The organism is Shewanella sp. UCD-FRSSP16_17 (assembly GCF_001675935.1).
Taxonomy (GTDB): Bacteria; Pseudomonadota; Gammaproteobacteria; order Enterobacterales; family Shewanellaceae; genus Shewanella; species Shewanella japonica.
The window spans coordinates 230,685-346,027 of record NZ_LZFV01000013.1; the positions used below are offsets into that span (position 1 = coordinate 230,685).

Sequence of the window (115,343 nt, forward strand, 5' to 3'; positions counted from 1 at the left end):
CTGCACTTCAAAATGAAATTATTGAAGCTTACGATCAATATAATTTCCACTCTGTTACACAAAAGCTAATGCAGTTCTGTTCTGTGGAGCTAGGTAGTTTCTATTTAGACATTATTAAAGATCGTCAATACACAGCTAAGCAAGATGGCCATGCTCGTCGTAGTTGTCAATCTGCGCTATACCATATTGCCGAAGCGATGGTACGCTGGATTGCGCCTGTACTAAGTTTCACTGCTGATGAAATTTGGAAATTATTACCAGGTGAGCGCACAGAATTTGTCTTTACTGAAGAATGGTACCAAGGGCTTGAGTCAGTGACTTTAGCTGATGACTTGAGTGATGAATACTGGCAGCAGTTACTGACTGTGCGTAATGAAGTTAATAAAGTATTAGAACAAGCTCGTCGTGATAAACGAATTGGTGGCTCTTTAGAAGCTGAAGTGACTCTGTTTGCTGATGCTGATTTAGCAGCTCAACTTGGTAAGTTATCAGACGAACTTCGCTTTGTTTTACTCACTTCAAAAGCGAAAGTTGAGTTATTAGACAATGCTTCTGCTGATGCAATCGAAACTGAACTTAGCTCGCTTAAATTAATGGTTTCAAAAAGTGAAGCTGAAAAGTGTGAACGTTGCTGGCATTACAGTGACGATGTTGGTTCTAACGAGTCACATTCAACACTATGTGGTCGTTGTGTTACTAACATCGAAGGCGATGGCGAACATCGTGATTTTGCTTAAGGGTTTATAATGCCATCGACTTGGAAAGAAAGTGGCATTCGTTGGTATTGGGTAGCTGTATTGGTTTTTTTTGCCGATCAGCTATCTAAGCAATGGGTGTTAGCGAATTTTGAGCTGTATGATTCAATACAGCTTTTACCTTTTTTTAATTTTACTTATGTGCGTAACTACGGAGCAGCATTTAGCTTTTTAAGTGAAGCAGGTGGTTGGCAACGTTGGTTATTTACCATTATTGCCGTTGGCTTTAGTGTGCTGCTAACTGTTTGGTTAAGAAGACAGTCTTCATCACTTTGGCGTTCAAATTTAGCTTATACGCTGATTATTGGTGGGGCGATAGGCAATTTAGTTGATCGTTTAATGCATGGCTATGTAGTAGATTTTATCGATTTCTACTGGAATACAAGTCATTACCCTGCATTTAACATTGCTGACGCTGGTATATTTATTGGTGCGGTATTGATCATTTGGGAATCATTTAAGCCTGAAGTACCACCGACAGGAAGTTAGGGAGAGCTACATTGTCTGAGCAACACACTTTAACCCGTTCTATTTTATGTCATATGAATATCCTTCTAGAGGATGGTTCTACAGCAGATAGTACAAAAGCGTCTGGTAAGCCTGCTCGTTTTAATACTGGTGATGGCAGTTTAAGCCCTGCATTTGAGGCGCAAATTAGCCAATTGCAGCAAGGTGATAATCACACTTTTACTTTAGAACCAGTTGATGCGTTTGGTGAAGCAAACCCTGATGCTATCCATCATATGGATAGAAGCCGCTTTCCAGCTGATATGGAATTAGAAGTGGGCGTGATAGTCAGTTTTGGTGGTCCTGGTGGTAGCGAAATACCAGGTATGGTGCGTGAAATCGCTGGTGACTCCATCACTGTTGATCTAAACCATCCTTTAGCGGGCCAAAAAGTCACTTTTGAACTTGAAGTTGTAGAGGTACTTTAACATGCTAAAAGTTGACCCAACTTCTTCTGAATTGAATATATTGTTAGCTAACCCACGTGGTTTTTGTGCTGGTGTAGATAGAGCGATTAGTATCGTTGAAAGAGCGCTAGAGTTGTTTGAACCACCGATTTATGTCCGTCATGAAGTGGTACATAATCGATATGTGGTTCAAAACTTAAAAGACCGTGGCGCAATCTTTGTTGATGAATTAGATGAAGTACCTGACAATTGCATCGTGATCTTTAGTGCTCATGGTGTATCCCAAGCGGTAAGAAAAGAAGCTAAGCATAGAGGACTGAAAGTCTTCGATGCAACATGCCCACTTGTGACTAAAGTGCATCTTCAAGTAACCCGTGCCAGCCGTAAAGCAATAGAGTGTATTTTAATCGGCCATGAAGGACATCCTGAAGTTGAAGGTACTATGGGTCAGTATGATAATCCGCAAGGTGGCGTTTATCTTGTTGAGTCACCGGAAAGCGTAGCGGCATTAGAGGTTAAAGATCCTGACAACCTGTGCTTTGTCACTCAAACAACCTTATCAGTGGACGATACATTAGACATTATTGAAGCGTTAAAACAGAAGTTTCCTTCTATTGAAGGGCCGCGAAAAGACGACATTTGTTATGCGACTCAAAATCGTCAAGATGCCGTTCGAAACATGTCTTCTGATGCTGACTTGATGATTGTCGTCGGGTCTAAAAACAGCTCTAATTCCAATAGACTGCGTGAGCTTGCAGAAAAAACAGGCACTCAAGCCTATTTAGTTGATACCGCAGCCGATGTTGATCAAGCTTGGTTTGATGGTGTATCTAAAGTTGCGGTTACAGCTGGGGCTTCTGCGCCAGAAGTACTTGTTCAACAAGTGGTTGATGCTATCGCTAAATTTGAGCCTTCAGTCATCACCGAAGTGGAAGGGCGAAAAGAAGATACTGTTTTTGCCGTACCCGCCGAGCTTAGATAATAATGACAGCTTAAAGGCCTGATACGAAAACAAAATAAGCTATTTATAAAACCGTGAGCTATTCTGGCTTGCGGTTTTTTTGTGCCTGTAACTAAAGCATGAGTAATTAGTCTATACTCTATAGATCGTTAAATTTAATCTTTAGCTAATATTTGGTATACAATACTTGTTAGTTTTGGTTACATCTTGCTCGACTCTTATTTTACATTGTAGTATTTTGTATCTAAGTTTTAGATTTTAAACAAATAATTATAATCATTTTGTCAATATACTGGCAGAAAATGGAGGTTTGACACTCATGTCAGCGAAAAGGAATGGATTTTCCTTAATTGAAGTTTTAGTTTCCTTGGTTATTTTGACCGTAGGCTTAATTGGAATTTTTAATCTGCATATCGTCTCAAAACGCGGTAGCTTCGAATCATTTCAGCAAACTCAAGCTTCTTACTATGCCAACGACATTATCAATCGAATGCGTTTGAACCCGTCGGTTTTAGATTCTTATGGTTCTGCAACGGGCACGACATATACAGGTGCTTCTTTAACCGCTCCTTCGAAGGCATGCTCAGGTGCCGCAATTTGTACTCCTGCCGAATTACAGCTTTGGGATGTATATGAGTGGCAATCAGCATTTATTGGCGAGGCTGAAAAAGATGGCGCTAATAATGTTGGTGGATTGCCGTCTCCAAATGGCTGTATCTATGTTGAGCCCAATAAAGTTGTGGTTGTGATGAGTTGGACAGGTATCAGAAAGTCACACGGCACAGAGACTGGTTACTCGGATTACGTCAAAAATTGCGGTGCTAAAAACAACAAAAAACGAATTTTCGAAATTGAGACAGCAATCTTTTAGGTTATTAGAATGATTACTAAACAAAAATTACAAATAGGAATGTCGCTTGTTGAGCTAATGATTGCAATGCTCATTAGTTTGTTTATTTCAGCTGGTTTATTTTCGATGTTCAATATGTCTTCAAGCAATGTGACTACCACAAGCCAGTTTACTCAGTTGCAAGAGAATGGTCGGATAGCTTTAGCTATTATGGAGCGCGATATTAGTCAATTAGGTTTTTTTGGTGACATTACTGGAACCGATTTACTACTGGGTACCAACACCTCAGTTTCAGCTACTGCAGTACCTAGTGATTGTGTAGGTGATGGCTTCAATAATGCAACGTTTCCTCTAAACGTCCCTGCACACTTCAGAAGGTTATGGGGTTATGAGCAAGGAAATAGCGTTAACACGTTAAACTGTGGTGCTGCAATTTCTCCGATCAGTGGTACCGATGTGATTCAAATCAAACGCTTAGTGGGTCCAGAAACCGCAGTTCAAGATACTAATCGATACTATGCTTCAGTGACCTCAAATGAAATTGAATTTTTTAATGGGAGCAGTGTTGCTCCGAATAAGTTAAATAGTAGAGTTTGGGAGTATCAGCATCATATTTATTTTATTAAAAATGATAGCGGGATACCTATTCTTAGTCGTAAAACCTTGAATATTTCTAAAGGCATGAACAATGAAGATCAGTTAGTAGAAGGTATTGAGAACATAAGGTTTTTGTATGGTTTTGATGATGATGGTGATTCAACTCCCGATTCATTTATGCCAGCTAATGAAGTGTCAACCATGATGTGGGATAACCAAGGATTTCAGAGATTAGTTGCGATTAAAATCTATGTATTAGTTCGATCTATTCAAGAAGATGATAGTTATGAGAACGAAATAGTCTATCAGTTAGGTGATAAATCAATTCCAGCAACGAATGATAAATATCGAAGAAAAGTGATGTCGACCACTGTCGTGTTAGATAACCCTGTTTTAATTAGAAATTAATATTTAGGTTACTTCAATGATTAAACCATTAAAAAACCAGCAAGGAATGGTGTTATTTTTTTCCTTAGTGGTACTGATTGTTATGACTATTATCGGAGTCGCATTAGCGGTGAACTCTAGTCAATCCTTAAGAATGGCGGGTGCTGGCGGTGACCGAGTTTCTGCATTAGCTCAGGCACAAGGAGGGCTAAACATCGTGATTAATGACAATGTCACGCATAACTTTAGCACGAGAACTGCCGATGGTGTCGTTACTGAAATGGATGGAACACAAAATATTAAGTTAATGCCTGAAGATAATCCAGGTATCGACGTAAACTGCCAGCGTACTGAAAAAGCAAGCGCGGCTAATTTAATCAGCTGCAGACGCCTAGAAGTTTCGAGTTCTGCTACTTTTGGAAGAGGCGGTGTAGGACAACTTACCGTTACAACGGGCATTGAGCAAGAAGTGCTCACCGGGAGTTAAACATGTTTAAGAAGATATCCACTTTTACTTTAAGTTTTATGACTATTGCTCTAGCTGCGACAAGTATCGCTGATGATACTGAACTATATGTAGCAGAGTCTTCAGCAAGAAGTAACGATAATCCGCAAGTATTACTTATATTAGATACATCCGGCTCAATGGGTGATAATTCTTTTACTGCTCCTAGATTTCATGATCAAGGGAGTATTGGAGGCAGTACTAAGTTATATTTTTCGAATGATGGTGCCGTTGTTCCAGAACTAAGTAGTAATCAATACATCTTAAACTCAATCAATGGCTGTGCGAGTTCTAAAACGTTCCTTGAAGAATATGGAATATATACGGGTTATTTTCGTCAGTATGAAGGCAGTGTTTGGAGTAAATTTCCATTAACAGATGGTAGTGCTGTATCGACCGTAGATTGTTATGAAGATATATATGAGCAAAATACAACCAACGCTAGTGGTGTTTCTGCCGGGTATCCCGTCGACGCGCTTGCCTCTCCTTATGATTCAGATATTGAAAAAGCTAAACTGACCGATTTTGGCTTAGGTGATCCAATACATTTTTATACTCAAGAATACGTAACTTGGTACCATAATGATAGCAAGCCAAATGGCAAGGCAAATGGCAGCTCATATACACGTATGGATGTGGCAAAACGAATCTTAGAAGAGCTTATAGTCAGTACTCCAGGTATAGACTTTGGTTTATTAATATTTAACAAAAACGACAGTACTTCTAAAGATGGCGGTCGTATTATTTCTGGTATTAAAGAGGCATCGGTTGCAAACAAAAATAGCGTAATTACGTCTATTCAAGATTCTGATTCTATTCACGGCAACTATACGCCTTTATGTGAAACCTTATTTGAAGCTTATAGTTACTTATATGGTAAACCAGTCAAATTTGGCCATAAAACATCAGGCTCTACCTCTAATCCTTCCTATGATACAGCTATCGAGTCTAACGGGAATTATATTTCGCCATTCGTGAATAAAGATTGCCAGTCTAATGCATCAATTATTTATGTTACCGACGGAATTCCAAATTTAGATGTTAGTGCCGATTCTGCAATCGCGTTATTACCTGGTGTAGACTTGACATTAGGTGAAGAAATTAACGAGTGGGGTACTATGAAAACCAATTATTTAGCTTCACTATCTAATTGGATGTACAACAACGATGTCAACCCAAATGCACCGTCTGATCAAGTTGTATCGACTTACACGATTGGCTTTAGTTCTGGTGCTGATGCCGCTGAAGCTTTATTAGAAAAAACGGCCGAAAAAGCTGGTGGTGAATATTATAAAGCAAACTCTGCTGAAGCATTGAAAGCTTCGCTTTTACAAGCTGTAACAGCAATTCAAGGAACGGATTCTAGTTTTACTTCTCCTTCAGTAGTGCTTGATAAAACCCAAACTGGCGATGACGCATATTTTGCAATGTTTTTGCCTGATAAAGGACCTCGTTGGTCAGGTAATTTAAAGAAGTTTAAAGTGACTGCTGATGGGACTGTAGTTGATAAAAATGGCAATGATGCATTCGATAGTTCAGGTACTATCGCTGCAGAAGCTTGTCCGTATTGGACAACTGATTGTACTGGCGATTCATACCGTGGCTATCATGTTTCTGATGGCGGTGTTGCAGGGGTCATGAAGTCAACTTATAGCTCGTCTGTTAGCTCAAGAAAGGTATTGATTAACGCAGGTAGCAGCGGTGACTTAGTTGCCTTCACGCCGGCAAATGCCAAATTAAATAGCTATTTATCTACAGATGCTGATTTAGCTGATTACATGGGAGTCGACATTAGCGGAATCGATGACAATTTTGATTGGGCGAAAGGCGTCAATGTTGATGATGAAGATCATGATGATAAAGCTGACACTGCGCCTCTCTATTTACGTCAAGATATCATCGGCGACCCGCTGCACTCAAGGCCGCTTGTTATTAACTATGGCAACTCTTCAGAGCCGGATAACCGTATTTTAATGGGAACAAACCATGGGTTCCTTCATATGTTCAAGGATGATGAAACTGCTGATGTACCCGTTTCTGAATCTTGGGCATTTATGCCAGCCGAATTGCTTAAAAATATAAAAGGTTTACGTGATAACCCTCAGACAGGTGTTCACTCTATATACGGCATGGATAGTTCGCCAGTTGCTTATATTGAGAGGGATTCAAGTGATAAAGTCTCAAAAGCATGGTTATTTATTGGTATGAGACGAGGTGGAACTTCATATTATGCTTTGGATATTACAAATCCAGATTCACCTTCATTGAAGTGGATTTCTCAAGTTAGTGACTTTACTTTACAAGGTGAATCGTGGTCAGAACCTGTAATCACTAAGGTTCCTGGTTGGCCTTCTGGAGCAACAACTGCAGCTGATGCTGATCCTGTATTGATTATCGGCGCAGGTTATAACCCTACGACAAAAGATGGCTCAAATGTTGGAAGTTCAGATAGTATTGGCACTGGGGTCTATATTATCGATGCCGATAATGGAACAAAAGTATATACTTTCGGACTAACAGGCAGTGATACGGTAATGCCAGGGCTTTCGGATAGTATTCCAAATAAGGTCGCAATTCTTGATAGTAATAATGATCAGTTAACCGATAGAGTTTATGCGACAGATACTGGTGCCAATGTATGGCGTCTAGATATGCCAGGTTTGCCAAATGATACCTCAAACCCTTGGAGTGCTTTCAAATTTGCAACTCTCGGTGGTGGGACAACAACAACTGATATTCGTTTCTACTCAGAGCCTGTTGTGGCACAAACTACTTTCAGTAACATTGCAGAACATACGCATACGGATGGTAGTGGAACCTCAACAACTACAATAACTTATCAAAGTATTCCTTATGATGCTGTTGTAATAGGAAGCGGACATAGACCCCACCCTCTTGATAAGGCAAGAGCTGATAAATTCTTTACATTGCAAGATAGAAATATTGTCACTAAATCTTATAGCTCTGCAGCCAGTAATACAGCACCTGACCCCCTTGAACTAACAGATCTCTATAATGTGACAACTGAATCACCTTCTTCAGATTCTGAGCTTGTAACATTTGGTGCCAAGAGAGGCTGGTATTATAACTTTAGTGATGCAGGTGAGAAATCATTATCAGCGGCAACAATTGTTTCAGGAAGAGTCTTTTTTACTTCATATGTGCCTGAAACTGGAGCCAGCGAAACCGCATGTTTAGTCCCTGGTCAAGGGCGCTTATATGGGTTCGATTTACATAAAGGTGCGAGGACGTATAGCCATAGTGAAGACTATTTTGTAATGGGTGAACAAGTACCTGATACGCCAACATTAGTAGTACCAAAAAATGGCGATTCAGACAGCTATATGTATTTGATAGGTATTGGTGATGGTGCTAATGATATGATTAAAAACGATGTTTTAGGCGACGATGGTTGTCCTGAAGGCGATGATAAATGTATCGGTGGTGGCTTAGGTGTCAATCGAATTTACTACCATCAGAACGAGAATTAAAAATGGTGCAATATAATAGAAAAATCTCAGGTTTTACGTTAATTGAAGCCATGATTACACTTGTGGTGATTGGTATTTTGGCTTCGATTGCCTACCCTAGTTATACTAGCTTCGCTGCTAGAGGGGCCCGTGCAGATGCTCTCTCAGGGCTTATGAATATGGCTAATAGGCAAGAACAGTTTTATTTGGATCATAAGAAATTTACCAAGAATATGAAACAGTTGGGAATGGATACCGATCCTTATATTGTAGATAACGGCTTTTATGAGATAGATGCTTCTGTCGGCTCTGCGACTAAATATACCTTGCAAGCAACAGCGATTGGAACGCAAGCGACTAGAGATACAGATTGTGCAGTTATTCAAATCACTTCTGATGGTGTTAAAACGCCGGCTGAATGTTGGAGTAATTAACTTTTGCTCTAGGTTAAAAAAGAGTTTATGGATTAGATAACCATAAACTCTTTTTTGTAGAAGATATTAAAAATGACCTTGGATTAAATGTACTAGATCATATCAAGATTATGTGCAATTCACATTTTCTGTAATGACTTGCACTCTGCCTGATGCACTTAATGACACTTGTTTTGAGTATGCGCTGTCTGTGGAACCTGGGCAGTAAGTTATAGTTTGAGCCGTTGAGCCACTAACAAGACCATCTGTATTAAAGGTGATTAGGGACGAAGAAGAGGTTTTTATAAAATCATCATCATTGAAAGCATCAATAAAACGAAGTACATCCGTATTATTGTCCTTTATGCCGTTTTGATCATCATCTATAAAAATTGCAACTCCGTCTATCCAATTACTCGTGCAGCCTGAACCGTCTCCAGGGCATACCGAGACTCTTCTGCCAAAACTTACAGCTTGGTTACGAGCAAAAACCAATGCTGACTCAAGTGAATTGGTAGCAGCCCGACTTCGACTAGATTCATATAGGTAAGTTAACGAAGGAACCGCTACAGCGATTAAAACTCCTGCAACTACAAGTGTGATCAATAGTTCAACCAGAGTAAAACCGTTAGTTAATCCTTTCTTTATTTTTATCATCCATATTTCCTCAGTAATACTTAAGTCAGTATAAGGTAATATGAGTGCGAAATCAGCGTTTTTGTCAATCTAAAGTTGGCCATCACTAATCGCGAAATTCAGTCTTGTTGGCATTCAATATTCTTTTTGCGAGAGAACCTTATTCTGCCAGACTGATTAATAATGACCGCTTTTGAATATGGGCTATTATAAGTATTAGGGCAGTATCTAAAGGTCCCATTGGTGCCAGATGCTAAACCATCAGGCTGGAATCTAATAGCGTTTCGATTGTAATAAACAATATCATTAGAATCGAATGGTCCCATAACATATAGAAGTTCATCTTCACTGCCAAGTTCATTGCGTTTGCCCCCATCAGTAAAAACGCTAAAGCCGCTTTGCCAATCCCAATTACATTGCGAATTGACTAAAGGGCATACTGTGACTCTTGTGCCGAAAGTAATAGCATGATTTCTGGCGAGTTGGATTAACTGCTGGATAGATCTAATTGAACTTTCGCTTCGAGATTGTTCAATAATGACTTCAAAGTAGGGTAAAGAAAAGGTAGTTAAGATCGCTGAGATAGATAACGTGACAATCAGCTCTACTAGGCTAAAGCCCATGAATTGGTATTTCATAAAATCATCCTTGATTTATTTTGCTAAGCAATCCCGCGAAGCAATAAGGCTAAGTATAGATTCCTTTTGGTATTAAGCGAATTTTAGTTTTTTAAAAATACTCCATTAAATTTAAAGCAAAAAAAGTGATGTTAAAGTAAGATAGAAAGCGATTTTAGATTATTAATGCATATATACTTCAAGTATATAAAGACTTCCCAAGTGCACAGGAGTGATTGATGAAAAAAGTAGAAGCCATTATTAAACCGTTTAAACTTGATGATGTGCGAGAGTCACTTGCGGAGATAGGTATTACTGGGATGACAGTCTTAGAGGTTAAGGGTTTTGGCCGTCAAAAAGGCCACACAGAGCTTTATCGTGGTGCTGAATACATGGTGGACTTTTTACCTAAAGTTAAAATCGAATTGGTCATCCAAGATGAACAGTTAGATCAAGCAATTGAAGTGATTGTTGATACGGCAAGAACTGGTAAAATTGGTGACGGTAAGATTTTTGTTACTGATATTGAACGTGTTATTCGTATAAGAACGGGCGAAGAAAACGAAGAAGCTGTTTAATCTTTGACATTTTGAATAACAAAAAAGCCTCTAAATTTTAGAGGCTTTTTTGTCACTAACAACTATGATTAGCGAGTCGATGAAGAGTCTCTAATGACGGGCTCTGGAGTAAATACCATTGAGCGTTTTTCTACGGCCTCTTTACTGTTAGCAATTAGTAATTCAGTTGCGACTTTTGCAATTTTGACGTTAGGTTGATGCACCGTCGTCAGCTTAGGCCAAGTTTGGCGTGAGAATGGACTATCCTCAAAGCCTACGATGGAAAGATCTTTTGGGATATCTAATCCAGCTAGTCTTGCGGCAAATAAAGCACCTGCGGCTATTTCATCGTTACATGCGACAATTGCAGTTGGTCGCTGAGATAAATTTATTAACTTATTGGCATTTTCAACACCGGATTCAAAAGAGTACTGACCATCTAGTACCCAGTCAGTGTTTACGCTTAGTTGGTTTTGTTTTAGTGCACTTTTAAAACCACTTAATCGTTCTTTGGTTGATTCATGGTGCTGATCACCACTTAAAAATCCAATTTCTGTATGACCGATATCAATAAGGTGCTGTGTTATTTCTAACGCGCCGTGCTTATCGTTTACTAGAACAGCTAATCCATTGTCTGCACAGGCTTTTTCTCCTGCAATAATGCGGACGTAGTTGGCATCTATTTCATCAAGGGCTGCTAAAATAGTAGGGTCCTCAGACATCGGAGGCGTTAATACTAGACCAGATAAACGTGAATGCTTAACCATCTTAGTTAGTTCATCACAAATATCCGCTGATTTTGCATCACACGGGTGAATAAGTAATTCGTAACCTTTGTCTTGGCAAGCAGACAAAATACCATTTTGCATATCAATAATGTAATAAGCGTTGGGGTTATCGTAGATAAAGCCGATGACGTAAGATTTAGTACTGGCAAGATTACGGGCAGCTAAATTGGGTTGGTAATTTAACTCATTGATTGCGGCATTGACTTTATCAATGGTGGCCTGTCTTACAGAGCTTTCTTTATTGGTGACTCTTGATACTGTTTTGATTGATACGCCAGCATGTTTGGCAACATCATTGATGGTTACTTTCATTTGTTTATAGCTCTTTTATTCAGGCGAGTAGCTTAACAGTTATTTATCTCAATTTGATGACATTTATCCCCTAATAACGTGTCTTCAAACCGTGTACTTGACGAAATAACGGTAGCTCATATAACTCTAATAGTGCTTATTTTTACTTAATTAGGCAATCTCCAATTATCTATCTGGTTTGAACAGTGGCTTTTATAAAGAGCTTGTATCAAAAATGCTACAAATTATAATTTTCTCAAGGCTCTGTTTTTTATAGATTTAAATGGATATTCTTATCTTTCTTTGATTGTTTTTATAACAAAAAATGCTCAGTAAAGTTATTTTGTTGTGGCAAGACTGTTAATAATTGTGTAATGTTTGCTCTAGACATGACAGCGTTGTCATTCCGGTTGGAATGGTTATGTATCCAAAAACGATAATAAAGTTATGGAAGGGAAATGAAGATGCGACCTATTAATTTTAAGAAAAATGTTTTAGCAACTAACATTGCTATTTTGATTGGCAGTATGGTTTCAGTAGGAGCAGTAGCTGCTGATGCTGAGACTGCTGAAGAAAACATTGAAAAAATCGAAGTAAAAGGCATGCGTGCCTCGATGAAGGCTTCGGTTAATGAAAAACGTTTTTCAAACTCAGTTGTTGATGCGGTAACCGCAGAAGATATTGGTAAATTTCCTGATGGTGACGTGGGTGAGTCATTAGGCCGTATACCAGGTGTTGCGGTAAACCGTCAGTTTGGCCAAGGCCAGCAAGTGTCAATTCGTGGTGCTTCAAGCAGCTTAACACGTACACTACTTAACGGACATTCAGTAGCTTCTACTGGTTGGTATGATCAACAGTCTATTGACCGTAGCTTTAACTACAGCTTACTACCGCCTGAAATGGTCGGTGGGATTGAAGTATATAAGTCATCTCAGGCTGATTTACCTGAAGGTGGCGTGGGCGGTACGGTAATTGTTAAAACACGTAAGCCATTAGATTTAGATGCCAACACTGTATTCCTAAGTGCTAAAGGTGATTACGGTACAATCTCTGAAGAAACTGATCCTGAATTATCTGGCTTATACAGCTGGAAAAATGAAAACGAAAACTTTGGTTTCTTAATTTCTGCTGCGGGTTCTGAAACAACTTACCAACGTAATGGTATTGAATCATTGCTAGGTTGGGGTGATATCGTCCCTACGACATTCCAACAAGATCGTGAACGTACAGCGATTAATGGTGTATTCCAATATAACCCAACTGATAATTTAGAGTTTGGTTTGAACTTAATGAGCTTAGACATGAAAGCAAACAATGCTAACACGTCTTTATTCGTAATGTTCCCAGATGATAAAGATGCTGCTTGTGAGCAAAAAAATAGCAACGGTACTTGTACCTTCTATCGCCGTGGTGCAGATGATGCAAACCCAGGTTGGGCACAAACTTGGGCTCGCCAAGCAAGTATGGATTCAAATACCGTAGATTTCGATTTCAAATATGAAGCCGATAGTTTCACTATGGAAGGTCGTGTTGGTAATACTAAATCTGAAGGTGGTACCGATTTAACTGCTAACTATGGTTTTTGGTTAGGTACACCAGCTGATTACGCTGGTACTTATGATGCGACTGGTGAAGTCATTAAAATAGATGTAGCAAATAAATCATTTGGTGCAGAAGATTTTGGTGGTCAGTTAGCGCCAGCAGGTTGGTCTTTAAAGAAACAACCTAACTCAGATGAAGAAACTTACGCACAATTTGATTTCACGATTCCTGTAGATTTAGGTGCAATTACCTCATTTAAAACTGGTGTGCGCTGGGCTGATCATGATGTTAAGCAAGAGACTTATCCTGCAATAGTTAATGCTGATGTCACTTCAAAAGATGCAACAGCTTACTATGGCGGCTCAATGTCTTCAGGTGCAGGTTACACGTTACCTGAGCCGAACCTTGATGCAATGCTAAAAGATGCAAAAGCGGCAATCAGTGGTTTCAGTAAAGACGGAACCGTTTATAAGTCAGGTTACGGTACAATTAACGAAGAAAACTTAGCATTATACTTAATGGCTGATTTTGAAGCCGACGGTATCCGCGGTAACTTTGGCCTACGTTATATTTCTACCGATGCGTCATCAGATTATTATGCACTCCAAGCTGACGGTTCTTATGCAGATAACTTAAGCACACTTGATGCAAGTTACAGTGATGTTTTACCTAGCATGAACATTGCTTTTGATGTTGCTAGTGATGTGATAATTCGTGCCTCTGCAGGACAAGTTATCTCACGTCCTAATTACGGTGACATGTTTGCATCTTCTGCGTTAGCGGGTTATGCAGACGGAACAGCGGGTAACGAAGTCGTCAACACAGGTAATATTGCCCTTGAGCCATTTAAAGCGACTCAAGCCGACTTAGGCGTTGAATGGTACTTCAGCCCTGATGGATTAATGAGTGCGGCATACTTTATTAAGGATATCAGTTCGTTTGTTACTTCTGATCAAATTCTTGACCAAAGTATCGGTATTATTGACCCTGATTCAGGTGAAGATAACTGGACTAAGTCAACCAAGAAAAACGGTACTGGCGGTCAAATTCAAGGTGTTGAACTACAAATCCAAGATGGTTTCGATAACGGATTTGGTTACTCTGCAAACTATACTTTTGCTGACTCAGACGCATCACCTGAAAATTACCCAGACGAAGTTAGCGTGTTCTCTGATTCTTCTAAGCACACAGTTAACTTAGTGGGTTATTACGAGATGGAAGACTTCTCGGCTCGTGTTGCTTATAACTGGCGTAGTGAATACATGATCCGCGAATTACCAGGTTTCTATGGTAACCGTGAGCACCAAGACTATGGCACATTGGATTTAAGTGCTAACTACAACATTACTGAATATTTAGGTGTTTCATTTGAAGTAGTTAACTTACTTGAAGAGGACAGTGTTCAGTTAGGTGTTGCACCAGATGGTGCGGATGTGAAACCAGAGCTAAAAGGTGGTTACCCAGCTTGGAGTTTTGAAGGTGAAGCACGTTATAAAGTGGGCTTAAACCTACGCTTCTAATCGGTTAATTTATTTATAGCCGAGTCAAAAAAGCCTAGCAAATTGCTAGGCTTTTTTATTAAATTAAGTCAATAACTGCAAAGCTGGTGGTTTGAATGAAAGTACAAAGAATAGTGATTGTAGGTGGTGGAACTGCAGGATGGTTAGCAGCAAACCATATTGGAAAAGCTGCGCAGCATTTAGCTGATGTTTCTATCACGCTGATTGAATCACCAGATATCCCGACAATTGGTGTTGGTGAAGGAACGGTACCAGCGATTAAACAATCGTTACAAAGCTTCGGTATCAGTGAAACCGAGTTTATTCGTGAATGTGATGTAAGCTTTAAGCAATCAATTAAGTTTTGCAATTGGCTTGATAAAGATATTCATGGTGCCAATAACAGTTACCATCACTTGTTTGACGTACCAAGCCCGCTAGGGGAGAACCTTACCGATTTTTGGTTACAGCAAGCCAAGCAGCAGGCAACTAATCAGCAGAGTTTCTCTGCTACCGTTTCTCCTCAGCATTTTATTTGTGATGCCTTCAAAGCTCCCAAACTGATTACAACACCAGAATATGGCGGCAAGGTTAGTTATGCTTACCACTTAAATGCAGCAAAATTTGCACAATTGTTAGCTAAAAATGCGACAACAAAATTTAATGTCACTCACCTAAAAGCCAATGTGCTTGATGCCAATATCGATGAGCAGGGCAATTTAACTTGCTTGAAAACGGATTCATTAGGCGAGTTAGCTTTTGATTTTTATGTCGATGCAAGTGGCTTTGAGTCGATATTGCTTGCTAAAAAGCTCAAGGTTGGCTTTATTGATAAATCTAAGCAATTATTTGTGAATAAAGCAATCGTTGCGCAAGTCCCTACCACTGAAGAACAAGTTATCCCGCCCTATACGATTGCTACTGCCCACCAAGCTGGTTGGGTTTGGGATATCGCCCTGCCGCAAAGGCGAGGCACAGGTTTTGTTTACTCAGATAATCATATGACATCTGCACAAGCTGAAGAAACGTTTGATCGATATTTAGGGGGTAAGCTAGCTTCACTTACTTCAAGAGAAATTCCGATGAAAGTTGGCTATAGAGAAAAGTTTTGGGCTAAAAACTGCGTGTCATTGGGGCTTGCGCAAGGTTTTTTAGAGCCTATTGAGGCTACCTCTATATTGTTAACCGACTTTGCCGCTGCCTATCTATCAAAACGATTACCACAAGCATTATCGCAAATGCCTGCACTTGCCGAGCGATTTAACCACACAATGGGCTACGCTTGGGAGCGAGTGGTTGAGTTTGCTAAATTGCATTACTGTATTTCAGACAGACAAGACAGTGACTTCTGGCGAGATAACCGTTGTCCTGATTCAATCCCTAATCCTTTAAAGCAAAAGATGGCGTTATGGCAAAACTTTAGCCCGCTGACTGACGACTTGTTTTCTCGTTATGAAGTGTTCAACGTGGATAACTATTTATATGTGTTATACGGAATGAAATACGCTACACAAGTAAATCAATGTGATAAACAGTATTTGTTAGCAGCGCAGCAGCAAACAGAACAGATCCGACGGATTGGTCAAGGGTTAGCCGCAGAATTACCTGAGCATCGTGTTTTATTAGATAAAATAAAGCAATATGGCTTGAAAACCATCTAAAAGCCCCCAAATAAATAACATAGCCAGTGGTACTTTATTTCTTGATACGGTAACGTTAGCTGCAGATTAAATGATAATGGGCTTTTTGAGTCACTCTAAGTTGTAATATCAAGCGAGATAGTGAGTCATTTAAACAAAGCGTCATTTAAAAATTTTGGGATTTGAATTTAATCTTCAAAAGAAATTTTTATTAAAAGGGACTTGAATCCCGAATTTTTATGTAAATCATTATTGATTAGAAGCGCCTGAAGGAGCCAAGATGTCTAACCAAATTACGTTACTTGAACATGCAAAACACGGTGATTTAAAAATCACTCCATCGAGCTTTAACCATGTAGCTGACCAGCACATTGTTCCAGTGACTTTGCACGAAATTGGTCGTGCAGCAACTGAATACCCAATTGTATTTGTTAAAAACAGTGATAGTGGTGAGTTCCAAGCCGTTGCGATGCTGGGCTTAAAGCCAGGCCAAAATTTAAGTATTAAAGATGGCAAATGGCAAGGTTTGTATATCCCTGCTGTTGTACGTGATTACCCACTCGGACTAGTATTAAACCCAGACGTTAAAGATAAAGTTTGGATTGGTATTCGTGAAGGTGCTGCTGAAGTTAGTAAAACAGAAGGCCAAGCATTATTCGAAGGCGAAAAAGAGACTGAATACTTAGAAAACCGTAAAAAAGCGCTTATTGCTCACTTTGAACAAGATCAAGCAAGCCGTAACATTCTAGGTTTCCTTGCAGAAAAAGAGTTACTCACTACGCAAACGCTAACGGTAGATGTTGCTGGTGAAAAACGCAATATCAATGGTCTATACTTAATTGATGAAGCAAAACTTAATGAGCTTTCAGATGAAGATTATTTAGAACTTAGAAAACGTGGTCTTCTAGGTCCTATCTACGGTCATCTTGCATCACTAAATCAAGTGAACCGTTTAGCACGCACTGAGATTATGTCTAAAGCATAATTTATAATGACGTAATTGTTGTCATTTACTCTAGTGAGTTTTGTAAAGTAAGTACGGCTTACCTTGCGGCAACAGACCTCATACAGGGCAAACATCTAGGCATTGTGAGTCAATTACGATTCACAGTGCCTTTTTTATGTTTGGTATATCAATGAAAACACTAAGTTGACTCATGAGTTTACTGTTTAATTCCACTTTATTAATCCCAATTAAGCTTTTTTTAAGGTAGTGGTATTAAGTAAGTGACTGTTTTAAAGTACTAAAATTCAACAATGTTAATTAACTGTGTAATTTGGTCAAATAAATGTAGAAATTTGATGGCTAATTCTGTAGATTATCAATGACAGCGTTGTCATTGCTTGTTTGATTCGTTGTTTTAAGGTCCACATGAGTAAGGTAGAGGTCTTCTACTCATGTTTTGATTGTATTCCGGTCGGGCGGAATACAATTAATTTTTATACTTTTAGTCTCTCCCCAGAAACGAGTATAAGCTGGGTAACATATTTTGTTCCCAGCTATTTTTTTGTCTTTTTTATGATACATAGTCATTAGTTAGTTCGGTTTCAGTCACTGAGACATACTATACAAATCTGGGAAGGAATAAGATAAGTTGACCTATAAGGCATTGACTAAACAGCATAAAACTTTCTTGCTCCTGTTTGGCAAGTTTATGACAAATAAAGGCTGTTAAAGATTAAGAAATAGCGTAAACCATATTGCGTTACATCATTAGCTTAGGGATAAACTGAGGAAACTATGAAAAAGACCATCATCGCAACGGCTTTATTATTGTCACTTGGGGTAGTAGGTTGTCAGGGCGGGTCATCTGAGCGTCAAACCAACATTGAACAATCCTCTTGGACACAAGCCTCACTCAATCAATTCGCTAATGAACTAAAAGTCACTTATCGAGTGGTCACCAATATCCCTGAGCAAGCATGTTCAGCGGATCAAAAAGACCAACGTTGCTTTATCGCAGAAATCGATTTTTCAACTCCTGCTAATTATCCTAATGGCAACTGGTCAATTTTTTATAGCCAAATGAGACCCGTTCAAGCTGTGTTAAATCCTGAATTTGACATTAGTCGTGTTCAAGGCGATTTACATCAAATTACACCCACAAAAGCGTTTACTGGATTTAAAGCTGGCGAAATAAAGACTCTAGGGTTTCGTGGCGAGTTATGGCAGTTGTCTGAAACTGATCCAATGCCAAACTACTATATTACCGTCGACGGGTTAACGCCTGTTGTGATCAGCAGTACAAAGCTCACAATTGACCCTGAAACAGGCATGGAGCAACGTCCTTATGTGGAATCGTTTACCGATGCTGATAAGCAATATCGCCGCACAGAAAAAGATGCACTCGTTTGGGCGAAAGCAGATGTAGTTTATCAAACCAATGAAAATGTAACCCTTGATAGCAGTTATGTCACTGACCGTATCATTCCGACCCCTGCTGACATTGTTGTTACCTCCACCAATAAGCCTGTGGATTTATCTTTGGGGATTAATGTTATTTACAATGAAGTAAACCCAAAGGCTGTAAAAGCATCACTTGCGCGCCTATCAAGGCTTGGTGTGTATGAGCTCGCTGGTGGCATCCCGCTTAAGTTGGAGACATCTTCAACAATAGGGCAAGAAGGCTACAAGCTTAAAATTACAGAATCTGAATTGACGATTCAAGCGGCTGATGAAGCTGGTTTTTCATATGGTATTGCATCAATTACCGGATTATTATCTGCCGATGACTTATCTATAAATACCTTAACGGTAACTGATGCGCCACGTTATCAATTTCGAGGTATGCATGTTGATGTCGCAAGAAACTTTCATAGTAAGCAAATGATTTTAGACCTGATTGATCAAATGGCGGCTTATAAGTTAAATAAGCTTCATTTGCATATGGCTGACGATGAAGGTTGGCGTTTAGAAATCGATGGTTTACCTGAGTTAACCAATGTGGGTAGCAAGCGTTGCCATGATTTAACGGAAACACAATGTCTTATACCTCAATTAGGCAGTGGCCCATTTGCGGATAGCGATGTAAATGGTTTCTACAGTAAAGCCGATTATATCGAGATATTGAATTATGCCACCGCTCGTCAAGTGGAAGTTATTCCATCAATGGATATGCCTGGTCACTCAAGAGCTGCAATTAAATCAATGGATGCACGCTATCGTCATTATATGGAAGCAGGGAATAGCGAAGCCGCTAAAGAGTATTTATTGTCAGATTCTGCAGATAAGACAGTGTACTCGTCAGTGCAATATTATAATGACAATACCTTAAATGTTTGTATGGAATCGACGTTTCATTTTGTTGATAAAGTCATCAGCGAAATAGCCAAGCTTCACCAAGCTGCGGATCACCCGTTAAATCGATACCATATTGGCGCTGATGAAACTGCAGGTGCGTGGAAGCAATCTCCTCAGTGTCTTGATTTTGTTGCTAATAACGATAAAGGCGTGACATCAGTTGATGATTTAGGAGCCTACTTTATTGAACGCTTATCAAATTCGTTAGCTGACAAAGGTATTCAACCTGCAGGTTGGAGTGATGGTATGAGCCACACTAACCCCACAAATATGCCTCAAAATGCACAGTCTAATATTTGGGATGTCATATCACATCAAGGTTATAAGCGAGCTCATAAACAAGCAAATCTAGGTTGGGATACCGTATTGTCAAATCCTGAGGTGCTGTATTTCGACTTCCCCTATGAAGCAGATCCTAAGGAGCACGGGTATTACTGGGCTGGACGTGCGCAAAATAGTCAAAAAATATTTTCATTTATGCCAGATAACCTTCCTGCCAATGCTGAACAATGGACTGACATCGAAGGCCAAGCTTTTACCGCTGATGATACCGTTCAACAAGATGAGCAGGGGAATGACATATCAGGCCCGTTACAACAAGGAAAAGGCTTTACTGGTATTCAAGGGCAACTGTGGAGCGAAACAGTGCGCAGTGATGATGTCGCTGAATACATGATTTATCCACGATTATTAATGTTGGCAGAAAAAGCATGGCATAAAGGAAGCTGGGAAGTGCCATATCGATATGAAGGCGCTATTTATAGTCAAGATTCTGGTTACTTCACTGCGGAAATGCGACTCAAACAACAGCAGCAATGGAATGAACTTGCTAATACACTTGGACAAAAAGAGCTTCACAAGCTTGATTTAGCAAACATTGCTTATCGATTACCAACGGTTGGGGCTAAAGTTATTAATGGTAAATTACATGCCAATATCGCTTTTCCAGGACTGAGAATTGAGTATCGTGTCAATAATAAACAGTGGCTTCCTTATACTGAGCCCGTTATTGTGAATGGCAAAGTTGAAGTGAGAAGTATCTCTCCTGATGGTAAACGAAAAGGCAGAAGTTTATTGCTGTAGATAGTTAATATTGCACTTCACTAAAAGGCGTTAAACACTTTGTTAACGCCTTTTTGCTTTGTTTTATACCATTAAGTCTGATTCCCTTTAATTAATCACTAAACGATTACTATTTTATTTTCTTTATAAACAGAGTGTTAGGCTTATTGTCTGATGCTTATTTATCTTAGTTCTAAAAAATAAATGACAACGCTGTCATTTGTGGTGTAACATAAAGTTAACTTATTCAAAGGGCCACCTATAACGTTAGTTTGTGCATCTTTATAACGTTGTTTTTTAGTCATCATCTTGGGCTCAAATAGAAGAGATAAGAGGGATATCATGGGCGTTAACCTGCAAAATGAATCACAGCTTTTTATTGGTATTGATGGCGGAGGCAGTAAATGTCGCGCCACGATTTATTCTCCTAAGATGGGTGTGATTGGAACTGGTGTTGCTGGGCGTGCTAACCCCCTTCACGGCTTAGAACAAACTTTCGAATCAATCCGCCAATCAACCGACTTAGCGATAGCAGACGCAAACCTAACTCAAGCTGATATCAAGACGTTAGTCGCAGGCCTTGGCCTTGCAGGCGTCAATGTGCCTCGCCTATATCAATTGATAAATGAATGGCAGCATCCATTTGCTCATATGTATCTCACTACCGATTTACATACTGCCTGTATTGGTGCGCACAACGGTGAGGATGGCGCGGTCATTATTACTGGCACAGGGTCTTGCGGTTATGCACATGTCGGAGAGCAAAGCTTACTGGTTGGTGGGCATGGGTTTGCTTTAGGCGATAAAGGTAGCGGTGCATGGCTAGGTCAACAAGCCGCAGAACATGCTTTATTAAACCTTGATGGGTTTGCGCAAGACAGCCAGTTAACGCAATTAATCTTAGCGCATTTTAACGTCTCAGACGCTATCGGAATTGTTGAAAACCTAGCAGGTCAATCATCGAGTACGTATGCCAAATTAGCTAGGCTGGTAATTCAAAGTGCCGAACAAGGTGATGTTGTTGCGATAGAGATTGTTAAACAGGGTGCAAAATATATTAGTGATATGGCACGTAAGCTTTTTACACTCGAACCGCGTCGTTTTTCAATGATAGGCGGCTTAGCTGAGCCCTTACAAAAATGGCTTGATAGTGATGTCGGGCAGCAGGTTCAGCCAGCGCTCGCTCAACCTGAAATCGGCGCCATCTTATTTGCTCAACAGCAATACAGCAAACATCAAGGCTAATAGGTTAACAATTCAACCAGCTAGTCATTTTTCCAATTTATTCGACAATATTGAAAAAGGTTATACCGATGACAAATACCATTATGGAGCTAGAAGCTCGCTCTGCACCGCAAAAAATTGCTGAACAATTAGCTGCTAATGCGGGGCTAACTAAAGAACTTGGTGAGAAGCTGCGTAATTTTAAACCTAAGTTTGTAATGATTGTTGGCCGAGGCTCTTCAGATCATGCGGGTGTGTTTGCAAAATATTTATTTGAAATTGAAGTAGGTATTCCAACATTTGCAGCTGCACCATCAGTAGCCAGCGTATACGGTAAAAGCTTGCAACTTGAAGGCGGGTTAGTCATCGTTATTTCACAATCTGGTCGAAGCCCTGATATTTTAGCGCAAGCAAGAATGGCAAAAAACGCCGGCGCTTTTTGTGTGGCATTAGTGAATGATGAAACCGCGCCGATAAAAGATATCGTTGATGTTGTTTTACCTCTAAGAGCGGGTGAAGAAAAAGCAGTAGCAGCCACTAAAAGCTATCTAGCGACACTTTCAGCGATTGTTCAATTAACTGCAGAGTGGACTCAAAGTGAATCATTGGCAGCGGCTGTAGATTCAATGCCTAAAGCACTTCAAACAGCAGTAGATGCAGAACCTCAATTGACTGCAGAGTCTTTAGAGGGAGTTAAGAATCTTGTCGTTTTAGGCCGCGGTCTTGGATATGCCGTTACGAAAGAGCTAGCGCTTAAAATGAAAGAAGTGTGTTCTATTCATGCCGAATCCTTTAGTAGTGCAGAGTTTTTACATGGTCCGGTGACATTAGTTGAGAAAAAGCTGACCATTGTTGACGCTTGTATCAATGATGAGTCTTTAGAAAGCCATGTTGAGCAAGTAAATAACGTCACTGAGCGTGGTGCTGATGTGGTTCATTTGAATCAAACCTCAAATGATATTCACCCGCGTATTGCGCCACTGGCGCTGTTGCAGCGTTTTTATATTGATGTCGCCGCCGTAGCGGTTGCGCGTGGCATTGATCCAGATCAGCCAGAAGGCCTCAAGAAAGTAACACAAACCTTGTAATGTAAGTTGATGATATTTACTCACCTTATTGGTGTTAATTAAGCCTAGATGTAAAGAGACTCAAGATGAAACAAACCCTAATTGTAGATAAGTATTTTGATGGCGAGCAATTTCAGCCGCGAGCTGCGATTACCATAGATAATGGAATGATCACTGCTATCAACGCTATAGCTGACAAAGGACTGGATCTGCAATTGGTGAATGAAGATGCATTAGAAAATGTGATTCATTTACAAGGAACGTTAGTTCCTGGGTTTGTTGATGTTCAGGTTAATGGTGGCGGTGGGGCGTTATTTAATGCTGAACCTACACCTGAGTGTATCAGCATCATAGGCAATGCTCATGCGAAGTTTGGAACCACTGGCTTTTTACCAACCTTAATAACTGATCAAGTTGAGGTAATGGAAAAAGCGGCCGATGCCGTTGCAGAAGCCATTAAGCTTAAAACACCAGGGGTATTGGGTATTCATTTTGAAGGGCCGCATTTGAGTGTCCCTAAAAAGGGGGTACATCCTCAATCCTTTATTCGTGAAATTTCTGCGGCTGAGATGGCTATTTTTACTCGCCAAGATTTAGGTATCAAACTTGTCACCTTAGCACCTGAAAACGTTTCAGTTGAGGTGATAAAAACATTAGTCGAACATGATGTAAAAGTCTGCCTAGGGCATTCAAATGCTGATTACGAGACGGTTAATGCTGCGTTGGATGCAGGCGCAGATGGATTCACACACTTGTTCAATGCAATGTCAGGTTTTGGTTCCCGTGAACCTGGCATGGTAGGTGCTGCGCTAGAAAGCGAAAAGGCTTGGTGCGGATTAATTGTTGATGGACACCATGTGCATAGTGCAACAGCGAAAGTGGCTATTAAGGCTAAACAGCAAGGTAAAGTGATGTTGGTGACTGATGCGATGCCGCCAGTGGGTATGGGTGATAATGCTAGCTTTGAATTATTTGGCACTAAAGTTATAAGGCAAGGCGACAGACTTAATGCAACAACAGGTGAACTAGCAGGTTGTGTATTAGATATGGTTGGTGCAGTGAATAACACTGTGCGTATGCTAGGTTTACGCCATGAAGAAGCATTAAGAATGGCATCACTTTATCCGTCTCAATATATACAGAAACCTCAGCTAGGCCGAATTGCAGTCGGTCAGCAAGCTGACTTAGTGTTATTGAATACGCAAAATAATGTCAGTGCAACCTATATAGCTGGTGAGTTAGTGTTTTCTTCTGACTGCCCACAGCGGGCTAGGTAGTCGGCTATGAGTGCTCCAGTTAGTCATTCGACTGTAAGTGACACGTCAAGAAGTGATGTTCAACATTCTGAAACTAGAATAAATAGTGATAAACCTAAAACGAAAACACGTTTAATGTCTCTTGATGCATTGCGTGGTTTTGACATGTTTTGGATTTTGGGGGGAGAAGGGCTATTTGCAGGATTATTGCTATTAACTGGCTGGTCAGGTTGGCAATGGTTTGATGGCCAAATGCATCACAGTCAATGGCATGGCTTTACCTTTTATGATGTGATTTTCCCGCTATTTATATTCTTATCCGGTGTAGCGCTAGGCTTGTCTCCAAAAAGGTTGGATAAACTGCCAATGAGCGAACGCCTACCTTTTTATCGTCATGCTATAAAGCGACTTGGATTACTCATCCTACTAGGTGTGCTTTATAACCATGGTTGGGGTACTGGTGTCCCTGCGGATCCTGAACAAATTAGATATGCCAGTGTATTGGCCCGAATCGGTTTTGCTTGGTTTATTGGGGCAATGCTGGTTTGGCATACAAGTCTTCGGGTACAGGCTGCGATAGCGATTATCATTTTATTAGCTTATGGCTTATTGCAATTATATGTCCCGTTTCCTAATGGGCTACCAGGACAATTCACTCAAGATAATTCGATTAACGCCTATGTGGATAGTTTATTATTGCCAGGTATTTCTTATCAAGACCGTCCTTTAGATCCTGAAGGGGTGCTGTCAACACTTCCTGCGGTTGTAAATGGCTTAGTCGGTGTATTTGTCGGTCAGCTGTTGGTTAATACCAAGATATCTGCGTGTAAGCTCTCTTCTGACTGGATAAAAGTGTTGTTACTAATGATTGCGGGTTGCTTGCTGATTTCACTAGCTTGGTTAGTTGATTTTGTTATACCGATTAATAAAGACCTTTGGACAAGCAGTTTTGTATTGGTGACGTCTGGTTGGAGTATCGTATTTTTAGCCATTTTTTATGCGCTTATTGATGTGCTCAAATGGCAGAAGTGGTCGTTGTTTTTTGTGGTGATTGGCACGAACGCTATCATCATTTATTTAGCTTCAAGCTTAATGAACTGGCAGTATTTTTCTCAAAGTTTATTGGGTGGAGTCATCACAGCATTACCTCAAAACTGGCAGCAATTAATGTCAGTGGTCAGTTTGTTGCTGGTGCAATGGTTAGTATTGTTATGGTTATATCGACGGAAAATTTTCATCCGAATCTAACTTAAACAGATAAGTGCTTGGCTAGTAGGATAAATTTCTGAGCTTGATTTTCACTTGTTATGGTTCTACCAGTTAAAGGAATGACAGCGTTGTCTTTGTGGTGTGGATGTTTTAACATGAAATGCGCAATGACTATGAAATGAATTAACAATTCGTCATCATAGTGGTGCTAAAACCTCAATAACAATAAGACTCATATGGGGCAGTGATGGATATTGCTGCTGAAAATTAATGACAATAAGAAGCAGGTTTATGGAAACTACAATGAATAACAGTCAGCAAAAAAGCAGTGTGTTGCCGATGGCTATCGTTGCAATTCTCTTTTTCGTATTGGGATTTGCCACTTGGCTAAATGGCTCTTTGATGCCTTATCTGAAGCAAATCCTTCAACTTAGCCCATTTCAAGCATCTCTAATCTTATTCTCTTTTTATATCGCTGTGACATTTACTGCCCTGCCTTCTGCTTGGGTTATTCGTAAAGTCGGTTATAAAAGTGGTATGGCATTAGGTATGGGGATAATGATGATCGCGGGTTTATTGTTTATACCTGCGGCTAAAACCCAAATATTTCCTTTATTCTTATTAGCGCAATTAGTGATGGGTACTGGCCAAACGTTACTACAAACCGCTGTGAATCCTTATGTTGTTCGTTTAGGCCCTGAAGAATCAGCTGCTGCCCGTGTAAGTGTAATGGGCATTCTCAATAAAGGGGCGGGTGTGATTGCGCCTATGGTATTTACAGCACTGATTTTAGATAGTTTTAAAGATCGTGTTGGAACAACATTAACCCAAATTCAAATCGATGAAATGGCGAATAGTCTAATACTTCCTTACTTAGGTATGGCGGTGTTTATTGGTATTTTAGCGTTTGCTGTTAAAAAATCTCCTTTACCAGAACTCGAGCAAGAAGAAGACGAGTCTTCTGAAAAAGGACAGATTAAAGAAGCCCTGGCTAAACCCAACCTTGCACTAGGTGTTGTCGCATTATTTGTTTATGTGGCCGTTGAAGTCATAGCAGGGGATACCATTGGTACTTACGCATTAACCTTGGGTGTCGAAAACTATGGCGTGATGACATCCTATACAATGGTTTGTATGGTTATCGGTTATAGCTTGGGTATTATTTGTATTCCTCGCTTTATTTCGCAACCTAACGCGTTATTAATCAGTGCTATTTTAGGCGTAGTATTATCTTTTGGTATCGTATTTGGTGATAGTGACTCATATACCATTGCTAATATGATATTGGTACCATTTGGTGGAGCTGAGCTGCCAGATACCTTATTACTCATTGCATTTCTTGGGTTGGCTAATGCGATTGTGTGGCCTGCAGTATGGCCGTTAGCATTATCAGGAATGGGTCGATTAACCAGCACTGGCTCTGCTTTGTTAATTATGGGGATTGCTGGTGGCGCGTTTGGACCGGTATTTTGGGGGCTAACAAGCTCTGCGACGTCTTTAGGCATGCAAGGCGGTTATATGGTGATGATCCCTTGTTATCTGTTCATTTTATTTTATGCGGTTAAAGGCTATAAAATGACAAGCTGGAAATAGCAGAGATAACCGTTTTCAAAGCAGTGTTTGGGCGTAAACGACAGCCTTATAATACTGTCATGAAACCACTTTAAGCTGCTATTTCTTCATAAAAAAGCCACTCCATTGAGTGGCTTTTTGTTTAGCAAATTAAAGGCTAGAACCACCTTTAATAATCACTAATACATTAAGTTAGCTGATTAATGATTAGTTGGTTTTTCTAATTTTTCCATGACCTGCTTTAAGCTAAAGCTTGCCGCTTTTTGTCTTGGTGGATACTCTTTAAATGTTTCTAAGAATTGAGCCACATAAGCTTGCGCAGGCACTAATAAAAATGCTCTGTCTAGTAACCAGTCATAATAGGTATTGGACGTGCGGTCAGCAGTCTCGTATGGATCCATACGTAGGTTAAATATCTTAGGTAAGCGCAGTTCAACAAAAGGCTCTGCCCATATTTGTAATGTACCTGTCACACGCTGTTCTAAAAATACCGCTTTCCAGTTTTTATAACGCAGAGCGGCTAAATCACCATCATCAGTGAAGTAAAAGATTTCTTCACGAGGCCCGGTATCTGCCTTGCCTGTTAGGTAAGGTAAGAAATTGTAGCCATCAAGATGATTTTTAAACTTTTTGCCATTTGCGCTATAGCCTTTAAGTAGCTTCTCTTTTACTTTGCTATCGCCAGCCGCTGCAGCGAAGGTAGGTAGCCAATCCATATGGTGCATAATCTCATTGGAAACGCTACCAGCTTCAATCTTACCGGGCCATCTCACCATCGCAGGAACACGGAATGCGCCTTCCCAGCTGGTATTTTTCTCACTTCTAAACGGAGTTAAACCCGCATCTGGCCATGTGTTCATGTGTGGGCCGTTATCGGTTGAGTAAAATACGATCGTGTTATCTTTGATACCTAGTTTATCAACAGTCTTAAGCAGTTGACCAACATGGTTATCATGCTCAATCATACCGTCAGCATAATTACTGACGCCACTTGAGCCTTGTAGTTCAGGTTTAACATGGGTACGGAAATGCATACGTGTTCCGTTCCACCATACAAAGAATGGTTTTTTCGATTTTACACTTTTTTCCATGAAGTCAATTGCCGCCGAAACGGTTTCATCATCAATGGTTTCCATTCGTTTTTTCGTTAATGGCCCAGTATCTTCAATCTTGCCATCAGCTGATGATTTGATAACGCCTCGAGGGCCAAACTTTTTCAAAAATTCAGGATCTTTTGGGTAATCAACGTTTTCAGGTTCTTCTTCTGCATTAAGATGGTACAGGTTTCCTAAAAATTCATCAAAACCATGGGCAGTAGGTAAGAACTCATCTTTGTCACCTAAATGGTTTTTCCCAAATTGACCCGTGGCATAACCCATAGGCTTTAAGATTTCCGCTATCGTGGCATCTTCTGCTTGTAAGCCAATATCAGCGCCAGGCAAACCAACTTTACTTAATCCAGTACGGAACACGCTTTGACCTGTAATAAAGGTAGAACGGCCCGCAGTACAAGACTGTTCGCCATAATAGTCAGTGAACATTAACCCTTCTTTGGCGATACTATCAATATTTGGCGTTTGATAACCCATCAAACCAAAGGTATAAGCACTGACATTTGCTTGCCCAATGTCATCGCCCCATATGACGAGAATATTGGGTTTACTAGCAGCGGTAGCACTGGCTGATAGCATTCCTAATGTTATCGCAGCAGTGACTCCGAGGAGTTTTTTCATTCTTACCATTTTTATTTCCCTATATGATTGAAGAGCTGTGTAGATTTTTTGAACACCAATTATAAGTTAACAGCTAAATTAGCGATTAAACAAGTAACTACGAGATTGTTTACATAAAGATGAGGAAATATCAGTATATGCACTGATAGAAATTTTGCTTAATAAGCCGGCAAATTAGTCAGACAAATAAATGATGAGGTGAATGGTTACTTTATTAAATGATAAAAGGGCAGTTCGGGATGGGTGAAATAGTAAAAATTAGATACAAAAAAGCCACTCATTTGAGTGGCTATTCTGTATATGGTGCCGGCACCAAGAGTCGAACTCGGGACCTACTGATTACAAGTCAGTTGCTCTACCAACTGAGCTATGCCGGCTAAATTGTGGTGCCCGAACCCGGAATCGAACCAGGGACACGAGGATTTTCAATCCTCTGCTCTACCGACTGAGCTATTCGGGCAACTAAACTAAGCGTTAGTTAACTACTTCAAACAAGAAACTAACTTGGTCATTAGTGTCTGTGCCGTTTGGAGTGCGCACATACTATAGTCATGGTGATTATCGTGCAAGTGCTTTTTACGCTTTTATATTCGATCAATCAATAAAACAGCAATTTTGTGTTTTATTGGATTAAATTTGAACTAAACACACTACGAAATCGTTGTTTGGTACTGTAGGAGTAAGAGTAGGCATAGAAGTAATAGTAAGAGTATAAGACTAGGGGAAGCTGGTGCTGTAATTTTGATGAATTCTATTGTTCTCTAGTCGTTAGCGAAATAAATACAACTTTACGATGGGAAATGGGACAAGTTAGCATCAAATTTTAGACACAAAAAAGCCACTCATTTGAGTGGCTATTCTGTATATGGTGCCGGCACCAAGAGTCGAACTCGGGACCTACTGATTACAAGTCAGTTGCTCTACCAACTGAGCTATGCCGGCTAAATTGTGGTGCCCGAACCCGGAATCGAACCAGGGACACGAGGATTTTCAATCCTCTGCTCTACCGACTGAGCTATTCGGGCAACTAAACTAAGCGTTAGTTAACTACTTCAAACAAGAAACTAACTTGGTCATTAGTGTCTGTGCCGTTTGGAGTGCGCACATATTATAGGGATGGTTTTATTGACGCAAGTGCTTTTTACAAGTTTTTTATTGTTCGGCTAGTAAATGTTCAAAATGCATGTTTTTTGTCAATATAAAACTCGGCATTGTTAGAAATAATCAACTTACTTGGTATTTGGTATTTTATAAACGTTCTAAAAAATCGAATGATTGTAGCGAAATTTAGCCATTTTATTTTATATTTTTATCTATAAACTCATTTCTATCAAATATGAGGGATGACGAAACATGTTGGTCAATACACGAGATGGATATGGCTTATTCACAATATTACTTCACTGGGTTAGCGCATTATCCATTTTAGGTTTGTTTGGTTTAGGTTTTTGGATGGTGGATTTAACGTATTACAGCAGCTGGTATCAAACTGCGCCTAATATCCATAAAAGTGTCGGAGTACTGCTACTTGGTTTAACACTTATACGCATCCTATGGCGTTTTATCTCTGTCACAACACAGGCTAACTCATCACACAAACATTGGGAAAAACAGGCCGCCAAATGGACTCATAGGGCTTTTTATTTATTGATGCTACTGATAATGACAAGTGGCATTTTGATTTCCACAGCCGACGGCAGGGGAATAATGGTATTTGATTGGTTTGAATTACCTAGTTTGGGTAGCTTTATCACTAATCAAGAAGACATTGCAGGTGTTATTCACCAATATCTTGCATACGGGTTAATTGCTTTAGTTGTGATTCATGCCGCTGGAGCGATTAAACATCAACTTATTGATAAAGATAGCACCCTGACAAGAATGATAAAACCCGTAAAACCGAAGTAGCCTATCGAGTACTTATTTCACTCAAGCGTCGGAAAATTATACTTCATCACTTTTAATCACATGATTAATTTATATAAAGGAATACATAATGAAAAAGCAACTGATTAGCACGGTATTTGGCGCCATTTTGTTAGTACCTGCGATGGCCAATGCTGCAGACTACAAAATTGATACCCAAGGAGCGCATGCATCAATTCAATTTAAGGTCAATCATTTAGGCTATAGCTTTGTGACAGGCCGCTTTAACGATTTTAGTGGTGACTTTAGCTACGATGCTAATAAGGTCAACGACACTAAGGTTAAAGTAACCATTAATACAACCAGTGTTGATTCAAATCATGCAGAGCGTGATAAGCATTTACGTGGAAGTGATTTTTTAAATACGGGTGAATTTCCTAAGGCCGAGTTTGTATCAACGACAGTTGAAGATAAAGGCAATGGGAAAGTGGTCGTAAATGGTAACTTAACGCTAAACGGCGTGACCAAACCTGTGGCAATCGATGCGACAGTCATTGGTGAAGGTAAAGATCCATGGGGTGGTTATCGAGCAGGTTTTGCAGGTACGACAGAATTTGCAATGAAAGATTTTGGGATAAAAATGGACCTAGGCCCAGCTTCAGCAAATGTGAGCTTAGATCTCGTTATTGAAGGGATTAAACAATAACGTCAATTGCGCAATCGAATACTTAATCGACTGAAAAAAGATTAGTCGGGCTATTCACAAAAACGCCACTCAGTTATTGAGCGGCATTTTTTGTATGTCAGTGTAGGTTGATTGGCTAATTTTGCTTGTTAGTTAATATAATATGGCCAAATACATTGGCATCTTTATACCCTCGATTCATATCGCCATTCACGGCTTTGATGGGGTGAGAGCCAATAAAGTTTTCCCTCGTTTTACTGCCGTCGTTATCACAATAAGCCAGCATAAATCCGAGTTTTTTATTACCGCTAAGGGTGACTGGCGATACTTGATGGTCATCAGATGCTGTTAATGAATCATTATAATTGTCAGGGAATACCTTAATTGCCATTTCCCAATACACTTTTTGTGGGTTAGCCTCATCGCGAGACCAAACAGTTGTAATATGTTCATTGAATGTCATTGCTTGTTTTTGAGTTGAAAAATCGGCAACTTGTCTGTCCAAAGCAACATGATAAGCAAAGGCGTTGTGGCTAAATTGATGTTCACCACCCGAGGCATCTTCATCTAAAAACACTTCAACGGTATCGTCATCCCAATACAGTACAGTTGGATCCGCGGTTTGATCAAATAACACATCATCAATGACTTCAGTGAGTAGATAGAGCGTGTCTTCACGCCAAAGCAACTTGTAGCGACCACTAAAATCATTTTTATCTATTGCAGCACCAATGATCATGTTATCGATTGGGTGCCAGTTTGCATGTTGCCAATCCGCGTCATTCGGGGCTCCATCAATGTTAATTTCTTCATTGGCATAATTGACCATAATAGTTTGATGGACATACTCTGTGAACCTGTCTTCAGTAGTGGCTTGCACACTGTACGATGAAAAAAACGCTGGGAGTACGAGCAGTGATATCGCTGCTTGTGTCATATGCTTTTGGGTGAGTGTGAGTCCTGTTATGAAGGAGACATGTTTGTTGAACCATTCCATAGTGTTAATCCGTTTTAGTTTAATCGCAGACGAGAATTGATATGTTACCGCGGTTGATATCGATGTTATCAACCGGTAGCTTACCTATATTGAATAGCGTAAAGCTATCAATTCAATCATCTAATTTTTCATATTGGCGAGTCATTTTTGAATCTAGCTTATAGGCAGTAATACTTTTAACCGGTATGTTTGATTAGGTAAAACATCAAAATTAAACTCGCCATTGGCATCGCTTTCTAGTGGCACATCATCAACCCAAACTTGTTGTGTAGTAACGGTGGATGTTTGACTTACCTGCATCGTTATTTGGGCTTGCCTGAATCGTCGACTGACATGTAGCTCTGGCCATGATTTAGGTAACTGAGGCTTTATCTTTATCCCCTTTGAAGTGCCTTTAAGGCCAACGAGTTGCTCAATAACAATGCGATAGATCCATGCAACGGTACCAGTATTGAATAATTGACTCGATTTACCAGCATCTTCAGGGAACTGAAAATACGCTCCACGAAAGTAATTAGGGATAAAGACGGGAAGTTGCCCACGAGAGAGGGCATTTGCTTCTGATTCTGCACAAATCATTGTATGCAGTAATTCAAATGCAGCTTCGGTTTCACCTCGCTCAAATAGGGCGAAAATATAGAAAGCACCAGCATGGTTGTAAACTGAACCGTTTTCACCAGTACCAGGAAATTTCTGAGTTAAGCGACCAACTTCTTCATTCATATGGGTGTAGCTAGGCGCAAGCATCATCATGCCAAACGGCGTTTGAAGTTGTTGTTTTATCTGCAATTTCATTTTCTGCCATTGGTTGTTATCGATAGCACCTGATAGCATTGCAAAACTTTGCGGGTTGAGATAAATCCTACCTTCTTGATTTTGACTCACACCGAAGCAGTTTCCGGCATCGGTAATGCCTCTAGCAAACCATTCACCGTCCCAGCAATGCTGATTCACATCTTGGTTTAATGTACTCGCTTGCTGTAATAATGATTCGGCAAGGCTAGCATTACCTGTTGATTTAGCAACGTTAGACCATAACCTCATGGCGTAAGCACTGGCTAAGCTTAACCAGCTCGATACGCCTTTGCCTTGATATCCCACCATATTCATCGGATCGCACCAATCACCTTGATTGATGTAATTCAGACCACGATGATCTCGTTGAGACCATAAAAATGTCAATGCCAATTCAATATGCTCGAAAACTGTTTTAGGCGCTATGTCATCTGCAAACGGAATAGGCTGGTGTAAGAATTCATAATCTGCTGTTTCGTCAAGATATGTGGTAATACAAATAACTAACCAAACACAATGATCCGTATGTGGGATTTGGTTGATATATTTAAGTTCAGACTCTGGGTTTAATAAAATACCATCAGGCATTTTACCGCTACTATTTTGCTGCGATAACGCCTTAACGAATGCGGCTTTTGTTTCATCAGGCTTGAGGTAAACCATTCCCATTGCATCTTGAAGGTAGTTTCTTGTTTGCGGATCTGTACTTAACCGATTGACATCACCATGGTAAAAAACTTGCCTTGGTAACCAGTGATTAATAAAGTTATCAAATTCCTTATTAGGGCTAGTTATACTAAGTTGTTGGTCAGCTTGAGCGATGTACTCTTGGTATTGTTTGTTAATTTTTTCTCGTTTCTCAGGAGAGCCCAAATAGTGTTGCTGTAATTGCTTGGCTTCAAACTTATCTTTTACAGGGGCAAAAACAAAGTTGGCTTGAAAGTGCTGCTTCGTTTGCAAAGGTAAATCATAATGCATCACAGCAACCGGTGTTTGGTAATGAGCAGGTTTAGATGCTAATGCTCGATTGATGATAGCATCAGGGTTATTAAGCCCTCCTTCACCTTCAAATACTGCTTGGCGAGTTTCGTAACTTGTCGGGGCAATATCACTCATTAATACCGTTGTGTCTTTAAAATCTTGATGCGCAAAATATTGTTCTATTTTTTGATACGGTGTTACTGACTCACACAAAATGGCATTTAACTCTGCATCAAAATGTGCAGATTGGTTCATCCATGACATATAACCTACTGGGAAGTAACTGTAGATACTCAAGTCACGTGAGCGACCACTATTGTTTGTGATATTAAGTTGCCAAAGTTCAGCGCAATCAGTGGTAGTTAATGTAAGTGATAACTCACAAACGATATCAAGGTGAGTGATGTGCCAGCTTATTTTTTCTTTTTCGACAATAAACTCAAAAGAGTCAGTAGCTTGTTTGACGGGGGCATAAGGAATAGAAAACAACTCACCAGATTGATTATCTTTTATATAAAAGAATCTTCCTGGGTGATGGCTAAAATATGGATGCTCAGGCTGCATAAAGGTTTTAGCTTCAAGCGCAGGGCCATGAGCATATTTTGCAGGCTCGGGTTGCATAAATTGGGCAACGGCATAGCCACGACAATTCATTTGAATCATCATTTTTTTATTCCATAAAAAGCCACAAGCATTTGGCATACTTGTTGGGCTGTTTAGGCTGACTGCACCGTTTGCCTGATGGTAAGTGATCACTATTTATTCCTGAGCTGTAGTTTGAGTATGAAGGTTTGGCTGGCTTGTTTTTGCCTTAGGCTTATCTCGGTTACTGACGTTTTCATTTGCATATAATTGCTGAGAAATCTCAGCCATTTTGGCTTCATTTAAGCTGTAATGTTTAACAACCCAAACCGCTAATAATGCAAATATGGCTGGAATTAATGTGTTCAGTAGTAAAATTCCCATCAGAGAGTCTGGTGATTGCTGCTGATTGGCCACATAGCCCATTGAAGATAAGAGCCAACCAATCATGGCACCTGCAAATGCTCCCCCTAATTTTTGAGAAAAAGCAGCGGCAGAGAAAATCATTGCTGTTGCTCGGCGTCCATTTTTATATTGAGAGTAATCTGCAGTATCTGCATACATGGAAAACACCAGCGGTGATTTGGGGCCAAGACAGAAACCAATTAAGGCTTGCATGATAAACATTAGAGTAATGTTGTTGGGTGGAATCAGGTAAAAACCAGCCGAAAAAACAGCAACTAAACTCATCAAACCAATCAATAAACTGCGTTTATCAAAATAGCGGCTGAGTATTGGTGTAGATGCTGCGCCAATCGCTAATGAAATCATATATACAGCCGTGAATGTTCCAATTAAGTCTTCTCGACCGACGTAATATTTAAAATAAAATGTCCCGGTGCTGGCGCGCAAAGTGATGGTGAACATAATAATCAGTGCTAGTGAGAATAATATTAACCAAGGTTTATTATTCGATAGATCAATCAGGTCTTGTTTGATACTGGTTTGCTGATTAACGGGTGGTGAAATTCGTTCTTTGGTCGCGAAAAAAGTGAGCGTAAACAAAACAGCAGAGATTAAGCCATAACACCCCATTGTCAGTTGCCAGCCTAGGGCTTGCTCTCCGTTACCTAGCAAGGTCACAAGCTCAGGAGTCAGGTAAGCGACGAGTGTGCCACCAGAAAAAGCACCGATGAATCGAAAACTGGTCAAGGTAGTACGTTCTTGACTGTCTGCGGTGACTACACCTAAAAGGGCGCCATAAGGCACATTAATAAACGTGTATGCCAACATCATGAAAATATATGTGCCATACGCCCATATAATCTTGCCATCATCGCCTAGATCTGGAACGGTAAAAGTGAGTATACCTGCCGCGGCGATAGGGATAATGCCCAGTAATAAATAGGGCCTAAACTTACCAAAGCGAGTGGAAGTTCTATCGGCTAATGCTCCCATCAACGGATCCGAGAAAGCATCAATAAGGCGAGTAACCAACATCATAGTGCCGACAGCAGCAGCTGAAATACCAAATACATCGGTATAAAAAATAAAGAGGAATACATCAAATACACGCCAATAAAAGTTAGATGCCACATCCCCAAGGGCGTATCCAATTTTTTCTTTTAGCGATAATTTTTCAGAGACGGTATTAGTCTGTTCGATATTTTGAGCCATTGTTATGGTTACCTTGGTTGATTCCATCCAATTTGCTTTTAAAGCCCACTTTCAGCTAACTGATTTTTTATTGATATTTATTTTTAATAATTAGTGTAAGCGCTTACATTGTTGTTAGAATGTAAATGATTAATCAAATTTTGACCAGTGTTAATTTGGGCTAAACTGAGTTTTTATGGCTGTGGCATCAAAATTGTGCGGTTTTTTTAAGTATAAATACTGAAAGTTAGCGATGAGTTTTAATCGCGATAGCTAAAGGTTTACGGATTACTTTAGAAGATTTACAACATAACGATATAGGGCAGGGAAATTTGGGTTTCTTGTTATCAAAGTCTAACCATTACCAAATTAAAGCATGATTTAGTAGGGCGATGTTTAGTAAGGTATTGTTTAGTAAGGTATTGTTTAGTAAAAATAGTGCTTGAGGGAAAAGTAAAACGCCCTTCTAGATTCTAGAAAGGCGTTTAAGAAATAATGATTATAAATAGAGATGATTAAATCGAGTTGCTTATTTAATCAAGCATCTTATTTAAGCATGTCTTGTACTTTAATGACTTGTGCACGATAGCCCGTAGCAAATAAATCATGGCTGCCAATATTGATTCTAACGGCAGGTTTCGTCTCGCCGTAACGATGCTCTACTAATATCGACTGAACTTTACCTGTGGTGTCATCCATTTTAAGGTTGCCATAACCGCCACCTAAACCAAATAACCCTGCAGATGCAAAGTAGCTCATCATGCTGTCTTTATCTTGTTGGTATTTTACGATTGAGGTCACTGGTGAGTAGCCATCGTAACCTAACTCATCTTTACCGTATTCCCATACTTGTTGAACCGTGAGATTCTGTTCATCAATTTTGTATTCAACTGAGCGAGAGTATTTTTCAGTGGCAAACATAGGCTGGCCAAGATGACGTCCATCACCATTATCAAATACCGTTAGTGTGCCTTTTTCTGGTACTAAATAAGCAGTATGTGAGGTGTAAGAGAAGTCAAAATTAGTGCCGCGACATAAACCTTTTTCGTTACAGTTAAGCTTATTACCTTGTTCATCCACAGGAGTAAGCAGTTTACTGGCAAACTTTTCAGACCAGCCTTTAGTTGGACTTAATATCCATTTCACTTGCTTATCTCTGCCTATCTTTATGACAGCGGATTGATGACGAGAACTGATAATAATGCTGTCGTCACTGCTATCGTAGTCGATAGAATTGACATGAATCCAATTTCGACCCGTTTCAACGCCGTGGATATCACCATAGGGGGCATTTTTTAAATCTTCTAATGTAGTTTGGTGTCCCGCTTGACTTGCATTGATGTTTAAACACACTGCGCCAGCATCTAATGATAATAAAGCATCATCTCGCATAGGATCTAAAATAGTGTTTAGGTCCCAGTAATCAATTAGTTTTCCGGTATTATCGACCTCGATGATTTGATCTCTAATCGTGTTAACTAGCATACCATCAGGACGACGATAATCTTTGGCGGCGGCTCTGATAAAGATATTGCCGTTGCTAGCTTCAATACCTTCATGGGATGCATCAATAAAGTTACCAGGCAAGCTGTGCTCTGAAATCATTCTGCCCATTAAGGACATTTTCTTCCAGCCTTGACCCTGTACCCAAACCATATTGCCATCGGCGGTTATGTTCATTCCCATAGCGTAACCTGCATTTTCAAAACTCTTTGAATCGTGAGTGGTATACGGGTTTAAATACCAGCGAATATCGCCCGCGGTATCAATAATAAAAAAGCCTGGTTTACCGTCCCAAGAAAAAGCACCTGGTGCGTCGGGATTATTGTGCGCTAATTGACCTGTTTTACCGTCAGGGTTGGTCCAATTTACAAAATATAAGCGGTCTTTAAAATCTGCATCGACATGTTCAACTTCAACGATAGGGGCTTTGGCCCATTGACTCTCGGAAAAGCCCATATCAATATCAGGGGTAAGCATTTGGTAATCATGACTATGTTGTTGGCCATTTTCGGTCCATTTCACGGTAAAGTGATTCATTAGCGCAGGGTATAAACCAAAAATGGGCACACCGCCTTCATTCATGACGCGCATGTCATCGACTTGATAGTTAATCGCAACTCCCGTGTCATCCTTAGCATGAACTGTCACTTCCACATTGGAGATCTTATGACCGTTAAGCGTCACTAATGCTGTTAACGGTGCATTTTCATATGGGTTATGAACGAGATAACCTAAAGGCGCATCCGGTACCGGAATGGGTTTCATACCTAGTGGATCAGCGGCTAAGTTAGGAGCTGAGAAGCAAAGGCTTAGTGCTAAAATTGAATGAACGAGAGGCTTAAACATACAAAATCTCTTTAAGGTAATATGCTGAATATTATAGAGAGAAATAGCCATTTTTAATGTTGCCTAACTGACATATTGTTGAGTTTATTTAATTATTAATAGCGGGGTCACGGTTTTAACATTTTATGAAGAACAATTGAAAATAAAGGGAACTTTTAGCAATGAGAGAAATAGTGAGATAGTAATAGCAACCAAATGAGAAAATTGACCGAATAGGAGGTTAGCGGTTATGACTATTAAAACAGTTATATTAAGAAAACTTGTATCAGCGCAGGTTGAACTGATACAAGCAATAAACCAGCGTTAACAATTACTCATCTTCAGCTGGTGGTACATAACCTTCAATTTCAACGTCTTTACCTTCAAATAAAAAGTTAACCATTTGCTCTTCGAGGAACTTGCGGTCATCAACATTCATCATGTTCAATTTATTTTCGTTAATTAGCATCGTTTGCTTTTTTTGCCACAAACCCCAAGCTTCTTTACTAATTGAATCAAAAATACGTTTGCCGACTTCACCTGGATAAAGTTGAAAATCGAGTCCTGCTGCTTCTTTGTTTAAATATGCGCAATTAACATTACGAGCCATGATGTTTCCTTAACGGGATCCTGATGTTGGATCTGCTGCTGAAAGTGCGACTAAGTGAGATAAAATCCGCTCTGTTGCTGCGGCTAATCCGACTTTAGCTGGATGATGTATGTTATACCAGAGTGTCTGGTTTTGTTCCATTGTCGTGTTTTCAAATAGGCGATTATTTTGCTCTGTTTCAATCTTTACTAAAACGGGTTGAATATCTAAATGAAAATGACTAAATGTGTGTCTAAATCCTGCAAGCCACTCAGGTTCGCAATGGTCAATGTTATTATCGCTAAATTCTTTAGAAACATAATCTTGCAAAGCTTGTTGTGACTCAAACTGAGGGAAGCACCATAACCCTCCCCAAATACCCGCTGGTGGCCTTTTAAAAAGTATAACTTCGCCTTGATGCTGTTGCACCAACATAAATGCTGACTTGGTCGGTATCGTCTTTTTAGGTTTTTTCCCTGGGTATTCGGTTTGTCTGCCAGATAGCTGCGCTTGGCAATCAATAGCGACAGGGCAGCGTTCACATTGAGGTTTACTGCGAGTACAAACCGCAGAACCTATATCCATCATTGCCTGATTAAATTTTCGTATCTCTTTTTTGGGTGTCAGTTTATCGGTAAGCGCCCAAAGCTGTTGTTCAACAGACTTTTTACCAGGCCATCCTTCTATGGCTCCATGTCTTGCTAGAACGCGCTTTACGTTACCGTCTAAAATGGAATGATGTTGCCCAAGGGAAAGTGACAAAATTGCTCCAGCGGTAGAGCGGCCAATACCGGGAAGTGCGATGACATCGTCTATGTTTTCGGGAAACGTCCCTTGGAACTGTTCACAGACTGTTTTAGCCGCTTTGTGAAGGTTTCTTGCTCGTGCGTAATAGCCAAGACCTGTCCAATGGTGAAGCACATCATCTTCACTTGCTGCAGCCAAGTCAGCGATAGTTGGAAAACTAGACATGAACTTTTCGTAATACGGGATCACGGTAGCAACTTGAGTTTGCTGCAACATGATCTCTGAAATCCATACTCTATATGGGGTTTTATTCAATTGCCATGGCAAGGATTTACGGCCATTGATATCGTACCAAGCGATGATACGCTCGGAAAAAGAGTTAACATTTTTCATCGAGGCAGTGTATATGGCAAGGTTAGCTTAAACAAGTCAGCATGTAATTTGCTGCAACAAAATACTCGTTAAAATGGAGGATTGAAGCATTAAAGTGATTTTTAGTGGTTCAATATATGTAAATTGCCAAAATAACGATAAGAATCTTGCTATCAAAGTGGCTTAAGTAGTTTAGTCATACTCATTTTACGATATACTTACTGACTATTTTATGATTTGAAGTGACACATTGGGCCACTTTATATAGCACCCAATTGATGAGGCAATAATGAGCGACGTTACTACCGCTGAATATAACGAAGATGGTAAATATCTTCGTAAGATTAGAAGTTTTGTATTAAGAGAAGGGCGCCTGACTAAAGGTCAAGCACAAGCCATTGAGTCATATTGGCCAACGATGGGCTTAGATTATACCCCTGAACCTATCAATCTTACTGAGATTTTTAATCGTGACGCGGATACAGTGTTAGAAATTGGTTTTGGTATGGGGGCATCACTTGTTGAGATGGCTAACGCTGCGCCAGAACTAAACTATATTGGTATCGAAGTGCATAAACCGGGTGTTGGTGCTTGTTTAGTCGATGCTGGTAAAGCTGGGGTAACTAACTTACGTGTTTATCATCATGATGCGATGGAAGTATTAGAAAATAGTATTGCTGATGGTTCGTTAGCGAGAGTCCAACTATTTTTCCCTGATCCATGGCACAAAAAACGTCATCATAAGCGCCGGATCGTACAAGCTGAGTTCGCTCAACTAATCCGTCGTAAGCTTAAAATTGGTGGTGTCTTCCACATGGCGACAGATTGGGAAAATTACAGTGAACATATGCTAGAAGTGATGTCTGCTGCTGATGGTTATAAAAACCAGTCAGCAACTAATACTGTCGTTGAGCGTCCTGAGCATCGTCCATTAACTAAATTTGAAGCTCGAGGCCATCGCTTAGGTCATGGTGTTTGGGACTTGATGTTTGAGCGAGTAAGCTAAGCTTATTCCTCAACTTGTTATAACAATATCTTTATTTAATACTAACTAGGATAAAAACATGGCTAAGAATCGTACTCGCCGTTTACGTAAAAAGTTACGCGTTGATGAGTTCCAAGAACTTGGTTTTGATGTCAACTGGACGTTCGAAGAAGCAATTTCTGAAGAGGATATTGATAAAGCTGTTGACGAGTTTATCGATCAAGTTATCGAGCCTCGTAAATTAGGCTTCCATGGCGGCGGTCATAAAATGTGGGAAGGTATTATTGCAACGCAGCAAATCGGTAAATGTACTGAAGAAGACGTTGCTGCTGTGAAAGCATTTTGGGAATCGAAAAAAGTGCCTCAACTTGAAGTTAGTGCACTTTATGATATCTGGTGGGGCTAATATAGCCGATGCCTGAGCAAATATTGCTAGAACAAGTGGTCGACAAAGTTCGGCCACTTATTGGTTCTGGGAAGGTCGCAAACTACATACCAGCATTGGGTAATGTCGATCCGAATAAAATTGCCATAGCAGTCACCTCAGCTGATGGTCAAACTGTGGGCGCTGGCGACTATCTTGAGCCATTTTCAATTCAAAGTATCTCCAAAGTATTTAGTTTAACTCTGGCGTTGAGTTTGTATTCTGAAGATGAAATTTGGTGTCGAGTAGGTAAAGAACCTTCGGGTCAGTCCTTTAATTCGCTTGTACAAGTTGAATTAGAACGCGGGATCCCGCGAAATCCCTTTATTAATGCCGGTGCTTTAGTGATTGCCGATTTGATTCAAGCAAGACAAAGCGCCCCTAAGCATCGTATGTTGGAAGAAGTACGAAAGCTTAGTGGTAACTCACATATTTGTTTTGACAAGAATGTGGCTAACTCTGAGTTCAAATTCAGCGCTAGAAATGCCTCTATTGCTTACTTAATGAAGTCTTTTGGAAATTTCGAAGGTAATGTTGATACGGTATTAAAAAGTTACTTTCATTACTGTTCATTAAAAATGAACTGCGCGGATTTATCAAAAGCGATGTTCTATTTAGCTAATCGAGGGAAAACCTTACAAGGTCATCAGTTGATTACACCTGTACAAACTCGTCAGCTGAATGCTTTGCTTGCTACATCAGGTTTATATGATGGTGCAGGGGAGTTTGCCTATCGAGTTGGTATGCCGGGTAAAAGTGGCGTAGGCGGTGGCATCATTGCTGTAATTCCTGGAGACATGTCCATTTGTGTTTGGTCACCTGAACTTGATCAAAATGGCAACTCACTCGCTGGCACACACATGCTAGAACACCTTTCGCAATCTCTAGGCCGCTCGATATTTTAAAAGCGGCTTAATGCTTTTTACTTCAATATGTCGTATTTCAAGTCTTTCCTCTTCAATACTTTCAGTCTCAATGCTTTAAGTTTCAAAACCTTACGGTTCAAAATCTTCAGCCCCAAGACGGCTGAATTATAACCTGCTCTAATTAGGCTATCTTTATTCTGCAATCGGCGCAGAAAAGCGCTGATGAACTTACATTATTAATGTGTGAAATAAACCACTTTATGGTTAATTTCACGTCAACTGAATAAACTTTTTTAGTAATCCCGCCTAATTCGTTGCTAGAACATTTTCTTAATTGTTTGAAATATAATGATTTATATATTTTGGCACGCTGTTTGCTTTATATGGATTAAGTAAAGCGTTCTTTAACTGGCGCTAAGTCACTTAATAGAGTTTTGGTTCACTTATTATTAAAAATGCAGTCTAGTCGTGAAAGATTGTATTTGTTTAACAGCAAGGAAATGGCTAATGAAAACGTTAAATTATACCAACACAGGGTTACTTAAAGGCATTGCATTATCAGGATTAATTTTTACAGCTGGCGCCTTCAACCCTGCAATGGCTAAACTGTCAATTGAAGATCAGCAATGCAATGTAACCTTAAATTATGATGTGACGGTAGAACCGCAAAAACTACTCGTTAGTGAAAAAGGCCAAGAGTTATATCGTGTCGAAATGGGCGAATTATTTGTTGAAGGTAATAAAATTAAACTTAACGCTAAGCAACAAAACTTAGTGTCAGATTATTCTGAAGGCTTATCTAAGCAAGTTCCAGAAATTATCGATCTCGTTAATGAAGTCGTCGTACTTGCCACCGACGCTGTGAGTTTAGCGCTTACGCCAATTTTTGGTGATGCGACAGGGGCTAAGCTTGATGAAATGTTAGCAGGCATTCAAAGCCGCTTGGATGAAGCTGCTTATCAGCAAGGCGATAAATTCTATCTAGGAGCGACTGAATCATCAATTGAGCAAGCATTCAATGAAGATTTCGAGAAAGAAATGGAAGCGATGATAGAGAATTCTATGGGCAGTTTTATGATGGCCCTTGGTGCTGAAATGATGTCTTCAGAAGGTGGTAGCTTCGAAGAGAAAATGGACTCGTTCGGAAAGAAAATGGAAAAAATGGGCGAGGATATTGAGTTACAAGTTGCTGAGCAATCAGAAGCTATCGAAGCGAAAGCTGAAAAGATTTGTGAAGACTTTGAAGAACTTATGATTATAGAAGGTGAGATGCGCCAGTCTATCCCTCAGTTGTCTGATTACCAATTAGCAACATTAGATCACGAGTTATATGAGTAATTTACCTTGAGTGACTCTTTAAGCTTGAGTGAAGCTTAAGGTAATAACAATTACCTATTCTTTAGCGGTAATTATTCATTATCTTGATTGTTCAATTTATAGCATTGTTAAAATGTACCTGACCTTCCCCTGCAACCTTTTGCAGGGGCTTTTTCGTTATTAATCCGCTTAATCCCCTTATTCAACGACATTTCTAAGAAACTAATTATTTGTTCTGATAAAAAAATTGTATATTATAAATATAGAGCCATTTATAGTTTTTTTGGTATACTCCTAAAATTATAAAACTGAATTGCTAACCTATTAACTTATTGTTTTAGTTTTGGTTGGTTATTCAAGATAACGGATTATCTGTATTTAATTTCTTTTTTGGTGTTCTGTGTATTATTTTTACACTGCATTCCTGACTGATTTTTGCTCAGTTTTGTTTCGGGCAAGTTACAGTTATTTGCATACCAAAAACTATTTTTAATGTCGTAAACAGCGTAAGGCGACTCCAATGTTAGAACTGTTAGAACCTATTGCTATTTTTACTCATGTTGCCCGTGCTGGTAGTTTCAGCGCTGCAGCGAGAAGACTGAGTATATCTAAATCCAAAGTAAGTACTCAGGTTGCTGATCTTGAACATAAACTTGGGGTTCAACTTATTCAACGTACTACACGTAGTTTGAGTCTTACTGAGGCCGGGAACTTACTTTATATCCAAGGTGAAGAGCTGCTAAGAGATGCAGAGCAAGCCGTGGCGAGTGTGCACAATCTTAATGATGCTACTCGTGGTGTATTGAAAGTAGGTATTTCGCAGTCGTTCGGTACTATGCATATTATCCCTGCATTACCTGAGTTTATGGCTAAACACCCTGAGTTAGAGCTACAGGTTAGCTTATTGGATCATAAGGTTGACGTGGTCAGCGAAGGGTTAGATTTACTATTAACTATGTCTGAGCAATTACCTTTGGGCATGGTGGCACGTCCTTTAATGAAGTGTCAGTTCCTTTTAGCTGCATCACCTGAGTATATTGCTCAACATGGCACAATTTCTCGCCCAGAACAGTTAGTTGATCATAACTGTCTTGTATATCAAGGTGAGTGGCATGAACACAGTATGTGGCAGTTCAAGAAAGGTGAAGATTACTGTGAGATCGGTGTTTCTGGTAACTTCCGTGTTGATAATGCACCTGCACTTAAATCCGCCGCTGTCAGCGGCTTAGGCATTGCGTATCTTGCAAGTTACCTCATGGAAGACGAAATTGAGCAAGGGACTTTAGTTCCTTTACTACCTGATTGGCAGTTAACCAATAACTTACCACTTCAAGCGGTTTACCCTCGTCGTAAACATCTTGCACCAAAAGTCAGCGCATTCATTGACTTTATTAAGGGGCACATTGGTAGCACGCCATACTGGGATGCTAAATTTGATCACTTATACAAATTACGTAAATAAATACGCATATAAGGGTTAAATTACGTAAGAATATATGGAAACATTGTTCGAAATTTAAAATAAAGCCGCTCATTATTGTGCGGCTTTTTTATTTTTCATTAAAAAACAGGTGGTTAATTGTTTGTGTTTGAAAAATGTACAGTGTATTTTTTGTTTTGTAGCTAAAACAATTTAAACGGTACGACTTGAACTATGTTCTTAAATCAATACAATAGATTTCAGTTGATTCGGAATGGTTTGAGTCACGCATCTTGTTGAGAAATGACCCCTTTTCATCAAAATGTGCAAACCAGCAACTTCGCAAGTTTTGAATCACTGCTGGCAACGGTTTTAAAATTAGAACAATGCCGGCTTTGAAACCATCATCCTAGTTTATATTGGTTTACCCCAGACTTTGTGCTGGGGTTATTTTTATCTAAAATAACCTAGCTACAGTGTTAGGGTGTTGATTTCAAATAGTCTTACTTTGTTACATTAGCTGCTAATGTGAGATTGAGTGACTAGATTCTTCCTATATTCCTAACCCAGAATATAAAGCTATCTATTTATTCAGCCAACGGCTTGAATGTGAATTAGATAATATAAAAAAGCCACTGATATCAGTGGCTTTTTTGTCTTGAAAGAAAGCAGTCAGCGAGTTGTTACTTACTGGCATTTACCCAGTCAGTTACTTTCGCTTCTAATACTTCTAGCGGTACAGGGCCATTTTCTAGGATCAGTGTGTGGAATTGGCGAATATCAAATTTATCACCCAATTGCTTTTTAGCATCTTCACGTAGTTCTAGAATTTTTATCATACCAACTTTGTATGCCGTTGCTTGTCCTGGCATTACAATATGGCGTTCTACCATTTTGATAGCGTCAGATTCCGCATTAGGTGTATTGTCCACATAGTATTGAATACCTTGTTCACGCGTCCACTTTTTAGAGTGAATACCCGTATCAACGACTAAACGACAAGCTCGCCATAATTCCATTGCTAAGCGACCAAAGTCAGAGTAAGGATCGGCATACAAGCCCATTTCTTTAGGGAAGTACTCAGTGTATAAGCCCCAACCTTCGATATATGCAGTATAGCCACCGTATTTTCTGAACTTCGGAATGCCTTCTAGTTCTTGAGCAATAGCAATTTGCATATGGTGACCAGGAATACCTTCATGGTAAGCCAATGCTTCCATTTGATAAGTTGGCATGGCCTTCATATCGTATAAGTTTGCGTAGTAGGTACCAGGGCGAGAGCCATCAGGTGCAGGTGCATCATAAAACGCTTTACCTGCAGATTTCTCACGGAAGGCTTCGACTTGTTTTACGATTAGTTTAGCTTTTGGTTTGATGTTAAAGACTTCATCAAGGCGTGACTCCATGTTGTCGATAAGATCTTTAGCTTCAGTCATGTAGCGAGTTTTACCTTCTGCTGTATCAGGGTAGTAAAACTGATCATCATCACGCATGAAGGCCATAAACTCTTGCAAGTTACCGTCAAATTTCACCTTTTTCATAATTGCACGCATTTCGTCATGAATACGAGCGACTTCCGCTAAGCCTAGCTTGTGGATAGTTTCTGAGGTCATGTCAGTGGTAGTCACACGACTTAAACGCATATTAAAAAAGTCATCACCTTCAGGTAGCTTCCAGACACCATCACGTGTATCAGCTTTTTTCTCAAGCTCATTAAGGTAGGCGATAAGGTTGGTATATGCTGGTTGAACACTGGTCAGTAATGCTTGTTTAGCATCTGCAAGTAGCTCATCTTTTTTCGCTTGTGGTGCATCTAATGCGGCAACCTTTTTATTAATATCAGCCCATAGCGTGCTTTTTTCTTCAATATCGCTAAAAGGAGCACCAGTAATGATATTTTGGCTGTCAGATATGACATAAGGGAATACAAACTTAGGTGCGATAATCCCTTTATCAGCACGAAGTTTTAAACCTTCGACGAGTTGTTCACTGGCAAGCTTAACGCCGTTTAAACGACTGATGTAGGCTTCTGCATCGCTTACACTGGCAACTTGGTGTTGATTGATTAAGAAGGTCGCAATGAAGGTATGGCTACCGTACATTTGATTGACTGGGTAAGTATGGTGGCGCCATTTATCATCAGCGATATCTTGCTCTAAACCTTGCTTCATTAGCTTGTAGCTTAGTGCAGTTTGTTCATCGAGTTTGCTAACATCTATGCTATCTAGTTGTGCTAAGTGCTTTTTGGCACGAGCTAAGTCTTCGTCTTGCGCCTTTTCACTAAAATCACCCCATTTGTCGTAATCTTTTTTAATACGCATATAGGTTTGAGAGATAGGGCTAGACATGACATTTTCCATGAAAATGTTTTCAAATAGCTCATTGGCTTTTTCTGATTCAGTGGTCGCTTTTTTAGTTGATTCAGTTGGGCTCATTACCGTTTGTCCGTGAGTTCCATGAGCGATAACTGAAGTCGATAAAAGGCTTGATAGGGCTACGGCTATAAGTGTCGTTTTTGTTTTTAGTCGCATAAAATGTCCGTTAACTTAGTGAAATAGAGTCAATATTAGGGCCTGTTGATCTTTGCTGGTTAACTTTTGTTCGAAATAAAAGCGTTTTAATTGAGGCGGATGGATTGATGCCTAGTCATCTAAGCAAAATTCATCCAACAAAGAGTAAAACGCTTTTACTCGACCCCTTTGGGCAGCGTTTGTTGGCCATTTTTACTGCGTTATTGACTTTTTATGTAGAATAACTACACCACAAAGTCTCTTCCTTGCATAAATGGTCAACAATTCGCTGCAAAAACAACCTTGAAAGAGCAACAGGCCCTAGCAATATTGATAGTTATCCTAATAGAGCAGGATAAAAAAGGGTAAAGTGAAATGTTAGCAATTGTGTATTAATTGTTGCTGAATGCGATCAAGAGGGATTTAGCGTGCTTTCGTCATGATCTATAAAAGTAATAATGGAATAAAAAAGCCACTAATTGTAGTTGTAGTGGCTTTAATATGTGCAGCTTTGAGAACAGCTGTATTGTTACAGGAATAGGTTAGTGAAGCTAGTCGATAAATTGCGACAAAAGATCATTCACGAACATATGCCCTTTGGTGGTTAATTGCCAATGCGTACTAGAGTCAGTTAATAAACCACGTTCGATAGACTTTTTCATTCCATCATTAAGCACTGTATGAGATAACCCTGTTCGCTGTTCAAACTCTGCTTTTGGAATAGGGGTCATTAAACGGAGCCTATTCATTAAGTATTCCAGAGCCCTATCTTCATGCTCGACAACGCTCGTCTCAAAGGTAAAGTTATCAGTCGCTAAATACCCTTTAGGGTGTTTAATCTTTACGGTGCGGATAATCGTATCTTGTTGGACTTGGGTGATTTTACCGTGTGCGCCACAACCGATACCCAGATAGTCCCCAAATTGCCAATAGTTAAGATTATGTCTGCACTGAAAACCTGGTTTGGCGTAAGCTGAAATCTCATATTGCTCGTAACCTAACTGTGCTAATTTCTTTTGCCCTTGCTCATAGATATGCCAAAGGTTTTCGTCATCAGGTAGTTGTGGTGGCTTCGAGTGAAATAGCGTATTGGGCTCAATAGTTAATTGATACCAAGAAAGATGAGGCGGCATTAAGTTGGCCGCCGTATCAATGTCTGCCATAGCTTCATCAAAACTTTGATTGGGTAAGCCGTGCATAAGATCTAAATTAAAGCTTTGATAACCTGCATTTGACGCCGTATTTGCAGCAGTAACGGCTTCATTTTCATCATGAATACGGCCAAGTAAATTGAGTTTATCTTTTGAAAAGCTTTGAACACCTATGGATAAACGAGTCACTCCAGCTGCTTGATAGGCGGCAAAGTCATCATGTTCTAAGGTGCCAGGATTCGCTTCCATTGTGATTTCAATATCGTCTTCAAACCCTATTTGAGATTTAGCGCCCTCAAGAATACGTTTGATTTGCGAAGCCTCAAATAATGATGGCGTGCCACCGCCAATAAAAATGCTATGAAGCTTACGGCCTTGCACGTAATGTAAGTCTAGAGATAAATCGGCTAATAGCGCATCGACATATTGCTGCTGCGGTAACTCACCATGTTGCCCATGGGAATTAAAATCACAATAAGGACATTTTTGTACACACCAAGGGATGTGAATATAAAGACTTAACGGAGGAAGCGTCAGCATACTAATTAAATAATTCCTTTCGCTTTTAATGCATCTACTAGCAAATCCAAGGCTAAGCCACGGTGGCTTAATTGATTTTTTTGCTCGCTAGTCAGTTCTGCTGCTGAACAGTCAAAACCATGCGGAATAAATACAGGATCGTAGCCATGACCTTGTTCGCCTTGTGGCGCAATACTAATTTGTCCTTCCCATGCAGCTTGACAAACGATAGGGGTTGGATCTTTTGCATGACGCATATAAACCAGTACACATTGAAAACGTGCATTGCGGTTTGATTGACCCTCAAGAGCATTGAGTAATTTTAAGTATCTGTCTTTTTCTGTAGCGTTTTCACCGCCATATCTTGCTGAGTATATTCCAGGTGCACCTTGCAATGCATCCACCTCAAGACCAGAGTCATCAGCAATGGCTGGCTTGCCAGTCACTTCGGCGGCATGCCTTGCTTTGATAATGGCGTTTTCGATGAAAGTTGTTCCTGTTTCTGCCACTTCTGGTACGTTAAATTGGTTCTGCGGTAAAACTTGAATGTTGAATTTAGCCAACATTTGATCGAACTCTTTAAGCTTACCTTTGTTGCCACTGGCTAAGACAATCTGTTGCATGAAAAGACCTTGATAAGAAAAATTTTGCTAATGATACCTAAGGGCACAAATGATAGATAGTTTGAATCAAGAGAGTAACGCTTTGGAAAAATTATTTATCCATTGACCAAATGAATTAAAGCCAATACTGAAGGGTATTGGCTTTAATTCATATCTGACTGTTATTGGGGCTCCGCCTAACTATTCAACATAGAATTTTTGTTTGAACTTGACTGAAGTATTGAGTTTATTGCCATATTTTATGGCTATGTTGAAATTAATTTCTTGATCGTCGCGGTAAGGAACTTGCGCAATGTAATAAATGGCTTTGCCTTCTTTTATTTCTTTAAAATCAAGCGTGATTCTTGCATCAAGTAAGTTGTTAGCTATCCCTGATATCTCAACTGCAACAGGTGGGTTGCCTTCTTGGCTGGTATCTAACACTGCAATATTAACAATGCCATTGTAATTGCTTCGTTCAATACCATAGGTTTTGGCAATACTAGGCGTGATAAAGGTGCTGCTTAACGCCATGTAGTGAATATCAAAATTTCCGACTTGCTGTTTTTGCTCAGCAAAAGCATGACTTATTACGGTAAGGCTGAGTAACAAGCTCAATAAAATTGTTCGCAACATAACTAACGTCCTCAATTAACTTATGTGTTTACTGACTGAACAGCTTGCAAGCACATAAGCTTAACAATAATCTTTATTTTATAAGTATAGAGAATTTTCCCTTCGCCGACCTTATTTTAATCGTTTCGAAATGTAAGGTGCTGATTATATTGTGCATGTTGTAGATACAAAATGATAAGTACAAAAGCTGAAATGAGCTTAACTCAAAAGGGCGGATATTGCCTCTGGTAGCTGTTTTGGTTGGATTATTTTGACTTGTTTGTGGCGCCCTTGAAGTCCTTTTAGCAGCATTACATCCGATTTACTGACTTTAAAGGATTTAGCGAGATACTTGATTAAATGTTGATTGGCTTTACCGTCAACAGGTGGCGCCGTAATTGCGATTTTTAACTCATGGCCATGCAAGCCAACGATAGTATCTCTGCTAGCTTTTGGTTGAACATAAAGGTTCAGCAGCAAATCATCTTGCTGCTGAGTAATGGCCTTATTAATGCTATAGCCCTTTAATTAATGATAGCCCTTTAATTAATGATAGCCCTTTAATTATTAACTGATAAGTCGTTACAAACATTGCTTAAGTATTGCTGACTATATTAAGCAAAGGTGCTAAGTACATATAAGCATGAGTGCCTTTACACTATGTTCCAATATGGAATGTATTGCGCAAATAAGATATTGATAAAGTTCATTGCAATCAGAACAATCATGACTGATAAATCAAGACCACCCATTGGAGGCAATATTTTACGTACCGGGCGTAAAAATGGCTCTGTAAGTTGATCCATTACCATCACAATAGGGTTATGCCCTTGATTGAACCAGCTTAACAATGCACGAATAATCAATACCCAGAAAAGCAGCATTCCAGCTTCTTTTATTACCGATACTGCTGACAAGATGATGAGTGAAACGGCATCGATTTTAAAATCGACCAATAGGCCTAGTGTGACAAATTTGAGCACAACCACTAAAAATGCCAGTGCAATTGAAGCAGTGTCAATACTACCAATTGAAGGTAAAACGCGGCGCATTGGAGCAATAATAGGTTGTGTCGCTTTAACTACAAACTGGCTAAAAGGATTGTAGAAGTCTGCTCTGGCGAGTTGTAACCAAAAGCGTAAAATGACCACCATTAAATAGAGGTCAAAGATGGTGGTGACCAGAAATTGCATTGCATTCATTTTGTTGAGCCCTGTTGTTACAATTTTTAAATAGCTGATATAACTCGTTTAGCAGTAAATCACGTTAATAAGTCATCAATTAATAAAGCCTATTATCGGATTTCTTACTGAATATTGCCTTAATACGTTACCAAACGTAATGGAATATCATCAGTTTGGCTGAAACAGCATTAATTTAAAACGTTTTTGCCATTTCTTCTGCGCGTTTTTTGCAGTTTGTCATAGCTTGGTCGACTAAACCCCGTAAGTTTCCTTGCTCAAAAGTGTCAACTGCTTGAGCGGTTGTCCCACCTTTTGAAGTGACATTAGTGCGTAACTCTTCAAGTGATAGCTGTGGGTTTTGAACCACCATTTGAGCAGCCCCTAAAGCAGCTTGCTGGGCAAGCTCGCGCGCAGTGACTTCATCTAGACCCGTTTTAACGCCGTGCTGAATCATAGATTCAATAAATAAGAAGAAGTAAGCAGGTGAACTACCAGCAAGTGCGATGACCTGATTTAACTCATCTTCTTGTTTTACCCAAACTGTTTTACCACCGCTTTGCATTAAGGTTTCACATATTTGTTTGTCAGCAGCTGAAATAGATTCATCAGCAAAGAGTCCTGTCATGCCAGCACCAATTTGAGTTGGGGTATTTGGCATGGTGCGGACGAGTTTAATGGGTTGTTTAAAGTAATCTTGGTAGCGAGATGCTGGAATACCTGCCGCGATAGTAATCATTAACTTACTTGATAAATCTAGGTGGCTCATTTGCTCACAAACCATTTGCATTAATTGCGGTTTCACACTGAGCACAATCACATCAGCTGCTTGAGCTGCAGCAATATTGTCATGAGACACTTGGATGCCAAAATCAGCTTTTAACGCATCGAGCTTTCCCACACTTGGGTTAGTTGCATGCACAAGCTCTGCAGGATATCCATTTGAAATCAGTCCGCTAATAATTGAACGAGGCATATTTCCTGCGCCAATAAAACAGATTTTTGCTTGAGTCATAAATTAAGATCGCTTTTATTGTAGGGTGAGTCGTGGTTAATGTGTTTACAGATAATGCGTTATTGGTATTCATACGACATTTCTAAATACGGTTAAATAATATATTTGGGTGCAAGTGACTTTTTACAAGTCACTAGAGGTTAAAAAATATTCATAACTTATACGCATTTAATCGTACTAAAGGAGCCTAAGATGAAACGGCAACCTTTTTTATTTTCTAGAGCCAAAAATGGCGGTTCCAATTCTTACCATGGTAGAACCATGAGCGATGGCTACGGCTAAGTCATTGCTCATTCCCATCGACAGTGTATCGACCGTTGGATAATCATTTTGCAGTTGATGGTAAAGCGCTTGAAGCTTGGTAAATTCCGCTTTTTGCATATTAATGTCATCTGTAGCCGTTGGAATTGCCATCAAGCCACGCAAAGTTAGGTTTGGAAGTTGACTGATGGCATTTGCTAATGCGTTTATTTCACTGGCTTGCAGTCCAGACTTAGTGTCTTCATTACTGATATTGACTTGAATACATATTTGCAAAGGAGCTTTGGTTGCTGGCCGCTGCTCATTTAATCGTTTAGCGATTTTTTCTCGACTCACAGTGTGCATCCAATCAAAGTGTTCAGCAACAATCCGTGATTTATTTGATTGAAGCGGGCCAATAAAATGCCACACTATATCTGCGTAGTCTTGCTTAAGTGCAATGACTTTTTCTTCACCTTCTTGGACGTAGTTTTCACCAAAACAACGCTGGCCAGCTTCATAGGCGGCAATAATATCTGAAATAGGTTTTGTCTTACTTACTGCAAGCAAAGTGACTTCTTCACTGTTACGTGAACAATTTTGCGCCGCTTGAGCAATTTGGCTCTGGGCGATTGATATTCGGTCTGCTATTGTTGTCATATTGTTTTTATTTGTTTAAATGGATGTCATTGACCATGGAAATAACTGAGTTACTTGCCTTTAGTGTAAAACACAATGCCTCGGATCTACACCTTTCAGCAGGTGTTTCGCCGATGATTCGAGTTGATGGTGAAGTCAGAAAGATTAATCTACCTGCCTTAGACCACCAAGCAGTTCATGGTCTGGTGTATGACATCATGAATGATAAGCAACGTAAGGACTATGAAGAACATCTAGAAATCGATTTCTCATTTGAAGTGCCTAACTTAGCTCGTTTTCGTGTGAATGCTTATAACCAATCTCGTGGTGCTGGTGCGGTATTTCGTACCATTCCAAGTGATATTTTATCATTAGAGCAATTAGGCGCACCTGAAATCTTTAAGAAGATTTCGAGTTTTCCTCGTGGGCTTGTATTGGTTACAGGGCCTACTGGTTCGGGTAAATCAACCACATTGGCTGCGATGGTCGATTATATTAATAATGAACGTCATGATCACATATTAACTATTGAAGACCCAATAGAATTCGTTCACCAAAACAAACAATGTTTGGTCAACCAACGTGAAGTACACAAGCATACCCATAGTTTTGAAGCGGCGCTTCGAAGTGCACTTCGTGAAGATCCTGATGTCATTCTTGTTGGTGAGATGCGTGACCTTGAAACCATTCGCTTAGCAATGACAGCAGCAGAAACCGGTCATTTAGTATTTGGCACCTTGCATACAACTTCAGCGGCTAAAACCGTTGACCGTATTGTGGATGTATTCCCAGCGGGTGAGAAAGACATGGTACGTACTATGTTATCTGAATCATTACAGGCAGTAATTTCGCAAACCTTGATTAAGAAAGTCGGTGGTGGCCGAGTCGCTGCCCATGAAATTATGATGGGCACACCCGCGATTAGAAACCTAATTCGTGAAGATAAAGTCGCGCAAATGTACTCTGCTATTCAAACCGGTATGGCGCACGGAATGCAAACACTTGAGCAATGCTTACAAAACTTAGTTAACCGTGGCTTAATTAGCCGTGATGATGCGATGTCTAAAAGCTCAAATAAACAAGCTAACTTTTAAGGGATAAAGCAGATGGATGTTCGTCCTTTTTTAAAGGTCATGGTAGACCGTAAAGCATCAGATTTATTTGTTACCGCGGGATTTCCGCCAAGTGCAAAAATTGATGGTGAATTAAGACCGTTATCAGAAAGCAGTTTTACGCCTGAGCAGTCGTTAGATTTCGTAGAGTCTTTAATGACTGATTTGCAAAAACAAGAGTTTCATGAATCTCGCGAATGTAACTTTGCTTTTGCGGCTAAAGAATTAGGCCGTTTTCGTGTTAGTGCTTTTTGGCAACGTGAATCACCTGGTTGTGTGATGCGCCGTATTGAAACAAAAATCCCAGAAGTTGAAGATTTAAAGCTACCGCCCATTTTAAAAGATTTGGTCATGAGTAAACGTGGTCTGATTATTATGGTCGGTGGTACCGGTACTGGTAAATCAACCTCGTTGGCATCGCTTGTTGGTTATCGTAATTCACATGCTCGAGGTCATATTTTAACGATTGAAGACCCAGTGGAATTTGTGCATGACCATCGCAAAAGCATTATTACTCAGCGAGAAGTCGGTATAGACACTGACTCTTTTGATGCTGCGCTTAAAAGCTCACTTCGTCAGGCGCCAGATGTTATTTTGATTGGTGAAATTCGAACTCAAGAAACCATGGAGTTTGCGCTGTCATTTGCTGAAACGGGTCACTTATGTATGGCAACACTCCATGCTAACAATGCTAACCAAGCGTTAGACCGTATTATGCATTTAGTGCCGGAAAATAAGCATAACCAACTCTTATTCGATTTGTCGCTAAACTTACGTGGCATTGTCGCTCAGCAGCTTGTGCCTAAATCAGATGGCTCTGGGCGTCGCGCTGCTATTGAAGTGTTAATCAACACGCCTCGTGTGGCGAGTTTGATTGCAAAAAATGAGCTGCATTTACTCAAAGAAACCATGAGTAAGTCACGAGAGCAGGGCATGCAGACTTTTGACCAAGCGTTATTGGATTTATACTTGGAAAAAGAAATCAGCTATGCAGATGCGCTGCATCATGCTGATTCTCCAAACGATTTACGCCTAATGATAAAACTGCAAAATAATGAGAGTAGCAGTTCTGGCATTATGGATGGTGTCACGTTAGACATGGATTAGTTGAACGCTGAATGCCTGTCAGTGATTCATAATATGAAACCAAGGTAAGCTATCGTTTACTTTGGTTTTTTTGTTTTAAATTTAGCTAAAATGTTTTCAACAAATGTTGAACCTTCAGCAGGTTTATACCGTATTGGCATAACAAGATTCATGCTAACTTCTTACCATCAAGGTATTGTAAAAAATTAAAGAATTTCAAAAGGGAATATTATGAAAAACAAATTATTAATAACAAGCCTGCTAGCATCTACTACATTACTTAGCGGCGTTACTTTTGCTAATTCTTGCCCAGACTATTTAAATGTAGAAGCGCGCAAGTTGCACTCTGAAGAAACGGTTGATTTATGTGAATTAACTCAAGGAAAGCCGGTGCTTATTGTGAACACGGCCAGTAATTGTGGTTTTACCCCTCAATTTGAAGCATTAGAAGCGGTTCACAAACAATATCAGGATGACCTCGTCGTGATTGGCTTTCCATCAGATGACTTTTTTCAAGAAGAAGATGATGAAGCAAAAACTGCAGATGTGTGCTTTTTAAACTATGGCGTGACTTTTACTATGGTGTCGACATCGGCAGTTAGGGGGAATGATGTTAATTCTGTGTTTGCCTATTTAGGTGACAAAACCGCAGCACCTAAATGGAATTTTTACAAATACTTAGTCAGTGCAGATGGCGAAAGTGTGCAGCAATTCAACTCTCGAGTAAAACCGGATAGCGAAGAGATGAAAAAAGCGATAGAGTCTGTTTTATAAATTTTCATTGCTATTGAAACTATTTGTTTACAGTTTGATTACGCTGCTAAGGAATCAATAACTGTGTTAGTTAATAGCCTCTAAAATTCACCATATTGTTGTTTGAACCTCAGCAACAAAGTGGTGAATGACTTTTTTCGGAGATAGTTTTGTATAAATTTTCTGGTTTAAGTAAAGAAGACGGTCACAAGTCTCGCGGTAAGACTGGCGTTTTATTAATGAACTTGGGGACGCCAGATGAACCAACCCCTTCTGCAGTAAGACGCTATCTTGCTGAGTTTTTATCAGATCCACGTGTTGTCGAAATTCCGAAATTAGTATGGATGATCATCTTACACGGGATTATTTTACGTGTTCGCCCTGCTAAGTCAGCGGCGCTTTACAAAGAAGTTTGGACAGACGAAGGCTCTCCTTTAATGGATATCAGTTTGCGTCAACAGCAAAAGTTAGCCAAATTATTTGAAGATAACGATGTTGATGCCTCAGTTCATTTAGCGATGCGATATGGTAACCCCTCAACGCCATCTGTACTGCAAAAAATGCACAAGGATGGAATTGATAGAGTAATTGTATTGCCGCTATATCCTCAATATGCAGCACCAACAACCGCTTCAGCATTTGATGCTATTGCAAAAGAGTTATGCAAATGGCGCTACATTCCTGCACTGCATTTCATTAATACATACCATGACGATCCGACTTTTATTGATGCCTTAGCTGAATCAATTCAAGCTGATTTCGATGCTAACGGAAAACCTGAAAAATTAGTATTGTCATATCATGGAATGCCAGAGCGTAATTTACATTTAGGCGATCCATATTATTGCTTTTGTGTAAAAACAACGCGATTAGTGGTAGAAAAGCTAGGCTTAGACGAGAAAGAATACGTTATGACTTTCCAGTCTCGTTTTGGTAAAGCGAAATGGCTACAGCCTTATACTGACGCAACAATGGAAGCATTACCTAAAGACGGAGTTAATGATATCGCTGTCGTGTGCCCTGCGTTTAGTGCCGATTGCTTAGAAACCTTAGAAGAAATTAAAGGCGAAAATCGTGAAGTCTTCGAAGAGGCGGGAGGTAAGAAGTTCCGCTATATTGAGTGTTTGAATGACAATGATGCCCATATTAATATGATGGCGAACTTGGTTAAGCCATACCTATAATTGTCCGTTATAAGTAAATTAAAGGAGCCGTTTGGCTCCTTTATTGTTTCTGTTTCTGTTGCTATTGCATTGTTTTACTATTTTGACGGTCTTTTAAAGCAGACAACATTAATCTGAGTCCTGATTTTCAAATTATTAGTTTTCAGCAATATTAGTTTTCGAGAAACTGGTTTTCAAAATAGCTTTCGATGATTAACACGGCCGATACCGCATCAACTTGACCTTTTGTTAGCTTTTTATAACCACCGAGTTCGAACAAACGAGCTTTGGCATCGGTAGTGGTTAAGCGCTCATCCTGGGTGACGACTTTAATACCAAAACGGCCACTGACTCTGTTAGCAAATTTCCGTGCCCGTTGAGTCATTTCCTGCTCTGTTCCGTCCATGTTTAACGGTAACCCGACAACAATAAAGTCAGGTTTCCATTCTTTGATAACTGCTTCTATTTCATCCCAATTAGGAATACCGTCGTTAGCTTTGATGGCTGACACGGGGGCGGCGCTTGCTGTGACTTCTTGTCCGACAGCAACACCGATACTTTTGGTACCAAAGTCAAAACCTAAAACGGTTTTTGATTGCATATAAATCAATGCCTTATAATAGTATTAAAATAATGTTCAACATTTAGCTAAACAATTGTGGCGAGTATTATGAATGACCAACTTGCGAAGAGATTTGCCAAATATCAAATCCGAGCTTTTTAGTTGCCTCTGCCCATAATGCTTCATGATCTTGGCAAAATAGTAACTCTGATGTGGCGGGTATCGTCAACCAGGTGTTTTCAACAAGTTCTTGTTCAAGCTGATCTTTACTCCAACCAGAGTAACCTAATGCCACAACAAATTGTGATGGTGACTCATTAGTGCCAAGGGCATTGAGTACGTCACGTGAAGTGGTAAGCATACAAAAGTCGCTTATCGCCTCACTATTGACCCATTGTTCTTGTGGTGTATGTAATACGAAACCTCTGTCTGTATCGACAGGGCCACCTAACAATACCGGTCCTTCTAAATCCAAACTCAGTTCGGACTCTTTGGTTAGCCCTATTTGATCGAGTAACTCATCAATTACAATATTGGTAGGGCGGTTAATCATCACGCCCATTGCACCTTTATCGTTATGTTCACAAATATAGATAACAGAACGTTCAAAGAAGGTATCTTCTAATGACGGCATAGCAATTAAAAGGTGACCTTGTAAGCTATCCATAAGTTTTCCTTTCACAAATTAAAATAGAATGCGGTAATCGTTTTAAAAAATAAAAGCTATACCTTAAATTTGTAAATTAAGGTTATTGAGGTCTCTAACCTCCAGCAAGCTTCACCGTGTAATTTTGTTTCTCTAACAGTAACTTGATTTTTTCTCTATCGTCAGTTTGTACTTCGATATCGAATCCTTTTACTGTTCCGCCACAGCCACATTGCTTTTTTAGCTTCTGAGCTAGCGCTTTAAGCGCTTTAGCATCAAGCCCTAAGCCTTTAATTACACTTACGCCTTTTCCTTTACGTCCTTTACTGTCTTTATGTATGCGGACAATCCCATCACCTTGAGGAATTACTTCTTCTTGTTTGGGCTGGTCTATTTTGCCGCCATCAGTGCTATAAACTAATGATATGTTTGGATCGATTCTCATATTAAACAGAAGTCATTGGGTGTTAATACCAGTTTAGCAAACTAAATCAGGACGCTAAAGCTCCTTCGTTTGCCGCTTTAGGATAAATTGACTTGATACTAGCTAAATTGTTTATCAGTAAAACGATGGAAAGCCTAAGCGTTGCATTTAGCTTGTGTAGACACATTTTGTTTATATTATCGGTTGATGATTAAGACTTACCTAGGTAAGCTAAATATTAATCATGAATCCATCTTACATCGTAAATGAAACAAGCCTTTAGCTCGTTATCGTTTGGAGACACTATGAAAAAGCTTTTCGTTGCCGCAGCTGTTTTAGCATTAAGTGCATGTAGTACATTAAAAACGAACTCTGATTATGATCCAGCAGTTTCGTTCGACCAATACAAAAGTTTTGCTTGGGTAGAAAAGAAAACTGAAGACAGCACATACCATCTTGATGGTTTGATGGATCAACGTGTTAGAGATGCAGTGAATAACCAGCTGACTCAAAAAGGCTTATCTAAGGTAGACGTTGAAAACGCCGATATACTTGTTAACTACCTTACCAAAGTGGATAAAAAGATTAACGTTGACACATTCAACACCAGTTATGGCTATTACCCATATTATGGGCGTCGTGGCTGGGGCGGTGCAGGTATCAATACGCAAACAACAGTTCGCGAATATGAAGTTGGCACGTTAATTATCGATTTTGTTGATAAAGAAACTGGCAAGCTGGTTTGGCGTGGCAGTGTTGCAGATACGATTCGCGATCAAAATACGCCTGAAGAACGCGTAGAAATTATCAATCATGCGATAGGGCAAGTGATGTTGAATTTTCCGCCAAAGCCAGAGAGTAACTAATTTTAACGGTATTTAGTTTAGCATTTTATCTCTGCTAGATTTTGATAGAAATCTAGTAAGGCATTGTATTAGATATTGTTAAGCCACCTGATATTTGAGGTGGCTTTTTTGTTTGCATTTCGTTTTATTTAAAATTGAATGCAATTTGGAATGTGCGTTTACATAGCGGCAAAGTATTTTTTTGTATCAAAACTCACCAAATAGGAGCATAAAAGCCAAAAGACATTTCTTTACATTACCAGCTTTGCTAAAATCTGCAGCTTGGTGATAAAGGAAGTCACCACTGGATGAATGAAGAGTAATTAAGATGAAGTCATGGTATTTGTTATATTGTAAACCACGTAATGAGAGACGTGCGCAACAAAATTTAGCCATGCAACAAATTGAAAGTTATTTACCTGTCATTCAAGAAGAGAAAACATCTCAAGGAAAAACCAAGCTTGTTGAAGTGCCGCTATTCCCTTGTTATTTATTTATCTATTTTGATCCTACAGAAGTGAGCGTTAGCCGCATTCACTCAACTCGTGGTGCGTCAAGGATAATTGGTTGTCGTGAAGATATGACAGCAATTGATGACAGGATCATTCAAGGTATTAAAAATAGAGTAAAACAACACAAGCCGGATATCGATAAAGGTTTGCAACACGGCGATAAAGTTAAGTTTACTGACGGGCCGTTTGTGGATTTAGAAGCGATTTTTGAAGAGAAAAATGCCGAAAAGCGCTGTTTCGTTTTATTTAATATTATGGGGCAGCAAAAGCGCATGTCAGTAGAAGAAGCGAGTATTAAAAAAGTGCTTTAGAGGCTGTTTATGTGAATGAGTGAGCAAATAGATTTTAAAGCTTTAGCCGGGTGAGATATTGACAATTTTTCTTGTAAGACATTCGCTATTGTTTTGGCCTGCATTTTAACGATGTAAGATATTGGTTGGTGTTTTGTTTGTTATTTTGAATGAGTGTGATTAGCAGAAAGGTAGCAACATCCGATTTAGTGAATGATGCTATCAATAAGTCCATTAGAGTCATTTGAATTTTTCAACTAACAAACAACATAGAATAAGATATAGTACATTTCGAAATTGAGATGACTTACTAAAAAGAACTAGTACAAAATGGTTGTTTTAGTCAGTTGTTTTTTACAAATATGAATATCGAATTTTCGATGGGCACTATAGAAGCCGTAATCTATGGGCGGTAGCGTGTCCGAAGGACATCGAATGAATAATTTCATTCGTTTAGCGAAAGCCGAAGGCCTCTGGCCGCCACGCGGGTCGGTAGCGTGTCCGAAGGACATCGAATGAATAATTTCATTCGTTTAGTGAAAGCCGAAGGCCTCTGGCCGCCACGTGGGTCGGTAGCGTGTCTTAAATACAATATGTTTGAAGATAAATTGTTCGTCTTAACTTGGAGATTTATAAGGTGTTTCAAAAAGCTAAAAGTTTAGCCATTGCCGCAGTGAGCGCTGTAATACTATTCAGTTTACCTACACAAGCGGTGACTCCGTCTCCACAAATGATTGAACAATTTAAATCATTACCTGCATCAGAACAGCAACGACTGGCAAAACAATATGGTATAGATACTTCTGTATTAAATGGAAGTGCTGGCCAAAGCACTGGCATTTCTGCTCCGTCACAGGTTCCAAGCAGGGATGTTGCAAAGCCTACTAAAGAAAAAGACGTTGAGTTAGATTTTGAGCAGGATAGTAAAAAGACTGAGCTCGCTTTTTTTGGTTATGACATGTTTGCCGGCGAGCCAATGACTTTTTCTCCTGTGTCTGATGTTCCTGTTCCGAGTGATTATTTAGTCGGTCCTGGAGATACAGTTAATGTTCAACTCTACGGAAAAGATAACCGTGAATATACACTGACTATTGGGCGTGATGGGACGATCCAATTTCCTGAGTTAGGTCCTATATCAGTGGTCGGATTAACCTTTGTCGAATTACGCGAGTATTTAAGTGAGCGTATTAGCAAGCAGATGATTGGTATTGAATCTAACATTACCATGGGCGAGCTTCGTTCAATTCGTATCTTTATTGCTGGTGATGCATACAAACCTGGAGCATATACGGTATCAAGTTTGTCGACTATTACTCAGGCTCTGTTCGTTGCAGGCGGTGTCAATGAAATTGGTAGTTTAAGAAATATCCAAGTTAAGCGTAAAGGTAAACTGATTGCCACATTTGACTTATATGACTTACTGCTAAATGGCGATGCATCAAAAGATATTAACCTTCGTTCTGGTGACGTGGTATTTATACCTTCTGTTGGCGGTCGCGTAAGCGTTACTGGCGAGATAAGAAGACCTGCTGTATACGAAATTAAGTCAAATGAAACCATTAATGACGTTATCAAAATGGCTGCTGGAGTTAACCCTGGTGCATACCCTAGAAGAAGCAGTATTGAACGTTATAATCAAAATGGATTAAAAACTATCGTTAATGTTGATTTAACGTCAGAAAAAGCAAAGCAAAAACAAGCTAAACCGGGCGACTTTATAAGAGTTAAAAGTGCATCTACCCAGTATGAAGATGCCATTACTTTAGTTGGTGCTGTGGTAAGGCCTGGAAAGTATCAATGGTTCCAAGGACAAAAGATTAATGATTTAATTCCAACCATTTGGGGGGATTTAGCGATCTCAGCAGATTTGAACTATGGACTTGTAATTCGCGAAGTGGATAAATTTGGCAAAATCGAAGTTCACCAGTTCTCCCCAGGTAAAGCAATTGCTCAACAAGATGTAACGCAAAACATCACCTTAAATGCTAGAGATAAAGTGATTGTGTTCAATCATGATGACTCTTCTGTTAATCGATATGAATTAAATAAATTGGTATTGAATCGCGCAAAAAAAATCAAACAATTAAGTAGTGACTCCTTAATTGGAACTGATTTATTTAAAGCGGGCTTCAAATCTATGAATGTGAATAAGCAATCTTCAGTGTTAGGTAAAACTGACATCGGTGGTGTGGTTATGCCGGGAGCGGTTGCTGAATTAGACGAGGAAGAGAAGCTTGTTGGAGACGAAGTCTCAAAAATGTTATCGAATTTATTTGAAGACAGAGACCTTATTAAACTCAGCTCGTCTTTAAGTCGCCAAGAGTTATTATTCCCAATAATTACCAAGTTATCTTTGCAAAGTGGTGTATCAGAAAAAGTTAACGTTATTGCTGTTACTGGTAAGGTTAAACACTCTGGTATTTATCCATTAAGTGTTGGTGCAAGAGTCAGTGATTTAATTACTTCTGCAGGGGGGTTAGTTGAAGGGGCATATACGGCTCGTGCGGAATTAACCCGTACTGAAACGGATACTAGCATTTCTGATATACAGCATTTACATATTAATGTTGGCAACGCTATTAATGGAGTCGCTGAAGATAACTTAGCACTTGAAGGTAGAGATATGCTGGTTGTGCTAACAACACCTGAATGGCAAGAGCGTAAGTCTGTTGAAATTCGAGGTGAAGTAAGATTTCCCGGTGTGTACAACATTCGCCGTGGCGAAACATTAGCTGATGTAATGAAACGTGCCGGAGGCTTTACTGATTATGCATTCCCGCAAGCTTCAGTTTTTGTGCGTGAATCGGTTAGAAAGCAAGAACAGCTAGAAATAAAGAAGTTAGCTGATCAACTCCGTCGTGATATTGCAACTCGTGGTGTTTCAAAAGATGGCACTGTCGTAAATTATTCAGAAGCGCAGTTGATGCTAACTGATCTTGAAAACATCCAAGCTCTGGGTCGTTTAGTGGTTGATTTAAATGCTATTCAAGTCGGTATTGAGCAAGCAGATTTACAATTAGAAGATAAAGATGTGCTTTATGTACCGACAGTGAAGCAGATTGTCTCTGTGATGGGTGAAGTGCAGCATCCGGCAACACATAGATTTAAAGAAGGTATGACATTGAATCAGTATCTATCAATGTCAGGTGGTTCTCGCGAACGTGGTGACGAGGATAGAACTTACATTATAAAAGCTGATGGTTCGGTTATGATGCCAGAACAGAATTTCTGGTTTAGTAAAACGGCCTCAATATCAGCAGGTGATACAGTCATTGTGCCGCTTGATACTGAGTATAAAGATAACCTAACGCTATGGACTCAGGTAACGCAAATTATCTATAACAGCGCTGTTGCACTTGCTACCATCTCAGGTTTATAACGGCTGAGTACTTTTGGAAATGTAAAAATACATGTAACCCAAATAAGGTAACTTTTTTACTACTTTATTTGGGTTTTAACTTTTAAAAAAAGTAAGTTGAGGGAAAGGTAATATAAGTAGGATCTACTTTATTATTTAGACAAAATGACAAAACAAATTCCGCAGAATTATACAGATGCAAATTTCGATGTTAATCAACAAAATATCAATGATGATGAAATTGATTTAAGAGAGCTTTTTAGCGTAATTTGGCAAGGCAAGTGGCTGATTGTTGCCGTTACAAGTGTATTCGCTATTGGTTCTGTTTTATTCGCGTTGAGTCAACCAAATACTTATAAGTCTGAAGCGTTATTATCCCCTGCTGATTCTGAACAAGGCGGTGGCGGCCTTGCCGCCCTTGCTGGGCAATTTGGTGGCTTAGCCTCAATGGCAGGTATAAACCTTGGTGGCGGTGGCGGAGTAGATAAAACTCAAATGGCGATTGAGGTGGCTAAATCGCGAAAGTTTACCAGTGAGTTTATTAAAAAACACAATATTCTTCCGGATCTAATGGCAGTAGACTCTTGGAATATGGTTGATAACTCAATTACATATAATGCTGAACTTTTCGATCCCTCCGCTAACAAATGGTTAAGAGAAGTTAAAGCGCCATTTAAACCTGAACCTTCAATGCAAGAGGCCTATAAAGAGTTCAGTAAACTTATTTCAATCAACACAGACAAAGAAACGGGGATGGTAAAAGTTTCTATAGAGCATTTGTCTCCAAGTGTTGCCCAACAATGGGTTAAGTGGTTAGTTGAAGATATTAATTTAGAAATGAAACAACGAGATGTTACAGAAGCCCAACGAAGTACTGCATTTTTAGAAAATCAAATAGCGCAAACCAACGTTGCAGATATTCGGACTATTTTATATCAGTTAATTGAAGAGCAAACCAAAACCATCATGTTTGCAGAAGTGCGTGAAGAGTATGTATTTAAAACCATCGATCCAGCATTAGTACCTGAAGAAAAGGCTGGACCTAAACGAGCATTAATTTGCGTATTAGGCACTATGTTAGGTGGTATGCTAGCAGTGATGATTGTATTAATCAGGCATTTTGTTAGGAAAGAAAATTAAGCAATATAAAATATAAAAAGGTATAAATAGAGCCTATTGGGACTGTTTTTAGAAAAACAGTGAAATCGAGGCTTTATAGAAGATAGCGGTAATGTCGCTGTCTCAAAATGGATTAAATGTGTCTCAGCTTGGTTTTAAAGGCTGAGATTATTAAGTGAAAGAACTCAATAAAATTTAACTAGGAATTTCATAGTATGAGCAATATATTGCCATTAATTGGACGTGATAAAGAATTATTTTCAACAGATATTACTGTTCACAATGAAGAATTAAAGCGTATTGTATCAGAATCAAGATTCCTTGTTTTAGGTGGTGCGGGTTCTATAGGTCAAGCTGTAACAAAAGAGATTTTTAAACGTAACCCACAAAAACTCCATGTTGTCGATATTAGTGAAAACAACATGGTTGAACTCGTTCGAGATATCAGAAGCTCATTTGGTTATATCAATGGTGATTTTCAGACTTTTGCACTCGATATCGGTTCAATCGAATATGATGCATTTATCAAAGCCGATGGTCAGTATGACTACGTATTAAACTTATCTGCCCTTAAACATGTTCGTAGTGAAAAAGACCCTTTTACTTTGATGCGAATGATTGATGTAAATGTATTCAATACAGATAAAACTATCCAACAGTCAATTGACGCTAATGTGAAAAAATACTTCTGTGTATCTACAGATAAAGCAGCAAACCCTGTGAACATGATGGGCGCTTCTAAACGTATTATGGAGATGTTTCTGATGCGTAAGAGTGAACAAATTGCGATATCAACTGCTCGTTTCGCCAACGTAGCATTCTCCGACGGTTCACTTTTACACGGCTTCAATCAGCGTATTCAAAAGAATCAACCTATTGTCGCGCCAAACGATATTAAACGTTATTTCGTCACGCCACAGGAGTCTGGTGAACTTTGCCTTATGTCATGCATATTTGGGGACAATCGTGATATTTTCTTTCCTAAATTAAGCGAGGCGTTACATCTCATTTCTTTTGCCGATATTGCGGTTAAATATTTAGAGCAACGTGGGTTAGAGCCACATTTGTGCGAAACAGAAGATGAAGCTCGTGAATTAGCAAAGACATTACCTGCGCAAGGTAAGTGGCCTTGTCTATTTACTTCAAGTGATACCACTGGCGAAAAAGATTTTGAAGAATTCTTTACTGATAAAGAAACGCTAGATATGTCACGCTTTGACAACGTGGGTATTATCAAAAATGATCTACTCTATCAGAAAGAACTACTTGAATTATTCGAACAAAAAATTGGTAAAATGAAAATAGCACAAGAATGGACAAAAGAAGAAATTGTTAAACTATTCTTCACTATGATCCCAGATTTCGGGCATAAAGAAACTGGTAAATATCTCGATAGTAAAATGTAATTGGTGCTAATAATGACCCCTAAATCCATAGTTAACTTTGTTCGTGATACTTATCAGACAAATGAATTTATTCCTTTGCATGCTCCAACTTTCGATGGCAATGAAAAATCATATGTTCTTGATACCATTGAAAGCACATTTGTATCAAGTGTGGGTAAATTCGTAGACCAATTTGAACAGAGCTTAGAAAGTTATACTGGCTCAGCCAAAGCTGTCGCGACGGTAAATGGAACTGCTGCACTGCATGCGTCTCTTTATATGGCTGGTGTTCAACATGGTGACTTTGTTATTACTCAAGCCTTAACGTTTGTTGCAACATGCAATGCTCTTTATCACATGGGGGCAGAGCCAATTTTTGTGGATGTATCGCCTGTGAGTTTAGGGTTGTGTCCAGTTGCAATGGATACTTACTTAACGGAATATGCACAAGTCGTAGAAGGTGTTTGTATTCATAAAGCAACTAAGCGCGCTATTCGCGCAGTTGTGCCGATGCACACTTTTGGTCATCCAGTTCAACTTGATGAGTTAGTACGTGTTTGTCAAAAGTGGAATATTGCTCTTGTTGAAGATGCTGCTGAAAGTCTAGGCTCTTTTTATAAAGGTAAACACACCGGTACTATCGGAGATTTTGGCGCATTAAGCTTTAATGGTAATAAGATTATCACTACAGGTGGAGGCGGTATTATCTTATGTAAAACAGCTGAGTTAGGTGCACATACTAAACATGTGACTACCACAGCCAAAGTTCCTCATCCATTTGAGTTTTTTCATGATGAAGCTGGTTTTAACTACCGTATGCCAAATCTTAATGCTGCATTAGGTTGTGCACAGATGGAAGTATTAGAGGAATATTTAATAAAAAAACGGACATTAGCTAATCAATACAGTGAGTTTTTTGCTAAAGGTGATTATCAGTTTGTATTGGAACCTGAATATGCACAGTCAAATTATTGGCTAAATGCAATAATTTGCCCATCAGCACAAGCTCGTGATGAATTGTTGAAGAAGACTAATGAAGCTGGTGTCATGACGCGTCCAATTTGGCAATTAATGCATAGACTTCCTATGTTTTGTGATGTGCCTCGTGGTGACTTAACGCAATCTGAATATATTGAAGCACGGCTAATAAACCTACCGAGTACGCCGGTGTTGTTAAATGAGTAAATTAGTCTTGATAGGTGGTGGTGGGCATTGCCGTGCATGTATTGATGTCATCGAACAAGAGGATAAATATTCGATAATTGGGATCTTAGACTCAAGAGAAAATAGAGAGACTAAAATTTTAGATTATGACTTTATCGGAGATGACAGCGATATTCCACGCTTGGTTACAGAAAATTGTTATTTCCTAATTACTGTAGGACAAATATACAGTGCTGAAGTAAGGGTACATTTATATAATTTAATCAAAAACCATAATGGGCATTTAGCTACTGTGATATCCCCTAGAGCTTATGTTGCAAAATCTGCAACAGTTGGAGCTGGGACTATCATTATGCACGACGCACTTATTAATTCGAATGCTCAAGTTGGTGAAAACTGTATTGTAAACACAAAAGCTTTAGTAGAACATGATTGTTCAATAGAGTCACATTGTCATATATCTACTTCTGCCGTTTTAAATGGTAGTTGTACAGTAGGTGAAAAAACATTCTTCGGAAGCAATGCAGTAAGCCCACAAGGAGTTTTAATTAATCAAGAAAGTTTTATAAAGGCTGGTATTTGTTACAACATGGCTAATCAAAATAATAAAAAGATTGCATTACTCACTACGTTATACCCTCTTGATACTCAAATAGTAATAGATTTTTTTAATTCCCTTTCTGCTCAGAGTGAAGCCAATTTTGACATAATAGTTCTTAATGATGGTTTTTCTGATTTTAAGTCGATTAAACAGCATTTTCCAAAATTAAGAATAATTGAATTACCCTCGGAAAGGAATATAGCCAAGAATAGAGAGTCATTAATTAAGTTTGCGAAGAAAGAAGGCTATGAAATTGCGATATTTTCTGATATCGATGACACCTTTTCAACTAATCGAGTTGAGATATCGATAAAAGAATTGGCCGTCAGTGATATTGTGGTAAATGACCTTACTTCAATCAAAGGCGATACCTTAGTAAATCGGAATGTCTATTCTAAAAGGTTAACTGATGGACAGTTTGTAGATTCTAACTTTATTTTAGATAAGAATATATTTGGGTTATCCAACACTGCTATTAATATGAATATTGTTGACTATAAGAGTGTATCTTTTCCTAAAGATTTAATCGCAGTAGATTGGTATTTCTTTAGTTCACTATTGATGCGAGGTGCAAGAGCAAAGTTCATTTCTAATGTTGTAACTTTTTACAGACAACATGACAGTAATACAGTTGGGTTAGCTGGCTTTTCCGCAGATAAAATTAAAAAGATTCTGAAAGTTAAGAAAATACATTATGAACGTATGAGCGAATTTTTTCCGATTTTTAAGTTATTATCTGATGAGTTAAATGTAAAAAGTAAATTAATTTTGGATGAAAAATACTTTGATGTATTTTTGAGTTCATGCACAAAAAATATACATTCACCTCTGTGGTGGGAATTAGAAGATTTTAAGGATTTAGAATGAAATTAACTGATAAGATTGAGCTACAAAATTACTCAAAGCCATATGTAATTGCTGAATTAGGATCTAACCATAATGGAGATATGGTACTAGCGAGAAAATTAATTATCGAAGCGAAAGAAGCAGGCGCAGATTGTGTAAAGTTTCAAAGTTGGTCAAAAGATACTATTTTTGCTAGAGAGAAGTACGATGATAATTACTTTATTGCTGATGATTATCGGGATAGAACAGATTTTACTTTAGAAGAAATAGTTGAGTCATATTCGATTTCTGAAAATGAACTTCTAGAAATGAAAGCTTTTGCAGATGAAGTTGGTATAGATTGTTCGTCGACTCCTTTTAGCAAAGAAGAGGCTGATTTTCTCGTAGAAAGGCTTAATAGTCCTTTTATTAAAGTTGCTTCAATGGACCTTAATAATCTACCGTTTTTAGATTATCTTGCCAGAAAGAACCTACCGATTATTATCTCTACAGGCTTAAGTGAATTATATGAGATAGATAGGGCTGTTAAAACGATTGAATTAGCTGGTAATCATCAAATAATAATTTTGCATTGCGTCTCTACTTATCCACCTGTTGATACTGATGTTAATTTAAATAATATGAAAACGATTATGGCTGCTTACCCACACTACTGTGTAGGATTTTCAGATCATACTATTGGTACAGCTATCCCTTTGGCTGCGGTTGCAATGGGTGCTTGCTTAATAGAAAAACATTTCACACTTGATAAGAATATGGAAGGCTGGGACCATAAAGTATCAGCTACAAAAGACGAGTTGGCAGAAATTGTTTGTGGGGCTGGTCGCATTGTTGATGCATTAGGAAGTTATCGTATTACTGCTACTGAAAGTGATGAGAAAAAAGCCGAATTTCGACGTAGCATTGTTATTACTCGTACAATGAAAAAGGGTGAAACTTTATGTGTTGATGATATTGATTATAAAAGGCCTGGAACGGGCATGAAGCCTGAACAAACTGAATTTATTATAGGAATGACAATTAATAAAGATTTGCCTTATGATCATATCTTAACTAAAGAAGATCTATTCTAATGTTAGCACTTATACCTGCACGTGGTGGTTCAAAAGGGCTGCCAGGTAAGAATATAAAGCTTTTAAATGGTAAGCCATTAATTGCCTATACAATAGAGGCTGCACTGAATTCACCATATATATCAAAGGTGGTTGTTTCTACGGACGATATTGATATTTATGAAATAGGATTGAAATATGGTGCTGAAAGTACGTTTTTAAGGCCTAAAAAGTTAGCTGAAGATAATTCTATGGCTATAGATAATTATAAATATACTCTTACTAGGTTAAAAACGGAATTTGGCTATGATATTGAAAAATTCATAGTTTTACAACCGACCTCACCTCTTCGTACAGTTAGGGATATCGATGGTGCTATTTCACTTTTCAATGAAAAAAATGCCGACTCAGTAGTTAGTTACTGCGAAGAACACCATCCGATTTCCTGGCATAAGTACATGAAATCGAATGGGGGCATTGAAGATATTTTTGATGACGGATTGAAAAATAGACAAGAATACAAACCATCAATATTTCCAAATGGTGCAATTTATGTTTTTAAATACTCTCTTATCAATTCAGGTAGATACTATTCGGACAATTCATATGCCTATATTATGAGTAGAAAAACATCCGTAGATATCGATACAATTGATGATTTTGAGTATGCTGAATTTTTAATGGAAAAAGCAAGATGAAACACACTATCAAATTAAATGAAAAAACTACATTTAATGAAGCTATTGGTGAGCTCGATAAAGCTGGAGTTGGATTTTTAGCATGCGTTAATTCTGATAATGTTCTGATTGGTATTCTTACTGATGGTGATGTTAGGAGAGCAATTCTAAATGGGGAAAGTGACTTAAAAAATATTATTAATTCTAACCCATTTACTATGTCATCCCAAGCAAACAAACAAGAGATAATAGCAAAGTTAATAAAATTGCATCGAAGGCATATGCCATTGATTAACACTGCAGGTGAGTTGGATTCTGTCTTTTATTTAGATTCAGTTGAGTTTGAAAATAAGAAGAACTCAGTTGTAATTATGGCGGGAGGACTAGGAAGTAGACTAGGAAAGTTAACTGAACATACTCCGAAGCCAATGCTAACAGTTGGTGGTAAACCGATCCTTAAACATATATTAGAGCAGTTTAGAGAACAAGGCTTTAGAAACTTTATATTTTGTGTAAATTATAAAAAGGAAGTTATTAAAGACTACTTTGGAGATGGTAGTAAGTTAGGTGTTGATATTTCCTATGTTGAAGAGAAAAAAAGATTAGGTACAGCCGGTGCGTTAAGCCTTATTGAACATAAACTTGAACATCCTTTTTTTATCATTAATGGCGACGTTATGACAAATTTAGATTTCTCAAGTTTTTTAGAATCGCACGTATCTTCAAAATCTTTTGCTACTATGGCAGTACGAGAGTTTGAACATCAAATAGCTTATGGGGTTGTTGAAACTGATGATCATAGTAATATAGTTGGTTTAACGGAAAAACCAACAGTAAAATACAATATTAACTCCGGCGTATATATACTCTCACCTGATACTCTTGATTTCGTACCTCAGGATGTATTCTATGATATGCCATCCTTATTCGAGGATTTGATCTCTTTAGATTATAATACCAAAGCTTACTTGATTGATGATTATTGGATAGATATTGGTATCGAAGAACAATTAAATAAGGCGAATAAAGATTTTTCTGTCAATGGTGAATCTAAATAATGAGTAATTTTCTATTTCCAATTGAGACAACTGCTAGAGAACTTGATCATAAAATTTTAATGGCTATTAAGTCTTTACAGCAAGGACGTCAGATTATTATCGCTGATCAACAATATATTCGTTTGTTGAGCTTTTTCATAAAGGGCGGCGTTTATTTTGGGAAACATCTTTTTGGTAAACCTAGATTTTCAGATGTCAATTACTTTAAAAGATTGAAAGAAAATTACTTTAATGTTGTGCATTTGAACGAAGAGGGTGCTGTTTGGCCTGGTGGTGAGTCTGTGTGGAAAAACTTAATGATTCAATCAGAACGCCCATCAGTACTGTCAAGTTCCGATTTTCTTGCTACGTGGGGGAATTGGCAAAGAGATTTTAACCTGTCGTATGAAGAGGTTGAAGCCAAGGTTATTACAACAGGCCATTCTCGGTTTGACTTGTATCGCGATAAATATGCATCATATTTTTCTGATGAAGTTGATAAACTAAGAAGTGATTTAGGTGATTTTATACTCATTAACACTTCATTTTCCTATTCAAATAATGGTGAAGGAGGGGTGAAGTTCATATTTAAAAATACTTTGTCCTATGACTCTAATTGTTATGCTGATAGAGAGTACAGATTTGGCCGTTGGTCGAATCAAATGTTATCAATGACTTCGATTGTTTATTTAGTGCATAAACTAAGTCTTGAATTTCCTGAGAAGAAAATAGTTATAAGACCGCACCCTAGTGAAAGTACAGAGTACTATAAAGACATTTTTCAAAATATATCAAATGTTATTGTAACTTATGATGGGCCTGTGACTCCTTGGATCTTAGCCTGTGACTTACTGATTCATAATGGATGTACAACAGCAATTGAAGCTTCTCTTGCTAATAAGTATGTCATCAATTTTCAACCAAGTTCCAGTTCTTCGACTTCGAATGTTTATCTCGCAAATATTTGTGGAGATACGGTTTCAGAACCAGATGAGGTAATACAAATTATTAAGTCTGGAACGTTACCTAAGAAAGGCATTCCTAATGATGAATTATCAAATAGCCTGTTTGAAAACTTTAAGGAGAAAGATAGTGCTTCTAGGCTATTGGAGCTTTTAAATGCTGCAGATTTGAAGGTAGAAACAAAAAAAGCTAGTAATTTTGGTAGTTTTACTTATAAATTGATAACTCTTGGTTTTAGTTGTTACAAAATAGCTAAATATGCTTATTATCATTTCAAAGGTGAGCGTAATAAGCACTTGGATTATAAAAAAAGATTCGAAATATTTCAATCAGATATAATTCGTAGAAAACTAGCTAGGATGGCTGAAATACATAATGTTAAATATAAAGTCAAGCATCTTAGTAATCATTGTATAGTATTAGAATATGACGATAAAGATTAGTTCACTTTTAAATTATTGCGTAGGGATCACTTTAGGCGCAATAATCGCGAAGCATACAATTAGCGGTGTTTTAGGTATTAACCCAACACCAATACTATTTTTATTATTGATCATATTTTCATTCCTTTCTATAAGGAAATCCGTTTTTACGATTAGTTTTACATCTAACTATATTTTTTTTAGTGGTCTTGTTTTATCGTTAATATTATATTCAATCATTTCAACAACTATTAATGGAATGTTTAGGTTTGACTTGTTGTTCGATTTTTCTTTGATAATTGTTTTATTTTTAATATCTCTGAATATTAAGGGAGAATCATTTTCTCCTTTAGTTAATACAATTATTTTTTTGTCTGGAATTCTTTCAATGGCATTAATTTTAGATAGAAATTTTGTAATGACCAAGGGGGTAAATTATTTATTATTGAGTTTACCAATAGGAATAAGTGCCGTTCTATGTTTTCATTTTTGGAATACGCTTAATAGTCTTTTTATTCGGTTATTATATCTGGTTATTGGTTTTCTGTGCTTCTTTGGACTGTTTTATTTACAGTCACGTGCTGTAGTTATTACTGTTGTTGTATTTTCTATAGTTGCTACTTTAATTGACTCCAGTCTAAAAACTGTGACTATTAAACTCATTATTTCGATGGTCTTTGTTTTTTTTGTTTTTGTCACTTTCTTTGATAGCTTTGTTGGCTTGTACGAAAGTTCAGCGTTGTTTGAGCGAATGAATGGATTGATTACAGGCGAGTCATCTGAACCAAGGGTATTATTGTATTCTGATTTTTTTTCCAGATTAAACACCTTTTATTTTAGTGGTTTTGGGATGGGAGGGACAGAAATAGCACTATATGAAAATACCGCCGCAAAATATCCTCATAATTTTATTTTAGAATTTATATCTGAGTTCGGCATATTAGGTGGTTTGTTTTCTTTACTTATAACCATAACGGCACTTTTACAATGCGTTAAATTGGTAATGGTAGATTCAAAAAATATGGGTTTAGTTCTTTTTTATCTTTTTTATCTTATGAACTTTATGAAATCATTTAGCATCTATCAATCGACATTTCTTTTTGTTGCTTTTGGATTGCTATTTAATAGCAATCTGCATTTTGGGAAAAAAGGAAAAATTTGTAAATGTTGAATAAAGTATACTCGTTAGATTCGTTGAGGGCATTAGCTGTTTTTACCGTTTTATTTATGCATTTTGGAACAGCATTTCTGGATTATAATTCCATATATGCAAATATTGATTCTTCTAATTTTTTTAGAAATATTCAGCTTCAAGGTGGGAAGGGGGTTTCTTTATTTTTTGCAATTAGTGGTTTTTTAATTTGCTCTATGATAATAAGAAAAGAAAATTTCTCATATTCTGAATATTTATACCGCAGACTTATTAGAGTCGTTCCTCCATATTTTGTTGCTTTAGTTATTTTTTTTGTTGTACACATCTTTTTAGGAGATTATGACTTATTGTTTTTGATTAAAAGCCTGATTTCTTCTTTAACTTTTACTCATAATATTGTGTTTGATCACTGGTCGTACATTTTGCCTGTTTCATGGTCTTTAGAGATTGAAGTTCAATTTTATTTGATTGCACCCTTATTAGTGGGAGTTATGTGCAAACTACATAGTACGTTAAGAATTACTTTATATCTTATTTTGATTTTTGCTGGTATTTATTTCAGCTTTTTAGAGATTAAAACAGTTTTTAGATACTTCAACTTTTTTTTGGTCGGTGTCTTGGTCGCGGAGTTAAATTTTATTCTTTCAAAAAAGGATACTCTTTTTCTAAGAGTAGGTGTGTGGGCTGATTTTGTTTTTCTTGTTTCAATAGCCTGTTTTTATGTTACCAGTAATCTATATATTCAAACTTTATCTATTATTTTTATATTTTTCACTTTAGATAAATATAAGTTTTTAGAGGGAGTGTTTAAGGCTAAGCTAGTCGTTTTTATAGGTCGAACCTCCTATAGCAACTACTTATTACATTATCCATTTTTTTACTTCTGCATGTTATTTCTTCCTAAAGTTTTATTGATTACCGGAATTTATCCTCTCGATTTTGCTATACAGTTTACAGTTTCATTTCTAATTTCAATCTTTGTTATTTACCCTTTTTATTTATTTATTGAATTACCGTTTTCAACAAGAGTTGGGGTCGTTCAGAATGGCAAGAATCAAGTAGTTAAAATTTTGAACCAACTTAATAGACTCCATTGTACGTTAAAGGAAAGAATGTGATTAAAAACCTGTTAAGGCAAAGTAGTACCGTCCTTTTTTTTAAAATATTTGGTTCAGCTAACGCCTTCATTCTTACAATGTTAATAACGAATTCCCTTGGTGCCAATGCTTCCGGTGGATATTTTTTTATCATATCTCTCCTCGCATTCTTAACTAGTATTACTACATTTGGACTACCGGTTGGCCTTGTTAGTTTAATTCCTAAAAGCCTTCCTAATATTGATGACGTTTTTAAGGTTGTGGTATCTTCAATCATCATAGTTTTGTTTTTTACTGGGGTAGTACTATTAGGTCTTTTTTTAGTTGAGCCATTTGTTGGTAATCAAATTATTACTGACTATAAGTTTAAAATTTCCTTCTCGTTAATCCCCTTCGGCCTTTTGATAATTCTTTCTTCGGTGTTTCAATCTTTAGAAAAACTTTCTTTTGCAATGTTAATGCTGAATGTTTTATATCAGGCCATTCTAACTGGATTAATAGTTGTTTTTCGACCTCACACCTTATTATTAGTTTTGGACTATTTTATAATATCATTATGGGTTTCATTGATTTTAGGTTTTTGTTATTTTTTTTTGTTTTTTAGGAAGTCTATTAAATATAATCTCGATTATAATTACTTGCTTTATTTAGTAGGTTTCGCTGCAACTTTTATGGTAACAAATTCTTTAGGTCAATTTTCAAATTTCTGGATTTCATATAACTTATCAGTTTTCAGTAATGCTGACTCTATCGCTGTTTTTTCTGTTGCAGTAAGAATTGCTTTGATCATATCTTTAGTTTCTTTTGCTTTAAATAAAGTTACAGCACAGAAGGTAAGTGCTCTTGCAAATATAGGTGACAAAAATAAACTTTATAAGATTATTTCTTTTTCAGTTTTAATTGTTTTTCTTGTAGTGAGTCCTATTTTATTTTTATCTTTATTTTTCCCTGGGAAAATTTTGGTTTTATTTGGAGAAGAGTTTGTATCAGGGGGGGGGATTTTATCTATTGTCATGGTAGGCCAATATTTCGCGTCTATTACAGGTGTTAATTCCTTCGTTTTGCAAATGACTGGCAGTCAAACGGTAATGAGAAATATTGTTGTTTTTTCATTGTCTATATCAATACTGATTTCCTATTCTGCTATATCTACACATGGTCTTTTAGGTGCAGCAATATCTTATTCATTTAATTTATGTTTAATAGGCTGCCTTTCCAGTTTTTTCGTATATAGGCTGACTGGGTATAACATTTTGAAATTTTTATCTTACATCAAAAAATAAAGGCTTTATATGTGTATTGGTGATTTTTCGGTTGTAATTACAACAAAGGATAGACATGATTTCCTTCTAAGATTAATAAAGAGTATTTTAGAGAGTACTGTATTACCAAAAGAAATTATTATTGTTAATGATGGGGGCGCTGTACCTGTATTTAATAATTTTGATATGCTGGGAGTGACTTGTATTATAATTAATAACGAATCTTCACGCGGTGCTAATTACTGTAGAAATACTGGTGTTTTAAAAGCTAGTGTTGAATTTGTTTTTTTAATTGATGATGATGATGCTGTTACTTATAATTCATTTGAAAGTAGATTGAATTGTATGAAAGAGCATGATGATTGTGGATTAGTATACACGGGCATTAATATAGTATATGGCGACGATTTAGAGCGTGTAATAAGAAGGTCTAAAACAACTACTAGAGGTGTCAATTGCAGCTACCATAGATTAAAAACAGAAGGTAATATCGTAGGTTCCACTTCCAGAGTACTTATAAGGAAATCTGTTTTCTTGGAGGCTGGTCAGTTCGATGAGAATTTAACTAGTTTTCAGGATTATGATCTGTGGATTAGGGTAGCTAAGGTAAGTAAAATTATTTGCGATGGCCAATTTGGCGTTATTTATACGATCCACAGAGACGGTAATCAGATTAGCTCCAACTATAATCGTTATCTAACCTCTGCTCAGTATTTGATAGCAAAATATAATTTTGATGGTGTAGTATTAAATTCTTTTAAAGCCAATCTATTTTTTAGAGTGGCACTTTCAGCTGCTCATTCTAAATATAGTATGCAAGTAAAAATGGCTTTGTTGGCTTTTTATTATAGAAAGAATTTTAAGTATTTAAGTTTACTATTACCTGTGTTTTTTTTGAAAAAAATACATCCATTCATTTGAGTTTAATATGATATATAAGTTCTCAGTATTAATGTCTCTTTACTTTAAGGAGCAACCTAAGTATTTAGACGCGTGTTTTTGTAGTCTCATGGAACAATCTTTACAAGCAAGTGAAATTGTACTTGTTTTCGACGGTCAATTAGGTGTTGATCTTGAAGCAGTAGTTAATAAGTGGATTCAAGTATTGCCTATCAAAGTTTTCAGGCTCCCTAGTAACATAGGTCTGGGGAAAGCACTAAATTTTGGTTTAGGAAAATGCAATAATGAGTTGGTTGCGAGAATGGACACTGATGATATATGTGTTCCGGAAAGATTTGCCAAGCAATTACAAAGTATAGTCTCTAATCCCGAAGTCGCTATATTAGGTTCCTCTATTAAGGAGGTAGATGGTGAAACACTAAGCTTTATAAGTAATAGGTTTGTCAGTGAAAGCCATGCTGAAATATTAAAAGAATTGCCACAAAAAAACCCCTTTAATCATATGACAGTCGTTTATAGGAAGTCTGCTATAGAGGCCGTAGGTGGGTACAAAGATTTACCTTATATGGAAGATTGGTATTTGTGGCTTAGATTATTATCCAAAGGTTATAAAGCTAGAAATTGTAAGGATATATTAGTTGTTGCTCGCACTGGTAGGGAGATGATTCAAAGGCGATCAGGTTTTATTTATATTAAGAGCGAATGGTTAATGACAAAAGCTAAAGTTAATTATGGGATATCGTCAAAAAGTTATGCTTTAATTATATTTTTAAAGCGCTCTCTACCTCGCTTATTACCGGGCATAATCTTGCAAAAGGTGTATATGTTGGCTAGGAGATAATACATGTCGATTTTACTCACTGGAGCTTCAGGCTTTATAGGCAAAGAGTTAAATTTGAAGGTAGAGTGTAGAAATGTTTTAAGAGGCTTTCCATCTAAAAGTGATGATAGTTGCTTCTTTATTGAGAAGCTGGATGGGGGGACCTGTTGGAATGATGCATTTGTCGGTATGGAGTCGGTTATACATCTTGCAGGGTTAGCGCATTCTGATACTTTTACTTTATCTGATTATCTGACTGTGAATGTTGAAGGTACATTACATTTGGCTAGAAAGGCTGCTGAAGCCGGAGTTAAGCGTTTTGTTTTTGTCAGTTCTATTGGGGTTAATGGCTTGTTAAGTGGTTGCAAGCCTTTTACTTTTAGCTCTCAGCCGAAACCTCACAGTGAATATGCAAAATCAAAATATGAGGCCGAAGTCGGCTTGTTAAATATTTCTAAAGAGACAGGGATTGAACTTGTTATTGTACGACCAACCCTAGTCTACGGCGTTAACGCTCCAGGTAATTTTGGGAAGTTAACCAAGTTGATTAATAAGTTGCCTTTACTCCCGTTCGGCTTAGTTAATAATAAGCGGGATTTTATAGCTGTTAAGAATTTGGCTGATTTACTTATTCTTTGCGCGCACCATCCAAATGCTGCAGGGCACGTTTTTTTAGCATCTGATGGTGAAACTGTATCTATTAAAGAGTTTACAAATGCCATAGCTAAAGGTTTAGGAAAATCTGTAATACAGTTCCCCGTCCCTATTAGTTTAATGAAGACTATTTCGAATATTTTAGGTAAGAAAGTAATGGTAAATCAATTGCTTTCTAGTTTGGAAGTCGATTCATCCAATATTCAAGAAGTTCTTGGCTGGTCGCCACCTTATACGATGGAGCAAGCGATGGCTTCACTTTCAGAGAGTAAAAAATGATACGTGTATTAGATTTTTTAGCTGCTTTTTTGGGTTTGTTTTTTTTATGGCCCGTTTTACTGGTTGTCACTATTATCGGTATGTTTGATACGGGCTCACCGATTTTTGTTCAAACTCGTGTTGGCCGAAGCAAACAACCATTTAAATTGATTAAGTTTCGCACTATGTCAGTTGAAACTCAATCTGTCGCTAGTCACTTAGCCAATAATGCGTCAATTACTACGTTAGGTAGTTTTCTACGAAAAACAAAGATAGATGAACTGCCTCAGTTAATTAATGTTGTTAAAGGCGAAATGAGTTTAGTTGGTCCCCGTCCTAACCTTTTTAATCAAGTAGAGTTAATTAAAGAGCGTGACGAATTGGGTGTGTATGACGTATTACCGGGTGTTACAGGCTTAGCTCAAGTACAAAATATTGATATGTCTACTCCCAAGTTATTAGCTAAAACAGATAAACAGATGATCGACAGTTTGAGTATTAATAATTATTTTAAGTATATTATTATGACTTTAACTGGCAGTGGTAGTGGTGACGCGGTAAAACCTAAATAATATATAACTTTACAGAATTAATTGGATTCACAGTATGAAAATTGCAGTAGCTGGAACGGGTTATGTCGGTTTATCAAACGCGATGCTTCTGGCGCAAAGCCATGAAGTTGTTGCGGTCGATATAATCCCTGAAAAAGTAGAAATGCTCAATGAAAAAAAAGCTCCAATTGTTGATGCCGAAATTGAAGACTTCTTAACTAATAAATCGCTAAATTTCAAAGCGACTCTCGATAAAGAAGTTGCGTATATAGATGCCGAATATGTAATTATCGCAACCCCTACAGATTACGATGTTGAAACCAATTATTTCAATACATCATCTGTTGAAGCGGTAATAAAAGATGTAATGGCAATAAATCCTACTGCAGTAATGGTTATCAAATCGACAGTACCTGTTGGCTATACCGTTCGCCTTAAAGCGGAGTTGGGTTGTGATAACTTAATATTTTCACCAGAATTCTTACGTGAAGGACGTGCTTTATATGACAACTTACACCCGTCTCGCATTATTGTTGGCGAACGTTCAAAACGAGCAGAAGTTTTTGCTAGTTTATTGGTTGAAGGTGCAGTTAAAGAGAACATAGAAATATTGTTCACGGATTCAACTGAAGCTGAAGCTGTTAAATTATTTTCGAATACTTATTTGGCTCTGCGAGTTTCTTACTTTAACGAACTAGATTCTTATGCGGAATCGCATGGTCTAAATGCTCGCCAGATAATCGAAGGGGTAGGTTTAGATCCTCGTATCGGTAATCATTACAATAACCCTTCATTTGGTTACGGCGGCTATTGTTTACCAAAAGACACTAAGCAATTACGAGCTAATTATGCTGATGTCCCTAACAACATTATTAGTGCAATTGTTGATTCTAATACAACCCGCAAAGACTTTGTTGCAGAATCAATTTTAAAACGAAATCCAAGTAGAGTTGGTATTTATCGATTAATCATGAAGTCGGGTTCTGATAACTTCAGAGCATCAAGCGTACAGGGCATTATGAAGCGCTTAAAGGCTAAAGGTATTGAGGTCGTTGTTTATGAGCCAGTTTTGCAAGAAGATGAATTCTTCCACTCTAAAGTGATTAAATCGCTTGAAGAGTTTAAAGCCAGTTGCGATGTTATCGTGTCAAATCGCATGGTTGATGAGATTAGTGATGTGGCTGAAAAAGTATATACTCGCGATTTATTTGGTTCTGATTAGTCTTAGTTGCTAACTGCAGAATAGAGCTATCTATTATTATTTTAGCGCGAGTGCATTGATATATTTGTACTTGTGCTAATTTACTCTGTCTCATTATTGTAAATAGTTGATAAAAAAGTGTCTCATCGGCTTTTTTATCAGCTTTATCTTTACTGTCACTAATCATTGATTAGCCCACAATTTAAGATTTTTTCGTTTTTTTGCTTACTGTTACATATAATAGATTAAGCTGATAGTAAGCTTCATGCTGACTGTCATTTAAGTGGTATATTGGTATGGCGTTTGTTCTTAAAGAAGTAATACATGATTAATTTTAATTTATTGGAGCGAAAAATGGATTTTTTGCAGGGTTTGTTTCGTTTACCTCGTGAGCAGAAGCGTTTAGTGAGTATTGCGATCGATTCACTATTTTTGTGTTTTGCTTTTTGGGCGTCTTTACTTGTCAGGCTCGATGACGTCACAGTGTTACAAAATACGCAATATTGGTTGTTGTTCACCGCAATTCTGCCTTTGACGATATTCGCTTTTGTTAAGTTGGGTTTGTATCGCGCAGTATTACGTTATATGAGCTTACAAGCGCTGACAGCTATACTCTTGGGGGTAATAACATCCACCATTTTTATGGTGCTAGTAGGTTATTATTCTGACGCTCAACTTCCTAGGACTGTCCCGATTATTTATGCCGCTTTTGCGTTAGTATTCGTTGGCGGTACACGAGCACTATTACGCTCTATGATTGGCTCAGGTGTTAAACGTGATGGTGAGCCTATTATTATCTATGGCGCAGGTGTAAGTGGCAGGCAATTACTTAACTCTTTAGTGTTGAGTCATGAGTATCATCCGTATGCATTTGTTGACGACGATGCGTCTTTACACGGCACAGTTATTCAGGGAGTGCACGTTCACTCTCCATCAATTATTCGTAAGTTAATCAAGCAAAAAGCAGCGACTAAAGTATTGCTGGCTATTCCTAGTGCCACTAGAGCTAAAAGAAAAGATATTCTATCTCGTTTAGAGCCGCTTTCGATACAAGTCTTAACCATACCTGCTATGGCAGATTTGGTGAGTGGAACTAAGCTTTATAGTGATATAAAAGAAGTTGAAATTGATGATCTTTTAGGACGGGACTCTGTTGCTCCCCGTCAAGACTTATTGACGGCCAATATTACTGGTAAAGTTGTCATGGTTACTGGCGCTGGAGGCTCTATTGGTTCTGAGCTTTGTCGCCAAATTCTAAAAAAATCGCCAAAAAAGTTAGTCCTTTTCGAGTTATCTGAATACTCGCTATATGCTATTGAACGTGAACTTACTTCTATTGCGCAAGAGTTAAATTTAGACGTCCGTATTCTTCCAATGATGGGCTCTGTTCAGCGAGAGAATCGAGTACAGACTATTATGGAGTCGTTCGGAGTTCAAACTGTGTACCATGCTGCTGCTTATAAACATGTACCGTTGGTCGAGCACAATGTGATTGAAGGAATTAGAAATAACGTATTTGGGACTCTTTATACTGCCAAAGCAGCTATTGCTGCCAAAGTAGAAACGTTTGTATTAATTTCGACTGATAAAGCCGTTCGCCCTACTAATGTAATGGGCACCACTAAACGGATGGCAGAACTTGTATTACAAGCCTTTGCTAAAGAAAAACATCAAACTCGTTTTTGTATGGTGAGATTTGGTAATGTACTGGGTTCATCAGGATCAGTCGTGCCATTATTTAGAACTCAAATTGCAAATGGCGGTCCAGTTACTGTGACGCATCCAGAGATAACTCGCTTCTTTATGACAATCCCAGAGGCATCTCAACTTGTGATCCAAGCTGGAGCTATGGGAAAGGGCGGTGATGTGTTCGTTCTTGATATGGGGAAATCAGTTAAAATTGTCGATTTAGCATCAAAAATGATCCGCTTAAGTGGCTTTGAAGTGCGTGATGAAAATAGCTCTGAAGGTGATATTGCCATTGAATATAGTGGCTTAAGACCTGGTGAAAAGTTATATGAAGAGTTGTTGATTGGTGATGATGTGACTGGCACTGATCATGAAAGGATTATGACGGCTAATGAGCTCAACTTGAGTTGGGATGAGTACTCCAAAATTTTAGAATGCCTTGATAGAGCTTGTCACAATGTTGATCATGAAAGCATTCGCGATATTTTGCTTTCAACGCCTACAGGCTTTGCACCAACAGATGGCATATGTGACCTTTTATATCATCAAAAGGCTAAAATATCTGATTCAAATGAGAACGTTATTAAGCTTGCTTAGGTTGGCAAGTGTATTGCGTGTTTTTATCTTTAATCGATTTACCACAAGACAAGGTTTGTTTATGAAGGTTGTTATTCCCGTTGCTGGACTTGGAACACGAATGTTGCCAGCGACAAAAGCGATCCCTAAAGAGATGCTCCCGATTGTTGATAAACCGCTTATTCAATATATCATTAATGAATGTGTTTCAGCTGGCGTAAAAGAAATCGTTTTAGTCACTCACGCCAGTAAGAATGCCATCGAAAACCACTTTGATACATCTTATGAACTTGAGTCAACGCTTGAAAAGCGTGTGAAGCGTCAGCTTTTAGAGGAAGTTCAATCAATCTGCCCAAAAGATGTTTCAGTTATTAGTGTTAGGCAAGGCGAAGCTAAAGGGCTAGGTCATGCAGTGCTATGCGCTAAGCCATGTATTGGAAATGAACCGTTTGCCGTTGTGTTGCCTGACGTCATTTTAGACGAATATACGGCTGACCAGAAAACAGAAAACCTTGCTGCTATGATAGCTCGATATCAAACAAGTTTCGCAAGTCAGATTATGGTTGCCCCAGTACCACATAATGAAGTGAATAAGTATGGTATTGCTGATTGCAGTGGATCTGAAATCGCACCTGGTGAGTCAGCTAAAATTACAGCTATGGTAGAGAAACCTGCTATTGGCAACGCTCCATCAAATCTTGCTGTTGTAGGCCGTTATGTTTTGTCTGAAAAAATTTGGTCTTTGCTTGCTAAAACTCCAGTAGGGGCAGGTGAAGAAATTCAATTAACAGACGCGATTGATATGTTAATTGAGCAAGACAGAGTTGAGGCTTTTAATATGACCGGTAAGTCACACGATTGTGGCGATAAGCTTGGGTACATGAAAGCCTTCGTAGAGTATGGACTTCGCGATAAAAAGCTAGGCAAAGAATTTGCTGAAATGATAAAGTCTTTACTATAACGGTAGCATTAGTACTTTGTCTAATTAAAGCCAACTCAATTGAGTTGGCTTTTTCGTTAGGTTTGAATTTATAGTTTTGGTTTCAAGAGAGTAGGGTATCGTGCTTAACTATTAACGCTTGCGGGACTTTTCAAATCAAAATTCAGTATTAGAGTATTATTCTTTTGCTCTATATTGAGTTTTGCTTTAAGTGTTATCGAAGTTCAGAGGTTGATTCTCGCATAATCTTTTAGTGGATTGACAATTCTTTAACTTTAAAATCGTGTGTTAACAAGAAAGCTGCTTCTTATGTTACCTGCTTTAAATAATCATTACAGAGTGAATAATTTCACTTCAGTTTGGTATATAATTCTTTCAATTAATCGAGTATTTATTTTTGTTCTCACCAAAAAGGACTTTTGGTTTTCGGAGTGGTTATGTCTCGTAAGTATTTTGGCACCGACGGGGTGCGTGGGAAAGTTGGTGAGTTTCCAATTAACCCATCATTTGCAATGAAGTTAGGTTGGGCTGCTGGGACGGTTTTAGCGTCAGCAGGCACCAAAGAAGTGATTATTGGTAAAGATACTCGTATCAGTGGCTATATGATTGAAACTGCGATGCAAGCAGGTTTCTCTGCTGCAGGCATTAACTGTGCGTTAGTTGGCCCTATGCCGACTCCAGCTATTGCGTATTTAACTTCTACATTTAGAGCTGATGCAGGTGTTGTTATCAGTGCATCTCACAATCCTTATTATGATAATGGCATTAAGTTATTTTCAAATTCTGGGACAAAATTAAATGATGCCCAAGAACTGGAGATTGAACACCTACTAGATCAAGCAATTAACCATGGCGCTATGACGTGTGTTGATTCAGCTAAACTTGGTAAAGTTCGCCGTATTGGCGATGCTGCTGGTCGTTATATTGAGTTTTGTAAAGGTACATTCGATAAAAATAAGTCATTAACCGGTTTAAAAATCGTTGTAGATTCAGCCAACGGCGCGGCATATCACATTGCTAAAGAAGTCTATGCTGAGCTAGGTGCTGAAGTGATTAGTATCAACGATAGCCCTGATGGCCTTAATATTAATGAGCGTTGTGGTGCAACACATTTAGATAGCTTACAAACTGCTGTAATGGTACATGAAGCTGATTTAGGGATTGCGCTTGATGGTGACGCTGACCGAGTGATGTTTGTTGATCACAACGGACATATCATTGATGGTGATGAAATTATTTTTATACTTGCACAAGCCTTTAAAAATTCAGGAGAGCTTGAAGGTGGTGTTGTTGGTACATTGATGTCAAATCTTGGTTTAGAAATCGCGCTAAAAGAAATGGATATTTCATTTGTACGTGCCAAGGTTGGCGATCGTTATGTTGTTGAACAGTTAAAAGAAACTGGCTGGCAACTTGGTGGCGAAGGTTCAGGGCATATTTTAAGTCTTAAACATACCACCACGGGAGATGGCATTGTTGCTTCTCTTCAGGTTCTTGATGCCATTATTGAGTCAGGGAAAAGTTTAGCTGAAGTTAAGTCTGGTATGACCAAGCTACCTCAAGTATTGATAAATGTTAAATTGAAGGCTGATAATGCTGATGAAATAATTGCATCAGATGCTGTTCAAGCTTCTGTGTCTGCTGCTGAAACATTCATGGGCGAACGTGGCAGAGTGTTATTACGTAAATCTGGCACTGAACCGCTAATTCGTGTGATGGTAGAATCAACCTGTGCAGAAATGACCCAAACTCAAGCTCAAACTATCGCAGATGCTGTAAAGCTAGCGGGTTAAAACTTACTTTTGTGAATGACTTTTACATCATATTTGGTGATTTAGCGCTTTAGCGATAACATGATTATACTTTACAATGCCAGCGTAATTAACGCTGGCATTTTTGTTTTATTTGATACAATCCATTTTTAATTAGTGACTACAGCGTAGTTATCACAGACTATTTTATGTGATTCGTTAGTTACTTCATTATTGCTTGAACAGGGTAAATATGATTTTAGTCACAGGTGGTGCCGGATTTATTGGCGTCAATTTAATTCGTTATATTTTAGATTCAACTAATGAGTCTGTGGTTAATGTAGATGCCTTATCTTATTCTGGCAATTCAGCCTCTTTAAAGAGTGTAGAGCTCAATTCTTGTTATCACTTCGTTCACGCTAATATTTGTGATGAGATAGCCCTTAAGCAAATCTTTAATAAATATAAACCTACAGCCGTGATGCATTTGGCGGCTGAGAGTCATGTTGATCGTTCAATAGATGGTCCTTCAGAGTTTATTGAAACAAATATTGTAGGTACGTTTAAATTACTTGAGGCTAGTAAAAGTTATTGGCTGTCGTTAAGTAAGCAAGATAGAGATGACTTTCGATTTATTCACGTTTCAACTGACGAAGTCTATGGTGATTTAGAACAAGATGTTCAAGCTTTTAATGAAATAACCGCTTACAAGCCTAGCTCTCCTTATTCCGCGTCAAAGGCGGCTTCTGATCACTTAGTAATGGCATGGCATCGGACATATGGTTTACCGGTTATTATTACTCATTGTTCAAATAACTATGGTCAGTTTCAATACCCTGAAAAGCTTATTCCTCATATGATTTTAAATGCATTAGCAATGAAGTCATTGCCGGTTTATGGAGACGGTTCCCAAATCAGAGATTGGTTACATGTCGATGACCATGTTTGTGCTCTGTACGAAATATTAAAAAAAGGGCGAGTAGGTGAGACATACAATATCGGTGGCCAAAATCAAATGACGAATTTGGATGTCGTTAGTCAAATCTGTGAACTGTTGGATGAACTAAAACCGTGTTCAGCTAATATTGGTTCATATGCTAACTTAATTAATTTTGTTGCTGACAGACCTGGACATGATATTCGGTATGCTATTGATATTACAAAAATACAAACTGAATTGGGTTGGTATCCACAAGAGTCATTTAGGGCAGGTTTACGCAAAACGGTGGAGTGGTATCTAGCCCATTTGTCTTGGTGTCAAAATATTATAGATAAAGATTACCAATGTGCGCCTAGTGAAAGAGGTGTAATAATTAAATGAAGCTAATAAAGTCGTCTAATTATAAAGGGATTATTCTTGCTGGTGGCAGCGGGAGTAGACTTTACCCTATTACTTTTGGTACTTCAAAGCAGCTACTCCCTGTTTATGATAAACCAATGATTTATTACCCTTTATCTGTACTTATGTTGGCAGGTATTCGAGATGTATTAATCATTTCCAGTGCAGATGATTTGGGTAATTTTAAGCGTTTACTTGGCAATGGTGAACAATTTGGCATTAGCATTAGCTATGAAGTACAAGCCTCACCTGATGGGCTTGCACAAGCTTTTTTAATTGGTGAATCATTTATTGGCGACAGTAATGTGGCTCTTGTACTCGGCGATAATGTCTTTTATGGACAAAGCTTTAGCGAGCAGCTGAGTCGAGCGGTTTCTCAATCATCTGGTGCGACAATATTTGGCTATAGAGTGAGCGAGCCACAGCGTTTTGGCGTGATTGGTTTTGATCTCGATGGCAAAGTTCTCAGCATAGAAGAAAAGCCTCTCAAGCCAAAGTCTAATCATGTTGTTACAGGCCTGTATTTTTATGATAACGAGGTCATCTCCATTGCTAAATCTATTAAGCCTTCCAAACGAGGAGAGCTGGAAATTACCGATGTAAATACTGCTTATCTGAGTCGTAACCAATTGAATGTTGAAATATTAGGCCGAGGGTTTGCCTGGCTAGATACAGGCACTTATGACTCATTATTAGAGGCGAGCCATTTTGTTCAAACTGTTGAAAAGCGACAAGGGTTGAAAGTTGCTTGCTTAGAAGAAATTGCTTTTATCAATAATTGGATAGATACATCAGTGTTGAAGCAACAAGCACAAAGGCATCAACAGACTGCTTATGGTGATTACCTTTTTCAACTTGCAAAGGAAAACGATGATGAAGGTTATTGAAACCCGATTGCCAGATGTAAAAGTAATCGAGCCGAGAGTATTCAATGATGAGCGAGGGTTCTTTTATGAAAGCTTTCAATCATCCCGGTATATGCAAATACTCGAAATGACTAAACCCTTTGTTCAATCTAATATCTCACAATCAAAGTATGGGGTATTAAGAGGGCTTCACTTCCAGCACCCCAAACCTCAAGGTAAACTCATTAGTGTGACACGAGGACATATTTTTGATGTTGCAGTGGACTTACGGCTTGACTCAGAAAACTATGGTCAATGGGTTGGCGTTGAATTGTCAGAAGAAAATAAACGTCAAATATGGATACCTGAAGGCTTTGCTCATGGTTTTCTTACTTTATCTAGCATTGCGGATGTAGAGTATAAGTGCACAGATTATTACTCGCCGCAGCATGAAGCCAGCTTACAATGGAATGACCCAGAAATCGGCATAATTTGGCCGATAAATGATCCCATTTTATCAATGAAAGATCAGTGCGGGGTTCAGTTAAAGGATTTAACTTTGTGAAAGTGTGGTTAGTTGGCGCAGAAGGCCAGTTAGGCAAGAGCATTATTGCTCACGTCAATGAGCATTGTGCGGTTTATAAGGCATCACTGCATTTAGTGTGCACTTCAAAAAATGACGTTGATATTTGTCATTTCCCGTCTATATCAGAGTTTGTCACTGAGCATTCTCCCGACATTATCGTTAATGCCGCTGCTTACACAGATGTAGAATCAGCTGAGAATAATTTAATACGCTGTCAACAAGTCAACGTCAATGGCGTAGCTAATCTAACTAATGCAGCTAAAGCATTAGCGATTCCAATAATTCATATTTCAACGGATTATGTTTTTGATGGGAATAGTTCAGTGCCTTATATTGAAACTGACTCAACACACGCGCTTAATGTGTATGGGCAATCGAAATGTGAGAGTGAAGCGCTAGTTCAGCAAATATCCGACAAGTATATTATTCTTCGTACAGCTTGGTTAGTAAGCTCTTTTGGGCGTAACTTCGCTAAGACTGTCATGTCTTTATCAAAGCAACATTCACAGTTAAGTATGATTTCAGATCAACTAGGTTGTCCCACTTATGCCGACGATTTGGCAACAACCATTTGTCATATAATACTGGCAATCGAAAAGGGTAAATCTGATTGGGGCATATTTCATTATTGTGGCGATACAGCAATGAGCTGGTATGAGTTAACTGAGAATATCTTAGATGAAGCCGTGATTCAGCAAAAGATAACATCTAAACCAGATGTATTTGCGATAACCTCTGATGAATATTCAACCGAAGCAATTAGGCCAAAATATTCTGTCATGAACTGTCAAAAAATACATGATATCTGGGGCATAGTTACCCCAGAATGGAAGGACTCTCTTAAACGATTGGTTCAAAATTTATAGAAGATGTATAAACTCATTGTTTGAATCGCGTATATATAATTCAATTAATCTTTTTATCATTTTGCATCTTTAGATCAAAAGCACTACTTCTTAACCATCTTCGCGACATACATTCCATCGCTGTTTGCTTCATATGGCCATACGGTAATATGTTCACTTTGCTGCCCTGTAAAAGGGTGAGTGCTTACTACTAAACTGAAGTCTGTATTGTTAGATAAAAATGCGTCTACAACGGCTTCATTTTCTAAAGGTGATAATGAACAAGTAGCGTAAACAAGATGAGAGCCTTTTTTTACGGCTTTAGCACTACGACTCAATATGTCTAATTGCAAGGCAGGTTTATCATCCACACAATTTCTATCATCAATCCAGCGCATGTCAGGATTTCTGCGCCAAGTGCCTGTGCAGCTACAAGGTGCATCGACTAATACACCATCAAAGTAGTTCTCTGAGACAGGTAAATTGTCAGACTTCCATTTAGCGATTTTAATGCTATCAAAACCTGCTCGTTTAGCGCGCTTGTTTAACTCGTCTAGTGCTTTTGTACGAATGTCTGATGAGGTAATCGACCCTGTTGAATCATTTTCAACGTCTTGCAGCATAAGTGAACGAAGTTGTAAGGTCTTGCCGCCAGCGCCACTGCACGTGTCCCACCATTGCTCATTTGCTTTGGGCTTACACACATTGCCAATAACTTGAGAAGCAAGATCTTGAATTTCAACTTGGCCATTTTTATACAGTTTTACGTCATTTAAGTTAATACTTTTACTGCCTAAACTAATGGCATCACCAAAGTATTCGCATAAGCTTGCATCTATGCCATCTTGTTGTAATTGGGATACTGCTTTTTCTGTCGCTAATTTTTGCACCCTTGCCCAAATAGGCGGTCGAGAGCTCATTGCCTCAACGAGTTTAAGTTGTTGCTCAGCTGACTCAATCGGGCAAACCTCCCAATACCAGTCTGGTAATAGTTGACTTGGCTTAACGGTTTTCCCAGTAAATATAGTATTGAGTAACAGGCTCTTTTCAATAACAGTGTAAGTATTCGCTTCGCCTCTGGCTTCGACATGTCCATCTATCACCGTTAGTTGCTCTGGTGATAGCTGAGCAAAATGTTGCCAAGCTTCCGCAAAATTACGCCACATGTGTTGCTCTAACAGTGCACAGCTACTGAGCATTGCGAACCAAGTTTGCTCATCGTGTTGTGAGCCTATTTGTTTAAGCCAGCCCCACCAACGAAATAGGCCGAATAAGGTTTCGCGAATGACTCTGCGATCTTTTGAACCATGCTTTTTGTGTTCACGAAAGTAATTAGCCACGATTCGGTCAGCGGGCATTTTAGTATCTAACACTTCATCAAATAACATTTTGATGGTGGTTGAATAGCTCAAAGCACGTTTTTGTGCTGGAGTGGTGGCGATAAGGTTTGATTGTGGTGCTACTGGCATGGCTGACTCAAGGGTGGCAAAGGTGACAAAGCATGTTTGTCACTTAAAAGTAATGGCATATTTTAGCATGTCTTTAAAATCGGTTGAATATCTATCCTACAGAGTATTCAACCGAGCTGTTAATGACAATGATATCGAAGGGTAAGGGTTTTAAAGATAGACGCTATCTCGAGTCACAAGGCTAAAATGGATGATCCACCATAACCCAAGCATTGGTACTCTCATCTGATTGCGCGACATCAAGCCTCACTACAATGCCTGCTGTGAGGGCTCTTAATGACACTCCATAGTCATATTTGATGTCGGTGAGTAATTCGCTGGCAGTATAAGATTCACCCACTCTGCCAGCTTCAACAAATCCAACGAGCTGAAACCAGTCTAAACGTAAAAATTTAAGCCAATTCACATCTTCTATTGGATTGTACTTTAAGGTGTAACGATACTCCGCTGTCGCATAAATAGAGGCTTTATCGTGAAAGCGATTATTATCAAATCCACGCATGCGATAAAATCCGCCTAATGAGGCGCCTTCACTATAAGGGGCGTTATTATTTACCTTTCTTGCACCGGCTTCATTGTATTCAAGCTCCCAAGAAGGTGAATAGCCTGTCCAAAAGTTCATAGCGAGTATTCGTTGTGATGCGTAATCAGATCCGCCAAAAGAAAAGTATTTACTGGCTTCAAACTCAATAAAAGTCCAAGAGTCAACGGATTCTAACCAACCTGAATCGTGAGATATTGCCACATATTGCTTGCTGCCATAACTTGGGTTGATTGAAAAATCGGTATTGTCATATAGTAGCCCAAGCTCAAGCGCATGAATGGTACCATCGAGCTCTTCATCCTCAAATTCGTAGCTCTCATAACGATTAAATTGTCTGAGTACGGCGACAGTTGCACCTGATTCAAATGGGTTCCATTTATCTCCGCCGGAAGGCTTTGACGTCAGTAAGCCATTCGTTAACTCGTAAGTGACTTGGCCTTTATCACGTGTAGCGCCTATTGGTAGGGCGTATTCAAGTTTAATTTCCCACCAGTTTGATGAACCATCTGCTTGTAAAAACTGCTCATTCGACGAGTCATTACTACCAGGTAAAGGTGTATCAGCCGGGATAAAATTACTTGCGCCACCAGCGTAAGCCTTTTGTTGTGGGTAATAGCCTAAAAAGCCGTATACACTTAAAAAGAACCGCTCAGTTTTAGGAATTTTGTAATTCCAGACTCCGCCCCCCGCGCCATAACTGACATCCCCGCCGTACACAGTACCGCCAATTGTCATTTGCTCTTGGTGGTAACCACTGACCATAGCACCTAAGCCAATGTTTAAGCCCATAGAGTCCGTACTAAATACATAGGGAAGTAATAACTTTTCAGTACCAGTATTAGGCGTTTCTGAGCGATTGACTGCTGACTTTACATTGGCTGAGGCAGCAAAAGTTGACGGGATACATAGTAAGAATAAAGCGGAAGCGAATATGGTTAATACTCTTGTTTGATTCGTTAGGGTTATTAACCCGTCATAGCGGCGTTTTTTCATCATTAGCAGCCCTGCCATTACTTCATGCCCAAGAGGAGGTGTTGAATAATTGTAGCTATTTTATTGAATAATATAGGTTGTTGCGTGCTAAAGGTACAGTGACTTAATGATTAAATTGCGATTTATCACTATTGAGTATGAGGCGTTAAATAACCCTATTGATCACAACAGTACGAGAGTTCGCACTGTTTGTTGGTTTTACTCCATTATGCGCTTAAAAAGATTAATGATAGGAAGTCATTTTATTCAATGTTAAACGACCTCCTGCAGCTTCATGGATCTAGAAATCTAATGAAAGGGCAAAGCAAAGGTAATGCATTAATTTGAGCGAGTGTTCAAATTCTTGAGTGCAAAAATTAACAAAGTCATCGCTGCACACTTGTTCAATAGAAACGGGTTTGATGGCGATAAAGTCTTTTCGCTTTAATTCATCAATGAGTGGATGATCTTTATTAAAACCTCTTGGTGGTCTGACTAAGCTATCCCCTGATAGTTCAAAACCTGCTTGTTTTAGTTCTACTAAGGCTTTTTTATACCCATTAGGGTTTTCATCAATGCACTGCCTTATAGCGTTTAAGGCTTTAGATTCGGGATGCCAAATACCTGCAGCGATAAAACAGCCATCATTTGCTAGGTGCAGGTAAAGACCTGGTGCATGTACATCCTTCCCTTGAAAGTGCCTAAATTGAATTCCAACATTAAGTTTGTAGGGACTTTTATCTTTACTAAAGCGACTGTCTCGTTGTGGTCGCATCATACTGCCACCCACTTTTTTAGCCACAGCGGTTAATCGTGGTGAAAATTTAAGGATAGGACCCTGCATGGCTTCAATAAATTGTAATGTAGGTGTGCGGACGGTTTCTTCATAGCGTAACTGATTCGTTTTAAACCATTCTCTATTATTGTTATCGGCAAGCTGAGTTAAAAAGTCAAAGCTGTGTTGAGTAAACATGAGGAATCCTAAAATGTTAGCGCTAAAAAGTATAAAAGCTTTGCTAATTTATCAGGTTGAATAGTCATTTTCGATGTTTTTCATACTGCGAGTTAGCGCTGTGTTTTTTGTTTAACGGTAAATAATAGCTGCAAAAACATCTGGTTGATTTATACTCGATTTAATAAGGCGAACTTTGTTTGATAAATCAACATATCTCAATTAACTTGTGATAAATAGTATTATATTGCTTTGTTTTCTTATTGTTTTGGCTGTTTCATATAATTGAAAAAGTTATCTTATTTGCTGTTACCTATAATTTTTTTATTTTTTAGTGTTTTTTTTAGTAGCAATTATCAACTTTAGGAGTATTATGCGCTTCCAAATTGATACAGGGTCATTTTTGTAATGGCTTTTTACCTTGTCGCTAGGCTGTTTTCGTTTAATCTGACTGGTTAAAGTCGTTTAAAACAGCTGATTGAAGCCGTGTTATCGCTCTTTGAGACTGTAATATGGCATGTGACGAATGATTAAATTCTTTATGCAAGGGTTAAACATGACAAAAAATGCATTAGATATTCTTGGCTGGTGTGAATGGGCGACGTTTCCTGAAATTGGCAATGAACGGGTTAATATGAAAATTGATACCGGTGCCAAGACGTCATGTTTACATGCGTTTAGAATTAAACCATTTATTAAAAATGAACAAGACTGGATTAAGGTGTGGATACACCCAGAACAGGATTCAAATAGAGAAGTCATACATGAGTTCGCGGTATTTGATCGTCGACACGTGAAAGATTCTGGTGGGCATATCACCAATCGATATGTCATTAAAACGCCAATTATTATTGGCGAGCAACAATTTGATATTGAACTCACGTTAACACAGCGTGACAACATGCAATTTAGAATGCTTTTGGGTCGAAGAGCGCTTGCTGGGCGTTACTTAGTTGACTCTTCGGCAACGTATTTACTTGGAGCTTAAGCCCATGCGCATTGCAATTATGTCTCGGAATGAGAACTTATACTCAACTCGCCGTATTAAAGAAGCGGCGGTTGCACGAGGTCACGAAGTACAAATCGTAGACCCACTAGCCTGTTATATGAACATCAATATGATGGCGCCTAGCATTCATATGCGCGGTGAAGAATTACCCAAATTTGACGCGGTGGTTCCACGTATCGGTGCTTCAGTTACTTTTTATGGAACGGCAGTATTACGTCAATTTGAAATGATGGGCGTGTCTCCATTGAATGAATCGGTGGCAATTTCACGTTCAAGGGATAAATTACGCTCATTGCAGTTGTTATCTCGCAAAAGCATTGGCTTACCTGTGACAGGTTTTGCGAACAAGCCTGCAGATGTGCCTGATTTACTCGATATGGTTGGCGGCGCACCGTGCGTGATTAAACTACTTGAGGGGACTCAAGGGATTGGTGTGGTACTTGCCGAAACCCGTAAAGCGGCAGAAAGTGTTATTGAAGCCTTTATGGGCTTAAAAGCCAATATTATGGTGCAAGAGTATATAGAAGAAGCGGGTGGAGCCGACATTCGTTGTTTTGTGATTGGCGATAAGGTCATTGCGGCAATGAAGCGTCAGGGGGCAGAAGGCGAGTTTCGTTCTAATTTGCACCGTGGCGGCTCAGCCACTGTTGTTAAGTTAAGCCCAGAAGAGCGCTCAACAGCGGTTCGTGCAGCTAAAACGATGGGGCTAAATGTAGCGGGTGTTGATATTTTACGCTCAAAGCATGGGCCCTTAGTGATGGAGGTGAACTCATCGCCTGGTCTTGAAGGAATTGAAACGTCAACGGGTATTGATGTCGCAGATAAAATTATTCAATTTATTGAAAAAAATGCCAAAGCCAAAAGCACCAAAACCAAAGGAATGGGTTGATGGCGCCTAAGCGTGAAGCGTTCACAATTGGTGAGTTTAGTATTGATGCTGGCACCCGTGCCAGTATCAAACTGCCCGCAGCAAAATTGTATAACGACACGCCTTTAGAGCTGCATGTTGAGGTGTTCCATAGTAAGAAACCTGGGCCAGTGTTATTAGTATGCGCAGCTATTCATGGTGATGAACTGAATGGCATAGAAATTTGTCGACGCTTAATCGATAAAATCAGCATCAGAACACTGACAGGAACCTTGATGGTTGTACCCATTGTTAATGTGTTTGGCTTTATTCATCAATCGCGTTATTTACCAGATAGGCGTGATTTAAACCGCTGCTTTCCTGGGAGTGCAAAAGGTGCATTAGCGAGCCGTTTAGCGCATTTGTTTTCAAGTGAGTTGATGTCTAAAGCAACGCATATTGTTGATTTGCATACTGGTGCTATTCATCGTGATAACTTCCCGCAGATCCGTTGTGATACTGATGATGAAGTTATGATGGCAATGGCAACGGCTTTCGGGGCTCCGGTGATTATGGACTCAAAGTCCGTAAAAGGCTCGATGCGTGGCTACGCAAACGAAAAAGGCATCGCATGTATTTTATATGAAGCAGGTGAAGCCCTAAGGTTTAGTGAGCTGTCGATAAAGTCTGGTGTCACTGGTGTAATGAATGTGATGCGCTATTTGGGGATGTTGAATAGTAAACTAAAACCAACAGCATCTATTAATGCGAGCCGCAGTTATTGGTTACGAAGTGAAGCAGATGGATTGGTGAATGTGAAACGCAAAATAGGGGCTCGTGTGAGCAAAGGATGCTTACTTGCCAATGTGGTCAATCCACTGGGGGGAGAAGTTACCGAGTTACGTTCTCCTACCGATGGCATTATTATTGGCTTAACCAATATTCCAGTCGCTAACGAAGGCGAAGCGTTATTTCATATTGCTCAGTTCGTTGGTGATGATATTGAAATTGCCAATGAGCATTTAGACGAGTTTATCTCAACATATGCTTAAACCTTAGTTTGACTTTCAAACACTGCAGTATCTTCCGGTATTGCAGTGTTTTATGTCTATGTTAATGCTTTACTCAATTCAGAATCACCGTTACTCCTCAGTTTAATAAAACAATTTTTCTGCCTTCTCAATTACTTTACATGGTTGATTCGATTTAACTAAATCAATATGCTGATAGGAATTGATATCTAGAGGCTTAAGCAAATGTTAAACACAATTCAATATGACTCAAATAGTGAAGCGACGTCACCGTCTAAAATTATCTGTATTGGTCGTAATTATGTGGATCATATCCATGAGCTGGGTAATGAGGTGCCTTCAGATATGGTGGTTTTTTTAAAACCTAACTCTGCTATTTCCACGCAGCTGACCTCATTTCATCAAGAGCCGATTCATTTTGAAACAGAGCTATGTTTTTCAGTGCGTAATGGAATGTTTCATGGGGTAGGGGTGGGATTAGACCTAACCAAGAGAGAATTGCAGTCCAAACTTAAATCACAGCAGCTACCATGGGAGCGAGCTAAGGCATTTGATGGCTCGGCTCTATTTAGTGATTTTGTCAGTTTATCTTCATTGTCGTTAACTGCCGGAGCTACATTTTGCTTTCAATTGACAATCGATGGTGAAGTCAGGCAACTCGGTCATAGCGATTTAATGATGTACAGTGCTGACGATATTCTCGCTTCGGTGAATGAGTTTATGACGTTAGTGGATGGCGACATTGTGATGACAGGTACACCTAAAGGCGTAGGCCTGGTTGCTTTAGGGGCGGTGTTTGAGGTTAAGCTTTGGGCCAATGTTGATTATACATCACAAGAGCAGTTAGCTGAGCAAGTATCCCAAATAAAGCCGTGTATCGAACATAGGTGGACAGCGGTTTAATGCATTTATTAGCGACATTGTTTTGAGCTAAATGAGAGGTAAACAGGCAATTACGTAAACAGGGTCTATAATCATAGTAGTTTTGCTGATTCATTTTGCTAAAGGGAAAGTTAGTTACGTAAGTGACTAATGGTTAGCTTGAACAAAGTGGCTAATCAATTATGACGTTTCCAAATAAGCGAATTGAAAAATATTATACGCTTTATCAAGAGCTATTAAGCTTTTCAGGTGTTTCCTGGTGGCTAATAGACTTAGAAGATAATAGTAATGTTTTTTACTGCAACAGTAACATGCGTGACATGTTCTCTTTAGACTCAAATATCCTTCAACATTCTGTTAGTAAGACTTGTCCTATCGCTGGGGATTACAATAAAAATATTGCGGTAAAAGATGCCCATAAAGCTAAGCGAATTTTTGAAGATTACTGTGACTTGCGCTTAGGACGTATCGATGAATACCATAATCGTTTTCCTTATTATGACGCTAACCAAGGTGAGATCCTTTACTTTACGAGTAAAGCGAGAGCAATACTTCGAGACGATTGCGGAAATGCACAATTACTTTTTGGGATTATTGAGCGTGAACGTACGAGTGCTAAATTGTTTAAGCTTTCAAAGCTTGATGCATTAACAGGGCTGAACAATCGCAGAGAGTTCGATTCTCAATTGGACTTTATTATCAATCTAGCACGAAGAGAGCGACAATTAGTGTCATTAATCATGTGTGATATTGATTGTTTTAAAGCTTATAACGACTTCTTAGGCCACTACCAAGGAGATCAATGCTTAATACAAGTATCGCAAGCAATAGCTGACGTATGTGTGCGTTCAACCGATGTGGTATGCCGTTATGGCGGTGAAGAGTTTGCTATTATTTGTTACGGACAGCAAGAAAGTGTATCGCAACTCGCTGAAGATATTCGTTTGAAAATTGCCGAACTCGGCATCCCGCACCCAAGATCTAAAAGTAAAATCGTCACCTTGAGCTTAGGCTTTGCTTCTTGCATACCTAGCAACTTCACCTCAGCGAAAGAGATTATTCAAAAAGCGGATTTGGCCCTATATCAAGCTAAGACTTATGGTAAAAATCAGTGTGTTGCTTTCGATAATCAGATTGCTGAACAAGAAAGCCAACTAACACAGCAAGGCTAGTTTCTGCGTATATTCAATCAGGTTTATCGTCACTTACCTGAGATTTTCAGGTAAGTGGCTCCGTGATTTATATCGATTAGGCAAAATCATTAATGGGCATTAGAGAAAATTTGACTGAAAGAAGGCCGTTGATGTATTTCTATTGGCATATTGAGTTTTCTGGCTAAGTCACTCGCAGCAATCAGCCCTCGGATATGATGCAATTCATGATCGATGACTAGCATGTGGTGCAAATTATTTTGTTGCAAAAGCCTGACTATATCACTGACTTTGGCTGTTGAAATTTGTTGATAGTCAAACGCTTGTAGCTCTTCTCTTGGCACCATCACTTCGGTGACTAAAAGCTCATCTACAGTAAGGTCTAGCTTTTTCGCGGTAACAAATAAATTATGGTCAGACAATTCTTGCTGCGTTATCACCCCTAAAAATTTATTTTTCTTATCAACAACTAATCTCATAAATGCATGGGTTTGTTCCATGATTATTGCTGTGCCCACTGCGCTGGTGGATGCGTCAACGACAATAGGACGTGCTACATCAAAATCAGTAAATACATCTAATGCTGGAGAGTCTAAACTGGGTGAGTCAGTGCTGGTAGACCAAAGTAAGTGATCGATAGATGCAGTGCTGAATAATTCTAGATTTCTCATATGTTAACTCCGTTACCTTATGTCAACGGCTGAGGCGACTGAATCTGACGACCGTCAATATTCAGGTTTGGTGCAATGTCTTTTATGTTTTACATCAAAAACCTTAACCTTGTGATATTTACCATAGACCTCTAGATACAAGAGGTGCAAGCACATGAATAACATTTAATTAAGGTTAACTCACTGTTGTGTATGTTAAATCTTGTGCTAATCTTTGATTGGGAAATAAAAGGTTCAGGGAAGGTAAAATGACCACAAAACAAATCAATACTAAAGAGGGTTTGTCTAAAGAATTTAAATACTTATTGGCTGGTACGCCTGTCAATATTGATATTGTGACTCCTGCAGGTAAAAAAGGGCGTTTTCGTACCATTTTTATCGGTTATCTACCTGAACAATTCATACTAATTCAATTTCCAGATGCAAATAAATTGGGAGGCTACAGCCAGTACATTACTCAGGGCTCACAAGTGACTGTTCGTGGTTTAGTGGAAGGTCATGAGGCATCTGTAATCGCATTTATTTCAACAATCAAACAAACCTTGAGTCAGCCATCTCGTATTATGGTATTGAATTTCCCAGATAATATGGTTATTCACAATTTACGTTCGACCAAACGTGTGTTGACAGATTTAACCGCCAATATCGCTTTAGGTGATAACCAATGGCAAGTTAAAATCACCGATGTTTCACTTTCAGGTTGTCATATTGAAGTTAGTGAAGGTGGAAAAGATGAGTTAACAGAGGGAGAGCAGATTGAAATCGTGATAGAGGCTACAGAACAAGAAAACCTCACCATTAAAGCCAGAGTGTGTAATGTTAAATTATTCGAAAATGGCGTGGAGTTTGGTTGTCAGTTCTTGGGTGAGCAAGACAATACTATCGAAAAAATCGTGCACACAGCTCTGCTTTCTGAAAAATAGTCTTGCTCAAATCCTATAAAAGGCTTTGATTTGTTCGTTATAAATGCAGTTTGATGGCTGTTTGATGCTTCTTAGGAAGTTTGTCGACGACTAATAGGTATGAATTATCAATAATGCGCAATACCTCGCCATCTGGAATTAATCGAGATTCTTTAGATTTATCACTCCCAGTTGACTGTAAATAGATAGAAATCCAATGTTTCTTGTCCATATGATATCCCGTCGTAATATTGCTAAATATCTCTCTTAGGGCGAATGAGTCTTCAGGATCGCACTTTACATTAACCATCAAAGCATCATTTCGCCATGACATTAGTGCAAACATCTTCGAGTGAACTTTAAAAACGTGAGTAGATTCTCCGAATGGAAAGTCTTCTGTAGCAAAAGGTTTAGTCAGTAAATAATCTCTTATTGTGTCAAATTCCATGTGAGCTATTTCCGTTTAAGTGAGATATCACCACTGGTGACATTGAGCAGCTTGCCATCAATTGTGACAAGTTTCGCCTCTATATGCATCGACATTGGAAAGTTGATGTCAGGTTGCTTAATTATTACTTGGGCATAAGTACGGTACTGATTAGATAATACATAAAAATCATTATCAATTTGACAGTCAAAGAAGAAATATTTTTCACTTAAATTAATGTTTTCCAGTAAATTTTTGGATTGCATTAAATGCTCTTCTGTTGTGGTTATATGGCAAACATGCTGACTATTTCTCTGACCGAACTTAAACGAAAGTGCGGCTTTGTTAGCTAAATTTGTACTATGTCCGCCTAAATAAGTCTCCAAATGCAAAGCGGTTTTAAGCGGGGAAATCGTTTGAAGATGCCTTGTACTGTCAAGGTGCTCATCCGTTGCATGTACGCTAAAAACAATGCCGTTAAATAAGTAACAAATGATGATGCTTACTGTTTTGACTTTAGCCTTAGTTGGACTTTTGCTGTTAAAGCATGCAGCGATGAGGCGATTCGCTGTCGCTAACAAGTTTAGTTGGCTGGTATTGAAGTGGGGGCTTTTGCAGAGGCTGAAGGTGTCATAAATCCCCGTCACTGCTCTAAGTATTAATAGCTTGTTCATATTTACCTCATATGAAGGTGCTGATAGTACTGGTGCAATTTTGCTTTTATCTGTGTAGCCAGTGTGCGCTTTTTTACTCTTTAAGCGTTCTAATTAGCTGGTTTACATAGTTAACTTTGCGCCTAAAATTCAATGAAATCAATATAAAGTCGTTATGATTAGTGTTAATTGAATATGATCTATATTGCAATGAATAATAAAGGTACTTAGTACGATTTACTTTGTGAGGAAACTTAATTAGTATATACACATGTGTATTAAGTGCCTTTGTTCATTATGCGAAAATTTCTTGTATCAAATATTGCTGATCGTCCACACCGAAAAATATATGCATCGCTTGGTAACAATGCTTTTTTCGATTTAGCACCTGGTCAACATGGCTGGGTTGACTTTTGTTCAATCTCAAAAGGAGATTGGGTTTATGTCATCAATGCAAACCGTAAAATTCCAGTGGCTTATCAAGTTGAGGCCATATTAGATGAGATAGAAACTGAAGAACATCAGATACTAGGTAGTCGACTGGTATCTGCTATCGGAGGACATACTCGAGTGCTATTTGGTAAGCCTGTTAAAAGAGTAGATACAATTTATACCAAGTTTGTTAGTGATAATGTTGTAACAAGTTCGAAGTTGAGGCCTGATGGCCAGATGTACCAGGGGTTTAACTGCGCTGAGGTCGTCGATGAATACCTTTAAAATGGGCAGTATTACATTTACTCATATCGCTAATATCAGTTTATCTCAAGCATGGCTTGTTAATCGTAATAGCGAAACTTATGGCTTATATGACTTTGAGGGTAATGAGTACGCAACAAGAAAGCATTGGTTTTCTCTGTTACCAAGAGACATTTCGGGGGTGTATTTTTTCAAGAAAGGAGATCAGGTTTTATATGTCGGCGAGAGTGGTCTACTCGGAAAACGTATTTGGTCACATGGTACGGCTGGCAGGTTAGTTAAAGAGGAGTTAATACGTGATATGGAGCTATGGATTGCGACTAACGTAACTGTACCTAGTCCGCTAAATGGTGAGCCTGTTTGTGTAAGGGGCGCTGTAGAAGCACAGTTAATGGCGATGTATTCACCTCAATATAATCGAAAAGAAGAGCGATGCTGATGTATAAGCAAACACAATCTTATGTCCGTTTAAATATTGGGGATTTTTGCCCGCATTGTGGTTTTATCATTACTTTACCGCCAGACGTACAGCCGACGTGCTTATGTTGTTGGAAAAAGCTTGAAAGTGATTAATCGGTAAAGGGGTTGTTGGTTAGCAATAATGCGATAAGCACTTGATGGTGTGCCTACCGCTTTATCAAAGTTCATTTCCAATGGGGGTGAATCACATCAAAGGTATAGGCTCACATTATCAAAATTGAGTGATCTACCAATGGATTGAGAAATTGTGAGTGTTATGGCTGACGTTTAAGCACATTATCAATATCTTCGGCGCTATGACGATTCGCTAGTTGTTCCCACTCTTCCCCCCAGGTTCGATTAATGATTCTGCCACGCGCGACAGCTGGACGTTGTTCAATGTCTTTTGCCCAGCGCATTAGGTTAGGGTAGCTTTCAACATCTAAAAACTCTGCTGCTTCATATAGGTTTCCAAGCACCAAATTTCCGTACCAAGGCCATGTCGCAATATCGGCAATACTATACTCATCACCACCCAAGAAGCGGTGTTTAGCTAATTGCTTGTCAAGTACATCAAGTTGACGCTTGGCCTCCATAGAGAACCTGTCGATAGGGTATTTAAACTTTTCAAGGGCGTAAGCATAAAAGTGACCAAAACCGCCACCTAAATAAGGAGCCGAGCCCTGCAGCCAAAACAACCAATTCATGACTTGGGTTTTAGCAGCTAAATCTGTTGGTAAGAAGCAGCCAAATTTTTCAGCGAGGTAAAGTAAAATAGCGCCTGACTCAAATACATTAATAGGCGTTGAGGTGCTGTTATCTAATAACGCAGGTATTTTTGAATTTGGATTAATGCTAACAAAACCTGATGAGAATTGATCGCTATCACCAATACTAATCAAGTGAGCATCATATTCTGCGTCAGTGATCCCTGCGGCTAACAGCTCTTCCAACATAATCGTGACTTTTTGGCCGTTAGGGGTGCCCATAGAGTAAAGCTGCAGTGCATGCTTCCCAACCGGTAAATCTTTATCATAGCGCGCACCAGAGTCAGGACGGTTTATACTGGCAAACTTGCCGCCATTTTCTTCTTCCATTACCCATTTTTTAGGTGGAATAAATTCGTTTGTCATTGTGTACCCTCACTTTGAATCGCTTTAAACGGCTTTATAAGCATGGCTTAACGTTAACTGTATATATGATATTAGGGCATTTTTAAAATTAAAAAGTCTTATCAAAAAATAAACTGTCACAACAGGAAAAAATGACAACCAGAAAGAGGGCATAATAGTCAATCAGCCGCTAAATCTCTTGTCATCTGCATACATAGGGAAGTTAATCAGTGTTGAGCAAGATTGCGTCATAATCAACATGTAGGTTATGACGCTTTGGGTAATATTGGAGGTGATTATTTGGTGCGCTCGATTGTTTGCGTCCAAAATTGTCTCGATAAATGACGCGTTTTATTGGCTAATCGACTCATTTGTTCACACTTGTTTTGGGTGTCATCGGTTTGAATTAAGGTCAGGTTTGAAATCTCATCTATCTGTAAAATAGATTGGCTAATTTCTTCTGCGACCGCTGTTTGTTGGTTCATGGCTGTAGAGTTAAGCTCAGCCATTTCGTGTATGCGATTAATTGAGTTAAGGAGCTGAGCAAAAGTGTCATCCGCTTCTTCTGCTAAGGATACTGATAAATCGGCTTGCAATTGACCAGACTCCATTGCTTGAGTCGCTTCCTTTGTGGTTTTTTGAAAGTTCGTGACTATGTGTTCAATTTCTGATGTGGAATCACTGGTGCGAATTGATAATTGCCTAACTTCGTCCGCCACAACGGCAAATCCACGGCCAGATTCACCTGCTCGAGCCGCTTCAATGGCAGCATTTAACGCTAATAAATTCGTTTGTTCTGCGATGCCTTTAATCTCTCCTAGGACCGATGCGATTGATTGGCTGTCTTTTTCAATTGTATTGACCACCGTTGAGAAATGAACCACTTCTTTTCTAAGCTCGCCAATGGCATTGACCACTTTGTCCATACTATCGTGACCTTTACTAGCAGCCTCTTGGCTGGTGGTAATTTCTTGTGCTGTATTACGGGTATTTTGATTAACTTCAGTGAAGCTTGCCGTCATTTGCTCCATTGCTGTTGCGGCCTGACGGGTTTGGTGTGTTTGTTCTTTAACCCGTTCACGAGTGGTCGATATAGTTTGATTAAGCTGCTGGCTTTCTTCGCTAATGGAGGTGGCTGAATCTGCCATCCTACCGACAACACCACCCATTTCAGTGACTAAGTAGTTTAAGGCTAATTCAATTTTTCCCAACTCATGCTGACTTGATGAAAAAATCCCGCAAGCAATTGGGTCGTCGATAATTTTTGTGGCCTTATTTTCAAGTTCTTTTAATGGCCTCGTTAAGTAATACATGACAAATCCAGCCATTAATGGAATGAAAAAAGCGGCGACCAAAGTTGGCATGAATAGCGAAGATACTACCCCTATCAAAGAAATAACGGTTGCCCAAAGGCAAAGTGAACCCGTAAAGCTAAGCAGTGGTGCTGAGGTTTCTCTGGGGGCTTTACCTTGATTTAACTGTTTGTAAATTTTTTCAGCGGAATTGATGTGTTCACGACAAGGTTTACGTCGAACAGACTGTAGTTCATGCATTTTGCCGTTTTCAAAGACTGGCGATATATAGGCATTGACCCAATAATACTTGCCTGTTTTGCTTTTATTTTTAACGATACCAAACCAAGGTTTTCCGTCTTTGACCCGTTGCCACAAGGATTCAAAAGCCGCTTTAGGCATATCAGGGTGACGAACAATATTGTGTGGTTTTCCGTGCAGTTCATCTGTCGTGAACTCTGAGATATCTGCAAAGGCTTGATTGGCGTATTTGATATTACCATTCAAATCAGTGGTAGAAAGTAAAATGCACTCGTCCGTCAGCGGTTGCTCTATATTGTTTGCCTTGATATCACTCATTGGAAATAACCAAACTAAAAAATAAAGAGGCATAGTGCCTCAGCTTTGTCACAATATGTTTGATTTAGGTCAATGACTTGTTAAGGTGTTATTTTTTAATAAGAAAGTGTGCGCTAGTAAACGGTTTTGCATTGATAGCTACAAAAACGAAAGTAGCCAGTGCTGCTTTCGTTTTCATTGTATCGGTAAAAATGACAGAAAAAATCTACAACCTATTGCGTGTTTAAGTAATCGATTACGGCGTCTGTACGACTTTCAGCATGTTCAGATAAATCATCAACTGCTTGATAAAAGTCATTTGCAGACTCTAAAAATGAGTAACCTGTTAACTCTGTTGTGGCATAAGGCTCTATTAATGCTGAGTAACTGTCATAAATTGCCTGCATCTTATTGGTTTCATAGCTATTGCTAATAACGTCAGATAAATACTGGTTATAGCGTTCCCGGTATGTGTCATCAGCATAGATTTTGGCTATTAATGGCCAAGAATTTGAGTCTAAATCAGAGAAATCAAGTTCTAGTGCGCCGCCCATTTTACCCGTCTGTAATGCCTCATTATTATCCCATGGGATCCAAGTTAGTTTGTTTGTGTCTGGATCGTTGTAAAGATAATAATTATGGGGCATTAATCCGTAAGTATCCCAGTTTTGAATTACGCCATTCACTGCGAGATATTTCAAGAACACATCAACATCAAATATAGCTTCAAGGTTTTCACGCCAAGTAACAGGATCGGAAGTTGCAGTATCATCATGTAATGCGTCGAATAAAGCTAAAATATCTGACCAATCTTCATCATCTTCATTGGTTTTCTTTTCAAAACTGTCTTCACTGAAAGATCCTTCAATAAAGGTCGCACCATCATCCTCAGGCTTATATAAGTTACCATCATCACTACTAAATTGAGTATCAATTACCGTGTCATCGACTTCTTCCACAAGGGTATATAAGCCAAAGTATTCAGGGCCATCACCATGGTCGATATATAAAGTATAAAAAGCAGTGTGAGAGATGGCTAAACCTGCATCTTTAAATACATCGGCGACGACCTTTTCACGTAACTGTGATTCATCATCGTAATTATTTTTAAGACTTAACTTTTTAAAGCCATAAAATCGTTGATTGTCTATTTGCGGGTAGTCGTCTTCAAACTCATCAAAATCTAACTTAAAAGACAACTTGAGTACGCCTTGTTGCCAACTGGTTTGTAGTGATGAGTTGCCCTTAAAACGGATACCAACTCGATACCACTGTTTGCCTTCGTAATAAATATCAGCTGGTACCATAATGGGGTTGTCATCTGTATCTACAAGGTTGTTTGAATTCGTCGTTGTACCAAAAGTGCCATAAGTATCAGTCATATCGTTAAGCATGATGGTCCAGCGATTTTTAGTGACCACCACATCAAGGCGTTTTACTTCATTGTCAGCAAACACTTCATCAAAGTTGGCATCTGCACTTTTGCTATGGGTATCATCGGTCCAATCGCTTACTTCAAAATCAGTGTCGCTATACTCCTCAACCGGTGTTTCAATTTCAGGGTCAGGTACTGTTATTACAGTCTCTTCGCTACTGGTTTCATCAGAACTATCACAAGCAGTTAATAGGCATAAGCTAGTAAGCGGTATAATTAATAGTTGCCGAAATGGTTTACATCCCGTTTTAAAAAGTGAATAGAGAAGGGGACTGAACATAAGTAAACTCCTAAGTTAACCCGTAGTTGATAATGGCTAATATGAGTTTTTAATGTTATGTGATTAAAATGCAGAAACCGTGCAGGAACCGTGAAGCAATGAAGTATATTTTAATTACCTAATTTGAACCGTATCAGTAACAGCATTCCCTAAACTCTCAATTCTAAATTCACTATTCTGAATAACTTATTTTGGTGAGTGATTAGGTAAGTCGCCACTTGATAAAGTGGTCAATTAATTGCAATAAAAAAGGCATCTTTCGATGCCTTTTTTAAATGGTAATGATGAAATAATCTATGGGTTATTTCATCGTATTATTTCAAAAGTGCCACAGCTTCCATATCCAGTTCAATATCTGTGCAGCCTTTTGCGCAGTATATCCCTGGTGCTTTTTCGGCAGGTTTGGCATTTTTAGTATTGGGCGGTAATTGCAGCGTTAGTGGCTTGTTACATTCAGCACATGTTGCGCTATTGCCCTTTAGCATGCGTTTAATCAGATTTTTTTGTTGATTGAACGACTCAAGTGTTGTGCCATTAACCACTGAAAAATCAAGTTTTTGTGTTTCGCTCATTACCGCTACCTATATCCAAATGACTTAGCTTGATGACGCTTGGCAGTCTTACTTAACCTGATCAAGCGGGCTCCAACGCTGTAATTCTACAGGCAGTGCCACCCCTTGAGCGGTAAGTAAGTTTACACGCGCTTGATAAGCTGCGCCGTGCATCAAGTGTTTTGCTAAGTCTACCGCATTTCGCTGGGTATAATCATCTAAATAGCTGCCTTTTGCCCATTCGTTGAACGCGCCCAGTGCAGGACCTGCCCAAATTTGATAATCCATTTCACGGCCAGCTTCACCAGAATTAGACCAACGGCTTGATAAACCTAAATACCAACGGAAGATAAGCGCCATTTTACGCTTAGGGTTACCTTCTGCGCGCTCGATTTGTTTTGGATCGCGTTCATTAAAATGCGCCACTGTGCCAGCCCAAATATCATCAAGGGTCGAGCGGAAGACTTGTTTTTCAAGTTTTTCACGTTCTTCGGCAGGGATGGCTTCAATCGACTCATAACGGGTATAAATCTCATAAAGTTTATTAGCACGCATTGGGAATAAGGTGCCACGTTTTACCACTTGTAGCTTAACGCCCATCTCGAACATATCAGCAGCAGGTGCCATGGTGACATCGGCCATTTCAGTCGTAGCAAGTAGTTTACGCGTGTGTTCACTGGCTCCCGCTTCAACACAAGCTTGGTTAATTGAGCCTGTCACAATATAAGCTGCGCCCATATTAAAGGTTGCAAGTGCTGCATCAGGGGTGCCGACACCGCCGCCACAACCGACACGAATAGGGGTTTTGTATTGGTACTCGGCTTGGATTTTATCTTTAAGCGCCAAAATTGTTGGTAATAGCGTCACTAATGGACGGTTATCAGTATGGCCGCCAGAATCGGCTTCTGCTGTCACGTCATCAGCCATTGGCACTAATTGGGCGAGCGCCATTTGCTCTGGGGTGATTAAGCCTTCATCAACCAGTTTTTGCAGCATTTTAGCGGGAGCTGGTTGCATAAACTTACTCGCCACTTCTGTGCGACTTACTTTAGCGATAACCTTGTTGGCGATAACGATTTCACCTTGGCTATCACGACTTAAACCTGCTGCGCGGTAATAGACAATTTGCGGGGTTAAACCCAAAAATGCTGATGCTTCAACCGTGCGCACTTTATGTTTTAAAAACAGCTCAACACTGCCACGTTCTAATGCTGGCTCACTTGGGCTGTGAATTAAATTAAACATGTATGGGCCATTTGGCAATGCTGCTTGAATGCGATTAATGGCTTGTTCAACACGAGATGGAATGAGTCCGGCTGCGCCGAACGAGCATAAAATGCCCGCTTGACCCAGTGCGATAACGAGCTCTTCTGATGAAATACCGTTAGCCATGGCACCAGCATAATAAGCGTATTTAACACCATGAACACGACGGAAGTTACTGTCACCTAAACTTTGGGTACCTAATGCTGGGGCAAATGCACTAACAGGCAGATCTTGGCTACTGCTAATACTTTCTGTAACCACTTGGGCATTTTGAGAAATACCTAAGCCTTTTTCTGGGTGACTCACTAAATAACAAGCTTGGGTGAGTTCTTTTAATTTATTACCGATAGTGGCAGTGTCAAAGCTGGCATCACTTGGCGCAACTTGCCAAGGCCATGGAGAAAGCTTTTCGTTTTGAGTGCTAATAGTCATTATTATTCCTTTATGCCTCTTCGATACAGATAGCGATGTCTTTTACTTCGTAAATGCGTAACCCGTCTTTGCTCAGGTTGGCGTCGCCTACGATGATGCGTTTGCCGTTTTCATCTTTGACTGCACTGATGTGCACATCTAACGACATTTGCTTATTCAATGGGTTAATTTGGCCACGGTACTTCCATTTGATGTCAGATAAAATCTGGCCAAATTTCGGGTTTGTGAAACCTTTACCTAAGTCTTTGCTGATGGCATAAGTCTGCATTAACTCGATGATGGCTTCAACGCCTAATGAACCTGGCATTACTGGATCTTGATGGAAATGGAATTGGAAGAACCAATCACTTGGGTCAATGGTGCGAGATGCCGACAAGTAACCTAAGCCATTTTTACCGCCTTTATCAACGATTTCAGCTTTGTCGATAAAGTTAAGTTGACCGCCAGCTAAGCGATAATGTGGTTGATTAGCGGGAGCATGGAACACGCGAGATTGCTTATCAAGTAAATCAACAGTGATATCAGCAGGGACGTTATTTTCAACATGCCATGGTTGAGTGATACGGCCGTTATCAATACCTAACTGGTTTTTAAGCGCATCGCCTTTAAAGTAGCCAAATACCGCGCTGCCTTTGTAGAAGGGCTCGCCGTCAACACTTAAGTCAAATGTGAAGCTTTGAATGATGTTGCTACCAGCAATAACGGTTGATAATAGCTTTGAATCGTTAACAATGGTTTTGCCACGTAAATCAACATCACGTAATAGTTCACCACTACCGTCTAAGTTACGGAAGAATAATTCTTCACCTGGGAAGCCTAATGTGGTGCCCATATAGCCTGAAATAAAGCCGTTTGGTTGCAGTGAAATTTCCATCAACACTGAATAAGGCATGACAGAGGCGTGGCTGTTTTTAGCGAAATACCATGCATCAGTTGGCACTTCATATTCTGCGATACACGATGACGGCTTTTTCAATTCGCCACGTTTACCTTGAATATCAACGATACGAGTCGTTAGCTGTAAATCGCCACATGGTGTGCGCGGTGGAATGAAACCACGGTAAATACTAAAGTCCGGTCCAAAGCAGTTTTCAATGTTGCCAGTGGCAAATTCGAACATGTGATACGCCGTGAATGGCAGGGTATCAGGAGTACGATTTGGATAATCTGGAATGATTGGCGCTTCAACATGTTGCAGTGGGATAACACCTTTATTGGTTGGTGCGCTTAAGTCTGGTAATTGCGCCATTAACGGTGCATTTAATGATGCTGGCGTGTTGTGGCTATTGTTCTTTTGGACTGCGCCAGAGGTTGAATGTGTTTCAGAAGAGTCGGCAGTGTAACGGGTACATTCACTTTCTTCTTTAATCATCACCCCAAGGTTTTGGAAGTCTACAACCGCTTTACCATTGAGCAATATTTCAATATTAGCTTTAGCATATGGGCGAGGGTGAGTGCCAATTTCAGTGACTTCCATGCGGTAAGTCAGCTCACCGTGCTGCGGCAGAACTTGACCACGACAACGTACTTTTTGTGAAGCATTCTCTAAAGGCTGGAAGCGACCATTTTCAACCAAGGTGTGCATACCAATGTGCAGCATAAAGAACTGCAATAATTGGCCACAACCTTCAGCCATTAATGAACCAGCCATCACTTGATCGCCCTTAAAGTGACAAGGGAAATACCAGTGATCCGGAGCTAATTGTTTATGACCTTCAATGAAGCCTAAGCCCCAAGCGCCGCCATGAATGTCTAGATTGCCCACTTGCTCAATCATCAAGAATTTTTCAGAAGCAAAACACAGTGAGTCTTGCTTACCTGATGCTTGCTGGTGGTTATGGTGCTCGCCAGTAAAACAACTGCCGATATCGCCATTGAGTAAGTGATGAATTTGACCATAGTCAAACTGGGTCTGAGCACAATGTAATAGTGGTTCAAAACGTGGTTTGTTCGGTGTATTTAACGCTGCTTCACGAGTTTTAATTTCATCTTCGGTGTAAATAACCCCTTTACCGTCATCTAACTCTTGATCGGTAAAGAAGCCAGCACAGCCGCCATCCATTTTCAGGATCATCTTGTCGCCAACAAAACACTCATACGAGAAGAAGAATAGTAAGGTGTCGCCATTCTTAGCGAAGTTATTAATCTTGATGTCGTAGCGCAGTGTGTCACCGCCGCGTGGTAAGTCATCTAAGAAGGTTAAGGTACAGTCAAGTAAGCGATAAACACGTTCACCTTTGTTTTCAAAATCAATCCCTAAGTAGCTGATTAACATTAAATCACATTGACCAGATTCAACGGCGACCGCCCATGGAATTTGACCATCGACAAGGTACGGCGCATCTTCAGGGATGTCGTACTCGGTGGTCATGCTACAAGGCTTATATTGGTTCATGGTCGCATCGAGTTTAGTCACGCGAGATACCAGCAAATAATCAGTGGTCGGAAGACGAACACGGCGAGAGTAGTTATCAATCACGGCATAATCTGGGCCAAATACTTTGGCAATATCACCTTCGGCATATTCTACTAAATCAGCGTAGTTCCAAATACATGGCTTTTCCGCTGGAATAGGCGCTGTGTACGGCGGCACATTTGCATGATCCGGACGCAAGATTGGCGCAGAGGCTACTGGCTGAGCTAATACATTTTCAGCTTGGACGGGCGCTACAGCTTGTGCAATCGATTGGGCAATATAAGGCTGACCATTTGCTTGTGCTACCTGCTGTTTTAAAAGCGCATCAGCGACTTTTAAGCCTTGCTCACGGCTCTTTAAAAATGCTAGTTGCGCTTGATGTGCTAACCATTGGTTTTGTTCAAAAGCGCTTAAATGCGCAGGCGGCACTTGGCTAACGGTTGCAGCAGAGCTCGTCACTAAAGACGTTTGAGCTGACTGAGCTGCTTGAGCAGTAGGCGTAGCCACCTTGGGTGTAGGGTTAAACTGGGTTGAACGATCAGAAAACGGCATAGAAGTCTCTGTAGTCATTGAATTATTGTTAGCGGACATAGGCGCTGAATTGGCATGAGCTGGGGCGATAAATTGGCCACGGTCATGTAGGTTCATTACAGTAGTAGGTGCAACAGGGTTAAGCTTGGCAACTTTCGCTCGAATACTGTCAATGTTATCCAGTGGCGCATCAACAATATGCTGGTAGATGTCACGACCACCTAAACTGACTTGCTTAACTAGGCTCAATTTCTTGGCCGTTTGCGCTTGTATATCAGTGTTCATACGAGTGCTCATCGCACTTGCTTGTTCAGCATTTTGGCTGATAAGAAGTTGTGAACACTGGTTTTCGCTCAAGGTAGCGATAATGACCTTTTGGTTAGGCTTATTGCTCAGTTTGCTATCCGAGTAAGCGTTCTGCACAGAAGTATTCAATCGAGTTTTCAATAAGCCATGCAATAAGCTGGCAATACCTGAAGCGGCAAAAGTATGTCCGATACAAGATTGCGCTTTGCTGGTGGTCGATTGGCTAAATAGCTGCGATAGCATTTGCGCATTATCAATATTAACCAAATCAGGTGCTTGGTTTAGCTCTAATAAATCAATATCAGTTGCGGCTAATCCAACAGGAGTTAACACGTCATCGCTAATGGTTGAAAGCTGGTCTGTATGACCAAATGCCAAACTGTCGATGGTGCCATAACTGTGGGTGCTTGCTGAATCTAGAGTATCTAACGCCCCTAAACCTTGATGTATTAGGTCGCAGTGCTCGCTATCAATCGCGGCTGCTTGCAATACAATTGCGCCAGCGCCTTCACCAATATTGAGTGCTTCAGTTGAGCCTGTTTTATCAATGTTCGCCGTCTTAAGGACAATATTTTCAATACTGCCAGATAAATCAACTGCTGCGATGATCACGGCATCTAGCGGCTCTTGACGCGACTCCATAGCCAATAGGTTTTGCGCCACATCTATACAACGATTTACCGACTGCTCGCCTGCTGAAATCGTAAAGGCTGGGCCATTAAAGTCCCATAACGATGAGATCCGCGACGCCATAATATTACCAATAAAGCTAGTGTATTGGTTCAGCTTGGCCGCATCTAAAACACTGTCCATCGCAAGGGTTTCGAGGGCTTGGTACTCATCGTCAGATAGGCTGACACCGTGCGCATTTAAGCTGGCTGCGATTTGAGTATGCAAATTAACGCGGCCGCGGAACTGATGTAATTCAAGTTCAGTTTCCATAGCGACTAGAACAGCCACTTTGCTACCTGACTCAAGCTTGGCATCATGAATCGCTTCATCAGCAACTTTCATTAATAAAAGTTGCTGTGAGATTAAGCGGTCATCTTCATTAGGTGGCACTTTAAAGCGTAAGAAGTCGAAATCAAATTGATCAATATAAGCGCCCATTGGTGCACTTTGTGCTAAACCAAATTGCTGCAACAACTCAGGGTGTTTGTCTAAGCCTTTCCAGCGTTTAGCGGGCAAAGTCGTAAATGCACTTTGGTTGCTGTTTACCGCAGCGGCAAAGGCATTAACGGTCGACAATGAACCAAAGTGCGATGCCATACCGGTAATATGCATTGGCATTTGCGCATTGATGGTTGTTGCAGGCGTTACACTTGCATTATTGGGCGTGCTGAGCGCAGCATCAGGACTCTTTACAAAGTATGACTCAACCAATAAATGGGCATTACAACCACCAAAACCAAATACTGACACACCAGCATGACGAGCCGTATTACCTGCTTTATCAGGCCAAGGTAGAACATCATTTGGCAAGGTTGCAGGGCCAAACATTTCTGATGGTGATGCAATCGGTGCGCTGATGTTAATACTTGGCGGCAGAACACCTTGGCGCATTGCAAAAATCATTTTCATGATCCCTGGCATACCCGCAGCGGTGAGCAAGTGGCCTAAATTCGACTTAGCAGATCCAATCAGTGGCGTGTTACTGCCTTTGAGTTTGTCGCTAAAAAAGCGCTCCATTGAAGTCAACTCCACTTTATCTCCCAAAGGAGTGCCTGTGGCGTGACATTCAATCACCTCAATGTTATCTGGGCCAAAGTTTTCATCGTGCATGGCAGCATCGGCGTAAGCACGCTCGAACGCTTTAACTTGGCCATCGCTGTTTGGGCTTAATACAAATTGGCCTTTGCCGTCATTTGATAACCCGATACCGCTCACTAGGGCATAGATATGATCGCCATCGCGCTCAGCATCTTCAAGGCGTTTTAGCACTAAAACACCAGCGCCTTCACCGGCAAATAGCCCTTTTGAATTGCTATCAAAAGGCGCTGAAATGCCATGATCTGGGTAGGCATGGAAAATGGAAAAACCCATATTAATAAAGAATGGGTCAGCGCCAGAGACTGCACCAGCAAGCATCATGTCAGCTTTGCCTGTATGTAGGTAATCACAGGCAAGTTTTAATGAGTAAACTGAGC

97 protein-coding genes and 4 tRNA genes (2 of these 101 cut by a window edge) are annotated in these 115,343 nt (G+C 39.2%); 64 read left to right on the forward strand and 37 right to left on the reverse strand.

Annotated elements, in window-relative coordinates:
• From ileS to A9267_RS10125, 9 genes are all read left to right on the forward strand, one after another.
• A protein-coding gene (ileS, locus tag A9267_RS10085; protein WP_065109056.1) for an isoleucine--tRNA ligase crosses the window boundary here: on the forward strand, positions 1-737 show its final stretch. The gene continues 2,086 nt to the left of window position 1, outside the view; the window shows 737 of its 2,823 coding nt (coding positions 2,087-2,823); its start codon lies beyond the left edge, outside the window; its stop codon occupies positions 735-737.
• A gap of 9 nt (positions 738-746) precedes the next feature.
• Positions 747-1,244, forward strand: a complete 498-nt coding sequence (gene lspA, locus A9267_RS10090; protein WP_055025634.1) for a signal peptidase II — start codon at positions 747-749, stop codon at positions 1,242-1,244.
• Positions 1,245-1,255: 11 nt separating this feature from the next.
• Positions 1,256-1,690 (forward strand): FKBP-type peptidyl-prolyl cis-trans isomerase, encoded by a 435-nt coding sequence (fkpB, locus tag A9267_RS10095; protein ID WP_082972330.1) that lies wholly within the window; start codon positions 1,256-1,258, stop codon positions 1,688-1,690.
• A gap of 31 nt (positions 1,691-1,721) precedes the next feature.
• Positions 1,722-2,651: a 4-hydroxy-3-methylbut-2-enyl diphosphate reductase gene (gene ispH / locus A9267_RS10100; RefSeq protein WP_197495528.1), complete on the forward strand. Its 930-nt coding sequence runs from the start codon at positions 1,722-1,724 to the stop codon at positions 2,649-2,651.
• A 298-nt stretch (positions 2,652-2,949) separates the two neighbouring features.
• Complete coding sequence (pilV, locus tag A9267_RS10105) at positions 2,950-3,501, forward strand: type IV pilus modification protein PilV (RefSeq protein ID WP_065109058.1); 552 nt, start codon at positions 2,950-2,952, stop codon at positions 3,499-3,501.
• A 9-nt stretch (positions 3,502-3,510) separates the two neighbouring features.
• The gene (locus A9267_RS10110) at positions 3,511-4,485 is read left to right on the forward strand and encodes a PilW family protein (RefSeq protein WP_065109059.1); all 975 of its coding nucleotides are present in this window, start codon (positions 3,511-3,513) and stop codon (positions 4,483-4,485) included.
• Positions 4,486-4,501: 16 nt separating this feature from the next.
• A complete protein-coding gene (locus tag A9267_RS10115; RefSeq protein ID WP_055025638.1) occupies positions 4,502-4,951 on the forward strand; it encodes a pilus assembly PilX family protein in 450 nt (149 codons plus the stop codon).
• 2 nt (positions 4,952-4,953) lie between these two features.
• Entirely contained in the window at positions 4,954-8,460 is a 3,507-nt protein-coding gene (locus A9267_RS10120; RefSeq protein ID WP_065109060.1) for a pilus assembly protein, read from the forward strand.
• Between the two features lie 2 nt (positions 8,461-8,462).
• Positions 8,463-8,873, forward strand: coding sequence for a type IV pilin protein (locus A9267_RS10125; RefSeq protein WP_055025640.1), 411 nt, complete (start codon positions 8,463-8,465; stop codon positions 8,871-8,873).
• 108 nt (positions 8,874-8,981) lie between these two features.
• Here A9267_RS10125 and A9267_RS10130 read toward each other — a convergent pair whose 3' ends face one another.
• Both A9267_RS10130 and A9267_RS10135 read right to left on the reverse strand, forming a co-directional pair.
• Positions 8,982-9,509, reverse strand: coding sequence for a GspH/FimT family pseudopilin (locus A9267_RS10130; protein WP_055025641.1), 528 nt, complete (start codon positions 9,507-9,509; stop codon positions 8,982-8,984).
• Between the two features lie 98 nt (positions 9,510-9,607).
• Entirely contained in the window at positions 9,608-10,126 is a 519-nt protein-coding gene (locus A9267_RS10135; RefSeq protein WP_065109061.1) for a GspH/FimT family pseudopilin, read from the reverse strand.
• 218 nt (positions 10,127-10,344) lie between these two features.
• On the opposite strand from A9267_RS10135, the gene A9267_RS10140 reads away from it, so the two are divergent.
• Positions 10,345-10,683 (forward strand): P-II family nitrogen regulator, encoded by a 339-nt coding sequence (locus tag A9267_RS10140; protein ID WP_055025643.1) that lies wholly within the window; start codon positions 10,345-10,347, stop codon positions 10,681-10,683.
• Between the two features lie 68 nt (positions 10,684-10,751).
• Here the strand turns inward: A9267_RS10140 and A9267_RS10145 are convergent, their stop codons facing one another.
• On the reverse strand, positions 10,752-11,762 hold the full coding sequence (locus A9267_RS10145; RefSeq protein ID WP_065109062.1) for a LacI family DNA-binding transcriptional regulator: 1,011 nt from the start codon (positions 11,760-11,762) through the stop codon (positions 10,752-10,754).
• Positions 11,763-12,205: 443 nt separating this feature from the next.
• Between A9267_RS10145 and A9267_RS10150 the strand changes: the two genes are divergently transcribed.
• The 9 genes from A9267_RS10150 (at position 12,206) to nagP (ending at position 27,134) form a co-directional block, all read left to right on the forward strand.
• Positions 12,206-14,803, forward strand: coding sequence for a TonB-dependent receptor (locus A9267_RS10150; RefSeq protein ID WP_065109063.1), 2,598 nt, complete (start codon positions 12,206-12,208; stop codon positions 14,801-14,803).
• A gap of 95 nt (positions 14,804-14,898) precedes the next feature.
• Positions 14,899-16,443: a tryptophan halogenase family protein gene (locus A9267_RS10155; RefSeq protein WP_065109064.1), complete on the forward strand. Its 1,545-nt coding sequence runs from the start codon at positions 14,899-14,901 to the stop codon at positions 16,441-16,443.
• Positions 16,444-16,702: 259 nt separating this feature from the next.
• The gene (locus A9267_RS10160; protein WP_055025647.1) at positions 16,703-17,407 is read left to right on the forward strand and encodes a SapC family protein; all 705 of its coding nucleotides are present in this window, start codon (positions 16,703-16,705) and stop codon (positions 17,405-17,407) included.
• 756 nt (positions 17,408-18,163) lie between these two features.
• Positions 18,164-20,806 (forward strand): family 20 glycosylhydrolase, encoded by a 2,643-nt coding sequence (locus tag A9267_RS10165; protein WP_065109065.1) that lies wholly within the window; start codon positions 18,164-18,166, stop codon positions 20,804-20,806.
• Positions 20,807-21,127: 321 nt separating this feature from the next.
• Positions 21,128-22,030: an N-acetylglucosamine kinase gene (nagK, locus tag A9267_RS10170; RefSeq protein WP_065109066.1), complete on the forward strand. Its 903-nt coding sequence runs from the start codon at positions 21,128-21,130 to the stop codon at positions 22,028-22,030.
• Between the two features lie 68 nt (positions 22,031-22,098).
• Positions 22,099-23,097, forward strand: a complete 999-nt coding sequence (gene nagB-II, locus A9267_RS10175) for a glucosamine-6-phosphate deaminase NagB-II (RefSeq protein WP_065109067.1) — start codon at positions 22,099-22,101, stop codon at positions 23,095-23,097.
• 65 nt (positions 23,098-23,162) lie between these two features.
• Positions 23,163-24,353 carry an N-acetylglucosamine-6-phosphate deacetylase gene (gene nagA / locus A9267_RS10180; RefSeq protein ID WP_065109068.1) on the forward strand — a complete coding sequence of 397 codons (1,191 nt, stop codon included), beginning with the start codon at positions 23,163-23,165 and terminating at the stop codon, positions 24,351-24,353.
• Positions 24,354-24,467: 114 nt separating this feature from the next.
• Entirely contained in the window at positions 24,468-25,580 is a 1,113-nt protein-coding gene (nagX, locus tag A9267_RS10185) for a transmembrane glucosamine N-acetyltransferase NagX (protein ID WP_065109241.1), read from the forward strand.
• A gap of 252 nt (positions 25,581-25,832) precedes the next feature.
• Complete coding sequence (nagP, locus tag A9267_RS10190) at positions 25,833-27,134, forward strand: N-acetylglucosamine MFS transporter NagP (protein ID WP_065109069.1); 1,302 nt, start codon at positions 25,833-25,835, stop codon at positions 27,132-27,134.
• 179 nt (positions 27,135-27,313) lie between these two features.
• On the opposite strand, the gene A9267_RS10195 is transcribed toward nagP, so the two are convergent.
• The 5 genes from A9267_RS10195 to A9267_RS10215 form a co-directional block, all read right to left on the reverse strand.
• Complete coding sequence (locus A9267_RS10195) at positions 27,314-28,804, reverse strand: arylsulfatase (protein ID WP_443018793.1); 1,491 nt, start codon at positions 28,802-28,804, stop codon at positions 27,314-27,316.
• 343 nt (positions 28,805-29,147) lie between these two features.
• A tRNA-Thr gene (locus tag A9267_RS10200) sits at positions 29,148-29,223 on the reverse strand.
• Between the two features lie 7 nt (positions 29,224-29,230).
• Positions 29,231-29,306: transfer RNA gene (locus A9267_RS10205), tRNA-Phe, on the reverse strand.
• A gap of 406 nt (positions 29,307-29,712) precedes the next feature.
• Positions 29,713-29,788, reverse strand: a tRNA-Thr gene (locus A9267_RS10210).
• 7 nt (positions 29,789-29,795) lie between these two features.
• Positions 29,796-29,871 (reverse strand) — tRNA-Phe (locus A9267_RS10215).
• A gap of 328 nt (positions 29,872-30,199) precedes the next feature.
• Here A9267_RS10215 and A9267_RS10220 point away from each other — a divergent pair.
• Together A9267_RS10220 and A9267_RS10225 are read left to right on the forward strand one after the other, a co-directional pair.
• The gene (locus tag A9267_RS10220; RefSeq protein WP_065109071.1) at positions 30,200-30,754 is read left to right on the forward strand and encodes a cytochrome b; all 555 of its coding nucleotides are present in this window, start codon (positions 30,200-30,202) and stop codon (positions 30,752-30,754) included.
• Between the two features lie 88 nt (positions 30,755-30,842).
• The gene (locus A9267_RS10225; RefSeq protein WP_065109072.1) at positions 30,843-31,418 is read left to right on the forward strand and encodes a YceI family protein; all 576 of its coding nucleotides are present in this window, start codon (positions 30,843-30,845) and stop codon (positions 31,416-31,418) included.
• A gap of 115 nt (positions 31,419-31,533) precedes the next feature.
• On the opposite strand, the gene A9267_RS10230 is transcribed toward A9267_RS10225, so the two are convergent.
• The 6 genes from A9267_RS10230 to mutY form a co-directional block, all read right to left on the reverse strand.
• The gene (locus tag A9267_RS10230) at positions 31,534-32,394 is read right to left on the reverse strand and encodes a sugar-binding protein (protein ID WP_156669139.1); all 861 of its coding nucleotides are present in this window, start codon (positions 32,392-32,394) and stop codon (positions 31,534-31,536) included.
• Positions 32,395-32,547: 153 nt separating this feature from the next.
• Entirely contained in the window at positions 32,548-34,926 is a 2,379-nt protein-coding gene (locus tag A9267_RS10235) for a GH36-type glycosyl hydrolase domain-containing protein (protein WP_197495524.1), read from the reverse strand.
• Positions 34,927-34,929: 3 nt separating this feature from the next.
• Positions 34,930-36,369: an MFS transporter gene (locus A9267_RS10240; RefSeq protein WP_065109073.1), complete on the reverse strand. Its 1,440-nt coding sequence runs from the start codon at positions 36,367-36,369 to the stop codon at positions 34,930-34,932.
• Positions 36,370-36,894: 525 nt separating this feature from the next.
• Entirely contained in the window at positions 36,895-38,697 is a 1,803-nt protein-coding gene (locus tag A9267_RS10245; protein WP_065109074.1) for an aryl-sulfate sulfotransferase, read from the reverse strand.
• 310 nt (positions 38,698-39,007) lie between these two features.
• A complete protein-coding gene (locus A9267_RS10250; protein WP_055026356.1) occupies positions 39,008-39,286 on the reverse strand; it encodes an oxidative damage protection protein in 279 nt (92 codons plus the stop codon).
• Between the two features lie 9 nt (positions 39,287-39,295).
• Positions 39,296-40,405, reverse strand: coding sequence for an A/G-specific adenine glycosylase (mutY, locus tag A9267_RS10255; protein ID WP_065109075.1), 1,110 nt, complete (start codon positions 40,403-40,405; stop codon positions 39,296-39,298).
• A 268-nt stretch (positions 40,406-40,673) separates the two neighbouring features.
• On the opposite strand from mutY, the gene trmB reads away from it, so the two are divergent.
• The 5 genes from trmB (at position 40,674) to A9267_RS10280 (ending at position 45,438) form a co-directional block, all read left to right on the forward strand.
• Positions 40,674-41,390, forward strand: a complete 717-nt coding sequence (gene trmB / locus A9267_RS10260; protein ID WP_055026354.1) for a tRNA (guanosine(46)-N7)-methyltransferase TrmB — start codon at positions 40,674-40,676, stop codon at positions 41,388-41,390.
• A gap of 58 nt (positions 41,391-41,448) precedes the next feature.
• Positions 41,449-41,775 carry a 50S ribosome-binding protein YggL gene (locus A9267_RS10265; RefSeq protein WP_065109076.1) on the forward strand — a complete coding sequence of 109 codons (327 nt, stop codon included), beginning with the start codon at positions 41,449-41,451 and terminating at the stop codon, positions 41,773-41,775.
• An 8-nt stretch (positions 41,776-41,783) separates the two neighbouring features.
• Positions 41,784-42,698, forward strand: coding sequence for a glutaminase B (glsB, locus tag A9267_RS10270; protein WP_065109077.1), 915 nt, complete (start codon positions 41,784-41,786; stop codon positions 42,696-42,698).
• A gap of 468 nt (positions 42,699-43,166) precedes the next feature.
• The gene (locus A9267_RS10275) at positions 43,167-43,997 is read left to right on the forward strand and encodes a YggN family protein (RefSeq protein WP_065109078.1); all 831 of its coding nucleotides are present in this window, start codon (positions 43,167-43,169) and stop codon (positions 43,995-43,997) included.
• 499 nt (positions 43,998-44,496) lie between these two features.
• On the forward strand, positions 44,497-45,438 hold the full coding sequence (locus A9267_RS10280; RefSeq protein ID WP_055026350.1) for a LysR family transcriptional regulator: 942 nt from the start codon (positions 44,497-44,499) through the stop codon (positions 45,436-45,438).
• 641 nt (positions 45,439-46,079) lie between these two features.
• On the opposite strand, the gene A9267_RS10285 is transcribed toward A9267_RS10280, so the two are convergent.
• The 8 genes from A9267_RS10285 to A9267_RS10320 form a co-directional block, all read right to left on the reverse strand.
• A complete protein-coding gene (locus tag A9267_RS10285) occupies positions 46,080-47,927 on the reverse strand; it encodes a DUF885 domain-containing protein (protein ID WP_065109079.1) in 1,848 nt (615 codons plus the stop codon).
• 530 nt (positions 47,928-48,457) lie between these two features.
• Positions 48,458-49,597, reverse strand: coding sequence for a radical SAM family heme chaperone HemW (gene hemW, locus A9267_RS10290; protein ID WP_065109080.1), 1,140 nt, complete (start codon positions 49,595-49,597; stop codon positions 48,458-48,460).
• Positions 49,598-49,602: 5 nt separating this feature from the next.
• Entirely contained in the window at positions 49,603-50,199 is a 597-nt protein-coding gene (gene rdgB / locus A9267_RS10295) for an RdgB/HAM1 family non-canonical purine NTP pyrophosphatase (protein WP_055026347.1), read from the reverse strand.
• A 180-nt stretch (positions 50,200-50,379) separates the two neighbouring features.
• Complete coding sequence (locus A9267_RS10300; protein ID WP_055026346.1) at positions 50,380-50,814, reverse strand: DUF4426 domain-containing protein; 435 nt, start codon at positions 50,812-50,814, stop codon at positions 50,380-50,382.
• A 198-nt stretch (positions 50,815-51,012) separates the two neighbouring features.
• The gene (gene yggU, locus A9267_RS10305; protein ID WP_065109081.1) at positions 51,013-51,306 is read right to left on the reverse strand and encodes a DUF167 family protein YggU; all 294 of its coding nucleotides are present in this window, start codon (positions 51,304-51,306) and stop codon (positions 51,013-51,015) included.
• A 140-nt stretch (positions 51,307-51,446) separates the two neighbouring features.
• Positions 51,447-51,995: a YggT family protein gene (locus A9267_RS10310; protein WP_065109082.1), complete on the reverse strand. Its 549-nt coding sequence runs from the start codon at positions 51,993-51,995 to the stop codon at positions 51,447-51,449.
• Between the two features lie 175 nt (positions 51,996-52,170).
• Positions 52,171-52,989 (reverse strand): pyrroline-5-carboxylate reductase, encoded by an 819-nt coding sequence (proC, locus tag A9267_RS10315; RefSeq protein WP_065109083.1) that lies wholly within the window; start codon positions 52,987-52,989, stop codon positions 52,171-52,173.
• 210 nt (positions 52,990-53,199) lie between these two features.
• Complete coding sequence (locus tag A9267_RS10320) at positions 53,200-53,889, reverse strand: YggS family pyridoxal phosphate-dependent enzyme (protein ID WP_065109084.1); 690 nt, start codon at positions 53,887-53,889, stop codon at positions 53,200-53,202.
• A gap of 35 nt (positions 53,890-53,924) precedes the next feature.
• Between A9267_RS10320 and A9267_RS10325 the strand changes: the two genes are divergently transcribed.
• From A9267_RS10325 to hemH, 4 genes are all read left to right on the forward strand, one after another.
• Positions 53,925-54,962, forward strand: coding sequence for a type IV pilus twitching motility protein PilT (locus tag A9267_RS10325; RefSeq protein ID WP_055026341.1), 1,038 nt, complete (start codon positions 53,925-53,927; stop codon positions 54,960-54,962).
• Positions 54,963-54,974: 12 nt separating this feature from the next.
• On the forward strand, positions 54,975-56,087 hold the full coding sequence (locus A9267_RS10330) for a PilT/PilU family type 4a pilus ATPase (protein ID WP_065109085.1): 1,113 nt from the start codon (positions 54,975-54,977) through the stop codon (positions 56,085-56,087).
• 210 nt (positions 56,088-56,297) lie between these two features.
• Positions 56,298-56,840: a glutathione peroxidase gene (locus tag A9267_RS10335; RefSeq protein ID WP_055026339.1), complete on the forward strand. Its 543-nt coding sequence runs from the start codon at positions 56,298-56,300 to the stop codon at positions 56,838-56,840.
• A 149-nt stretch (positions 56,841-56,989) separates the two neighbouring features.
• Complete coding sequence (hemH, locus tag A9267_RS10340) at positions 56,990-58,003, forward strand: ferrochelatase (RefSeq protein ID WP_065109086.1); 1,014 nt, start codon at positions 56,990-56,992, stop codon at positions 58,001-58,003.
• A gap of 151 nt (positions 58,004-58,154) precedes the next feature.
• On the opposite strand, the gene ruvX is transcribed toward hemH, so the two are convergent.
• From ruvX to yciH, 3 genes are all read right to left on the reverse strand, one after another.
• A complete protein-coding gene (gene ruvX / locus A9267_RS10345) occupies positions 58,155-58,583 on the reverse strand; it encodes a Holliday junction resolvase RuvX (RefSeq protein WP_055026337.1) in 429 nt (142 codons plus the stop codon).
• Between the two features lie 67 nt (positions 58,584-58,650).
• Positions 58,651-59,211: a YqgE/AlgH family protein gene (locus A9267_RS10350; RefSeq protein WP_065109087.1), complete on the reverse strand. Its 561-nt coding sequence runs from the start codon at positions 59,209-59,211 to the stop codon at positions 58,651-58,653.
• A 94-nt stretch (positions 59,212-59,305) separates the two neighbouring features.
• Positions 59,306-59,635, reverse strand: coding sequence for a stress response translation initiation inhibitor YciH (yciH, locus tag A9267_RS10355; protein ID WP_065109088.1), 330 nt, complete (start codon positions 59,633-59,635; stop codon positions 59,306-59,308).
• A 284-nt stretch (positions 59,636-59,919) separates the two neighbouring features.
• On the opposite strand from yciH, the gene A9267_RS10360 reads away from it, so the two are divergent.
• The 26 genes from A9267_RS10360 to rfbD all read left to right on the forward strand — a co-directional run bounded on the left by A9267_RS10360 (position 59,920) and on the right by rfbD (position 90,373).
• Positions 59,920-60,480 carry a DUF4136 domain-containing protein gene (locus A9267_RS10360; protein WP_055026334.1) on the forward strand — a complete coding sequence of 187 codons (561 nt, stop codon included), beginning with the start codon at positions 59,920-59,922 and terminating at the stop codon, positions 60,478-60,480.
• A gap of 307 nt (positions 60,481-60,787) precedes the next feature.
• On the forward strand, positions 60,788-61,282 hold the full coding sequence (rfaH, locus tag A9267_RS10365) for a transcription/translation regulatory transformer protein RfaH (RefSeq protein WP_065109089.1): 495 nt from the start codon (positions 60,788-60,790) through the stop codon (positions 61,280-61,282).
• A 616-nt stretch (positions 61,283-61,898) separates the two neighbouring features.
• Positions 61,899-64,640 (forward strand): SLBB domain-containing protein, encoded by a 2,742-nt coding sequence (locus A9267_RS10370; protein WP_065109090.1) that lies wholly within the window; start codon positions 61,899-61,901, stop codon positions 64,638-64,640.
• Positions 64,641-64,784: 144 nt separating this feature from the next.
• A complete protein-coding gene (locus A9267_RS10375) occupies positions 64,785-65,759 on the forward strand; it encodes a Wzz/FepE/Etk N-terminal domain-containing protein (protein WP_065109091.1) in 975 nt (324 codons plus the stop codon).
• 194 nt (positions 65,760-65,953) lie between these two features.
• A complete protein-coding gene (locus A9267_RS10380; RefSeq protein WP_065109092.1) occupies positions 65,954-67,144 on the forward strand; it encodes a UDP-N-acetylglucosamine 4,6-dehydratase in 1,191 nt (396 codons plus the stop codon).
• A gap of 12 nt (positions 67,145-67,156) precedes the next feature.
• Positions 67,157-68,308 (forward strand): LegC family aminotransferase, encoded by a 1,152-nt coding sequence (locus A9267_RS10385; protein ID WP_065109093.1) that lies wholly within the window; start codon positions 67,157-67,159, stop codon positions 68,306-68,308.
• Positions 68,301-69,755, forward strand: coding sequence for a NeuD/PglB/VioB family sugar acetyltransferase (locus A9267_RS10390; RefSeq protein ID WP_065109094.1), 1,455 nt, complete (start codon positions 68,301-68,303; stop codon positions 69,753-69,755). Before A9267_RS10385 ends, A9267_RS10390 begins: the two co-directional genes overlap by 8 nt.
• Positions 69,752-70,807, forward strand: coding sequence for an N-acetylneuraminate synthase family protein (locus A9267_RS10395; protein ID WP_065109095.1), 1,056 nt, complete (start codon positions 69,752-69,754; stop codon positions 70,805-70,807). The genes A9267_RS10390 and A9267_RS10395 overlap by 4 nt, the downstream gene beginning before the upstream one ends.
• Positions 70,807-71,484: an acylneuraminate cytidylyltransferase family protein gene (locus A9267_RS10400; protein ID WP_065109096.1), complete on the forward strand. Its 678-nt coding sequence runs from the start codon at positions 70,807-70,809 to the stop codon at positions 71,482-71,484. The genes A9267_RS10395 and A9267_RS10400 overlap by 1 nt, the downstream gene beginning before the upstream one ends.
• Positions 71,481-72,521, forward strand: coding sequence for a nucleotidyltransferase family protein (locus A9267_RS10405; protein WP_065109097.1), 1,041 nt, complete (start codon positions 71,481-71,483; stop codon positions 72,519-72,521). Before A9267_RS10400 ends, A9267_RS10405 begins: the two co-directional genes overlap by 4 nt.
• Positions 72,521-73,906 (forward strand): surface carbohydrate biosynthesis protein, encoded by a 1,386-nt coding sequence (locus A9267_RS10410; protein ID WP_065109098.1) that lies wholly within the window; start codon positions 72,521-72,523, stop codon positions 73,904-73,906. The genes A9267_RS10405 and A9267_RS10410 overlap by 1 nt, the downstream gene beginning before the upstream one ends.
• 367 nt (positions 73,907-74,273) lie before the next feature.
• Positions 74,274-75,056 carry an O-antigen ligase family protein gene (locus A9267_RS21525; RefSeq protein WP_197495525.1) on the forward strand — a complete coding sequence of 261 codons (783 nt, stop codon included), beginning with the start codon at positions 74,274-74,276 and terminating at the stop codon, positions 75,054-75,056.
• Positions 75,050-76,156 carry an acyltransferase family protein gene (locus A9267_RS10425; RefSeq protein ID WP_065109101.1) on the forward strand — a complete coding sequence of 369 codons (1,107 nt, stop codon included), beginning with the start codon at positions 75,050-75,052 and terminating at the stop codon, positions 76,154-76,156. Before A9267_RS21525 ends, A9267_RS10425 begins: the two co-directional genes overlap by 7 nt.
• Complete coding sequence (locus tag A9267_RS10430; RefSeq protein ID WP_065109102.1) at positions 76,153-77,418, forward strand: oligosaccharide flippase family protein; 1,266 nt, start codon at positions 76,153-76,155, stop codon at positions 77,416-77,418. Before A9267_RS10425 ends, A9267_RS10430 begins: the two co-directional genes overlap by 4 nt.
• Before the next feature lie 9 nt (positions 77,419-77,427).
• Positions 77,428-78,318 (forward strand): glycosyltransferase family 2 protein, encoded by an 891-nt coding sequence (locus A9267_RS10435; RefSeq protein ID WP_065109103.1) that lies wholly within the window; start codon positions 77,428-77,430, stop codon positions 78,316-78,318.
• A 31-nt stretch (positions 78,319-78,349) separates the two neighbouring features.
• Positions 78,350-79,138, forward strand: coding sequence for a glycosyltransferase (locus tag A9267_RS10440; RefSeq protein WP_231919091.1), 789 nt, complete (start codon positions 78,350-78,352; stop codon positions 79,136-79,138).
• 3 nt (positions 79,139-79,141) lie between these two features.
• Positions 79,142-80,050: an NAD-dependent epimerase/dehydratase family protein gene (locus tag A9267_RS10445; RefSeq protein ID WP_065109105.1), complete on the forward strand. Its 909-nt coding sequence runs from the start codon at positions 79,142-79,144 to the stop codon at positions 80,048-80,050.
• The gene (locus tag A9267_RS10450; protein ID WP_065109106.1) at positions 80,047-80,601 is read left to right on the forward strand and encodes a sugar transferase; all 555 of its coding nucleotides are present in this window, start codon (positions 80,047-80,049) and stop codon (positions 80,599-80,601) included. Before A9267_RS10445 ends, A9267_RS10450 begins: the two co-directional genes overlap by 4 nt.
• Before the next feature lie 34 nt (positions 80,602-80,635).
• Complete coding sequence (locus A9267_RS10455; RefSeq protein WP_065109107.1) at positions 80,636-81,802, forward strand: nucleotide sugar dehydrogenase; 1,167 nt, start codon at positions 80,636-80,638, stop codon at positions 81,800-81,802.
• A gap of 333 nt (positions 81,803-82,135) precedes the next feature.
• On the forward strand, positions 82,136-84,067 hold the full coding sequence (locus tag A9267_RS10460) for a polysaccharide biosynthesis protein (protein ID WP_065109244.1): 1,932 nt from the start codon (positions 82,136-82,138) through the stop codon (positions 84,065-84,067).
• Between the two features lie 61 nt (positions 84,068-84,128).
• On the forward strand, positions 84,129-85,007 hold the full coding sequence (gene galU / locus A9267_RS10465; protein WP_065109108.1) for a UTP--glucose-1-phosphate uridylyltransferase GalU: 879 nt from the start codon (positions 84,129-84,131) through the stop codon (positions 85,005-85,007).
• 416 nt (positions 85,008-85,423) lie between these two features.
• Positions 85,424-86,779: a phosphoglucosamine mutase gene (gene glmM / locus A9267_RS10470; RefSeq protein ID WP_065109109.1), complete on the forward strand. Its 1,356-nt coding sequence runs from the start codon at positions 85,424-85,426 to the stop codon at positions 86,777-86,779.
• Between the two features lie 211 nt (positions 86,780-86,990).
• The gene (rfbB, locus tag A9267_RS10475; protein WP_065109110.1) at positions 86,991-88,058 is read left to right on the forward strand and encodes a dTDP-glucose 4,6-dehydratase; all 1,068 of its coding nucleotides are present in this window, start codon (positions 86,991-86,993) and stop codon (positions 88,056-88,058) included.
• Positions 88,055-88,963, forward strand: a complete 909-nt coding sequence (gene rfbA, locus A9267_RS10480) for a glucose-1-phosphate thymidylyltransferase RfbA (RefSeq protein WP_065109111.1) — start codon at positions 88,055-88,057, stop codon at positions 88,961-88,963. The genes rfbB and rfbA overlap by 4 nt, the downstream gene beginning before the upstream one ends.
• Positions 88,947-89,486, forward strand: a complete 540-nt coding sequence (gene rfbC / locus A9267_RS10485) for a dTDP-4-dehydrorhamnose 3,5-epimerase (protein ID WP_331712002.1) — start codon at positions 88,947-88,949, stop codon at positions 89,484-89,486. Before rfbA ends, rfbC begins: the two co-directional genes overlap by 17 nt.
• Positions 89,483-90,373 carry a dTDP-4-dehydrorhamnose reductase gene (gene rfbD, locus A9267_RS10490; RefSeq protein ID WP_065109113.1) on the forward strand — a complete coding sequence of 297 codons (891 nt, stop codon included), beginning with the start codon at positions 89,483-89,485 and terminating at the stop codon, positions 90,371-90,373. Before rfbC ends, rfbD begins: the two co-directional genes overlap by 4 nt.
• Before the next feature lie 83 nt (positions 90,374-90,456).
• Here the strand turns inward: rfbD and A9267_RS10495 are convergent, their stop codons facing one another.
• From A9267_RS10495 to A9267_RS10505, 3 genes are all read right to left on the reverse strand, one after another.
• On the reverse strand, positions 90,457-91,821 hold the full coding sequence (locus tag A9267_RS10495; protein ID WP_065109114.1) for an RsmB/NOP family class I SAM-dependent RNA methyltransferase: 1,365 nt from the start codon (positions 91,819-91,821) through the stop codon (positions 90,457-90,459).
• A gap of 181 nt (positions 91,822-92,002) precedes the next feature.
• On the reverse strand, positions 92,003-93,376 hold the full coding sequence (locus A9267_RS10500; protein WP_231919071.1) for a BamA/TamA family outer membrane protein: 1,374 nt from the start codon (positions 93,374-93,376) through the stop codon (positions 92,003-92,005).
• 262 nt (positions 93,377-93,638) lie between these two features.
• A complete protein-coding gene (locus A9267_RS10505) occupies positions 93,639-94,310 on the reverse strand; it encodes a DUF2461 domain-containing protein (RefSeq protein ID WP_065109115.1) in 672 nt (223 codons plus the stop codon).
• A gap of 535 nt (positions 94,311-94,845) precedes the next feature.
• Here A9267_RS10505 and A9267_RS10510 point away from each other — a divergent pair.
• The 5 genes from A9267_RS10510 (at position 94,846) to A9267_RS10530 (ending at position 99,230) form a co-directional block, all read left to right on the forward strand.
• Complete coding sequence (locus A9267_RS10510) at positions 94,846-95,277, forward strand: ATP-dependent zinc protease family protein (RefSeq protein ID WP_065109246.1); 432 nt, start codon at positions 94,846-94,848, stop codon at positions 95,275-95,277.
• Between the two features lie 4 nt (positions 95,278-95,281).
• The gene (gene rimK / locus A9267_RS10515; protein WP_065109116.1) at positions 95,282-96,187 is read left to right on the forward strand and encodes a 30S ribosomal protein S6--L-glutamate ligase; all 906 of its coding nucleotides are present in this window, start codon (positions 95,282-95,284) and stop codon (positions 96,185-96,187) included.
• Positions 96,187-97,197: a succinylglutamate desuccinylase/aspartoacylase family protein gene (locus tag A9267_RS10520; protein ID WP_065109117.1), complete on the forward strand. Its 1,011-nt coding sequence runs from the start codon at positions 96,187-96,189 to the stop codon at positions 97,195-97,197. The genes rimK and A9267_RS10520 overlap by 1 nt, the downstream gene beginning before the upstream one ends.
• Positions 97,198-97,401: 204 nt before the next feature.
• Positions 97,402-98,079: a fumarylacetoacetate hydrolase family protein gene (locus tag A9267_RS10525; RefSeq protein WP_065109118.1), complete on the forward strand. Its 678-nt coding sequence runs from the start codon at positions 97,402-97,404 to the stop codon at positions 98,077-98,079.
• A 161-nt stretch (positions 98,080-98,240) separates the two neighbouring features.
• A complete protein-coding gene (locus tag A9267_RS10530) occupies positions 98,241-99,230 on the forward strand; it encodes a GGDEF domain-containing protein (RefSeq protein ID WP_065109119.1) in 990 nt (329 codons plus the stop codon).
• A gap of 89 nt (positions 99,231-99,319) precedes the next feature.
• On the opposite strand, the gene A9267_RS10535 is transcribed toward A9267_RS10530, so the two are convergent.
• Positions 99,320-99,880 (reverse strand): CBS domain-containing protein, encoded by a 561-nt coding sequence (locus A9267_RS10535; protein ID WP_065109120.1) that lies wholly within the window; start codon positions 99,878-99,880, stop codon positions 99,320-99,322.
• Between the two features lie 248 nt (positions 99,881-100,128).
• Here A9267_RS10535 and A9267_RS10540 point away from each other — a divergent pair, with 248 nt between their 5' ends.
• Positions 100,129-100,803 (forward strand): PilZ domain-containing protein, encoded by a 675-nt coding sequence (locus tag A9267_RS10540; protein WP_065109121.1) that lies wholly within the window; start codon positions 100,129-100,131, stop codon positions 100,801-100,803.
• A 37-nt stretch (positions 100,804-100,840) separates the two neighbouring features.
• Here A9267_RS10540 and A9267_RS10545 read toward each other — a convergent pair whose 3' ends face one another.
• Together A9267_RS10545 and A9267_RS22050 are read right to left on the reverse strand one after the other, a co-directional pair.
• Positions 100,841-101,230 (reverse strand): MmcQ/YjbR family DNA-binding protein, encoded by a 390-nt coding sequence (locus A9267_RS10545; protein WP_065109122.1) that lies wholly within the window; start codon positions 101,228-101,230, stop codon positions 100,841-100,843.
• A gap of 5 nt (positions 101,231-101,235) precedes the next feature.
• On the reverse strand, positions 101,236-101,883 hold the full coding sequence (locus A9267_RS22050; RefSeq protein WP_231919074.1) for a hypothetical protein: 648 nt from the start codon (positions 101,881-101,883) through the stop codon (positions 101,236-101,238).
• A gap of 276 nt (positions 101,884-102,159) precedes the next feature.
• Between A9267_RS22050 and A9267_RS10555 the strand changes: the two genes are divergently transcribed.
• Complete coding sequence (locus A9267_RS10555; RefSeq protein WP_065109248.1) at positions 102,160-102,579, forward strand: hypothetical protein; 420 nt, start codon at positions 102,160-102,162, stop codon at positions 102,577-102,579.
• Positions 102,566-102,997: a hypothetical protein gene (locus A9267_RS10560; protein WP_055023120.1), complete on the forward strand. Its 432-nt coding sequence runs from the start codon at positions 102,566-102,568 to the stop codon at positions 102,995-102,997. Before A9267_RS10555 ends, A9267_RS10560 begins: the two co-directional genes overlap by 14 nt.
• 295 nt (positions 102,998-103,292) lie before the next feature.
• Here the strand turns inward: A9267_RS10560 and yghU are convergent, their stop codons facing one another.
• From yghU to A9267_RS10590, 6 genes are all read right to left on the reverse strand, one after another.
• Positions 103,293-104,150 (reverse strand): glutathione-dependent disulfide-bond oxidoreductase, encoded by an 858-nt coding sequence (yghU, locus tag A9267_RS10565; RefSeq protein WP_065109123.1) that lies wholly within the window; start codon positions 104,148-104,150, stop codon positions 103,293-103,295.
• 275 nt (positions 104,151-104,425) lie between these two features.
• Positions 104,426-106,000, reverse strand: coding sequence for a methyl-accepting chemotaxis protein (locus A9267_RS10570; RefSeq protein ID WP_065109249.1), 1,575 nt, complete (start codon positions 105,998-106,000; stop codon positions 104,426-104,428).
• Positions 106,001-106,212: 212 nt separating this feature from the next.
• On the reverse strand, positions 106,213-107,694 hold the full coding sequence (locus A9267_RS10575; protein WP_065109124.1) for a CotH kinase family protein: 1,482 nt from the start codon (positions 107,692-107,694) through the stop codon (positions 106,213-106,215).
• Positions 107,695-108,008: 314 nt separating this feature from the next.
• Positions 108,009-108,266 carry a hypothetical protein gene (locus A9267_RS10580; RefSeq protein WP_055023117.1) on the reverse strand — a complete coding sequence of 86 codons (258 nt, stop codon included), beginning with the start codon at positions 108,264-108,266 and terminating at the stop codon, positions 108,009-108,011.
• A 48-nt stretch (positions 108,267-108,314) separates the two neighbouring features.
• The gene (gene pfaD / locus A9267_RS10585) at positions 108,315-109,943 is read right to left on the reverse strand and encodes an eicosapentaenoate synthase subunit PfaD (RefSeq protein ID WP_065109125.1); all 1,629 of its coding nucleotides are present in this window, start codon (positions 109,941-109,943) and stop codon (positions 108,315-108,317) included.
• 10 nt (positions 109,944-109,953) lie between these two features.
• Positions 109,954-115,343, reverse strand: the 3' portion of a protein-coding gene (locus A9267_RS10590; protein ID WP_082972333.1) for a beta-ketoacyl synthase N-terminal-like domain-containing protein. The gene runs 646 nt beyond the window's last position; only the last 5,390 of its 6,036 coding nucleotides appear in the window; its start codon lies beyond the right edge, outside the window — the gene reads right to left on this strand; it ends in the stop codon at positions 109,954-109,956.

What these genes read in the sequence shown, in the direction of transcription:
- nagX (WP_065109241.1), top strand. Translation starts at nt 24,468, where the DNA reads ATGTCTCTTGATGCATTGCGTGGTTTTGACATGTTTTGGATTTTGGGG.
- A9267_RS10160 (WP_055025647.1), top strand. Translation starts at nt 16,703, where the DNA reads ATGTCTAACCAAATTACGTTACTTGAACATGCAAAACACGGTGATTTA.
- A9267_RS10350 (WP_065109087.1), bottom strand. Translation starts at nt 59,211, where the DNA reads ATGGATAGCTTACAAGGTCACCTTTTAATTGCTATGCCGTCATTAGAA.
- A9267_RS10125 (WP_055025640.1), top strand. Translation starts at nt 8,463, where the DNA reads ATGGTGCAATATAATAGAAAAATCTCAGGTTTTACGTTAATTGAAGCC.
- hemW (WP_065109080.1), bottom strand. Translation starts at nt 49,597, where the DNA reads ATGCTGACGCTTCCTCCGTTAAGTCTTTATATTCACATCCCTTGGTGT.
- A9267_RS10285 (WP_065109079.1), bottom strand. Translation starts at nt 47,927, where the DNA reads ATGCGACTAAAAACAAAAACGACACTTATAGCCGTAGCCCTATCAAGC.
- A9267_RS10395 (WP_065109095.1), top strand. Translation starts at nt 69,752, where the DNA reads ATGAAATTAACTGATAAGATTGAGCTACAAAATTACTCAAAGCCATAT.
- A9267_RS10450 (WP_065109106.1), top strand. Translation starts at nt 80,047, where the DNA reads ATGATACGTGTATTAGATTTTTTAGCTGCTTTTTTGGGTTTGTTTTTT.
- A9267_RS10320 (WP_065109084.1), bottom strand. Translation starts at nt 53,889, where the DNA reads ATGACAACAATAGCAGACCGAATATCAATCGCCCAGAGCCAAATTGCT.
- A9267_RS10555 (WP_065109248.1), top strand. Translation starts at nt 102,160, where the DNA reads ATGCGAAAATTTCTTGTATCAAATATTGCTGATCGTCCACACCGAAAA.
- proC (WP_065109083.1), bottom strand. Translation starts at nt 52,989, where the DNA reads ATGACTCAAGCAAAAATCTGTTTTATTGGCGCAGGAAATATGCCTCGT.
- nagP (WP_065109069.1), top strand. Translation starts at nt 25,833, where the DNA reads ATGGAAACTACAATGAATAACAGTCAGCAAAAAAGCAGTGTGTTGCCG.
- A9267_RS10510 (WP_065109246.1), top strand. Translation starts at nt 94,846, where the DNA reads ATGACAAAAAATGCATTAGATATTCTTGGCTGGTGTGAATGGGCGACG.
- A9267_RS10195 (WP_443018793.1), bottom strand. Translation starts at nt 28,804, where the DNA reads ATGCTATCAGCCAGTGCTACCGCTGCTAGTAAACCCAATATTCTCGTC.
- A9267_RS10375 (WP_065109091.1), top strand. Translation starts at nt 64,785, where the DNA reads ATGACAAAACAAATTCCGCAGAATTATACAGATGCAAATTTCGATGTT.
- yghU (WP_065109123.1), bottom strand. Translation starts at nt 104,150, where the DNA reads ATGACAAACGAATTTATTCCACCTAAAAAATGGGTAATGGAAGAAGAA.
- A9267_RS10495 (WP_065109114.1), bottom strand. Translation starts at nt 91,821, where the DNA reads ATGCCAGTAGCACCACAATCAAACCTTATCGCCACCACTCCAGCACAA.
- A9267_RS10280 (WP_055026350.1), top strand. Translation starts at nt 44,497, where the DNA reads ATGTTAGAACTGTTAGAACCTATTGCTATTTTTACTCATGTTGCCCGT.
- A9267_RS10120 (WP_065109060.1), top strand. Translation starts at nt 4,954, where the DNA reads ATGTTTAAGAAGATATCCACTTTTACTTTAAGTTTTATGACTATTGCT.
- rdgB (WP_055026347.1), bottom strand. Translation starts at nt 50,199, where the DNA reads ATGCAACAGATTGTCTTAGCCAGTGGCAACAAAGGTAAGCTTAAAGAG.
- A9267_RS10135 (WP_065109061.1), bottom strand. Translation starts at nt 10,126, where the DNA reads ATGAAATACCAATTCATGGGCTTTAGCCTAGTAGAGCTGATTGTCACG.
- mutY (WP_065109075.1), bottom strand. Translation starts at nt 40,405, where the DNA reads ATGAAAAATGTTAACTCTTTTTCCGAGCGTATCATCGCTTGGTACGAT.
- A9267_RS10155 (WP_065109064.1), top strand. Translation starts at nt 14,899, where the DNA reads ATGAAAGTACAAAGAATAGTGATTGTAGGTGGTGGAACTGCAGGATGG.
- A9267_RS10130 (WP_055025641.1), bottom strand. Translation starts at nt 9,509, where the DNA reads ATGATAAAAATAAAGAAAGGATTAACTAACGGTTTTACTCTGGTTGAA.
- A9267_RS10330 (WP_065109085.1), top strand. Translation starts at nt 54,975, where the DNA reads ATGGATGTTCGTCCTTTTTTAAAGGTCATGGTAGACCGTAAAGCATCA.
- A9267_RS10220 (WP_065109071.1), top strand. Translation starts at nt 30,200, where the DNA reads ATGTTGGTCAATACACGAGATGGATATGGCTTATTCACAATATTACTT.
- A9267_RS10240 (WP_065109073.1), bottom strand. Translation starts at nt 36,369, where the DNA reads ATGGCTCAAAATATCGAACAGACTAATACCGTCTCTGAAAAATTATCG.
- A9267_RS10230 (WP_156669139.1), bottom strand. Translation starts at nt 32,394, where the DNA reads ATGGAATGGTTCAACAAACATGTCTCCTTCATAACAGGACTCACACTC.
- A9267_RS10440 (WP_231919091.1), top strand. Translation starts at nt 78,350, where the DNA reads ATGTCTCTTTACTTTAAGGAGCAACCTAAGTATTTAGACGCGTGTTTT.
- A9267_RS10445 (WP_065109105.1), top strand. Translation starts at nt 79,142, where the DNA reads ATGTCGATTTTACTCACTGGAGCTTCAGGCTTTATAGGCAAAGAGTTA.
- A9267_RS10580 (WP_055023117.1), bottom strand. Translation starts at nt 108,266, where the DNA reads ATGAGCGAAACACAAAAACTTGATTTTTCAGTGGTTAATGGCACAACA.
- A9267_RS22050 (WP_231919074.1), bottom strand. Translation starts at nt 101,883, where the DNA reads ATGAACAAGCTATTAATACTTAGAGCAGTGACGGGGATTTATGACACC.
- A9267_RS10425 (WP_065109101.1), top strand. Translation starts at nt 75,050, where the DNA reads ATGTTGAATAAAGTATACTCGTTAGATTCGTTGAGGGCATTAGCTGTT.
- A9267_RS10500 (WP_231919071.1), bottom strand. Translation starts at nt 93,376, where the DNA reads ATGGCAGGGCTGCTAATGATGAAAAAACGCCGCTATGACGGGTTAATA.
- A9267_RS10110 (WP_065109059.1), top strand. Translation starts at nt 3,511, where the DNA reads ATGATTACTAAACAAAAATTACAAATAGGAATGTCGCTTGTTGAGCTA.
- A9267_RS10575 (WP_065109124.1), bottom strand. Translation starts at nt 107,694, where the DNA reads ATGTTCAGTCCCCTTCTCTATTCACTTTTTAAAACGGGATGTAAACCA.
- rfbB (WP_065109110.1), top strand. Translation starts at nt 86,991, where the DNA reads ATGATTTTAGTCACAGGTGGTGCCGGATTTATTGGCGTCAATTTAATT.
- A9267_RS10310 (WP_065109082.1), bottom strand. Translation starts at nt 51,995, where the DNA reads ATGAATGCAATGCAATTTCTGGTCACCACCATCTTTGACCTCTATTTA.
- A9267_RS10115 (WP_055025638.1), top strand. Translation starts at nt 4,502, where the DNA reads ATGATTAAACCATTAAAAAACCAGCAAGGAATGGTGTTATTTTTTTCC.
- A9267_RS10165 (WP_065109065.1), top strand. Translation starts at nt 18,164, where the DNA reads ATGAAAAAGACCATCATCGCAACGGCTTTATTATTGTCACTTGGGGTA.
- A9267_RS10525 (WP_065109118.1), top strand. Translation starts at nt 97,402, where the DNA reads ATGTTAAACACAATTCAATATGACTCAAATAGTGAAGCGACGTCACCG.
- A9267_RS10335 (WP_055026339.1), top strand. Translation starts at nt 56,298, where the DNA reads ATGAAAAACAAATTATTAATAACAAGCCTGCTAGCATCTACTACATTA.
- A9267_RS10530 (WP_065109119.1), top strand. Translation starts at nt 98,241, where the DNA reads ATGACGTTTCCAAATAAGCGAATTGAAAAATATTATACGCTTTATCAA.
- nagA (WP_065109068.1), top strand. Translation starts at nt 23,163, where the DNA reads ATGAAACAAACCCTAATTGTAGATAAGTATTTTGATGGCGAGCAATTT.
- A9267_RS10380 (WP_065109092.1), top strand. Translation starts at nt 65,954, where the DNA reads ATGAGCAATATATTGCCATTAATTGGACGTGATAAAGAATTATTTTCA.
- glsB (WP_065109077.1), top strand. Translation starts at nt 41,784, where the DNA reads ATGCCTGAGCAAATATTGCTAGAACAAGTGGTCGACAAAGTTCGGCCA.
- rimK (WP_065109116.1), top strand. Translation starts at nt 95,282, where the DNA reads ATGCGCATTGCAATTATGTCTCGGAATGAGAACTTATACTCAACTCGC.
- A9267_RS10150 (WP_065109063.1), top strand. Translation starts at nt 12,206, where the DNA reads ATGCGACCTATTAATTTTAAGAAAAATGTTTTAGCAACTAACATTGCT.
- A9267_RS10570 (WP_065109249.1), bottom strand. Translation starts at nt 106,000, where the DNA reads ATGAGTGATATCAAGGCAAACAATATAGAGCAACCGCTGACGGACGAG.
- trmB (WP_055026354.1), top strand. Translation starts at nt 40,674, where the DNA reads ATGAGCGACGTTACTACCGCTGAATATAACGAAGATGGTAAATATCTT.
- A9267_RS10560 (WP_055023120.1), top strand. Translation starts at nt 102,566, where the DNA reads ATGAATACCTTTAAAATGGGCAGTATTACATTTACTCATATCGCTAAT.
- nagB-II (WP_065109067.1), top strand. Translation starts at nt 22,099, where the DNA reads ATGACAAATACCATTATGGAGCTAGAAGCTCGCTCTGCACCGCAAAAA.
- A9267_RS10545 (WP_065109122.1), bottom strand. Translation starts at nt 101,230, where the DNA reads ATGGAATTTGACACAATAAGAGATTATTTACTGACTAAACCTTTTGCT.
- nagK (WP_065109066.1), top strand. Translation starts at nt 21,128, where the DNA reads ATGGGCGTTAACCTGCAAAATGAATCACAGCTTTTTATTGGTATTGAT.
- A9267_RS10520 (WP_065109117.1), top strand. Translation starts at nt 96,187, where the DNA reads ATGGCGCCTAAGCGTGAAGCGTTCACAATTGGTGAGTTTAGTATTGAT.
- rfaH (WP_065109089.1), top strand. Translation starts at nt 60,788, where the DNA reads ATGAAGTCATGGTATTTGTTATATTGTAAACCACGTAATGAGAGACGT.
- A9267_RS10300 (WP_055026346.1), bottom strand. Translation starts at nt 50,814, where the DNA reads ATGTTGCGAACAATTTTATTGAGCTTGTTACTCAGCCTTACCGTAATA.
- A9267_RS10435 (WP_065109103.1), top strand. Translation starts at nt 77,428, where the DNA reads ATGTGTATTGGTGATTTTTCGGTTGTAATTACAACAAAGGATAGACAT.
- lspA (WP_055025634.1), top strand. Translation starts at nt 747, where the DNA reads ATGCCATCGACTTGGAAAGAAAGTGGCATTCGTTGGTATTGGGTAGCT.
- pfaD (WP_065109125.1), bottom strand. Translation starts at nt 109,943, where the DNA reads ATGACTATTAGCACTCAAAACGAAAAGCTTTCTCCATGGCCTTGGCAA.
- A9267_RS10410 (WP_065109098.1), top strand. Translation starts at nt 72,521, where the DNA reads ATGAGTAATTTTCTATTTCCAATTGAGACAACTGCTAGAGAACTTGAT.
- A9267_RS10250 (WP_055026356.1), bottom strand. Translation starts at nt 39,286, where the DNA reads ATGGCTCGTAATGTTAATTGCGCATATTTAAACAAAGAAGCAGCAGGA.
- A9267_RS21525 (WP_197495525.1), top strand. Translation starts at nt 74,274, where the DNA reads ATGGCATTAATTTTAGATAGAAATTTTGTAATGACCAAGGGGGTAAAT.
- A9267_RS10535 (WP_065109120.1), bottom strand. Translation starts at nt 99,880, where the DNA reads ATGAGAAATCTAGAATTATTCAGCACTGCATCTATCGATCACTTACTT.
- A9267_RS10145 (WP_065109062.1), bottom strand. Translation starts at nt 11,762, where the DNA reads ATGAAAGTAACCATCAATGATGTTGCCAAACATGCTGGCGTATCAATC.
- glmM (WP_065109109.1), top strand. Translation starts at nt 85,424, where the DNA reads ATGTCTCGTAAGTATTTTGGCACCGACGGGGTGCGTGGGAAAGTTGGT.
- A9267_RS10265 (WP_065109076.1), top strand. Translation starts at nt 41,449, where the DNA reads ATGGCTAAGAATCGTACTCGCCGTTTACGTAAAAAGTTACGCGTTGAT.
- A9267_RS10245 (WP_065109074.1), bottom strand. Translation starts at nt 38,697, where the DNA reads ATGTTTAAGCCTCTCGTTCATTCAATTTTAGCACTAAGCCTTTGCTTC.
- A9267_RS10325 (WP_055026341.1), top strand. Translation starts at nt 53,925, where the DNA reads ATGGAAATAACTGAGTTACTTGCCTTTAGTGTAAAACACAATGCCTCG.
- ruvX (WP_055026337.1), bottom strand. Translation starts at nt 58,583, where the DNA reads ATGCAATCAAAAACCGTTTTAGGTTTTGACTTTGGTACCAAAAGTATC.
- yciH (WP_065109088.1), bottom strand. Translation starts at nt 59,635, where the DNA reads ATGAGAATCGATCCAAACATATCATTAGTTTATAGCACTGATGGCGGC.
- pilV (WP_065109058.1), top strand. Translation starts at nt 2,950, where the DNA reads ATGTCAGCGAAAAGGAATGGATTTTCCTTAATTGAAGTTTTAGTTTCC.
- A9267_RS10540 (WP_065109121.1), top strand. Translation starts at nt 100,129, where the DNA reads ATGACCACAAAACAAATCAATACTAAAGAGGGTTTGTCTAAAGAATTT.
- rfbC (WP_331712002.1), top strand. Translation starts at nt 88,947, where the DNA reads ATGATGAAGGTTATTGAAACCCGATTGCCAGATGTAAAAGTAATCGAG.
- A9267_RS10460 (WP_065109244.1), top strand. Translation starts at nt 82,136, where the DNA reads ATGGATTTTTTGCAGGGTTTGTTTCGTTTACCTCGTGAGCAGAAGCGT.
- A9267_RS10385 (WP_065109093.1), top strand. Translation starts at nt 67,157, where the DNA reads ATGACCCCTAAATCCATAGTTAACTTTGTTCGTGATACTTATCAGACA.
- A9267_RS10225 (WP_065109072.1), top strand. Translation starts at nt 30,843, where the DNA reads ATGAAAAAGCAACTGATTAGCACGGTATTTGGCGCCATTTTGTTAGTA.
- A9267_RS10390 (WP_065109094.1), top strand. Translation starts at nt 68,301, where the DNA reads ATGAGTAAATTAGTCTTGATAGGTGGTGGTGGGCATTGCCGTGCATGT.
- A9267_RS10505 (WP_065109115.1), bottom strand. Translation starts at nt 94,310, where the DNA reads ATGTTTACTCAACACAGCTTTGACTTTTTAACTCAGCTTGCCGATAAC.
- galU (WP_065109108.1), top strand. Translation starts at nt 84,129, where the DNA reads ATGAAGGTTGTTATTCCCGTTGCTGGACTTGGAACACGAATGTTGCCA.
- A9267_RS10400 (WP_065109096.1), top strand. Translation starts at nt 70,807, where the DNA reads ATGTTAGCACTTATACCTGCACGTGGTGGTTCAAAAGGGCTGCCAGGT.
- A9267_RS10140 (WP_055025643.1), top strand. Translation starts at nt 10,345, where the DNA reads ATGAAAAAAGTAGAAGCCATTATTAAACCGTTTAAACTTGATGATGTG.
- A9267_RS10275 (WP_065109078.1), top strand. Translation starts at nt 43,167, where the DNA reads ATGAAAACGTTAAATTATACCAACACAGGGTTACTTAAAGGCATTGCA.
- A9267_RS10455 (WP_065109107.1), top strand. Translation starts at nt 80,636, where the DNA reads ATGAAAATTGCAGTAGCTGGAACGGGTTATGTCGGTTTATCAAACGCG.
- rfbA (WP_065109111.1), top strand. Translation starts at nt 88,055, where the DNA reads ATGAAGCTAATAAAGTCGTCTAATTATAAAGGGATTATTCTTGCTGGT.
- A9267_RS10360 (WP_055026334.1), top strand. Translation starts at nt 59,920, where the DNA reads ATGAAAAAGCTTTTCGTTGCCGCAGCTGTTTTAGCATTAAGTGCATGT.
- A9267_RS10405 (WP_065109097.1), top strand. Translation starts at nt 71,481, where the DNA reads ATGAAACACACTATCAAATTAAATGAAAAAACTACATTTAATGAAGCT.